Origin of the sequence: Pseudomonas sp. WS 5410 (assembly GCF_012985645.1) — a bacterium.
Classification (GTDB): Bacteria; Pseudomonadota; Gammaproteobacteria; order Pseudomonadales; family Pseudomonadaceae; genus Aquipseudomonas; species Aquipseudomonas shahriarae.
Genome location: NZ_JAAQWS010000011.1, coordinates 112,151 through 214,347, shown reverse-complemented (window position 1 = coordinate 214,347; position 102,197 = coordinate 112,151). Strand labels below are relative to the sequence as shown.

87 protein-coding genes and 2 pseudogenes (1 of these 89 cut by a window edge) are annotated in these 102,197 nt (G+C 61.0%); 41 read left to right on the top strand and 48 right to left on the bottom strand.

The genetic code is table 11. From position 1 onward, the window contains the following. Positions 1–758 precede the first annotated feature (758 nt). The 5 genes from HBO24_RS17700 to HBO24_RS17680 all read right to left on the bottom strand — a co-directional run bounded on the left by HBO24_RS17700 (position 759) and on the right by HBO24_RS17680 (position 5,524). Positions 759–983, bottom strand: a complete 225-nt coding sequence (locus tag HBO24_RS17700; protein WP_032862749.1) for an MbtH family protein — start codon at positions 981–983, stop codon at positions 759–761. Between the two features lie 79 nt (positions 984–1,062). Beyond that, complete coding sequence (locus HBO24_RS17695; RefSeq protein WP_170060050.1) at positions 1,063–2,475, bottom strand: aspartate aminotransferase family protein; 1,413 nt, start codon at positions 2,473–2,475, stop codon at positions 1,063–1,065. Positions 2,476–2,627: 152 nt separating this feature from the next. Then, complete coding sequence (locus HBO24_RS17690; RefSeq protein ID WP_170060049.1) at positions 2,628–3,401, bottom strand: N-acetylmuramoyl-L-alanine amidase; 774 nt, start codon at positions 3,399–3,401, stop codon at positions 2,628–2,630. Positions 3,402–3,524: 123 nt separating this feature from the next. After that, positions 3,525–4,844 carry an ATP-binding protein gene (locus HBO24_RS17685; protein ID WP_057960212.1) on the bottom strand — a complete coding sequence of 440 codons (1,320 nt, stop codon included), beginning with the start codon at positions 4,842–4,844 and terminating at the stop codon, positions 3,525–3,527. Next, a complete protein-coding gene (locus HBO24_RS17680) occupies positions 4,844–5,524 on the bottom strand; it encodes a response regulator transcription factor (RefSeq protein WP_057439143.1) in 681 nt (226 codons plus the stop codon). The genes HBO24_RS17685 and HBO24_RS17680 overlap by 1 nt, the downstream gene beginning before the upstream one ends. Before the next feature lie 171 nt (positions 5,525–5,695). On the opposite strand from HBO24_RS17680, the gene dsbD reads away from it, so the two are divergent. Genes dsbD through dsbG form a run of 3 tightly spaced genes read left to right on the top strand, consistent with a single transcriptional unit; the run spans position 5,696 to position 9,032 of the window. Then, complete coding sequence (dsbD, locus tag HBO24_RS17675) at positions 5,696–7,426, top strand: protein-disulfide reductase DsbD (protein ID WP_170060048.1); 1,731 nt, start codon at positions 5,696–5,698, stop codon at positions 7,424–7,426. Beyond that, complete coding sequence (locus HBO24_RS17670) at positions 7,426–8,295, top strand: TlpA disulfide reductase family protein (protein ID WP_057439144.1); 870 nt, start codon at positions 7,426–7,428, stop codon at positions 8,293–8,295. The genes dsbD and HBO24_RS17670 overlap by 1 nt, the downstream gene beginning before the upstream one ends. After that, a complete protein-coding gene (gene dsbG / locus HBO24_RS17665; RefSeq protein WP_057439145.1) occupies positions 8,271–9,032 on the top strand; it encodes a thiol:disulfide interchange protein DsbG in 762 nt (253 codons plus the stop codon). The genes HBO24_RS17670 and dsbG overlap by 25 nt, the downstream gene beginning before the upstream one ends. Positions 9,033–9,161: 129 nt before the next feature. Here the strand turns inward: dsbG and HBO24_RS17660 are convergent, their stop codons facing one another. The 3 genes from HBO24_RS17660 to HBO24_RS17650 form a co-directional block, all read right to left on the bottom strand. Then, positions 9,162–12,584, bottom strand: coding sequence for a hypothetical protein (locus HBO24_RS17660; protein ID WP_170060047.1), 3,423 nt, complete (start codon positions 12,582–12,584; stop codon positions 9,162–9,164). Between the two features lie 177 nt (positions 12,585–12,761). Next, positions 12,762–25,706 (bottom strand): non-ribosomal peptide synthetase, encoded by a 12,945-nt coding sequence (locus tag HBO24_RS17655; protein WP_170060046.1) that lies wholly within the window; start codon positions 25,704–25,706, stop codon positions 12,762–12,764. 70 nt (positions 25,707–25,776) lie between these two features. Beyond that, positions 25,777–26,535, bottom strand: coding sequence for an alpha/beta fold hydrolase (locus tag HBO24_RS17650; protein ID WP_170060045.1), 759 nt, complete (start codon positions 26,533–26,535; stop codon positions 25,777–25,779). 312 nt (positions 26,536–26,847) lie between these two features. On the opposite strand from HBO24_RS17650, the gene HBO24_RS17645 reads away from it, so the two are divergent. After that, positions 26,848–27,399 carry an RNA polymerase factor sigma-70 gene (locus HBO24_RS17645; protein ID WP_029298131.1) on the top strand — a complete coding sequence of 184 codons (552 nt, stop codon included), beginning with the start codon at positions 26,848–26,850 and terminating at the stop codon, positions 27,397–27,399. Positions 27,400–27,558: 159 nt separating this feature from the next. Here the strand turns inward: HBO24_RS17645 and HBO24_RS17640 are convergent, their stop codons facing one another. The 3 genes from HBO24_RS17640 to HBO24_RS17630 all read right to left on the bottom strand — a co-directional run bounded on the left by HBO24_RS17640 (position 27,559) and on the right by HBO24_RS17630 (position 30,174). Next, positions 27,559–28,572, bottom strand: coding sequence for a GNAT family N-acetyltransferase (locus HBO24_RS17640; RefSeq protein ID WP_115127869.1), 1,014 nt, complete (start codon positions 28,570–28,572; stop codon positions 27,559–27,561). An 81-nt stretch (positions 28,573–28,653) separates the two neighbouring features. Next, the gene (locus HBO24_RS17635; protein WP_115127868.1) at positions 28,654–29,451 is read right to left on the bottom strand and encodes a transporter substrate-binding domain-containing protein; all 798 of its coding nucleotides are present in this window, start codon (positions 29,449–29,451) and stop codon (positions 28,654–28,656) included. A gap of 99 nt (positions 29,452–29,550) precedes the next feature. After that, the gene (locus tag HBO24_RS17630) at positions 29,551–30,174 is read right to left on the bottom strand and encodes a TetR/AcrR family transcriptional regulator (RefSeq protein WP_057960220.1); all 624 of its coding nucleotides are present in this window, start codon (positions 30,172–30,174) and stop codon (positions 29,551–29,553) included. A 157-nt stretch (positions 30,175–30,331) separates the two neighbouring features. Between HBO24_RS17630 and HBO24_RS17625 the strand changes: the two genes are divergently transcribed. The 8 genes from HBO24_RS17625 (at position 30,332) to HBO24_RS17590 (ending at position 39,585) form a co-directional block, all read left to right on the top strand. Next, positions 30,332–32,110 carry an acyclic terpene utilization AtuA family protein gene (locus HBO24_RS17625; protein ID WP_170060044.1) on the top strand — a complete coding sequence of 593 codons (1,779 nt, stop codon included), beginning with the start codon at positions 30,332–30,334 and terminating at the stop codon, positions 32,108–32,110. A 12-nt stretch (positions 32,111–32,122) separates the two neighbouring features. Continuing rightward, the gene (locus tag HBO24_RS17620) at positions 32,123–32,995 is read left to right on the top strand and encodes an SDR family oxidoreductase (RefSeq protein ID WP_115127866.1); all 873 of its coding nucleotides are present in this window, start codon (positions 32,123–32,125) and stop codon (positions 32,993–32,995) included. Positions 32,996–32,998: 3 nt separating this feature from the next. Further along, positions 32,999–34,615 (top strand): geranyl-CoA carboxylase subunit beta, encoded by a 1,617-nt coding sequence (gene atuC / locus HBO24_RS17615; RefSeq protein ID WP_170060043.1) that lies wholly within the window; start codon positions 32,999–33,001, stop codon positions 34,613–34,615. A 20-nt stretch (positions 34,616–34,635) separates the two neighbouring features. Then, a complete protein-coding gene (gene atuD / locus HBO24_RS17610; RefSeq protein ID WP_170060042.1) occupies positions 34,636–35,793 on the top strand; it encodes a citronellyl-CoA dehydrogenase in 1,158 nt (385 codons plus the stop codon). Further along, positions 35,790–36,572, top strand: a complete 783-nt coding sequence (locus HBO24_RS17605; protein ID WP_170060041.1) for an enoyl-CoA hydratase-related protein — start codon at positions 35,790–35,792, stop codon at positions 36,570–36,572. The genes atuD and HBO24_RS17605 overlap by 4 nt, the downstream gene beginning before the upstream one ends. 132 nt (positions 36,573–36,704) lie before the next feature. Further along, complete coding sequence (locus HBO24_RS17600) at positions 36,705–38,639, top strand: acetyl/propionyl/methylcrotonyl-CoA carboxylase subunit alpha (RefSeq protein WP_057439152.1); 1,935 nt, start codon at positions 36,705–36,707, stop codon at positions 38,637–38,639. A 70-nt stretch (positions 38,640–38,709) separates the two neighbouring features. Continuing rightward, positions 38,710–39,252, top strand: coding sequence for an exonuclease domain-containing protein (locus HBO24_RS17595; protein WP_057439153.1), 543 nt, complete (start codon positions 38,710–38,712; stop codon positions 39,250–39,252). 48 nt (positions 39,253–39,300) lie between these two features. Next, complete coding sequence (locus HBO24_RS17590; RefSeq protein WP_032862771.1) at positions 39,301–39,585, top strand: pyrimidine/purine nucleoside phosphorylase; 285 nt, start codon at positions 39,301–39,303, stop codon at positions 39,583–39,585. A 63-nt stretch (positions 39,586–39,648) separates the two neighbouring features. Here the strand turns inward: HBO24_RS17590 and HBO24_RS17585 are convergent, their stop codons facing one another. Further along, positions 39,649–40,455 carry an MOSC domain-containing protein gene (locus tag HBO24_RS17585; RefSeq protein WP_057439154.1) on the bottom strand — a complete coding sequence of 269 codons (807 nt, stop codon included), beginning with the start codon at positions 40,453–40,455 and terminating at the stop codon, positions 39,649–39,651. 105 nt (positions 40,456–40,560) lie between these two features. Then, complete coding sequence (locus HBO24_RS17580; RefSeq protein ID WP_057960227.1) at positions 40,561–41,496, bottom strand: chemotaxis protein CheV; 936 nt, start codon at positions 41,494–41,496, stop codon at positions 40,561–40,563. A 554-nt stretch (positions 41,497–42,050) separates the two neighbouring features. Here HBO24_RS17580 and HBO24_RS17575 point away from each other — a divergent pair. The 3 genes from HBO24_RS17575 to HBO24_RS17565 all read left to right on the top strand — a co-directional run bounded on the left by HBO24_RS17575 (position 42,051) and on the right by HBO24_RS17565 (position 44,383). After that, positions 42,051–42,500: a hypothetical protein gene (locus HBO24_RS17575; protein WP_057439155.1), complete on the top strand. Its 450-nt coding sequence runs from the start codon at positions 42,051–42,053 to the stop codon at positions 42,498–42,500. A 333-nt stretch (positions 42,501–42,833) separates the two neighbouring features. Then, positions 42,834–43,727, top strand: coding sequence for a sensor histidine kinase (locus HBO24_RS17570; protein ID WP_170060040.1), 894 nt, complete (start codon positions 42,834–42,836; stop codon positions 43,725–43,727). After that, a complete protein-coding gene (locus HBO24_RS17565) occupies positions 43,724–44,383 on the top strand; it encodes a response regulator transcription factor (protein WP_170060039.1) in 660 nt (219 codons plus the stop codon). Before HBO24_RS17570 ends, HBO24_RS17565 begins: the two co-directional genes overlap by 4 nt. On the opposite strand, the pseudogene yegS reads toward HBO24_RS17565, so the two are convergent. The 3 genes and pseudogenes from yegS to moaB form a co-directional block, all read right to left on the bottom strand. Continuing rightward, positions 44,345–45,269 (bottom strand): annotated as a pseudogene (gene yegS, locus HBO24_RS17560) (lipid kinase YegS); the annotation flags it as partial. The gene HBO24_RS17565 and the pseudogene yegS overlap by 39 nt on opposite strands. Before the next feature lie 87 nt (positions 45,270–45,356). Next, positions 45,357–46,544 carry a gephyrin-like molybdotransferase Glp gene (glp, locus tag HBO24_RS17555; RefSeq protein ID WP_170045413.1) on the bottom strand — a complete coding sequence of 396 codons (1,188 nt, stop codon included), beginning with the start codon at positions 46,542–46,544 and terminating at the stop codon, positions 45,357–45,359. Between the two features lie 22 nt (positions 46,545–46,566). Continuing rightward, on the bottom strand, positions 46,567–47,106 hold the full coding sequence (gene moaB, locus HBO24_RS17550; RefSeq protein WP_029298095.1) for a molybdenum cofactor biosynthesis protein B: 540 nt from the start codon (positions 47,104–47,106) through the stop codon (positions 46,567–46,569). A gap of 76 nt (positions 47,107–47,182) precedes the next feature. Between moaB and mobA the strand changes: the two genes are divergently transcribed. Then, a complete protein-coding gene (gene mobA / locus HBO24_RS17545; protein ID WP_057439159.1) occupies positions 47,183–47,785 on the top strand; it encodes a molybdenum cofactor guanylyltransferase MobA in 603 nt (200 codons plus the stop codon). Between the two features lie 80 nt (positions 47,786–47,865). Then, entirely contained in the window at positions 47,866–48,087 is a 222-nt protein-coding gene (locus HBO24_RS17540) for a YgdI/YgdR family lipoprotein (protein WP_029298091.1), read from the top strand. Between the two features lie 68 nt (positions 48,088–48,155). Here HBO24_RS17540 and HBO24_RS17535 read toward each other — a convergent pair whose 3' ends face one another. The 3 genes from HBO24_RS17535 to HBO24_RS17525 all read right to left on the bottom strand — a co-directional run bounded on the left by HBO24_RS17535 (position 48,156) and on the right by HBO24_RS17525 (position 49,746). Then, positions 48,156–49,046, bottom strand: coding sequence for a pseudouridine synthase (locus HBO24_RS17535; protein ID WP_128593378.1), 891 nt, complete (start codon positions 49,044–49,046; stop codon positions 48,156–48,158). Between the two features lie 51 nt (positions 49,047–49,097). Further along, positions 49,098–49,433, bottom strand: a complete 336-nt coding sequence (locus HBO24_RS17530; protein ID WP_029298086.1) for a hypothetical protein — start codon at positions 49,431–49,433, stop codon at positions 49,098–49,100. A 76-nt stretch (positions 49,434–49,509) separates the two neighbouring features. Next, positions 49,510–49,746 carry a glutaredoxin family protein gene (locus HBO24_RS17525; RefSeq protein WP_115129378.1) on the bottom strand — a complete coding sequence of 79 codons (237 nt, stop codon included), beginning with the start codon at positions 49,744–49,746 and terminating at the stop codon, positions 49,510–49,512. Positions 49,747–49,900: 154 nt separating this feature from the next. Here HBO24_RS17525 and HBO24_RS17520 point away from each other — a divergent pair, with 154 nt between their 5' ends. Beyond that, entirely contained in the window at positions 49,901–51,631 is a 1,731-nt protein-coding gene (locus HBO24_RS17520) for a monovalent cation:proton antiporter-2 (CPA2) family protein (protein WP_057439161.1), read from the top strand. Here the strand turns inward: HBO24_RS17520 and HBO24_RS17515 are convergent. After that, entirely contained in the window at positions 51,618–52,826 is a 1,209-nt protein-coding gene (locus tag HBO24_RS17515) for an ammonium transporter (RefSeq protein ID WP_057439162.1), read from the bottom strand. The genes HBO24_RS17520 and HBO24_RS17515 overlap by 14 nt on opposite strands. Positions 52,827–53,181: 355 nt before the next feature. Here HBO24_RS17515 and HBO24_RS17510 point away from each other — a divergent pair, with 355 nt between their 5' ends. The 14 genes and pseudogenes from HBO24_RS17510 (at position 53,182) to HBO24_RS17445 (ending at position 70,296) form a co-directional block, all read left to right on the top strand. Next, a complete protein-coding gene (locus HBO24_RS17510) occupies positions 53,182–53,496 on the top strand; it encodes a YqjD family protein (protein ID WP_057439163.1) in 315 nt (104 codons plus the stop codon). A gap of 2 nt (positions 53,497–53,498) precedes the next feature. Then, positions 53,499–53,885, top strand: coding sequence for a phage holin family protein (locus tag HBO24_RS17505; RefSeq protein WP_057439164.1), 387 nt, complete (start codon positions 53,499–53,501; stop codon positions 53,883–53,885). Next, positions 53,882–54,223, top strand: coding sequence for a hypothetical protein (locus HBO24_RS17500; RefSeq protein ID WP_057439165.1), 342 nt, complete (start codon positions 53,882–53,884; stop codon positions 54,221–54,223). The genes HBO24_RS17505 and HBO24_RS17500 overlap by 4 nt, the downstream gene beginning before the upstream one ends. A 93-nt stretch (positions 54,224–54,316) precedes the next feature. Further along, positions 54,317–55,480: an EAL domain-containing protein gene (locus tag HBO24_RS17495; RefSeq protein WP_170060038.1), complete on the top strand. Its 1,164-nt coding sequence runs from the start codon at positions 54,317–54,319 to the stop codon at positions 55,478–55,480. 72 nt (positions 55,481–55,552) lie between these two features. Further along, positions 55,553–56,884, top strand: a complete 1,332-nt coding sequence (locus tag HBO24_RS17490) for a deoxyguanosinetriphosphate triphosphohydrolase (RefSeq protein ID WP_057439167.1) — start codon at positions 55,553–55,555, stop codon at positions 56,882–56,884. A gap of 247 nt (positions 56,885–57,131) precedes the next feature. Next, positions 57,132–57,533, top strand: a complete 402-nt coding sequence (locus HBO24_RS17485) for a response regulator (protein WP_115127859.1) — start codon at positions 57,132–57,134, stop codon at positions 57,531–57,533. 352 nt (positions 57,534–57,885) lie between these two features. Further along, positions 57,886–58,512, top strand: coding sequence for a response regulator transcription factor (locus tag HBO24_RS17480; RefSeq protein WP_057439169.1), 627 nt, complete (start codon positions 57,886–57,888; stop codon positions 58,510–58,512). 8 nt (positions 58,513–58,520) lie between these two features. Continuing rightward, positions 58,521–60,083: pseudogene (locus HBO24_RS17475) on the top strand (transporter substrate-binding domain-containing protein); the annotation flags it as partial. A 36-nt stretch (positions 60,084–60,119) separates the two neighbouring features. Then, on the top strand, positions 60,120–61,793 hold the full coding sequence (locus tag HBO24_RS17470; RefSeq protein ID WP_169904424.1) for a recombinase family protein: 1,674 nt from the start codon (positions 60,120–60,122) through the stop codon (positions 61,791–61,793). A gap of 455 nt (positions 61,794–62,248) precedes the next feature. After that, positions 62,249–64,138: a hypothetical protein gene (locus HBO24_RS17465; protein ID WP_170060036.1), complete on the top strand. Its 1,890-nt coding sequence runs from the start codon at positions 62,249–62,251 to the stop codon at positions 64,136–64,138. Between the two features lie 246 nt (positions 64,139–64,384). Continuing rightward, positions 64,385–65,305: a replication initiation protein gene (locus tag HBO24_RS17460; RefSeq protein WP_048377441.1), complete on the top strand. Its 921-nt coding sequence runs from the start codon at positions 64,385–64,387 to the stop codon at positions 65,303–65,305. A 944-nt stretch (positions 65,306–66,249) separates the two neighbouring features. Continuing rightward, positions 66,250–66,633, top strand: a complete 384-nt coding sequence (locus HBO24_RS17455; RefSeq protein WP_048377442.1) for a hypothetical protein — start codon at positions 66,250–66,252, stop codon at positions 66,631–66,633. A gap of 782 nt (positions 66,634–67,415) precedes the next feature. Beyond that, positions 67,416–68,066, top strand: a complete 651-nt coding sequence (locus HBO24_RS17450) for a hypothetical protein (RefSeq protein WP_170060035.1) — start codon at positions 67,416–67,418, stop codon at positions 68,064–68,066. Positions 68,067–68,352: 286 nt separating this feature from the next. After that, complete coding sequence (locus tag HBO24_RS17445) at positions 68,353–70,296, top strand: ATP-binding protein (RefSeq protein ID WP_262153263.1); 1,944 nt, start codon at positions 68,353–68,355, stop codon at positions 70,294–70,296. A gap of 133 nt (positions 70,297–70,429) precedes the next feature. Here the strand turns inward: HBO24_RS17445 and HBO24_RS17440 are convergent, their stop codons facing one another. Together HBO24_RS17440 and HBO24_RS17435 are read right to left on the bottom strand one after the other, a co-directional pair. Next, complete coding sequence (locus tag HBO24_RS17440; RefSeq protein ID WP_057958944.1) at positions 70,430–70,912, bottom strand: GAF domain-containing protein; 483 nt, start codon at positions 70,910–70,912, stop codon at positions 70,430–70,432. Then, positions 70,909–71,799 (bottom strand): ATP-binding protein, encoded by an 891-nt coding sequence (locus tag HBO24_RS17435; protein WP_029298058.1) that lies wholly within the window; start codon positions 71,797–71,799, stop codon positions 70,909–70,911. The genes HBO24_RS17440 and HBO24_RS17435 overlap by 4 nt, the downstream gene beginning before the upstream one ends. 166 nt (positions 71,800–71,965) lie before the next feature. On the opposite strand from HBO24_RS17435, the gene HBO24_RS17430 reads away from it, so the two are divergent. Further along, positions 71,966–74,290, top strand: a complete 2,325-nt coding sequence (locus HBO24_RS17430; protein ID WP_170060052.1) for a response regulator — start codon at positions 71,966–71,968, stop codon at positions 74,288–74,290. On the opposite strand, the gene HBO24_RS17425 is transcribed toward HBO24_RS17430, so the two are convergent. The 3 genes from HBO24_RS17425 to msrB form a co-directional block, all read right to left on the bottom strand. Then, positions 74,274–74,735, bottom strand: a complete 462-nt coding sequence (locus HBO24_RS17425; protein WP_057439172.1) for a MarR family transcriptional regulator — start codon at positions 74,733–74,735, stop codon at positions 74,274–74,276. The genes HBO24_RS17430 and HBO24_RS17425 overlap by 17 nt on opposite strands. Beyond that, positions 74,732–75,217 carry a glutathione peroxidase gene (locus tag HBO24_RS17420; protein WP_057439173.1) on the bottom strand — a complete coding sequence of 162 codons (486 nt, stop codon included), beginning with the start codon at positions 75,215–75,217 and terminating at the stop codon, positions 74,732–74,734. Before HBO24_RS17420 ends, HBO24_RS17425 begins: the two co-directional genes overlap by 4 nt. 149 nt (positions 75,218–75,366) lie before the next feature. Then, complete coding sequence (msrB, locus tag HBO24_RS17415; RefSeq protein ID WP_115127855.1) at positions 75,367–75,759, bottom strand: peptide-methionine (R)-S-oxide reductase MsrB; 393 nt, start codon at positions 75,757–75,759, stop codon at positions 75,367–75,369. Positions 75,760–75,962: 203 nt separating this feature from the next. On the opposite strand from msrB, the gene HBO24_RS17410 reads away from it, so the two are divergent. Beyond that, complete coding sequence (locus tag HBO24_RS17410) at positions 75,963–77,174, top strand: pyridoxal phosphate-dependent aminotransferase (RefSeq protein ID WP_029298044.1); 1,212 nt, start codon at positions 75,963–75,965, stop codon at positions 77,172–77,174. 304 nt (positions 77,175–77,478) lie between these two features. Beyond that, on the top strand, positions 77,479–78,366 hold the full coding sequence (gene htpX, locus HBO24_RS17405) for a protease HtpX (RefSeq protein WP_029298042.1): 888 nt from the start codon (positions 77,479–77,481) through the stop codon (positions 78,364–78,366). A gap of 299 nt (positions 78,367–78,665) precedes the next feature. On the opposite strand, the gene HBO24_RS17400 is transcribed toward htpX, so the two are convergent. The 15 genes from HBO24_RS17400 to HBO24_RS17330 form a co-directional block, all read right to left on the bottom strand. Next, positions 78,666–78,911: a DUF2274 domain-containing protein gene (locus HBO24_RS17400; RefSeq protein WP_019726312.1), complete on the bottom strand. Its 246-nt coding sequence runs from the start codon at positions 78,909–78,911 to the stop codon at positions 78,666–78,668. Further along, positions 78,908–80,191: a TrbI/VirB10 family protein gene (locus HBO24_RS17395; protein WP_019726311.1), complete on the bottom strand. Its 1,284-nt coding sequence runs from the start codon at positions 80,189–80,191 to the stop codon at positions 78,908–78,910. The genes HBO24_RS17400 and HBO24_RS17395 overlap by 4 nt, the downstream gene beginning before the upstream one ends. 2 nt (positions 80,192–80,193) lie before the next feature. After that, a complete protein-coding gene (gene trbG, locus HBO24_RS17390; RefSeq protein ID WP_019726310.1) occupies positions 80,194–81,186 on the bottom strand; it encodes a P-type conjugative transfer protein TrbG in 993 nt (330 codons plus the stop codon). Next, on the bottom strand, positions 81,183–81,887 hold the full coding sequence (trbF, locus tag HBO24_RS17385) for a conjugal transfer protein TrbF (protein WP_019726309.1): 705 nt from the start codon (positions 81,885–81,887) through the stop codon (positions 81,183–81,185). Before trbF ends, trbG begins: the two co-directional genes overlap by 4 nt. Positions 81,888–81,898: 11 nt before the next feature. Continuing rightward, positions 81,899–83,248: a P-type conjugative transfer protein TrbL gene (gene trbL / locus HBO24_RS17380; RefSeq protein ID WP_019726308.1), complete on the bottom strand. Its 1,350-nt coding sequence runs from the start codon at positions 83,246–83,248 to the stop codon at positions 81,899–81,901. After that, positions 83,245–83,544, bottom strand: coding sequence for a hypothetical protein (locus HBO24_RS17375; RefSeq protein ID WP_019726307.1), 300 nt, complete (start codon positions 83,542–83,544; stop codon positions 83,245–83,247). Before HBO24_RS17375 ends, trbL begins: the two co-directional genes overlap by 4 nt. 11 nt (positions 83,545–83,555) lie before the next feature. Further along, positions 83,556–84,311: a P-type conjugative transfer protein TrbJ gene (gene trbJ / locus HBO24_RS17370; protein ID WP_019726306.1), complete on the bottom strand. Its 756-nt coding sequence runs from the start codon at positions 84,309–84,311 to the stop codon at positions 83,556–83,558. After that, positions 84,308–86,773, bottom strand: a complete 2,466-nt coding sequence (gene trbE / locus HBO24_RS17365; protein ID WP_034112274.1) for a conjugal transfer protein TrbE — start codon at positions 86,771–86,773, stop codon at positions 84,308–84,310. Before trbE ends, trbJ begins: the two co-directional genes overlap by 4 nt. Positions 86,774–86,785: 12 nt before the next feature. After that, complete coding sequence (locus tag HBO24_RS17360) at positions 86,786–87,058, bottom strand: VirB3 family type IV secretion system protein (RefSeq protein ID WP_034112276.1); 273 nt, start codon at positions 87,056–87,058, stop codon at positions 86,786–86,788. Beyond that, complete coding sequence (locus tag HBO24_RS17355) at positions 87,055–87,447, bottom strand: TrbC/VirB2 family protein (protein ID WP_034112278.1); 393 nt, start codon at positions 87,445–87,447, stop codon at positions 87,055–87,057. The genes HBO24_RS17360 and HBO24_RS17355 overlap by 4 nt, the downstream gene beginning before the upstream one ends. Beyond that, on the bottom strand, positions 87,444–88,496 hold the full coding sequence (gene trbB, locus HBO24_RS17350) for a P-type conjugative transfer ATPase TrbB (protein WP_034112280.1): 1,053 nt from the start codon (positions 88,494–88,496) through the stop codon (positions 87,444–87,446). The genes HBO24_RS17355 and trbB overlap by 4 nt, the downstream gene beginning before the upstream one ends. Then, entirely contained in the window at positions 88,493–88,957 is a 465-nt protein-coding gene (locus HBO24_RS17345; RefSeq protein WP_034112282.1) for a CopG family transcriptional regulator, read from the bottom strand. The genes trbB and HBO24_RS17345 overlap by 4 nt, the downstream gene beginning before the upstream one ends. After that, the gene (locus HBO24_RS17340; RefSeq protein WP_034112285.1) at positions 88,954–90,963 is read right to left on the bottom strand and encodes a conjugal transfer protein TraG; all 2,010 of its coding nucleotides are present in this window, start codon (positions 90,961–90,963) and stop codon (positions 88,954–88,956) included. Before HBO24_RS17340 ends, HBO24_RS17345 begins: the two co-directional genes overlap by 4 nt. Positions 90,964–91,180: 217 nt before the next feature. After that, on the bottom strand, positions 91,181–91,411 hold the full coding sequence (locus HBO24_RS17335; protein WP_034112288.1) for an EexN family lipoprotein: 231 nt from the start codon (positions 91,409–91,411) through the stop codon (positions 91,181–91,183). Positions 91,412–91,444: 33 nt separating this feature from the next. Then, positions 91,445–92,350: a LysR substrate-binding domain-containing protein gene (locus HBO24_RS17330; protein ID WP_034112290.1), complete on the bottom strand. Its 906-nt coding sequence runs from the start codon at positions 92,348–92,350 to the stop codon at positions 91,445–91,447. Positions 92,351–92,899: 549 nt separating this feature from the next. Between HBO24_RS17330 and HBO24_RS17325 the strand changes: the two genes are divergently transcribed. From HBO24_RS17325 to HBO24_RS17305, 5 genes are all read left to right on the top strand, one after another. Further along, positions 92,900–93,286 carry a thioredoxin family protein gene (locus HBO24_RS17325; RefSeq protein WP_034112292.1) on the top strand — a complete coding sequence of 129 codons (387 nt, stop codon included), beginning with the start codon at positions 92,900–92,902 and terminating at the stop codon, positions 93,284–93,286. Continuing rightward, on the top strand, positions 93,286–94,014 hold the full coding sequence (locus tag HBO24_RS17320) for a cytochrome c biogenesis CcdA family protein (protein ID WP_034112294.1): 729 nt from the start codon (positions 93,286–93,288) through the stop codon (positions 94,012–94,014). The genes HBO24_RS17325 and HBO24_RS17320 overlap by 1 nt, the downstream gene beginning before the upstream one ends. 160 nt (positions 94,015–94,174) lie before the next feature. After that, positions 94,175–94,825 carry a YiiX/YebB-like N1pC/P60 family cysteine hydrolase gene (locus tag HBO24_RS17315; protein ID WP_079760963.1) on the top strand — a complete coding sequence of 217 codons (651 nt, stop codon included), beginning with the start codon at positions 94,175–94,177 and terminating at the stop codon, positions 94,823–94,825. Beyond that, positions 94,822–95,394, top strand: coding sequence for a carboxymuconolactone decarboxylase family protein (locus HBO24_RS17310; protein ID WP_034112296.1), 573 nt, complete (start codon positions 94,822–94,824; stop codon positions 95,392–95,394). The genes HBO24_RS17315 and HBO24_RS17310 overlap by 4 nt, the downstream gene beginning before the upstream one ends. Positions 95,395–95,455: 61 nt before the next feature. Beyond that, complete coding sequence (locus HBO24_RS17305) at positions 95,456–96,436, top strand: HPP family protein (RefSeq protein WP_196680222.1); 981 nt, start codon at positions 95,456–95,458, stop codon at positions 96,434–96,436. Positions 96,437–96,461: 25 nt separating this feature from the next. Here the strand turns inward: HBO24_RS17305 and merA are convergent, their stop codons facing one another. The 4 genes from merA to merT are packed head-to-tail and all read right to left on the bottom strand — an operon-like array spanning position 96,462 to position 99,259. Beyond that, positions 96,462–98,144, bottom strand: coding sequence for a mercury(II) reductase (gene merA, locus HBO24_RS17300; protein WP_034112300.1), 1,683 nt, complete (start codon positions 98,142–98,144; stop codon positions 96,462–96,464). Positions 98,145–98,181: 37 nt separating this feature from the next. Continuing rightward, positions 98,182–98,604, bottom strand: a complete 423-nt coding sequence (merC, locus tag HBO24_RS17295) for an organomercurial transporter MerC (protein WP_034112301.1) — start codon at positions 98,602–98,604, stop codon at positions 98,182–98,184. 15 nt (positions 98,605–98,619) lie between these two features. After that, a complete protein-coding gene (merP, locus tag HBO24_RS17290; RefSeq protein ID WP_034112302.1) occupies positions 98,620–98,895 on the bottom strand; it encodes a mercury resistance system periplasmic binding protein MerP in 276 nt (91 codons plus the stop codon). A gap of 13 nt (positions 98,896–98,908) precedes the next feature. Continuing rightward, positions 98,909–99,259: a mercuric ion transporter MerT gene (gene merT / locus HBO24_RS17285; RefSeq protein ID WP_034112303.1), complete on the bottom strand. Its 351-nt coding sequence runs from the start codon at positions 99,257–99,259 to the stop codon at positions 98,909–98,911. 71 nt (positions 99,260–99,330) lie between these two features. Between merT and merR the strand changes: the two genes are divergently transcribed. After that, complete coding sequence (gene merR, locus HBO24_RS17280; protein ID WP_034112304.1) at positions 99,331–99,738, top strand: Hg(II)-responsive transcriptional regulator; 408 nt, start codon at positions 99,331–99,333, stop codon at positions 99,736–99,738. A 191-nt stretch (positions 99,739–99,929) separates the two neighbouring features. Here the strand turns inward: merR and HBO24_RS17275 are convergent, their stop codons facing one another. The 4 genes in view from HBO24_RS17275 to HBO24_RS17260 are tightly spaced (at most 13 nt apart) and all read right to left on the bottom strand, a layout consistent with a single transcriptional unit that may run on beyond the window. Then, a complete protein-coding gene (locus HBO24_RS17275) occupies positions 99,930–100,385 on the bottom strand; it encodes a DUF302 domain-containing protein (protein ID WP_034112305.1) in 456 nt (151 codons plus the stop codon). A 13-nt stretch (positions 100,386–100,398) separates the two neighbouring features. Next, positions 100,399–100,908, bottom strand: a complete 510-nt coding sequence (locus HBO24_RS17270) for a DoxX family protein (protein WP_052229528.1) — start codon at positions 100,906–100,908, stop codon at positions 100,399–100,401. Then, a complete protein-coding gene (locus HBO24_RS17265; protein WP_034112307.1) occupies positions 100,901–101,689 on the bottom strand; it encodes a DNA-binding domain-containing protein in 789 nt (262 codons plus the stop codon). Before HBO24_RS17265 ends, HBO24_RS17270 begins: the two co-directional genes overlap by 8 nt. After that, positions 101,673–102,197: the 3' portion of a DUF692 domain-containing protein gene (locus HBO24_RS17260; protein WP_052229529.1), read on the bottom strand. The gene runs 369 nt beyond the window's last position; the window shows 525 of its 894 coding nt (coding positions 370–894); its start codon lies off the right edge, out of view; the stop codon is at positions 101,673–101,675. Before HBO24_RS17260 ends, HBO24_RS17265 begins: the two co-directional genes overlap by 17 nt.

The following is a 102,197-nucleotide window of genomic DNA, read 5'->3' as shown; positions in this document are numbered from 1 at the left end:
TAGGCTCGGCATGCCCGCAGTCAGGCATTGCTCCGTGGGCCCGCCGCGATCGGCCATCCATGGCCGTGTCGCGGCTACCCCGGCATCCATGCCGGGGTGCCCACTGCGCAATACCTGCCTGCGGCCATCGTGGTTTAACGGGGCGCCTAAGATCAAAAGCCAGATCAAAAGCCAGATCAAAAGCAGAGCAACAGCAACAGCAATGCCAAAGCCGGGGCGTGAAGCTGCATTCCCCCCTGTGGGAGCTGGCTTGTCGGATCGCCGCATCGCTGCGATGGCGGCCGAAAGAACACATCAGAGTGTCAGGTATTCATTTGTCATCGTTAACGACCATCGCAGGCAAGCCAGCTCCCACAGGTATATGCGCACGCCTCGACGATCAGGTCGGCTGTCAGGCCGCCTCGCTTTGCTTGTGATTTTGATCTTAGGCGCCCCGTTAAACCACCCTGGCCGTCATCCGATATTGATTTGGGGGGTAACCCGGCAGGACGCCGGGTTAGCCGCGCTGGGCCATGGATGGCCCATCGCGGCGGCCCCCCAAATCAATGTCGGATGACGGGCACACCGAGCCTGGGCGAGGTGCCGAGTGGTGGGGCAAAAGCCCTTTGCTTACTTTGGGGCTTTTCCAAAGTGAGCCGCCGTAAGGGCGGAACCCTAAGTGGCCATGACCGCAGCAACGGATATGTACACAAACCTAAGAATCACTAAAGAGATGTGTAGCCCATCGCAGGCAAGCCCGCTCCCACATTTGCTTGTGTTCAGCCAGCAACAACCTGCGCATCCATCTTCTGGCGCAAGCTCAGCGGGCGCATATCAGTCCAGACCTCTTCGATGTAAGCCAGGCACTCTTTCTTCATCCCGCTTTTACCCACGGTGCGCCAGCCCTCTGGCACGGCCTTGTAGTCAGGCCAGATGGAATACTGTTCTTCATGGTTGACCACCACCTGGAACAGGATGTCTTCGCGGTCAAATACTGAGGTCATTGCGGTTCTCCGTCACTCAAAGGCTGCCACGCACTGCGCGTGGCTGATGTATGTAGGAACGTATAGCGGCGCAGGAAAATTAGAGGCTGGCCACGGCCGCCGCCAAAGCCCGGCCGAAGATCTCTGCCACGCGGTCGATTTCTGCAGCGGTGATGACCAGCGGCGGCAGGAAACGCACCACGCTGCCATGGCGCCCGCCCAGCTCCAGAATCAACCCGCGCTTGAGGCACTCGCGCTGTACCAGCGGCGCCAATTGTCGATGGACCGGCGGGTGCCCCTGGACATCCGGCGTGCCGCTCGGGTTCACCAGTTCCACGCCCAGCATCAGGCCGCGCCCACGGATATCCCCCAGTTGTGGAAAGTCCCGCTGCAGGATGCGCAGATGTTCACTCAAGCGCTCACCCATGGCGGCGGCGTGGTCGGCCACGTTGTGCTCCTTGAGGTAGCGCATCACCGCCGACCCCGCCGCCATGGCCATCTGATTGCCCCGGAAGGTGCCGGCATGGGCGCCCGGCAGCCAGGTGTCGAGCCACTCGCGATAGACCACCACCGCCAGCGGCAGGCTGCCGCCAATGGCTTTGGACAACACCACCACATCCGGAACAATGCCGGCATGTTCAAAGGCAAACATCTTGCCGGTGCGCCCGAAACCGCTCTGGATCTCATCCACGATCAGCGCCACCCCGGCCTGCTCGGTAATCCGCCGCAGGCCGCGCAGCCAGTCGAGGTCGGCCGGGATCACGCCGCCCTCGCCCTGCACCACTTCGACGATCACCGCCGCCGGTAGCAATACGCCGGCCTCCGGGTCGTTGAGCAGGTTTTCCAGGTAATGCAGGTTGACCTTGACCCCCTCTGCCCCACCCAGGCCGAACGGGCACCGGTAGTCATAGGGGAAAGGCAGGAACTGCACGCCGTTGGCCAGCAAGGCACCCAATGGCTTTTTCGGCCCCAGGCTGCCCATCAGGCTCAACGCGCCCTGGCTCATGCCGTGATAACCGCCCTGGAACGACAACACCGTGCTGCGCCCCGTGGCGGTGCGTACCAACTTCAGCGCGGCTTCCACTGCATCGGTGCCGGTGGGCCCGCAAAACTGGATCTTCGCCTCCCGCGCCAGTTCCGCAGGCAGCAGGCCGAACAGATCCTGCACAAACTGATCCTTGACCGGCGTGGTCAAGTCCAGGGTATGCAGAGGCAACTCGTCCTGCAGCACCTGCTGGATCGCCTCGATCACCACCGGGTGGTTATGCCCCAGGGCCAACGTACCGGCCCCGGCCAGGCAGTCGATAAAACTGCGCCCCTCGACGTCCTCGACATAAATGCCCTTGGCCCGCTTGAGTGCCAGGGGGATACGCCGTGGGTAACTGCGGGCATTGGACTCCTGCAGGCGCTGGCGGGCCAGCAGCGGTGATTCATCGAACTGGTAAAGCGTTTCCGCCGGCGTCGGGCTGGCCGACACCTGCAAATCGTCAATGCGACTGGTAGCGACTGACATCTCTAGATCCCTCAATACGCGGATGATGGTGACCAAACTGCCAACCCGTTGACGTCTGGCCCCCAAAGGGCATGCGCACGGATTTCCTGTTCTGGAAACGCTTCAGCGGCGTGAGGATTTACACCTGGGTCGTTGAAAAAACGGCGAATGGCTCACTCGCCGGCACTGCTGTACCTTTCGTTCAACGCATAGAGAATCGCGCAGGTGTCGATATCCAGTTGCCCACGATAGTCGGAGGGCCGGAAGTGCATCTGGAACGCACGCACCCGTTGCTGGAACGCCTGGCGGTTTCGTGCCGGGGCGTAGCCGTAGCGCTGAAAGGCCCGTTCGATCTCCACCTCCTGGGGCAAGCCCATGCGAAAGCGGCGCACATAGGCGTTTTTGATCTCTTCACCGAACCAGGCGCCAATGCCCGCCTCGAACAAGCCGTGCCAGGGCAGCCGTGGACCCGGGTCACTTTTGCGCCAGAACGCCACATCCGAATGGCCGACGATATCGGTGGCGCCGATCTGCGGATGACGGGCGAAAATGTCGTGGATCAGCGCGATCAGTACCTCGATTTGCTCCGCCCCGTAGGCAGGAAAGGTAAAAACCCCGCCATCGTCGCGAGCCAGATTGACGATCTCGATGCCGATAGAGCGCGTGTTGACGTTATCGTGGCCCGCCCAATGACTGGCCCCCGCATGCCAGGCGCGCTGATGTTCATCCACCAGTTGAAATACCCGCAACTCGTCGTAGCCGGCGTCTCGATAACCCGCCTCGAGGGGGTCGGGCAGCAGGTAATGGGCACTGACACCCTGCTGCGTCAGGGTGCGCAAGGAAGAGGCGAAGGGCGCGGCGGTGTAATGCACCACCAACTGGCGCACGGCTTCGCCATTGCGTTGATTAAAATCCTGGGCGGGATAAGTGGAGTCGATGACCAACATAGGCGCTGTCCTTTTCAATACAGGCTGAGTCATTCAGCCGGCAAACCTGCAAACACAAAAATTAACGCCATCCTGAAGCGCCGGGCCTGAGGATGGCGGTAGTTATGTGGGTGCAAGGAAAGATCAGCGTCGCAGCGGCATCCCCAGGTCGACCCGCAGGCCGTCGGGCTGGCTGTCGAAGGCCAGGGAACAGGAACAGCGCTGGACAATCGCCTGCACGATGGCCAGGCCCAGGCCACAACCACCGCTGTTGCCATTGCGCCAGAAACGTTGAGTCAGATGTTGCAAGTCTTCGCTGGAGATCGGCGCGCCATGGTCGCGCACGCGGAACACCACCTGATTGCCCTGGGTAAACACACTCAGTTCCACCCGCGTATCGGCCGGGGTATGGCTCAGGGCGTTATCCAGCAGGTTACGCAAGGCGGCAACCGCCAGGCCCACGGGCATTTCCACCGGATTATCGGGCAGGTTGTCCGGCAAGATCAGGTCGATGCGCCGGTTGTCGCCGGCGTTGGCGTCCTGGATCGCCAGACGCGCCACCTGCTCGGCGCTGGACTGCAAGCCGTCATCAAACGACAGGCTGCCCTCGACCCGCGCCAGCAACAGCAATTGCTCAAGGGTGCGATGCAGGCGGTCGGCGCCCTCCTCGGCATGGGCCAGGGATTGGTCGCGGGCCGCGCCGTCGGTCATGCGTGCCACTTGCAGGTGGGTCTTGATCGCCGTAAGGGGGCTGCGCAGTTCGTGGGCGGCATCGCCCGTCAGCCGGCGCTCGCGCTCAATGGCCTTGGCGATGCGCTGCAACAGCTGGTTCTGAGTGTCGAGCAACGGCTTGAGCTCGCTGGGCAACGGGTGAATCTGCAAGGGCTCGAGGGAGTCGGCGCTGCGGCGCATCAAGGCATCGCGCATACGGTTGAGCGGCACCAGGCTCTGGCCGATCCCCAGCCACAACAGGCACAGGCAGCCCAGCAGGGCCACGCCCACCGGCACCGAGGCCGCCAGCAGGATCGACATATTCAGCGCCTCGCGCTCCACCTGGCGGTCAGCGGTGGTGATAAACAAATCGCCCCGGGCCAGGGTAAAGCTGCGCCAGGCGGCGCCGTCGATGATCTGGTCGCGAAAGCCACTCTGCCGGGATTCCAGGCCCTGATCCGGGGTGGTATGGCTGCGCGCGAGGACTTCGCCACGCAGCGAACTGACCTGGCACGCCATGCCCCCCGGCACATTCAATTGCTCGGCGCCAAAGCGTTTGCCCTCGCCCACACTGGCCAGGCCGGGCATCTGCTCCATCAGCCCGGCCACCATGCGCGCCGACGCCACCAGCCGCTGATCCAGGGAAAACATCATCTGGTTACGCAGGTCGTTGAGCATCCAGGTCGCTGCCAGCACCCAGATCAGCACAAAAGCGGCGCCCAGCTTGAACGTCAGGCGCAGACGCAGGCTCATCACGAAGCGTCCTCTCCACCGTCCGCCGGGCCCAGGCGGTAGCCCAGGCCACGCACGGTCTCGACAATGCCATTGCCCAATTTGCGGCGCAGGTGGTGGATATGCACGTTGAGGGCGTTGCTTTCCAACTCGTCGTTAAAGCCGTAGACGCTGTCTTTGAGCTGCTCGCTGGACAGCACCCGGCCACGGTTGTGCAGCAGTGCCTGCAACAACGCCTGTTCACGGCGGGACAAGTCCACCGATTGGCCGCCCAACAGGGTTTCCCGGCTGCTGGGGTTGTAGGTCAGCCGGCCATGCTCGATCAGGTTGACGCTACGCCCGGCCACCCGGCGCAGCAGGGTTTGCAGGCGGGCCGCCAGTTCACGCAAGTCGAAGGGCTTGAGCAGGTAATCGTCGGCGCCGGCCTGCAGGCCGTCGACCCGGTTGGTCACCGAATCCCGCGCGGTGAGGATCAGCACCGGAATCTCCAGGCCTGCACTGCGCTGTTGTTGCAGCAGTTTCAGGCCGTCTTCATCCGGCAGGCCGAGGTCGAGCACCATGATGTCGAACTCCGCCGCCTTGAGCATCGCCCGCGCGGCTGCGGCCGTGGCTACGCGCTCGACCGTAAAGCCCTGGGCGCCGAGACCGGCAACGATGCCACTGGCAATCAGGTCATCGTCTTCACAGACCAGTACGTGCATGCTGAACCCTTTGCAAAAATGCTGATTTAAAGGAGGGCGGATTAAGCGCGCATTATGCCGGCAAAAGAGGCGCGCTTCGAAAATCCCTACACTCTAGAATAGCCCGGTTAATCATCGGTTAATCAGCACCCCACATTGTGTGCCCCACTTGCATCGAACTAAGGCTTGACCATGCGGCATCTGTTTATCTTCCTGTTGGTGTTGTTCACCGGATTGGCCCAGGCCGCGCCTGGCAACAATCCGTTCGAGACCAAGGCCGAGTTCCTCCCGGTAGGCAAGGCCTTCACCTTTACCTCCGAGCGCCTGGCTTCCGGTGAAACCCAGCTGTATTGGCAGATTGCCGACGGTTATTACCTGTACCAGCAACGCATGAAGTTCGAAGGCCTGGCCGAACAACCCGTGCTGCCCCAGGGCGAAGCCCATAGCGACGAGTTCTTCGGCGAGCAACAGGTGTACCGCCAGGGCCTGGAAGTGAAGCTTCCGGCCGGTGCCACCGGCAAGGTCAAGCTGGGCTGGCAGGGCTGTGCCGATGCCGGCCTGTGCTACCCACCGCAATCGCTCACCGTGGACCTGGGTGGCAACCCCGCCGTGGCCACCACCGCCGAGGCTCAGGATGAAAGCCTGGCCAGTGGCCTGCAGCAACGCAGCCTGGGCTGGAGCCTGTTGGTGTTCTTCGGCCTGGGCCTATTGCTGGCGTTTGCCCCGTGTTCGCTGCCGATGCTGCCAATCCTTGCTGGCCTGGTGGTGGGCAGCGGTGCCAGCCCACGCCGTGGTTTTGCCCTGGCCAGCAGTTATGTGGTGTGCATGGCCCTGGTGTATGCCGCCCTCGGCGTGCTGGCCGCGCTGGCCGGCAGCAACCTCGCCGCGCTGCTGCAAACCCCGTGGATCCTCGGCAGTTTCGCCGGGTTGTTTGTGATCCTCGCCCTGCCGATGTTCGGTTTCTTTGAACTGCAACTGCCGGCCTTCCTGCGCGATCGCCTGGACAACGCCAGCCGCCAGCAAAACGGCGGCAGCCTGATCGGCGCCGGGGTGCTCGGCGCCTTGTCCGGTCTGCTGGTGGGCCCGTGCATGACCGCGCCCCTGGCCGGCGCCCTGCTGTATATCGCGCAAAGCGGCAATGCCCTGCACGGCGGCCTGATCCTGTTTGCCATGGGCATCGGTATCGGCGTGCCCTTGCTATTGCTGGTGACCGTGGGCAATCGCTTCCTGCCCAAGCCGGGCACCTGGATGAACGTGCTGAAGGGCGTGTTTGGCTTCCTGTTCCTCGCGACCGCCGTGTTGATGATTCGCCCGGTCGTCGACGAAAGCCTGTGGCTCGGCCTGTGGGGTGTACTGGCGCTGGTCATGGCCTACTGCGGCTGGAGCCTGGCCCGTGAGTACGGGCTGATCGCCAAGGCACTGGGTGCCGGCTCTCTGGCCCTGGGGCTGTGGGGCGCGATCCTGGTGATCGGCGCCGCCGGTGGCAGCGACGACCTGTGGCAGCCTCTCAAGGTCTTCGGTGGCTCGACGGTGGCCGGCGCGCCGACTGCCCATGACAGCTTTATCACCCTCAACGACCCGGTAGCCCTGCAAGCCCAGCTCGACAGCGCCAAGGCCCAGGGCCAATGGGTGCTGCTGGACTACTACGCCGACTGGTGTGTGTCGTGCAAAATCATGGAAAAACAGGTGTTCGGCAAACCCGAAGTGATGGACGCCCTGAAGGACGTACGCCTGCTGCGCCTGGACGTCACCGCCGACAACGCCGCCAGCCGTGAGCTGCTCGGTCGCTACAAAGTCCCTGGCCCACCGAGCTTCGTCTGGATCGGCCCCGACGGTGCAGAGCGCCGCGCCCAACGCATCACCGGCGAAGTGGATGCCGCAGCCTTCCTGCAACGCTGGACCCAGACCCGGGAAGCACTCTGATGCTGACCTTGACCATCGGCACCTTTGCCATTGCCTTGAACCATCTGCTGCTGATCAGTGCGCTGATCCTCGCCACAGTCGTGGGCTGGCGCGTGGCCAAGCGGGGCGGCGAGAACCCCGAATCGGTGCTGTTCAGCCTGTTCCTGCTGGGCATGCTCAGTGCGCGTATCGGCTTTGTCTTGATGTACTGGTCGTACTACCGCGACGACCCGTTGCAGATCGTCGACCTGCGCGACGGCGGTTTCCTGGCCTGGCCTGGGGTGATCGTGCTGATCATCGCCGCCCTACTGTGGAGCTGGCGCCGCCCGGCCCTGCGCAAACCGCTTAGCGCCGGTGTGGTCAGCGGCCTGGCCTTCTGGGCACTGGCCAGTTTCTCGTTGAACATCTACGAAAAAGGTACGCGCCTGCCGGACATCGCCCTGCGCAATGCCGATGGCGAAACCGTGCAACTGGCTGACTACCAGGGCGGCCCGCTGGTGATCAACCTCTGGGCCACCTGGTGCCCGCCCTGCCGGCGGGAAATGCCGGTGCTGGAAAACGCCCAGAAGCAGCGGCCGGACGTGACCTTCCTGTTCGTCAACCAGGCCGAAAGCATGCAAAGCGTCAGCACCTACCTGGCTACTCAGGGCCTGAACCTGGACAACGTGCTGTTCGACGCCAGTGGCCGCCTGGGCCAGGCCGTGGGGTCCATGGCCCTGCCGACCACCCTCTTCTATCAAGCCGATGGCCGGCTGATCAACAGCCACCTGGGCGAACTGTCCCAGGCCAGCCTGGCCCGCGCCATGGAATATTTCGACCCCACGGACAAGACTGCCGCCAAGACGGCCCCTGCAAGGAAACCCTTATGCCCCGCCTCCGCCACCTGCTAACCCTGCTGCCCCTGACCCTGGCTGCCAGCCTCGTCCACGCCGAAGAATGGCCGGCGCCGATCAAACAGATCGAAGCCAAGGGCGCCAAGATCATCGGCAGCTTCGACGCGCCGGGCGGGCTCAAGGGCTATGCCGCGCAATACCAGAACCGCGGCATGGCGCTGTACCTGACCGCCGACGGCCAACACGTGATCGCCGGCAATCTGTATGACGCCAAGGGCAATGACCTGAGCACCGCGCCCCTGGAAAAACTGGTCTACGCCCCAATGGCCAAGGAAATCTGGGCCAAGATGGAACAGAGCAGCTGGATCCAGGACGGCGATAAAAACGCGCCGCGCACCGTCTACCTGTTCAGCGACCCTAACTGCCCGTACTGCAACATGTTCTGGGAACAGGCACGGCCCTGGGTCAAGGCGGGTAAGGTACAGTTGCGCCACATCATGGTCGGGATTATTCGCGAAGACAGCCCGGGCAAATCGGCGGCGCTGCTGGCAAGCAAGGACACAGCCCAGGCCCTGGAAGAACATGAGTCTGCCGGCAAAGCCAGCAAGCTCAAGGCCCTGACCAAGATTCCGGCCCAGATCCAGGCCAAGCTCGATGCCAATATGAAGTTGATGGAAGAGCTGGAGTTGTCGGCCACGCCGGCGATTTTCTATCTGGATGACAAGGGCCAGTTGCAGCAACAGCAGGGGGCGCCGTCACCGGATAAGTTGGGGAAAATCCTCGGGCCCAAGTGACTCGGATTAACCACACGCCACTAACAAGAATGCCCGCACAAAGCGGGCATTCTTGTATCTCGTTGGTCCAATACCTAACGGCCGACCCCGAGCGTTTGCTCACCCCTTTTCTGCAGGGCGGGCATTAGCTCAATGACGATAAGTCTCGCCACCATGCCAGATGGTTAGCGAATCAATCGCTCCATGCACCAGACACAAAACGTCAATACGGACTATTTTTGCTCCGTTTTCAGCCTCGAAATCGACCCAGGTCCTAGTCGCTGCCTCACGTGTCCCAAGTAGCTGATTATTTTCACCAAAGAACCTGAACGTCGCGATATCGGTGCCGGTATTTGCATAACCGAATCTCACCCGTGCGCATCTGAACTTAAACTTCAGACGTGATAGCTGCATTGTATTAGCGCTACCGCAGCGCACTGCCAATGCCTTGCCCTCAATCATTCCCGGCACCAGTTCTCCGGCAGTTCTGACTGGATGAAGCCCAATTCCAGGGGGAGATGAGGCTGGTAATTCAAAATCCAATAAGCGCGTGTTGATGATAGTCCCTGCCCCCAGATACTCCTGGCTCGGATAACTCTCAAAATCATCAAAATCGGTTAAGAAATTGGCCCGGATAATCAGCTCCAGAATCGGAAACGCCAGCGCTTCACTTTCATGGGTACTGCCATCGGCGGTCACCTTACAGGTAAACATCAGGCGGCTGAGGTCCTTCAAGAGCTCAAGTTCGAAACGCTGTAACGCCTTTTTCAAACCTGTACTCGCTTCACCTGCTGTCACCCCCTGACCCAAGTAAACGTTGATCGTATAAGGGTTGCCATTCTTTTGGGTACCGACGCCCCGCAACCATACTTTCTGGTCCGGCAAGATAAACCACCAGGGTTCAACGGTGATATCCGCGTTCCCATTAAAGGTGCGTAAGTCCAGAATATTGTTGGTTGCCTGCGGCACCATCGGCACCGGCAAATGTATCGGATCGCTGATTTGCAGATCGAGGTCCGGGGAAGTCGCCACTTTGCACAGGCTGGTAACGGTGTAGTTGATCTTCACCGTCTTGCCAATCCCACGAATCACCGCCTCCCGGGGGATATGGAAATCCACATAATCCGGGTCATTGCTGCCAGGCTTCGAGGCCAGCGGCAGGCAGGTACCGTCTGCGCGTTTCCAGCACACGCTGATTGCATGGCCGGGGCTGATCAGGTCATAGGCCACTCGCACCGTCACGCCATCGCGGCCGTTGTATACCGTGAGCTGCGAGCCTACCGCTTCGCGCACCGTGGGCGCTTCGAGTACCAGGTCCTCCTGGGCAATTTCGAGGGTCAGCGATGCAAATTCCTTGGCGCTGGCCTTGTCGGACTCGCCATTGAAGTTCACCGCGAAATGCACTTCAAAGGCACTGCAATCCGCCAGTTTTTGCAGTTCGTTGCGCGCCAGTGCCGCGGTGACGCCACCGGCCAGCCATTCCTCGGTTACCGCCTGACCTTCCAGCACCTCAAAACGGTAGGGGCTGCCATCCTCCAACTCACCCGTCACCCACAGCCAGCAAGGTTGGCCCAGGGCCAGATAGAACCAGGTAGCCACCATCGCCGTGGCATCGCCCCCAAAGGTATTAAGGTCCAACGTGCTGCCCGTGGCCTGTTCCACCGCAGGCGCGGGCAGGCCGCTGAGATCCAGGACCTGCACCTCTTTCACCGGCGACTCCCAGGAGCCACCGCAGGCACGCGACACATTGTAAGAAACCGATATTTTCTGACACAGGTTGGCGCTGATCGCAGAGGCCGGAATCGGGAACACCATGTTTCGCTCATCTACACCGACAGTACGACACTCCAGCGCCGGCGAACCGAGCCCTGGTGTGCCGGTAAACGTCGGGCACACCCAATCCCCCGGACACATATGCCCGTACGCTACCTGAAGATGCGCGCCCTCCACCGTGTTCACCGGGTTGAGTAGCCAGCCGTCGGCGCCGCAGTCTACGGACTCGACGAGATGGGGGGCCGTCAACTCCAAGTGGGGCTCGGTGAGCAGATTCACCAGCAGTGAAGGAAAAGACCTGTAGACCGGCCTTGAATCCTTACGCGGAAGAAACTCGACACTAAAGAGAACATACAACTGGCTGTCATGTTTGAGCGCCGCCAGTTGGGCCCGAGACAAGGTTCTGGTCCAACCGCTACGCACGTCTTCTTCAGTAATCGGCGCCTCATCAAAAGGGAGCAGCCGGGCTTTCGAGCCATCCGGGTAAACACCACCGATAAACAACTGAATAACCTGGCTGGTGCCGATAAACGGCCAAGGCGCGACATGAACAGTCACCGGATCATCACAGCACATCCCTCCAAGGTCCAGGGTGTTGAACGGCATTTCGAAAATCTGCGGCTGGGGCAGGTTGGCCGGCAGTGGGATCCTGACCACACCTTCAGGCGACGTGTACGGCTCCCCATCCCGGGTCACGGTATAGGAGAAATGCGCGAAGTTATCCAGGCGCATGCCCACGTATTCCGGCGGCACATGGAAGTCGATGCACCCCTCCTCTACGCCATACTGCGGTGCAATCGGCGCGCAATCACCGAAGGTGGATTCCCAGCACAGGGCAATATGGTCGGTGCTCTGCATATCCTCGTAACAAACACGTACCGTGGCCCCCTCCAACAACTTGAGGGGATCAACCTGGCCCTGGCCTTGCGCCTCGACCAATATCGGGGCTTGCAAATGCAGGGAGGTATCGACAAACAACAGCGCCGTGTTGCGAGGATGAAACTCGTGGGCGTTTTCGGGCAGTCGGGTTTCGTAGATCGGATCGACCGGTACCGGCGGCTTGGGATCGGTGCCATCAAAGATCACGGCGATATGAAGGGTCAGTGCCGAATAGTCTTCCCGTCGCGCCATCCAGCCCCGTGACAGCTTGAACTCAAAGACATGATCGTCATGGGCTTCGGTCTCCATGACCACATGGTCCCGCGCCACCCAGCTAAACGCGAACGGCGGCTTGTGCTGATCACCGGCCACATTGATAAACAGGCGCTGCCCGGCCTGAATCATCGGCCAGGCGTTAAGGCGGATGGTCTCATCGCCCCTGAATGTCTTCATATCCAGTTGCCAGGTGCTATGGACATACTGGGCATGCTCAAACTTCGGCAGCGACTCCTTGAGGTCCGCCTCCCTGATCTGCTGGACCTCCAACTCCAGCACCAGCGATTCCTTCAACTGGCCTGCCACCCGCGCGGTGTGCCAGACCAAAACCGTATGCCCAATGCTGGTGCTGACCGATTGCCAGGGAACCGGAATATCAATACTGCCGCTGGTACTGCCCGGTTGCACAACAGGTTCAAACACCGGCTCGTCCTGGCCCTTGATCGCCCAGTACAAGGTAATGGGCCCCGTGCCCATCCCCGTAAAAGCGACGGTCGCGACAGTGCCGTTTTTCGCCTTGATGGGGTCCAGGGTGTTGTTATTGAGGGCGTAGCGAATCTGCGGATAGGGCAATTCGACAGCAACCTCGGCAGGTGCCTGGGTAGCCGCCAACGGCGGGCTTTGGGGGGTGGTTTTTTTGACCATGATGCGACCTCCTGTCTGGGAAAGATAACCAGCAAGCCTGCTGGGCAGGCCCAAATCTGCAGTTATCTAGCCCCGGAAACAGGAGGTTTGCCTACTGTCAGAATTGACAGTAGGCACCCCAAAAATGTGCAAAACCGACCAATGGCGTGCCGCCTGTATGGCGGCCCGTTCGCCGACTCAAAGCCCCTCCAGCTCCGCCATCAAATCGCTCAGGCGGTCCACCGTGCCGGCACTGATGTCACTGGCGGCCAAGCCCTCGATGTACGTCGCCAACTCCGCCACCGTGCTGCATTCGAACATCGCCCGCAGCGGCACATCCCGTTGCAGGCTCTTTTGCACCCGCGAGGCGATTTGCGTGGCCAGCAACGAATGCCCGCCCAGCTCGAAGAAGTTATCCAGCACGCCCACCTGCTCGACCTTCAGCACCTCGGCCCAGATTGTGGCCAGGGTCTGCTCCAGCTCGCTGCGCGGCGCCAGGTAATCCTGGCTGTGCAACTGACCGATCTCCAGAGCCGGCAAGGCCTTGCGGTCGAGCTTGCCGTTGGCATTCAACGGCAGGCGCTCCAGCCACAGCCAGTGCAACGGCACCATGTACTCCGGCAGTTCGCTGCGCAGGCGCTGCTTGATGCGGTCCAGGCGTTCGCCAGGGTTAAGGCTGGCATCGCTCGCCACCAGGTAACCCACCAAGTGCTTGCCATTCACGCCCTCCTGCACACCCACCGCCGCGTCGCGCACCTCGGGCTGCTCGTGCAGGCGCGCCTCGATTTCACCGAGTTCGATGCGGTAGCCGCGAATTTTCACCTGATGGTCGATGCGCCCGACGTACTCCAGCACCCCATCGCTGCGCCGCCGCGCCAGGTCGCCGGTGCGATACAGGCGTTCTCCCGGCGCACCAAATGGATCCGCCACAAACACTTGCGCGGTACGCAGCGGATCGCTGACGTACCCGCGCCCTACCCCGGTGCCCGCCACACACAACTCACCCACCGCCCCTTGCGGCACCAGCTCCAGCGCGCCGTCGAGCAGGTACAAACGGTTGTTGTCGGTCGGCGTGCCGATCGGCAGGTAGGTGCCACGGGTCGAGGCCAGGTCGACGCAAAAGAACGCCACGTCATCCGAGCATTCCGCCGGGCCATAGGCGTTGACCAGGCCGATATCCGGGTAACGCAGCAGCCATTGGTGCGCCAACTCTGGCGGCATGGCCTCCCCCGTCGGCAGCATCCAGCGCAGGCCCTGCAGGCTGATGCGCTCCTGGGCAAGCATGCCCTGGATCAGCGATGGCACGCTTTCCAGCACCGTGATGCCCTGGGCCTGGACATGGGCCAGCAGGCCCTGCGGATCATGGGCAATGGTGTTGGGCACAATGTCCACCCGTGCGCCAAACAACGGCGCGGCGAGGAATTGCCACACCGAAATATCGAAGCTTTGCGACGCGGTCTGGGCGATCACATCCTGCTCGCTCAACTGCAGGTACGGCACCTTGCTCAACTGGTTATTGAGCATGCCGCGCTGCTCGACCATCACGCCCTTGGGCAGCCCGGTGGACCCGGAGGTGTAGATCACATAGGCGAGGTTGTCCGGGGCACTGTAGATCCCCGGATTGCTATCCGCGCCCGCCAACTCCTCCCACACCAGCAGCTTCGGCCGCGCGCCGCAGGCAAAGTCTTCGAGCAACACCTGCGCCTGTTCAAGGCAGGCTGCCGTGCACACCAGCAGCGGCGTGCGGCTCAGGTCGATGATCCGGCTCAGGCGCTGGGCCGGCAGGCCGGGATCCAGCGGCAAATAACCGGCACCGGCCTTGAAGCTGCCGATGATCATGCCCAGCAGTTCCAGGCCGCGCTCGGCCAGCAGCGCCACCGGCTGATCCAGGCCGACACCCGCCGCGACCAGGGCATGGCCCAGGCGGTTGCTGTGCTGGTTCAGCTCGGCATAGCTCCATTGCCGGTCAAGGCAACTGGCGGCAATGCGCTGCCCATGCTGCGCCACCTGCGCTTCAAACAGTTCAACGTAGCTGCTTTGCAGCGGGTAGTCGTGGGCGCTCTGGTTGCAAGCGTGCACCAGGAACTCACGCTCCTGCTCGCCAATCAGCGGCAGGTCGGCCATATCGCCATGGAAGCCCTGCACCAGCGCCAGCAGCAGGCGCTTGAACTCAGCAAGCATGCCCTGCACGGTGCTTTCATCGAAATAACGCTGGTCGTAGGACAGGTGCAGGCCCAGGTCATCCCCCGGGTAACACACCGCCGTCAGCGGGAAGTTGGTGTGGGTACGGCCCGAGTCCGAGGTGGCGTTCAGGCTTTGCGCACGGTCCAGCACCGAGACTTCCACCGGAGCGTTTTCAAATACAAACAGGCTGTCGAACAGCGGCTGGCCCTTGGGCAGTTCGCTGTGTTCCTGGATTGTCACCAGCGGCAGGTATTCGTACTCGCGCAGCTGCATATTGCTGTCGAGCAAGGCGCTCAACCAGTGGCGCACGCTGCACGGCTGATCGTCCTCGGGCAACTTGACCCGCAGGGCGATGCTGTTGATAAACAGGCCGACCGTGCGCTGCATGTGCGGCATGTCCACCGGGCGCCCGGCCACCGTGACGCCGAACAACACGTCACGCTCGCCGCTCAAGCGCCGCAGCACCAAGGCCCACGCCGCCTGGGCGAAGGTATTGACGGTCAGTTGATGAGCCTGGGCCAGCTCGCGCAATTGCGCACCGTCACGGGCATCCAGACGGGTATAGCAATCCCCCACCACCATGCCGCCACTGTGGCCGGCGTGTTCACGCAGGAATGGCCGGTCGCTGGGGATCGGCGTGGTGCGCTCAAACCCTTGCAGGTTCTGCTGCCACCACTGCCGCGCCTCCGCCAGGTTCTGACGTTGCAGCCAGGCGATGTAATCGCGATAGCGTGGCGGCGCGGCCAGTTGTGCTTCTCGACCTTCACCCAAGGCGGTGTAGATATCGAAAAAATCATTCATCAACAACGAACGGCACCAGGCATCAATCAGGATGTGGTGGTTGCTCATCATGAACCAGTAGCGGGCCTCGCCGACGCGGATCAGGCGCAGGTGGAACGGCGCCTGATTGAGCAGATCGAAACCCGCCTCGCGCTCGCTTTTGAGCAGCGCTTGCAGGCGCGGTTCCTGTTGCTCGGCCGGGGTGCCGGTCCAGTCCAGGTATTCGATCGGCGTGCTGCCGGGCTTGTGGATCACCTGCAACATCGCTTCGCCGACGTTCCAGCAGAACGACGCACGCAAGGCTTCATGCCGGGCGATCACGGCTTTCCAGGCCAGGGCAAAGCGCTCGGGGTTGAGCTCGCTGTTGATGCGGTAGCGGTCCTGCATGTAATAGAGGCCGGTGCCCGGCTCCAGCAGGGTATGCAACAGCAGGCCTTCCTGCATGGGCGTCAGCGGATACACATCCTCGATGGCGCTGGCCGGCACCGGCAACGCGTCCAGTTGCACCTGGGTCAGGTGCGCCAGGGGGAAGTCGGACGGCGTCAGGCCGCCGGCATCATCGCGCAGGCAATGGGCGATCAGGCTCTGCAACTCGCCCAGGTAGGCCTCGGCCAGCTCGCTGATGGTCTGGTGGTCGTGGCGCTCGCGGCTGAAGGTCCAGCGCAGCAGCAGTTCGCCGCCGTACACCTGGCTGTCCACACTCAAGGCGTTGGGCAGTGGCGCATCCGGGTCATGGGCCGGGCCGGCAGACACGTCCAGCGGGTGGAACAGCGCCTGGCTGTCGAAGCTCTGGTCGAACTGCCCGAGGTAGTTGAAGGTAATCGAGGCGTTCGGCAACGCCGCCATGGCCTGGCGACAGGTACTGTCGGCCAGGTAGCGCAGCACGCCATAGCCCAAGCCTTTGTGCGGCACCGCGCGCAGTTGCTCCTTGATCGCCTTGATCGACGCGCCCTGGCCGCTGGCCTCCTCGATATCCAACGGGGTCAGGCGCAGCGGGTAAGCGCTGGTGAACCAACCGACACTGCGGGTCAGGTCGATCTCATCAAACAGGCTTTCGCGGCCGTGGCCTTCCAGCTGGATCAGGGTCGATGCGTGGCCGCTCCAACGGCACAGCACGCGGGCCAGTGCAGTCAGCAACAGGTCGTTGACCTGGGTGCGGTAGGCGCTCGGTGCCTGTTGCAGCAACTGCCGGGTGCGCTCGGCATCCAGGCGCACACTGACAGTCTCGGCGTCGCGGTTGCGCAGGCTGCCGTCCGCCCGGTCCACCGGCAGTTTAACCGGCGGGCCAGCCAACTGTTGCTGCCACAGGCTCAGTTCTTCACGCAGGGATTCGCTACTGGCATAGGCCTGCAAACGCGCGGCCCAGTCGCGCAAGGCGCTGGTCTTGGCGGGCAGGCTGACGGCCTGGCCGTCGCTCAATTGGCGATAGACGTTTTGCAGGTCTTCGAGCAATACGCGCCAGGACACGCCATCCACCACCAGGTGATGGATCGCGATCAGCAAGCGTTGCTGGCCAAGCGGCCCGTCCACCAGCAAGGCGCGCAGCAGCGGGCCGTGCTCCAGGTCGAGGCTGCGCTGGGCATCGGCGAACAGCGCCTCGCACTGCGCCATATCCGCCACCTGGGCCAACCACAACACGCCGCCTTCCGGCACGGCCAGATGCTCGGCGTGCCATTGCGCGTCGCGCTGGGTGAAGCTCAGGCGCAAGGCGTCGTGGTGTTCCAGTACGGCCAGCAGCGCCTGTTCCAGGCGGTGCGGGTCCAGGGCCTGCACCGGCGCCAGCACCAATGCCTGGTTCCAGTGCTGACGCGCCGGGATTTCGCTGTCGAAGAACCAATGCTGGATCGGCGTCAGGCCCGAGGGGCCGGTCAACAGCCCTTGCTCGGCAGTGACCTGCTCACTGCACGTGGCCACTGCGGCCAGGGCCTGCACGGTCTGGTGCTGGAACAGGTCGCGGGGGCTGAAGTGAATCCCCGCCTGCCGCGCCCGGCTGACCACCTGGATCGACAGGATCGAGTCGCCACCCAGCTCGAAGAAGTTATCGTGCAGCCCGACCTGCTGCACATTGAGCACCGCACACCAGATCGCGGCCAGGCTCAGTTCCAGCGCATTGCTCGGCGCCACGTACTGCTGCCGATTGGCCTCGGGGTCCGGTTGCGGCAAGGCGCGGCGGTCGAGCTTGCCGTTGGCGGTCAGCGGCATGCTGTCGAGCACCATCAGGTGCGCCGGCACCATGTAGTCCGGCAGCTGCGCCTTGAGGTGGGTCTTGAGTGCCTCGCGCAAGGCGGCGTGATCGCGGGCATCGCTGACCAGGTACGCCGCCAGTTGCTTGCCACTCGGCGCATCCAGGGCCAGGACCACCGCCTCACGGACCGCCTCGTGCTCAAGCAGGCGGGTTTCGATCTCGCCCAGTTCGATGCGGAAACCACGGATTTTCACCTGATGGTCGATCCGCCCCAGGTACTCCACCAGGCCATCGGCACGCTGGCGCACCAGGTCGCCGGTACGATAGAGCCGCCCGCCATCGGCATACGGGTCGGCCACAAAACGTTCGGCGGTCATGCCCGCACGCTGGTGATAACCCTGGGCCAGGCCGGCGCCGCCCACGTACAGCTCGCCAGTCGCACCTTGGGGCACCAGCGCCAGGTCGGCATCCAGAATATAGGCGACCCGCGCGCCGATGATGCTGCCGATCGGCACGCTGCCGGCGCCCTCCTCCAACACCTCAGGGGCCAGGCTGGCCAGGGGCATGACCACCGTTTCGGTCGGCCCATAAGCATTGAAGAATAGCGCCGGCTGGAACGCCGCGCGGATGCGCTGCAGGTGCTCGCCAGTCAGCGCCTCGCCGCCGGTGATGCACATGCGCACCGGCAGGGTCTGGTTTTGCGTGGCCAGCCATTGCGCCAACTGGCTGCCATAGCTAGGGGTGAAGCCGAGGATATTGATCCGATGCTCACGGATCAGCCCGCAAATTTCTTCGGCATCCCATTGCCCCTGGGCGCGCAACACCACCTGCGCACCACTGAGCAGCGGCACCAGCAGGCGCTCGGTGGCGGCGTCGAAATTGATCGAATAGAAGTGCAGCTCGCAATCGTCGGGGCGCATGCCAAAGCGCTCGATCACCGCCTGGCAATGCATGGCGATTTCACCGTGGGACACCACCACGCCCTTGGGCTTGCCGGTGGAGCCGGAGGTGTAGATCAGGTACGCCTGATGCTGCGCCAGGCTGATCGCCGGCAGGTCACTGGCCGGGTAGTTGGCGAGCACCGGCAAGTCATCTTCCAGGCACCAGCAACTGACGCTGGCGGGTAACTCACCAAGGGCGTCGAACATCGCCGCATCGCTGAGCAACAGGCCGATGCCGCTGTCTTCGATCATGTAGTGCAGACGGTCCAGCGGGTATTCCGGGTCCAACGGCACATAGGCGCCACCGGCCTTGAGGATCGCCAGCAGGCCGATGACCATTTCCAGTGAGCGTGGCAGCGCCAGGCCGACCCGCACCTGTGGGCCCACCCCACGCTCGCGCAGCATCCAGGCCAGGCGGTTGGCGCGGCTGTCCAGCTCGCGGTAACTCAGGGTTTGCCCGGCGAAGGTCAGCGCGGGCGCATCCGCACGGGCCTGCACCTGGGCGCTGAACAGCGAATGGATGCACTGGTCGAGACGGTGCTCGCCGGCCTCGATACCGAGGCCGTCTTGCAGGGCGCGTTGCTCATGCGCCTGGAGCATCGCCAACTCGCTCAAGCGCTGTTGCGGATCGGCGATCAGCGCCTCCAGCAGGTTGCGCCAATGGGCGGCCATGCGCGCAATGCGCGGCTCGTCGAACAAGTCGGTGCTGTAGGTCAGGCAGCAACCCAGGCGATGATCGAGGTCGGTGACTTCCAGGTTGAGGTCGAACTTGGTGGCACGCGCATCGTTGGCCAGGTACTCGACGGTCATCCCGGCCAGTTGCCGGCTTTGCTGGAATTCCCAGCGCTGCACGTTGCACATCACCTGGAACAGCGGGTTATACGCAGCACTGCGCGGCGGCTGCAGGGCTTCCACCAAGTGGTCGAACGGCAGGTCCTGATGGGACTGGCCTTCGATTACGGTGTGACGCACGTGCTCAAACAGCTCAGCAACGCGCATCTGCCCGTCGAGCTGGCAACGCAGCACCTGGGTGTTGAGGAACGCGCCGATCAGCCCTTCGCTTTCCGGACGGATGCGGTTGGCCACCGGCGCACCGATGCGCAGGTCGGTCTGGCCGCTGTAGCGGTAGAGCAGCGTCGCCAGGGTTGCAGTCATGGTCATGAACAGGGTCAGGCCATGTTCGGCATTGAAGGCGCGCACCTTGGCGGCGAGTTCATCGCCAAGGTCAAAACGGTACAGCTCGCCCTGATGACTTTGCACCGCCGGGCGTGGCCGGTCGCTGGGCAGTTCCAGCAGCGGATGCTCGTTGCCCAGTTGCGTGGTCCAGTAGTCGAGCTGGCGCTGGCGTTCACCGGCCTCCAGCCATCGGCGCTGCCACACGCTGTAGTCCAGGTACTGCACCGGCAACGGTTCCAGGGGTGATTCGCGCTCGTCGATAAAGGCTTCGTACAGCGCGCTGAGTTCACGGGCAAAGATGTCCATGGCCCAGCCTTCGGTGACGATGTGGTGCAGGGTCAGCACCAGGTAGTGTTCCTGCTCGCCGGCCTTGACCAGACAGGCGCGCAGCAACGGTCCGGTTTCCAGGTTGAACGGGCGGTGGGCTTCCTGGTCGGCCAATTGCTGCACGCGCAGTTGGCGCTCGGCTTCGGTAAACGCCGAGAAATCCTGCCAGTTCATGCGCACGCTGCTTTGCGCGGCGACGTTCTGCCGGGCCACACCATCGACACTCGGGAAGGTGGTGCGCAGGGTTTCGTGGCGCATGATCAAGGCTTGCAACGCCGCCTCGAAACGCCCCACATCCAGCACCCCGCGCAAGCGCGCCATGCCGCCGACGTTATAGGCCGGGCTGTCCGGCTCCATTTGCCAGAGGAACCACATGCGCTGCTGGGAATAGGACAACGGCACTGGCTGGCGACGATCCACCTTGCCGATCGCGCTCTGTTGGTTGCGTTGGCCGCTGGCCTGGATCAGGCGCACCTGTTCGGCAAACGCCCCCAGCTCACTGGTTTCGAACAAGGTACGCAGGGGCAGCTCCACATCACAGGCCTGGCGTGTGCGGGAGATGATTTGCGTGGCCAGCAGTGAATGGCCGCCAAGGGCGAAGAAATCGTCGCGCAGGCCGACACGCGGCAGGCCCAGCACTGTGCGCCAGATCGCGGCGATCTGCTGTTCCAGGGCGGTGTGCGGCTCGACATGCTCACGCACCTGCCACACCGGCTCCGGCAAGGCGCGGCGGTCGACTTTGCCGCTGGGGCTCAGGGGCATGACGTCGAGGCGGATCAGTTGCGCCGGCACCATGTACTCCGGCAACTCGGCGGCCAGTGCGGCTTTCACGTCCAGCTCATCCAGCTCGCCGCTGGCCGTGTAGTAACCGATCAACTGCGCACCGCCGGCGGTCTCGCGAATCAACACCAGCGCCTGGGCGATGCCCTCCTGGGCCAGCAGCCGCGCCTGGATTTCTTCCGGCTCGACCCGAAACCCGCGCAGCTTGACCTGCTGATCCAGGCGCCCGAGGTACTCCAGCACGCCATCAGCCGTCCAGCGCACGCGGTCGCCGGTGCGGTACAAACGGGCGCCCGCCGCGCCCAGTGGGTCGGCAACAAAACGTTCGGCGGTCAGCCCGGCACGCCCCAGATAACCACGGGCCAGGCCAATCCCGCCGATGCACAGCTCACCCGGCACCCCTGCGGGCAGCAGGTTGAACTGCTCGTCCAGCACCCGGCAAAGCACGTTGCCCAATGGGCGGCCGATTGGCGAGCGCTCGCCGTCGGTGCGCTGACAGTGCCAATGGGTGACGTTGATTGCCGTTTCGGTCGGGCCATAACGGTTGTGCAACTGCACCGCTGGCAATTGCGTGAGGAGCCGATTGCGCAACTCGGCGGGCAAGGCTTCGCCCCCGGAAAACACCCGGCGCAGGCTGGTGCATTCGGCCGCCAGCGGTTCATCGACAAACAGCTGCAGTAGCGGCGGCACAAAATGCAGGGTGGTCACGCCATGCTCCTGCACCAACTGTGCAATGCGATGGGGGTCGCGATGCTCGCCGGGGCCGGCCAGTACCAGGCGGCAACCGCTGATCAGTGGCCAGAAACACTCCCACACCGACACGTCAAAACTGATCGGTGCCTTTTGCATCAGCACATCGCTTTCATCCAGCTGGTAAGTGGCCTGCATCCACTGCAAGCGCTCGGCCAGGGCGCCATGGGTATTACCCACGCCCTTGGGCTGGCCGGTGGAGCCGGAGGTGTAAATCACATAGGCGAGGTTGTCGGCATTCAAGTGCAGGCCCGGCGCCTGGGTCGGCCAGGTGTCAAGCTTGAGGCTGTCCATGGCGATCACCGAAACGCCCTCGGCCACCGGCAGCTGTTGCAGCAGAGGGGTCTGGGTCAGCAACAATTGCACGCCGCTGTCGGCCAGCATGTAGGCCAGGCGGTCGGCGGGGTAGTCCGGGTCCAGTGGCACATAGGCGCCGCCGGACTTGAGGATCGCCAGTAAGCCGATCAGCAGTTGCGGCGAGCGCTCGGCGGCAATCGCCACGCACACGTCCGGGCCGACGCCTTTGTCGCGCAGGTAATGGGCCAGGCGGTTGGCCTGGGTGTGCAGTTGGCCGAAGGTCAGGCTGGCGTCCTGCCAGACCACGGCGGTGCGCTCGTCGCTGTGTTGGTTGAGTTGTTCCGGCACCAGGCGCTGCGCCGGGGCGCACGGGGCCTCGCTCCAGTTGCGTTGCTCGGTGTGCTCGGCGGCCTGCAGCAGCACAAGGTCGCCCACCGCTTGGTGCGGTTGCGCACAGGCCGCTTGCAACAGGTTGATCAAATGCGTGGCCAGGCGCGCGATGGTGCTGGCGTCGAACAGCTCGTCAGCGTAGTCGAATGACAGGCTCAGGCGCCCGTTGCGGTCTTCTTCGCTGTGCAGTTGCAGGTCGAACTTGGCTTCGCGGCTGTGCCACGGCAGCTCTTCGGCCAGCAGGCCCGGCAGGCGGCGCAAGGCACTCAGGTCACGCTGCTGGTGGTTGAACATGACCTGGAACAGGCCTTGTTCCCGGGCTTGGGGGAAGGCTTCCAGCAGCTGTTCGAAGGGTAAGTCCTGATGGGCCTGGGCCTCGGTGGCGGCCAGGCGCGTCGCCGCCAGCAGCTCGCTGAAGGGCAGGCGCGCATCCACTTCGGCGCGCATCACCAGGGTATTGATAAAGAAGCCGATCAGGCCCTGGGTTTCGTGGCGCCCACGGTTGGCGTTGGGCACACCGATGCGGATATCGCGCTGGCCGCTGTAGCGGTACAGCAGGCTCTGGAACGCCGCCAGCAACAGCATGAACGGCGTGGCCTGGTGCGCTTGGGCGGTCTGGCGGATCGCTTCGCCCAGGCTGGCATCCAGGCGCACGCTGTAGCGTGAAGCGCTGCGCCGTTGCTGGGCCGAGCGCGGGTGGTCGGTGGCCAGGCTCAAGATGGGATGTTCGTCACCCAGTTGCTGCTGCCAGTAGGCCAACTGGCGCTGGCCCTCGCCTGCGGCCAGCCATTGGCGCTGCCAACTGCCGTAGTCGGCGTACTGCACAGCCAGGGCCGGCAACTCGAGGCGCTGGCCCTGGGACGCAGCAGCGTAGAGGCGCGAGAACTCGTCGAGCAATACAGTCAGCGACCAGCCATCGGCGATGATGTGGTGCAGGGTCACCAGCAACTGGTGATCTTCATCGTCCAGGCGCAACAGCGTGACCCACAACAACGGGCCTTGCTCCAGATCGAACTGGGCGCGTGCCTCATCCTCGCGGATCTGCGCGGCGCGGGTTTCACGCTCGGCCAGCGGCAGGTCGCGCAGGTCGATGACTTGCACGGCAAACTCACGCTGCGCATCCACGCGTTGGTAGCCCTGGCCGTCGCGTTCATAGAACCGCGTACGCAGCGCTTCGTGGCGCTGGATCAGTTGCGCAAAGCTTGCGTGCAGCGCGTCTTCATCCAGCTCGCCGCGCAGGCGCAGGGCACCGGGGATGGTGTAGGCGCTGCTCTGCGGGTCCAGTTGCCAGGTGATCCACAGGCGGTTTTGCGCCAGGGATTGCGGCATATCCTGCTGGCGTGACAAGGCGCTGATTGCGCCCTGGGCCACGCCCCCGTCCGCCTGCAATTGGCCGACACTGACGGCGAAATCGGCCAGCACCGGCGCCTCGAACAGCAGGCGCAGATTGAGTTCCAGGCCCAGGGTTTCGCGCAGGCGGGCAACCACTTGGGTGGCGCTGATGGAGTTGCCGCCGAGCAAGAAGAAGTGATCATCGCCAGCCACTTGCGCCACCTGCAACTGTTCGCACCAGATCGCGGCGATCTGCTGTTGCAGGTCTGACGCCAGTGCCCCATCGCCCGCCTGCGCGCGCTGATCGGGGAACTGCGCGTAGCTGTCGAGGCTGCCATCGGCCAGGCGGGTGCGGCAGGCCGAACGCTGGACCTTGCCACTGGAGGTTTTCGGCAACGCGCCGGGGTTGAGCAGCACCACCACGCAGGGCGCTTCTTGATAGGCCTCGGCCACTGCCTGGCGAATGGCTTTGATCAGGGCTTCCGGCGGCAGGATCTTCTGCACGCTGCGGCTGATTTCTGCGGCGATGCCGATGCCTTCCAGGCCCTGGTCATTCACCGCAAATGCCGCGACACGCCCCTTGCGCACCACTTCCACTTCGCGTTCGACGGTTTGCTCGATGTCCTGCGGGTACAGGTTGTGCCCGCGCACGATCAGCAGGTCTTTCAGGCGCCCGGTGATAAACACCTCGCCGTCGCGGATAAAGCCCAGGTCACCGGTGCGCAACCAGGTGCGACCGGCGTGCTGTACAAACGTCTCGGCGGTGGCTTCGGGGTTGCGCCAGTAGCCGTGGGCAATGCTCGGGCCGGTGGCCCAGATTTCGCCGACGCAGTTGTCGTCCAGCTCGGCGAGAGTCTGCGGCTCGACGATCAGCACCGCGTGCTCGGGCTGGCTCGTGCCACAGCTCATGATCGCAGTGCCCTGCCCTGGTTCGGCACGGTTGGCGGCCAGCGCCTGTTCGTCCAGGCGCAACGCCGGGATGCCCTGGCCACGGGTGCCGCCGGCGACAAACAGGGTCGCTTCAGCCAAGCCATAGGAGGCGAAGAAGTTGTTCGGGGTAAAACCGCACGGGGCGAACTTCTCGGCGAAGCGCTCCAGGGTGTCGAGGCGGATCGGCTCGGAACCGGAATAGGCCACGCGCCAATGGCTCAGGTCCAGGCGCTCAAGGGCCGAGTCGCTGACCCGCTCGCTGCACAGGCGGTAGGCGAAGTCCGGGCCACCGCTGATGGTTCCGCGGTATTGGCTGATCGCTTCCAGCCAGCGCAACGGGCGGCCAAGGAAGTACGCCGGCGACATCAACACGCAGGGCACGCCGCTGAAGATCGGTTGCAACAGGCCGCCGATCAAACCCATGTCGTGGTACAGCGGCAGCCAGCTGACAATCACGTCATCGGGGTTGAGGTCGATGCCAAAGCCGCGACGGATCAGCAATTCGTTAGCCACCAGGTTGCCGTGGCTGACTTGCACACCTTTGGGCAAGGCGGTGGAGCCGGAGGTGTATTGCAGGAAGGCGATATCGTCGTCCTGCAGGTTTGGCGCGACCCAGCCGGCGGCGATTTCGCTGTGCAGTTCATCCACGCAGAGCAAGGGCGGCGCTTGCTCGATCTGCCCCAGGGCGTCGCGCAAACCACTGCTGGTCAGCAACAGCTTGGGCTCGGCATCGGCGATGATCGACAGCAACCGCTCCTGGTGATGCCGGCGAGTGGACTCCGGCGGATAGGCCGGCACCGCGATCACCCCCGCGTACAAGCAGCCAAAGAACGCCGCGACATAATCCGGGCCGCTGGGGAACAGCAGCACCGCACGCTCACCCAGCCCGGCCGAGGCCTGCAAGGCGGCAGCGATGGTGCGGGCGCGCAGGTCCAGGTCACGGTAGCTGAGCACCACGGTCTCGGCAGCAGACTCAGCCAGAAAGCGCAGGGCCACCTGGTCCGGGGTCTGCGCGGCACGGCGCTGGAGAGACTGGACCAGGGTGCGGGGAAGTTCGAAGGCGTCCATCATGAGGGGTTCCTGCCTGAAATCGGCTTACGGGGAAATCGGGGATAGAGGGCATGGGCGCGCGGCGGCGTGTTCAGCCGGTCGCCAGGGCCGCCCGCCGTGCAGCGCTATGGCGCCAACGGGTCAAGTGTTCGTCGGCGTAGCGGCGCAGGCAGTGCAACAGTGAGCTTTCCTGTTGCACCAGAAAGAAATGGTGCCCCTCGAACATGTCCAGGGAGAAACCACTGGCGGTGTCTTCCTGCCAGTCGAGCAATTCGTCGGCGCGCACGTCGTCCTGCTTGCCGCCAAACACATGGATCGGCATCGACAACGGCTCGCGCTCGCCATACTGGAAACTGCCGCACAACAGGAAGTCGGCGCGCAGGATCGGCAGCGTCAATTGCATCAATTCGTGGTTGGTCAACGCGTCTTCGGGCGTGCCCTTGAGCTTGCGCAGGCGCTCGATCAGTTGGGTGTCGTCTTTTTCAATGGCGTATTCGCTGACATCCCGTCGCGCCGGGCCGGCGGTGGCCGAAGCAAACAGCGCCAGGGGTGCAGGCAGCCCGCGTTCGCGCAGGGCATGGGCCAGCTCGAAAGCCAGCAAACCGCCCAGGCTATGGCCAAACAAGGCGTAAGGGCCGTCGAGTTCGGCGCTGATCTCATCCGCCAACTGCGCGGCAAGCACCTTGATATCGCGCTGCAAGGGCTCGTCCATGCGCATGCCACGCCCCGGCAACTCCAGCGGGCGCACTTGCAACCACTCCGGCAGTGCCCGACGCCAGCGGCTGTAGAACATGGCGCTGGCGCCCGAATAGGGCAGGCAAAACAGGCGCAAGCGGGTCGACGTGCTCATCTCAGACCACCCCTGCCTGGATCGCTGGGTTCTCGCGATAGAAACGCATGTCGTCCTCCTCCGGGTGCAAATCCATGGCCGGCGTGTTGGCTGGCCTGTCACCAATGAGAACGGATGGCCCGGCAAAATAATTAGTCTGCCTGCCAGGGCCGGCACACAAAGAGAAGCGCCTCACAGTTTGTATTTCGGTATAAGATTAGTTCCACTTCTCATTTGACAATCATTATCATTAAGCATAATTTGTTGCCCGATGTGTAGGAGGCCTCAGCAGGGATGCCCTCCACTAACCATATTTGCAGCAAGGTGATTTCCATGACGGAACAAGTATCCACAAGCAGGTGCGATTCACCGTTACTCCAGGCGTTTGTCGATAATCGACTGATCCTGGTCAAGATCGCGGCGCGCATTACCGGCTGCCGTTCCCGTGCCGAAGACGTGGTGCAGGACGCCTACTTCAGACTGCAATCGGCCCCGCAGATCACCTCATCGTTCAAGGCTCAACTGAGCTACCTGTTCCAGATCGTGCGTAACCTGGCTATCGACCACTACCGTAAACAGGCCCTGGAACTGAAGTACTCCGGGACGGAAGAGGAAGGCTTGAATGTGGTTATTCATGGTGCTTCACCGGAAACCTCGCACATCAATTTTTCCACCCTGGAAAACATCGCCGACGCCCTGACCGAACTGCCCCAGCGCACGCGCTACGCGTTCGAGATGTACCGTCTGCATGGCGTGCCGCAAAAGGACATCGCCAAGGAACTGGGGGTGTCGCCAACGCTGGTCAACTTTATGATCCGTGATGCGTTGGTGCACTGCCGTAAGGTTTCGGGGACCCATAGCGATACGTTTGCCCGACGGGTCTGAGCACCACGCCATTGCAATGAGGCATGAGCTTGTGTGGCAGCGGGCTTGCCCGCAATGGCATTGGATCAGCCAGTCAATCCAGTGGCTGACACACCGCTATCGCGGGCAAGCCCGTTCCCACACAAGCCCCCACAGTTGATCTTCATTGCCCCCAAGGTCTCAGGCCAACCCACACCGCTCAAAAAACCGCTCCCGCCCCAGCATCATCAGCGCCGCGCGCTTGTGGGGGAAATCGAACTCCTTCTCGCAGTGGAAACACTGGTTCTGCATATACCCAATCATCTTCGCGTTGTCGGCCCTGGGCTCCGCCACCAACCGCTGGGTGCGCGGGTCGTCGAGAAACAGGTAGTGCACCAACGCCGCCAGCCAACTGGCCACCTTGTGCGGCCCGCGGTGGTGCTCCTCCCCCACCAGCATATGGATGCCCCGATCGTAATCGTCCACCTCATAGAACGGCGCAATGCGATCCTCCCTGGCCCAATACGCCTCGAAATAGGCAAACGGCTCATCGTCGAAACAACCGATCAGCGTCAAGGCATGTGGGTCAGCTGCAAGCTTCTCCAGATAGTCCCGATGCTGCTCCAGGCTGCCGCTTTCCTGCCAGAAACTGGCGACCCGCGCGCTGTTCTGCCAGCGATTGAAGCGGGCCAGGTCCACGTCGATTTCCAGCGTACGCAGTGAAATCCACGCGCCCAGGCGCGCGTCGAAACGTCGGTAGACTTCGCCGCACGGTTTGGGCGCACGCACCGGATGGCGCTTGCCATTGCTGAGGATCATTTGCTGCGGATAAGCGCCACTCACCGGCTGGCCCAACCACGGCTGTGGCAATTGCCAGAACAGAGTGCGCTCGCAACGGAACTGCCCTGCCACATCCGTGGCCAGCAGCAGGCCGCTGCGCAGGGCCTCGTCAGGGGCGTGTTCGAGGTGCCAGACCAGTTGCTGGCGCTCAGGCTCACGGGCAAACAGCCAGTAACAGGCGGCCCACAAGGCCTGCACCGACGGCACCTCACCGGGGCTTTGCAACTGCAGGTGCAGCTCTTCGCCGCGCGCCAGGCGCAGGCGCACCAGCGGCTGGCCAGCGAGAGTCAGGGTCAGGCGGCCATCGCTTTCGTCTGCGTTAAGGGCAGGCCCTGCCGGGAGTGGCAGGACTGACAAGTCTTGGGAATTGGGCATGGAGGGGGCTCACGATAATCGTCGACAGTTAGACGAAGTGACGTGAACCAGCAGCAAAAATTTAAGCGGGCGTTACCCGGATCAGGGTGCGTCAGCTACCGGCAGCACATCAATGCGGTACGGTTCGAAGATCTTCAACAGCTCGCCGCTGTCGCGCAGATCCTTGAGCAATGCGGCAAACGCCGGGCCGCTGATCGCCGCCTTGGGCCGCAGCAAGGCGTAGTGGTGGTACACCTGATCAATGCGCTCCGACACCAGGAACTGCCCGGCGGTGTCGGGATTGCGCACCATAAAGTCACTGAGGTAGGAACGCGTGACCAGGGCGATATCCGCGCGGCCACGGGTCACCATCAGCAAGTTGCTGTCATGGGAATAGGTCAAGGTGGCGTTGAACTGCGTGGCCATGGCCTTGGGGTCGGGGTTGAAGTTGGCGAAGGCGTAGTGATAACCGCTGAACACCGCGAGGCGCTTGCCCGCCAGATCGGTGAAATAGCCCTGGTCGCGGCCGGTCTGGCGCTGGGTGACGAATATCTCGGCGTCCTCCAGGCCCATGTCGACACTGGTATGGGGGATATCCTGCCACCCCCACTGCGGGTTCTCGAAGATGGCCATATCGACCCGGCCCTGCTGGAAATCACGAAAACGCCGGGGAATGGAGGTGGGTACCAGCACAAACTGGTACTCGCGCTGCGCACGGTTCAGCGCCTCCAGCAATTGCGGGAGCAGCCCGCTGTCGGCGCCCTGCTCCGGGCGCACCGTATACGGTGGAAAATGCGCAGCACCGACCCGTACCAATTGGGCCGCCGAAACCTGCGCCTGCCACAAGGTGCCCATTGCCCATACTGTTAATCCTGCAGCCAGCCGCAATGGCGAAAACATCAGGCACGCACCGTTCAAAATCTGGATCTCGCTAAGCTAGGCGTTTTTGTCTGGGGAGACAACTTCCGGCCCGACAATTAAATCGCTTGCTTTACCCGCCTAATCCGCCTTCAGCACCAGTAGCAATGCTTCATCGGCCAATTGCTCGAGGGTCATGCTGCCCTGGGCGCGGAACCAGGTCGTGGTCCACGACAGCGCCCCGGTCAGGAAACGCCGAGTGATAAATACATCACCCTTGATATACCCAGCCTGCTTGGCCTCCCCCAATACCTGCAACCAGATCTCTTCGTAGACATCGCGCAATGCCAGCACCTGGGCCTGCCCTTCTGCCGACAGCGAACGCCATTCATACACCAGCACCGCCATGGCCTCGCCGCTGCCGCCCATGATCGACTGCAACTCACAGCGAATCAGCGCCAGGACCCGTTCGCGCACGCTGCTCGCCTCGGCCAGGGAGGCGCGCATCAGCGCGGTGTTGTAATGGATGGTTTCCTCCATCACCGCCCGCAGGATTTCGTCCTTGCTCTTGAAGTGGTGGAAGATGCTGCCGGACTGGATTCCCACCGCACTGGCCAGGTCGCGCACGGTGGTGCGTTCATAGCCCTTGTTGCGAAACAGGTGAGCCGCGGTCTGCAGCAGCTTGCCCCGGGCGCTGTCGGGGTCGGTCAGTTGCCCGCCGTCCACCATGGTGCGCATCACCTCCAGGGCTTTTTGCTCATCCATGCTGCTCTCCTCAACTACTTTGATTGCGTCATGGCCGGCAATTTAGGCCGTGGCAGCCACCCAAGCAAGCGCTTGGGCATAAGTTGTGTACACAGTTTACAAACCAAGCGCTTGCTTGGTAGTCTCGACCCAGCGATTTTGCAGAGAAGGACGTCCCATGAACAAGACCGTTCGTATCGGCTGCGCCAGTGCATTCTGGGGCGACACCTGCACCGCCGCCGCGCAGTTGGTGCAAGGCGGCGCGCTGGACTACCTGGTGTTCGACTACCTGGCCGAAGTCACCCTGTCGATCCTCGCCGGGGCGCGCATGAAAGATCCCCAGGCCGGCTACGCCCTGGATTTCGTCGAAGTACTGGCGCCGTTGCTCGGTGATATCCAGCGCCAGGGCATCCGGGTGATCAGCAACGCCGGCGGCATCCACCCCCAGGCTTGCGCCGCCGCCTTGCAGGCCGCCTGCGACCAGGCCGGGGTGCCGCTGAAAATCGCCGTAGTGCTGGGCGATGACCTGCAACCGCAGTTCAAGCAACTGCAGGGCATCAGCGATATGTTCAGCGGCGCGCCTTTGCCGGCGATGTGCGTGTCGACCAATGCCTACCTCGGCGCGCCGGGCATCGTCCAGGCCCTGCAACTGGGCGCCGATATCGTCATCACCGGGCGCGTGGTGGACAGCGCAGTGGTCAGCGCGGCCCTGGTGCATGAATTCAACTGGGGGTGGCAGGACTACGACCACCTGGCCCAGGCCGCACTGGCCGGGCATATCATCGAATGTGGCGCGCAGTGCACTGGCGGCAACTTCACCGATTGGCGCGAGGTGCCGGACTACGAGCACATCGGTTTCCCGATTGTCGAGGTCAGTGCCGACGGCCAGTTCACCGTCAGCAAAGTGCCGGGCACAGGCGGCCTGATCAGCGAACTGAGCGTCGCCGAACAACTGCTGTATGAGATCGGCGACCCACGCGCCTACCTGCTGCCGGATGTGATCTGCGACTTCAGCCAGGTCACGCTGGAGCAACAAGGCGAAAACCGCGTGCGTCTGCGCGGTGCCAAAGGGCTGGCACCCACCGACCAGTACAAAGTCAGTGCCACCTACCCCGACGGTTTCCGCTGTACCGCCAGTTGCCTGCTGGCCGGCATCGACGCGGTGGCCAAGGCCGAACGGGTCGGCCAGGCGATCATCAACAAGACCTCGCAGTTGTTCAGCCAGCGCGGCTGGGCACCCTATACCGAGGTCAGCATCGAGTTGCTCGGCAGTGAGGCCACCTACGGCGCCCATGCCCGGCGCCAGGATTGTCGCGAAGTGGTGCTCAAGCTGGCGGTGCGTCACCCAAGCAAACAGGCCCTGGTGCTGTTCGCCCGGGAAATCGCCCAGGCGGCCACCGGCATGACGCCGGGCCTGACCGGCATTGTCGGCGGCAGGCCCACGGTGTATCCACTGATCCGCCTGTTTTCGTTCCTGATCGACAAAAGCGCGTGCCGCCTGAGCGTCGACTTCCAGGGGCAATCCCACCCTTGCGAACTGCCTGCCACGGCCACCCTGAGCACACCCCACGCGCCCCTCGACCCGCCCAAACCCGAAGGCCGTGCCGAGGCCAGCGTGCCCCTGGTCAAGCTGGCCGTGGCGCGCTCCGGGGACAAGGGTAATCACAGCAATATTGGCGTAATCGCGCGCCGGCCCGAATACCTGCCATGGATTGCCGAAGCACTGACCCCAGAGGTGATCGTCGACTGGATGAGCCATGTACTCGACCCACTGCACGGGCGCGTCGAGCGCTGGTACCTGCCGGGCAGCCACAGCCTCAACTTCCTCCTCGAAAACGCCCTGGGCGGCGGCGGTATCGCCAGCCTGCGCATCGACCCACAAGGCAAGGCTTTCGCCCAGCAACTGCTGGAAATCCCGATTGCCGTGCCCCGCCACATCGCCGATCAACTCACCTAAGGGACTCTCGCCGTGGCCTTCGACTCGATCTTCAAAGCCGACCTGTTCCAGGGGCAGACCCTTATCGTCACCGGTGGCGGCAGCGGCATTGGCCGTTGCACCGCCCATGAACTGGCGGCACTCGGCGCCCATGTGGTGCTGGTGGGGCGCAAGCCGGAAAAGCTGCAACGGGTCACCCAGGAAATTACCGAAGACGGCGGCCACGCCAGCTGGCACGCCTGTGATATCCGCGATGAAGAAGCGGTGAAGGCGCTGGTCAGCCAGATCATCGAGGCACACGGGCCGATCCAGGGTCTGGTGAACAATGCCGGCGGCCAATACCCCTCGCCCCTGGCGTCGATCAATCAAAAAGGCTTTGAAACCGTGCTGCGCACCAACCTGGTGGGCGGTTTCCTGATGGCGCGGGAAGTGTTCAATCAGTCGATGAGCAAGCACGGCGGTGCCATCGTCAACATGCTGGCCGACATGTGGGGCGGCATGCCCGGCATGGGCCACTCGGGCGCAGCGCGCGCGGGGATGGACAACTTCACCAAGACCGCCGCGTTCGAATGGGGTTACGCCGGGGTGCGGGTCAACGCAGTGGCGCCGGGCTGGATCGCCTCCAGTGGCATGGACACCTACGAAGGCGCGTTCAAGGCGGTGATCCCGACCTTGCGCGAGCATGTGCCCCTCAAGCGCATTGGCACCGAATCGGAAGTCAGTGCGGCGATTGTGTTCCTGCTCAGCCCCGCCGCCGCATTCGTCAGCGGCAGCACCTTGCGCATCGACGGCGCCGCCAGCCTGGGCAGCCGCGCCTGGCCGCTGCACAAGGCGCAGCAGCCGAGCCCGTCGTTCAATGGTTTTCACCGCGCCTACCTGCCGGATGTGCTCAAGGAGGGCCAATAAACCATGCCGGTCATCGACTCCCTACTCGACACCCACAGCCCGCAGTTCGCACAGAACCGCGAGGCCATGCTCACCGCCATCCATCATCTGCGCCAACTGGAACAGAACCTGTTGGACAAGGCCGCCGAGGCCAAGGGCAAGTTCGACAAACGCGGCCAACTGCTGCCCCGTGAGCGCCTCAACCTGTTGCTCGACCCCGGTGCGCCCTTCCTCGAACTGGCAAGCCTGGCCGGTTACAAGCTGCACGACGACAAGGATGGCAGCGCGGCCGGCGGCGGGCTGATTGCCGGTATCGGCTATGTCAGCGGCGTGCGCCTGCTGGTGGTGGCCAACAACAGCGCAATCAAGGGCGGGACGATTTCCCCCAGCGGCTTGAAAAAATCCCTGCGCCTGCAACAGATCGCCATGGAGAACAAACTGCCGGTGGTGACCCTGGCCGAAAGCGGCGGCGCCAATCTTAATTACGCGGCGGAGATTTTCGTCGAAGGCGCGCGCAGCTTCGCCAACCAGGCGCGGATGTCAGCCATGGGCCTGCCGCAGATCACCGTGGTGCACGGCTCGGCCACCGCCGGCGGTGCCTATCAGCCGGGGCTTTCGGATTACGTGGTGGTGGTGCGCGGCAAGGCCAAGCTGTTCCTGGCCGGCCCGCCGCTGCTCAAGGCCGCCACCGGCGAAGTGGCGACGGACGAGGAACTGGGCGGCGCCCAGATGCATGCGCAAACCGCCGGCACCGCCGAATACCTGGCGGAAAATGACGCCGACGGCGTGCGCATCGTGCGCGAGATTGTCAGCCTGCTGCCCTGGGACGACCGGCTGCCACCCCAGCCGGCGCGGGCCTATACAGAGCCGCTGTATCCGATTGAAGAGCTGCTGGGCCTGATCCCTTCGGACCCGAAAAAGCCCTATGACGTACGGGAAATCATCGCGCGTATCGCCGATGGCTCCAACTTCCTGGAGTTCAAGGGCGAGTTCGATCCCCACACCGTCTGCGGCCACCTGCACATCCAGGGCCGGGCCTGCGGGTTTATCGGCAACAACGGCCCGATCACGCCCAAGGGCGCGAGCAAGGCCGCGCAATTTATCCAGCTGTGCGACCAGAGCCAGACGCCGCTGCTGTTTTTCCACAACACCACCGGCTTTATGGTGGGCACCGAATCCGAGCAACAAGGCGTGATCAAGCACGGCGCGAAGATGATCCAGGCGGTGGCCAATGCCCGTGTGCCCAAGCTCACGGTAGTGGTCGGCGGTTCCTACGGCGCCGGCAACTATGCGATGTGCGGGCGTGGCCTGGACCCACGCTTTATCTTCGCCTGGCCCAACAGCCGCACCGCCGTGATGGGCTGCGCCCAGGCCGGCAAGGTGCTGCGCATTGTCACCGAGGCCAAGCAGTTGAAAGACGGCCTGGTGCCCGACCCCAATGTGCTCGACATGCTCGAACACGTCACCGCGCAGAAACTCGATAGCCAGTCCACGGCCCTGTATGGCAGTGCCAACCTGTGGGACGACGGGCTGATTGACCCGCGGGACACCCGCACGCTGCTGGGCTACCTGCTGGATATCTGCCAGCAAGCCCAGGTGCGCCAATTGCAACCCAACAGCTTTGGCGCCGCGCGCTTTTAACGATCAGGAGAACAATAAAAATGATCTTCACCCAGGAACACGAAGAGCTGCGCCGTACCATACGGGGTTTTGTCGAGCGCGAGATCAACCCCCACGTCGACGAATGGGAAAAAGCCGGGCGCTTTCCCATCCACGAGATCTTCCGCAAGGCCGGCGACCTCGGCCTGCTGGGCATTTCCAAGCCTGAAAAGTTCGGCGGCATGGGCCTGGACTACAGCTACTCGGTTGTCGCCGCCGAAGAGTTCGGCACCATCCGCTGTGGCGGCATCCCGATGTCCATCGGCGTGCAGACTGATATGTGCACCCCGGCCCTCGCACGTTTTGGCTCCGATGAACTGCGCGACGAATTCCTGCGCCCGGCCATCAGCGGCGAACAGGTGGGTTGCATCGGCGTCTCGGAAACCGGCGCTGGCTCCGACGTGGCCGGCTTGAAAACCCACGCCCGCAAGGACGGCGACGACTACGTGATCAACGGCAGCAAGATGTGGATCACCAACTCCCCCAGCGCCGACTTTATCTGCCTGCTGGCCAACACTTCGGACGGCAAGCCGCATATCAACAAGTCACTGATCATGGTGCCGATGAACACCCCTGGGATCAGCGTCAGCCCGCCCCTGGAAAAGCTCGGCATGCACAGCTCGGAAACCGCCCAGGTGTTTTTCGATGATGTGCGCGTGCCCCAGCGCAACCGCATCGGCCACGAAGGCGCGGGCTTCATGATGCAGATGCTGCAGTTCCAGGAAGAACGGCTGTTTGGCGCGGCCAATATGATCAAGGGCCTGGAGGCCTGCGTCGACAGCACCATCGCCTACTGCAAGGAGCGCCAGACCTTCGGCAAGGCCCTGATCGACAACCAGGTGATCCACTTTCGCCTGGCCGAACTGTCCACCGAGATCGAATGCCTACGCGCCCTGGTCTACCAGGCCACCGAGCAATACCTCAAGGGCCAGGACGTGACGCGGCTGGCCTCGATGGCCAAGCTCAAGGCCGGGCGCCTGGGCCGCGAAGTCAGCGACAGCTGCCTGCAGTACTGGGGTGGCATGGGCTTTATGTGGGACAACCCGGTGGCCCGCGCCTATCGTGATGTGCGCCTGGTGTCGATTGGCGGCGGCGCCGACGAGATCATGCTGGGGATCATCTGCAAACTGATGGGTACGCTGCCGGGGAAAAAATCGTGAACGCCTGTGAAACCCTGCTGCTGGAGCCGCACAACGGCGTGTTGCACATCACCCTCAACCGCCCGCAGAACCGCAATGCCATGAGCGTGCAGATGGTCAGCGAACTGCGCGCCGTGCTGACGGATGTCGCCCGTGACGAGCAGGTGCGGGCATTGGTGATCAGTGGCGCTGGCGGACACTTCTGTGCGGGCGGCGATGTTAAGGACATGAGCCGCGCGGGCAGCCGCGAAGGCTTGCGTGATTTGAACCGGGTGTTTGGCGCGCTGTTGCAAGAAGTCGAAGCCCTGCCCCAGGTGGTGATTGTGGTGTTGCAGGGCGCGGTGCTGGGCGGCGGTTTTGGCCTGGCGTGTGTCAGCGACATCGCCATTGCCGACCACCAGGCACAGTTCGGCTTGCCGGAAACCAGCCTCGGCGTGCTGCCGGCGCAGATCGCGCCGTTTGTGGTGCGGCGCATCGGCCTGACCCAGGCCCGGCGCCTGGCGCTGACTGCGGCGCGGTTTGACGGGGTCGAGGCGCAGCGCCTGGGGGTGGTGCATTTTGTCGAGCATGACCCCCAAGGATTGGCGCAGCGCCTGGATGAGGTGTTGGGGCAGGTATTGCGCTGTGCACCGCGTGCCAATGCGCGAACCAAGGCGTTGTTGCTCCAGAGCCTGGATCAGCCGTTGGAGCTGCTGCTGGATCAGGCTGCCGATTGGTTTGCCGAGGCGGTGACCGGGGAAGAAGGCATTGAGGGGACGCGGGCGTTTATCGAGAAACGCAAGGCCAGGTGGGTGAGTTGATCTTGAAAACGCCACATCCCCTGTAGGAGCTGGCTTGCCTGCGATGCGGGCACCTGGGTCTGTCAGGGATACCGAGGTGATGCAATCGCAGGCAAGCCAGCGCCTGCGCAACCAATCAAACAGGGACCCAAAATGCCCAGTTTCAATAAAATACTGATCGCCAACCGCGGCGAAATCGCCTGCCGAATCCAGCGCACCGCCCAAGCCCTGGGCTACCGCACCGTGGCGGTCTATAGCGCAGCCGACGCCAACGCCCTGCACGTACAAATGGCCGACGAAGCGGTGAACATCGGCCCCGCCCCGGTGCAACAGTCCTACCTGAACATCCCGGCGATCCTCGATGCCGCACGCCTGACCGGCGCCGATGCGATCCACCCCGGCTACGGCTTTCTCTCGGAGAACCCCGAGTTCGCCAAGGCCTGCATTGCCGCCGGCCTGGTATTTATCGGCCCCAGCGCCGACGCCATCGAGTTGATGGGCAGCAAGCGCCTGTCAAAAATCGCCATGCTCGACGCCGGGGTGCCGTGCATCGCCGGCTACCAGGGCAGCGCGCAAGACGACGCCACCCTGCAGAGCGAAGCCGAGCGCATCGGCTACCCGCTGATGATCAAGGCCAGTGCCGGCGGCGGCGGACGCGGCATGCGCCTGGTACACGCGCCGGCGCAGTTGCTCGAACAACTGCACACCGCACGCTCCGAGGCCCTGAATGCCTTTGGCAGCGACGAACTGATTCTGGAGCAGGCGCTGATCGAACCGCGCCATGTGGAAATCCAGCTGTTCGGCGATGCCCACGGCAACCTGATCTACCTGGGCGAACGTGATTGCTCGGTCCAGCGCCGCCATCAGAAGGTCATCGAAGAAGCACCCTGCCCGGTCATGACTACCGAACTGCGCCAGGCCATGGGCGAAGCGGCGCTCAAGGCCGGACGCGCAGTGGCGTATGTCGGCGCGGGCACTGTGGAGTTTCTGCTGGACCGGAGCGGGCGGTTCTATTTCCTGGAAATGAACACCCGCCTGCAGGTGGAGCACCCGGTCACCGAACTGATCACCGGCCTGGACCTGGTGGACTGGCAACTGCAAATCGCCGCCGGCCAGCCCCTGCCCTTGCGCCAGGACCAGGTGACGCTGAGCGGGCATGCCATGGAAGTGCGCCTGTACGCCGAAGACCCGGCCCAGGGTTTCTTGCCACAAACTGGCGAGGTGTTGCGCTGGGAGCCGGCAGCCGGGGTGCGGGTCGATCATGGATTGCAAGCCCCGCAGCGCATCAGCCCGTTCTATGATCCGATGCTGGGCAAGATCATCGCCCATGGCGCTACCCGCGAAGAGGCCCGGCGCAAGCTGCTGCGGGCGGTGCAGGACTGCGTGCTCCTGGGGATCCCCAGCAATCAGCGGTTACTGGTGGACCTGCTGGGGCATGCGCAATTTGTCGCGGCAGATTTCAGCACCGGATTTATTGCCGAACACTTCAGTGACATTGCCCGCCCTGCCGTCAGCGAAGAAGACCTTGCTCTGGCCGCCGCCCTGTTTTATCGGCACAGCGCGGCAGTACATGGCCCGGCCCTGGCAGGCTGGCGCAACAATGCCAGCGTGCCCTGGACCTACCGCCTGGGCGTCGATGAGCACCGCCATGAGGTCAGCGCCCGCTTACTGGCGGAGGATCATCTGCAAGTCGGCAACATCGACATCCACCTCCTCGACAGCGACGGATGCTGGGCCAGCCTGGTGATCAACGGCATTCGGCGGCGGATTGCCTATCACCTGCAAGGCTCCCAGCTCTGGCTGTTGAATGCCGGCACCAGCCTGTGCGTGAGCAACCAGACGCAAACCGTGGCCAGTCGTGACGCGCCCGCCAGCAGCGGCACGGTCAAGGCGCCGATGGACGGTGCCATTACCCTGCTGCAGGTGCGCGAAGGGGATGTGGTGAGCAAGGGCCAACTGCTGCTGGTGCTCGAAGCGATGAAAATGGAGCATCCGCTCAAAGCAGGCATCGACGGGGTGGTCAAGGCCATTCACGTCAGCGCCGGTGATCAAGTGCGCAATCGCCAGGTATTGCTGCAGATCGAGTAGCCCTGGGCGGAACTACCAGGCTTGGCTACGCTCTATCCCCATCAGAAAGGGATGAGTACGGGAACCTGCGATGCCTCATTGGCTGATTATTGATCTTGAAGCCACAACGGATGACGGCGGCTGGCCCGTGTCGGAGATGGAAATCATCGAAATCGGCGTGAGCCTGGTCAACCGCCAGGGCCGCGAGCTGGACCATTTCCAGCGCTTCGTGCGGCCCTTGCGCCGCCCGTTGTTGACGCCGTTCTGCCGCCAGCTGACGCACATCAGCCAGGCCAGTATCGACAGCGCAGCGCCCTTGACCGAGGTCTGGCCGCTGTTCGAACGCTGGCTGGGCCAGCATCATCCGCGCCTGGAAGGCTGGGCCAGCTGGGGCGACTATGATCGCCAGCAACTGGAGTTGGAGTGGCAGCGCCATGGCCTGGCCAGCGCGCTAAGCCAGACACCCCATGTGAACCTCAAGCAGCGCTTCGCCAAGGCCCGACGCCTGGACAAGCCGTTGGGGCTCAATGGCGCCTTGCAACTGGCGGGCATGCAGTTCAACGGCCAGCAACACCGGGCACTGGAAGATGCGCGCAATACCGCACGTTTGCTGCCGTTGATTTTGCCCGTGTAGAAGGCATACTGGCCGACCTTTCTTGCCCCTTTTTTCGAGGATTCGCCCATGTTCAAAGTCAATGAGTACTTCGACGGCACCGTCAAGTCGATCGCCTTCGGCACCCCTGAAGGTCCGGCGACCATCGGCGTGATGGCTCCGGGTGAATACGAATTCGGCACGGCCCAGCGTGAAATCATGCACGTGGTCTCGGGCGCGCTCACCGTCAAGTTGCCAGGCAGCGACGCGTGGGAAACCTTCGCCGCCGGCAGCCAGTTCAATGTGCCTGCCGACAGCAAGTTCCAGCTCAAGGTGGCCGTGGACACTGCCTACCTCTGCGAATACCGCGGCTAAGCTTTTCCCGCGCACAAAAAAATGCCCGCCTCCCAAGAGGCGGGCATTTTTCATGGGCGACGGTTATTCGAGGATCGTCACCGGCATGCCAACTTCCAGGCGGCCCGCGCCGTCATTGACCAGGTTCTGGCCGAACATCACGCCATCGGGCTGTTTGCGGTAGGTTTCCAGGGTCGCCAGCGGCTGGCGATCGGCACTGCGCTCCCCGGTCGCCGGGTCGATGGTGGTGAGGATGCACCGCGAGCAGGACTTGACCACCCGGAACTCCACCTCACCAATGCGCACGCGCTTCCAGCCATCCTCGGCAAAAGCCTCGCTGCCTTCGATCACCAGGTTGGGGCGAAAGCGCAGCATTTCCATGGGCCGGCCGACGCGTTGCGACAAGTCGTCGAGAGACGCCTGGCCTATCAGCAACAAGGGGAAACCGTCGGCGAACGCCACCTGGTCATCGTCCTTGCCGTAGCCGGCCGCCGTGGTGCGCGCGCGCTCCAGCGGGACTTGCACCAAGCGTGTCGGTTTGCCGATGAACTGGCTGACCCAATCGGCGGCCTCAGCACCGGCGTCCGGGACCCGCAGGGTGTCGCGCCAGATGGTGACACCGCGCAGCTCGGCATCGGCGCCGGGTAACGCCACATCCAGGGTGGGCAGGCCAGCAGCGCTCAAGGTCAGGCCACCTGCGGCATTCCATAACGCCGACAGCTGGCTCATCTGCGCCACGGCACGCTGGGTCAGGAATCGCCCGCTGGCCTCGTCCACCAGCATCCAGCGTCGGTCCCCGTCCAGCCCGAGTTTATCCAGGCCGATATGCGACAAGGTCTCTGCCTTGCCCGACTTCAAGGGGTACCGATACAACGCGCTGAGACGAAGCATGAGCGTGGGTTCCTGTGAGCAAAAGCGTCACCCTATACGAGCACGCCGACAGAATCAAAATTTCCCCAGGCCGGCAATTAGAGGCCCCCTCGTCACAGGCCGGAATCAGGCCGGCACTTCGTCCAGCATCAGGCGCTGGCGCACCACATCCACCAACTTGTCGGGCTGGAATTTGGAGAGGAAGTTGTCGCAACCGACCTTCTTCACCATCGAGTCGTTGAAGCTGCCCGACAAGGATGTGTGCAGCACCACATAGAGGCCGCGCAGACGCGGGTCGTTGCGGATCTCGGTAGTCAGGCGGTAGCCGTCCATCTCGGGCATTTCGGCGTCGGTGAAGATCATCAACAGTTTGTCGGTCATCACCTGGCCGCTGTCCGCCCATGCCTTGAGCATGTTCAAGGCCTTGAGACCGTCACTGGCGATATGCATCTTCACCCCCAGTTGCCCCAGGGTGTCGCGCAGTTGCGACAAGGCCACGTTGGAGTCATCCACCAACAGCACTTCGCGACCACGGGCACGTTCGAGCACCGGATCCTCGAGTTTTTCCCGGGAGACCTTGGCGTTGTAGGGCACGATCTCGGCGAGGACTTTTTCCACGTCGATGATTTCCACCAACTGCTCATCCACCTTGCTGATGGCCGTGAGGTAGTGCTGGCGGCCGGCGCTCGCCGGCGGTGGCAGGATCGACTCCCAGGTCATGTTGACGATGCGGTCGACGCCGCCCACCAGGAACGCCTGTACCGAGCGGTTGTACTCGGTAACGATAATGGTGCTGTTGGGCCCCGGTACCAGCGGACGCATGCCAATGGCCTGGGACAGGTCGATCACCGGCAGGGTCTGGCCGCGCAGGTTGACCACGCCGCAGACAAACGGGTGACGCTGGGGCATCAGGGTCAGCTTGGGCAACTGCAGGACTTCCTGCACCTTGAACACGTTGATTGCGAACAACTGGCGCCCTGCCAGGCGAAACATAAGGATCTCCAGGCGATTCTCACCCACCAATTGCGTGCGTTGATCTACCGTGTCGAGAATGCCAGCCATTGAAGACTCCTGGGGTGTGCTGAAAGATTTGCTGCTTACTGGAGAAAGATATCGGCAGACAGTGCCAAACCTTGACCCCCCGGTAAAATGCCACGTAAATGCATTGATGTCACACTGACATCATGCTTTACTGGCCTCACCTTACCGTCCGGTCGTCAAGCCACGCCGCAGGACCCTCAAACGGGCATAAGGTTCCACCGCGTAAGGGATTCCCCTAGTCGCAATCAGGTCCAACCTGATATTCCCGATATCCAATAGCCATTAATGTGACGCCATTCTCATTGCATGAACGGAGTCAGGCTTTTGTTTGCTATCGCAAGCCCACGGCCCAAGGGCCTTCCAGGCATTAACGCCTGGGCAATCGAAGTAATGCGAATGCCTCTGGTTGTTTCCACTGCAAGCAGCGCCAGCAGTCGCGACGCTGGTCATTCAAATAAAAGTACTACTCAAAATTCAGAAATGAACTACAGATCTCGGTCATATTTCGGCGCTAGTTTTAAGCCGTTGCTCCGGTATTACATCTCATTGTCTGACCGTACGTTGTGGAGACTTTCATGATGAACGACGGTAAAGAGTGGCAAGACGCACTTCCCGAGTTCCTCCTGGAGGCAGAAATGCTGCTGGCCAAGTCTGAGGAATGCCTGAGCCATCTGCATTTGATCCGCAACGATAACGATGCCATCGACTGCATGAAGAACAGCCTGGTCAAATTGGCGGAAAAGGCCGATGCCATGGCGCTGGAAGCCATTGGCAGCTTTTCCCGGCATATCCAGGACCTGATCAGCAACGCCCAAAGCCCGATGCAGCTTCACGATGCGGCACTTGCAGCCCTGCATGACTGCCTGACGCTGCTGGCCTGGCAACTGGAACTGATCGACATCAAGACCGGCAAACTGAGCCTGGATGACGCCGAGCAAACCACGTTGATTGAAACGGTTGTCCAGCAGATCCCCCAGAAGGATGTTGGCGCTCACCATCGCCACTCCATGCCCTACGCTTCCTGAACCTGCCGTGCGGTTAACCAGGCCGCCGGCGGGCGCCCAACTAATACCCGTCAAATATTTAGCCAGCCAACTATCAATAACCCAATATGGGTAATAGCGATACAAAACCAAATTAATAGTACAACTAGACACCGCTGAACTAAGCCCTGTAGCAGGCGACCAACGGTAATTGTTGGTGGTACTATTAGCGCGCTCGAAGTGGCTGCCCGTGAAGACGTAATAAATCTGAGAAGCGCCTCGAACCAACACTAAACCCAATCGCTTTCCAAACAGAGCCCGGCCAGCGGTCATGACCGGTCTACCCGCAGCGAACACCCATCGGCTCCATCTGCTATGTACGCCAGCCCCAAGTCACTCATCGCCAGGTTCGTCCTCTCGGGCAATACCCGTTGGATCACCCTGGGTCTTTGCCTGTGCGCGACTCTGGTCAGCCTCTGGGTCTATGCCCACAAAGCACCGCTGCCGCTGTTTTTGCTGTTGCTCAACCTCGCCGCCCTGACCGCCGCCGGCCTGCAGCGTTGGCGCTCGCGCAAGTCGATCAAGTTCCAGCCCCAGGAATTGGCCGACCGCCTGCTGCAAGTCCAGGAAAACGAGCGCCATCGTCTCAGCCGCGAGCTGCATGACGATATCGGCCAACTGCTGACCGCTGCCAAACTGCAAAGCGACTGGCTGCAACGCCGCTCGCCGGCAGAGTTGCAGGACCAGTGCGGCGTACTGTGCAACACCCTCAACGAAACCCTGGCCAAGGTGCGGGACGTATCGGCCATTCTCAATCCCCGGCAACTGACCAGCCTGGGCCTGGAGGCGAGCCTGCGCGCGCACCTGCTCAAGACCCTGGCAAACACCCCGGTGCATTGGAGCCTGGAATGCCAGCAACGCCTGACCGGGATTCCCGAAGAGATGGCGGTGGCGGCCTTTCGTATCACCCAGGAAGCCGTGACGAACATGTTGCGCCATGCCCAGGCGCGCAACCTGCTGGTGCGCCTGCAACGTTTGCCACAGGGGTTGTCGCTGTTTATCAGCGATGACGGCCGGGGGTTCTCCCCCGCCACCGACCCGGCCCTTGCGGGGCAACGGGGCATGTCAGGCATGTGCGAGCGCATTGATCAACTGGGCGGCATGCTGACGGTCAATAGCCAACCCGGCTTTGGCACGCGAATCGAAGCGCTGTTCCCCTGGGCGCCCCGTACCCTCGAACGGGCCAATTCCCCTGAGGTTCTAGAGTGACCTGCAATTTACTGCTGGTAGATGACCACGCCCTGATCCGCGCGGGTGTGCGCGCACTGATCCTGGATATCCCCGGCTATGCGGTGATTGGCGAGGCCACCGACGGCGCGCAGGTACTCGCACAATTCAATGCCCTGCAGCCCGATATCGTCCTGCTGGACCTGTCGATGAAGCACACCAGCGGCCTGGATGCGTTGCAGCAACTCAAGCACGCCTACCCCAAGAGCAAAGTGCTGATCCTGTCGATGCACACCGACCCGCAATTGATCATGCGTGCCCTGGAGGCAGGCGCCCACGGCTACCTGCTCAAGGACACCACCGCCAACGAGCTGGAACATGCGCTGCTGGCACTGCGCAACAACGAGCGCTACCTGAGCCCGGCCATCGCCCACACCGTGATCAACCAGGCCTTGATCCACAGCCAGTCCCACCCGGAGGCGCCCGTGCAGCGCCACAACCTGACGGCGCGCCAGCTGGAAATCCTGCGCCTGATCGTACGCGGCAAATCCACCCGGGAAATCGCCCACGGCCTGGGCCTGAGCATCAAGACTGTGGAAGCTCACCGCTCGCAGATCAAGAAGCGCCTGCAGATTTTTGATGTGGCCGGCCTGGTCCTGTTCGCCGTGCGCGAACAGATCATCAGCCTGGACGATTAGCCAGCAACGGTGAATCCACCGGCAAGTGCACCTGCAAGGCCTTGGGCAAGGCGCTGAAGCGTAGGTCACTGCCCTTGAGCGGTTCGCCATCCAGGTTGATATCCAGTCCTTCGGCCACCTTGATTTCCACCCACGGCAGGCGTGCCCGCACAAACAGGTTGTCCAGGCCCCAGCCGTCGGTCATCAGGCTGCGCAAGGTGCCGACCACTTCCTGAGGCGCCGGCAGGATGCTGATATCCAGCAAGCCATCATCGGCCATTGCCCCCGGGCACAGCTCGTGCCCGCCACCGGCCTGGCGACCGTTGCCGATGCCCAGGGCCAGTAACTCGCCGCGCCAGTGAAAGTCCGGCCCCACCAGCTCCCCATAAGCCGCCCGCAACTCGCTGAAACGCGACAATCCGGTAAACAGATAGGCCGCACCGCCCAGCACCTTTTTCAGATCCTCGGAAGTGTTGGCCGTAACCTGGCTGCCAAAACCGCCGGTGGCCATATTGAGAAACACCTGCCCGCCAACCTCCCCCAGGTCGATAGCGCGCGGCGCAACGTCCAGCAGCGCCAGGGCCTCACGCGGCTCCAACGGCACGCCGGCCGCACGGGCGAAGTCATTGGCAGTGCCCAGGGGCATCAGCACCAGGCTGGCGTCGGTCTTGGCGCGGGCCATGGCCTCGGCCACATCACGCAGCGTGCCGTCGCCGCCGCCCGCGATCAGGCGTGTGTAGCCGGCATCCAGGGCTTCACCCACCAGGCGTTGGGCATCGCCACCCTCCCAGGTGACGCGCACCGCCAGCTCCCACCCCTGCTCGCGCTTGCCTTGCACTGCCGCCCGCACGTCTTCGTTGAGGGCTTGCTTGCCGTGCAGAATCAACAGTGCCTTGGGTTTACTCATGGGGTGAAGCTCCTATTGTTGGAGGGGACCTGAGGGATGTTGACCTTCGGCAGTCAGAAAAAAGCCATTGGGCTGTAAATAAATTCTTCAGCCCAACACTTCACTCAGGGGAATGAAATTCACCCGATCACCGATGGCCAAGGTGCTGCCCTCCACGACTTCCACCAAACCCTCGGCCCAGGCGGCACTGCGCAATACACCGGAACTCTGGTTCGGGTAGATCACCGCCCGCCCCTGCTCCAGGCGCCCGCGCAGGTATTCGCGACGGTTGCCCGGCTTGGCCCACACGAACCCTGCCGGCACCTCGAAACGCAACGGCTGCACCACCGCGACACCCTGACGGCGCAACAGATACGGGCGCGCCAGCAAGGCGAACGTAACCAGGGTGGACGCCGGATTCCCCGGCAGGCCGATCACCGGTACGCCGCGGAAATGACCGAATGTCAAAGGTTTGCCAGGCTTGATCGCCAGCTTCCACAAGGCCAGTTCGCCCTCCTCGCGCAATGCGATACCGAGGAAGTCTGCTTCCCCCACCGAGACTCCGCCGGTGGACAGGATCAAGTCCACCGAACCCAGTGCGCCCAGGCGGGTGCGGGTCAACTCCAGGTCATCGGGCAAGATACCGGCGTCGATCACCTCGCAGCCCAGGCGTTGCAACCAACTGCACAACACCCGCCGGTTGCTGTTGTAGATCTGTCCCGGCCCCAGTGGCAGGCCCGGTTCGATCAACTCGTCGCCCGTAGACAGCACCGCCACACGCACGCGGCGCACCACCGCCAACCGGTCGCGCCCCAGGGACGCCGCCAGGCCCAGTTCAATCGGGCCGAGCCGTGTACCGGCAGCCAGGACTTCCTCACCGACTGTAGTCTCCTGCCCTTTGGGTCGGATGTTTTGCCCTACGCGCAGCGCCTGGGTAAAGCTCACGCGCTGATCGGGTTGCAGCTCGGCGTTTTCCTGCATTTCCACACAGTCGGCCCCGTCGGGTACCGGAGCGCCGGTGAAGATCCGCGCACAGGTACCCGCCGCCAAGGGCTCAGGGGCCTGGCCGGCGAAAATACGCTGGCTCACCTGCAGCGGCTCGCCGGTCCAATCGGCAGTGCGCAGGGCGTAGCCGTCCATGGCGCTGTTGGGCCACGGCGGCAGGTCGAGGGTGGAAACCAATGCCTCGGCCAATACACGCCCATCGCACGCGGCCAATGGCAGGTGTTCCTGCTCACGGATCGGCGCGGCCTCGGCCATGTTCAGCAGCCGTTCCAGGGCTTCTTCCACCGGCATCAGGGCGCCGGTCTTGCCCGGCTTATCCACGGGATTCACACGGCTCGGCCAGCTTGAGGTGCGGCACAAAATTGCATGGGCGATGGCGGGCATCCAACTGTTCGGCGAGAATCCCGTCCCAACCGGTACGCACCGCATTGGTGGAACCCGGCAGGCAGCACACCAGGGTGCCATTGGCCAGGCCGGCCAGGGCACGGGACTGCACGGTAGAGGTGCCGATATCGGCGACCGAAATCTGCCGGAACAGCTCGCCAAAGCCGTCCACTTGCTTGTCCAGCAAGCAACTGACCGCTTCGGGGGTGCTGTCACGGCCAGTGAAGCCGGTGCCACCGGTAATCAGCACCACTTGCACCACATCCTCGGCAATCCAGTGGGCGACTTGCGCACGGATTTTGTAGAGGTCATCTTTGAGCAATACCCGTTCGGCCAGGCGATGCCCAGCAGCGAGCAGGCGGTCAACAAAGACCTGCCCGGAGGTGTCGGTTTCCAGGGTGCGGGTGTCGCTGACGGTCAGTACAGCAATATTAAGAGGTACGAAAGGCGCATCAGCCTTGGCTTTCATGGCTCGGTCCGGTTGTCGAAGGAACAGCCCGATGTTATATCACAGCCCCCTATTTCACTGCCGCTGCGGAGCCGTCATGCCACTCAATTCTTCGCCCCTGCCCTGCTCGATCCTGTTGCTGGCCGGCGGTCGCGGCCAGCGCATGGGCGGCCTGGACAAGGGGCTGCTCGACTGGCACGGGCAGCCGCTGATTGCTCACCTACACCAACTGGTGCGGCCGTTGACCGACGATCTGATCATCTCCTGCAACCGCAACCAGGCGCAGTACGCCCCGTACGGCGACCAGTTGGTGAGCGACGACAGTCCGGACTTCCCGGGCCCCTTGGCCGGTATCCGCGCCGGCCTGGCTGCGGCGCGCCATGAACATCTATTGATCTTGCCCTGCGATGTGCCGCATATCGACGGGCAACTGCTGGCAGACCTGCTCGAAACCGCGCGGCAGCACCCCCAGGTGCCGGTGATGATCCGCCACGGGGCGTTCTGGGAGCCTTTGCTCTGCGTCATACCGACGCGCCTGCGCGACGCGGTGGAGGACGCCTGGCTGGCTGCAGAGCGCAGCCCGCGCCAGATCCTGCTGAAACTGGGGGCCCAGGCGCTCGATTGCGCCGAGAACGACCCGCGCCTGGCCAACCTCAATACACCAGAGTTGTTGCACCCACGCCCCGGCGTGTCAGAATGAGCGCTAGACAAGGAACTTTGCCGACGTTGCATACGTCACAAGGTCAGAACTCAACACAGTATTACTCTCGGAGAAGACTCATGACCCAACGGACCATCGCCGCTCTCATGCTTGCACTGGGCCTTGCTACCCTCGCCGGTTGCGCCTCGCCTACAGTGATCACCCTGAATGACGGTCGCGAAATCCAGGCTGTCGATACCCCTAAATTCGATCAGGATTCGGGCTTCTACGAATTCGAACAACTGGATGGCAAGCGTACCCGCATCAACAAGGATCAGGTTCGCACCGTTAAAGACCTGTAAGTCTTAACGCCAGATACAACAAAGCCCGCTCTTAAGCGGGCTTTGTTGTATCTGGCGCATGGGAAACATCACCACTCAAGCACGATCCGGCTGCTGAAGTCGCGCTGCTCGCCGGTCACCGGGTCGATAAACCGTACGCCCTGGGCCAGCAACTTGAGCGGGTTGGCGTAGTCATCCACGGCATCCTTGATGACCTCGGGATAAAACGGGTCATTGCAGATGCTCGCCCCCAGTGCCGTCATATGCACGCGCAGTTGATGCTTCTTGCCCGTCACCGGAAACAGACCATAGCGCCACAGGTCGCCATTCTTCTCGCGCACCTGCACCGCCGTTTCCGTGTTGCTTGCACCAGGCCCTTCCTGCATGCGGAAGAACGGTTCGCCCTCCACCAGGCGACTCTTGTGCACCAGCGGGAATGTCAGCGCGGGCAAGGCCGGGGCAATGGCTTCGTAGAACTTATCAATCTGGCGGGTGGGGAACAGTTGTTGATACGCCGAGCGGCTCTGCGGGTTGGCAGAGAACAGCACCAGCCCGGCAGTATGGCGATCAATGCGATGCAGCGGCACCAGCGACGGGTTATCCAGGCGGCGGATCAGGCGGCGCAGTAAAGTCTGCTCGACATATTCGCCGGCGGGCGTCACTGGCAGGAAGTGTGGTTTGTCGGCCACCACCAGATGCTCATCGGCATACAGGATGGTCTCCTGCACCGGGATCGGCTTCTCATCCGGCACTTCGCGAAAGTAGTGGATGCGCAAACCTTCCTTGTAGGCCAGATCCACGGCGATGGGCTGGCCATTGCCATCCAGCACCCGGCCACGGGCGATGCGGTCCAGCCACTGCTCGCGGCCGATGGCGCGAAAGTGCTCGCACAGGCAGTCGAGCACCGTCGCCCAGGGCCCAGGCGGCAGGTACAGCGTACTGGCTTGGTTCTGGGCAGCGGAAAAACCGGTATCGGACATGCGTACACTCAAGGGCCTGGAAATACTAAGGGGGCATTATCCCCCAGAATCTCAAGCCCTGACCAATTCGGCCCGCAGCACCGGCGAGGCGCTGGCAGCCTCGGTAAACTCCTTGAGCCACCGCAGGACGTCCACCGCCTCCCAGCGGCCGGGATCGTACAGCGCATACAGCAAGCCCTGATACCCGACCACATCCAACTGCTTGTGATAACCGGCGCGCTGGAACAAGGCTTCGATTTCGGCAAAGCAGGTATTGAAATGCACTTTGTTGAACGGCGTCTTGCCTTCCGTGACCAGGCCATCGAGCCGCAGCTCATTCACCGCATCGCGTACGATATCGACGGACATGCGGTTGACGCTGCTTTTCAGTTGTTCGACATTCACCACGGGCGTTCCCTCTCACTCAAATCGCTGTACAAACATACAGTAACCGAATAATCAGCAACCTGCCACGGGATTAGCGCTAACTTAAAAAGGCGACCACCTGTTCAGTTTCGAACGGCCAGCCCAGTTCCGCCCCGGTATCCACCCGGCGCAGCACCGGAATACTTAGGCTATAGGCTTCAAACAGCTCTTGCGAATCGGCGATATCCACCAACTCGACCAACAGCCCGCATTCGACCAACGGCATGATTTCAGCTTCCGCAAGCTCACACAGATGGCAGCCCAGGGTGCCGAACAACTGGCATTCAGGAGGCATGGCGAACAGATCCGATAAGAAACAGGTACCCATTCTAGGCCGCGAGAAAAACCTCGTCGAGTCATGCCAAAGACCTGATCCAGATCACCATGGCCTATAACTGATTCAGCGATTCTCGCGGCTTTTTTCCTGCAACACCCCGACGGAGATGTTTGTGTTTGCCAACCTGCTGATCATTCTTGCCTCATCCCTGGTCGTCATTGCGCTGTTCCGTCGGCTGCAACTGCCACCGGTGCTCGGCTACCTGTGCGTGGGCCTGGCCGTCGGGCCAACAGCCCTGGACTGGGTCAATGACAGCGAAGACCTGCCAGACCTCGCCGAACTGGGCGTGGTGTTCCTGCTGTTTTCCCTGGGCCTGGAGTTCTCCCTGTCCAAGATGCTCAGCCTGCGCCGGGTGGTGTTCGGCCTCGGCAGCCTGCAGGTGCTGTGCTGCGCGGTAGTGCTGGGTGCCCTGCTGCTTTTGATGGGCATGTCGCCGGTGGCCGCCTTGCTGCTGGGGGCCGGGCTGGCACTGTCATCCACCGCCATTGTGAGCAAGGAGCTGACCAGCCTCGGGGAGATATTCAGCACTCATGGGCAGAATGCGATTGGCGTGCTGTTGTTCCAGGACGTGGTCGCGGTGCTGTTGCTGACCCTGGTCCCGGTGTTCGCCGGCAGTAGCGAGCAGGCCTGGTACTGGGCACTGCCCCTGACCCTGGGCAAGACCGTGGTGTTGTTCCTCGGCCTGCTGCTCGCCAGCCGTTGGCTGCTGCCGCGCCTGTTCCATGAAGTAGCCGCCTCGCATTCGGCGGAACTGTTCGTGCTGCTGGCCCTGGTGATTGTGTTGCTTACGGCCTGGCTCACACACCTGCTGGGCCTGTCGCCAGCCCTCGGCGCGTTCCTGGCGGGCATGCTGCTGGGGGAAAGCCATTACCGGCACCAGATCGAAGCGGATATCCGACCGTTTCGTGACATCCTGCTGGGGTTGTTCTTTGTCAGTATCGGCATGCTGATCGACTTGCAACTGTTCGTCAGTCACGCCCTGCAGATCCTCGGACTGACCCTGGCACTGATGTTGATCAAGGGCTGCATTGTCGCCGCGCTGGTCAAACTGCGCGGCAGCGACAGCGAGACCGCCTGGCGCAGCGGCCTGGCCCTGGCCCAGGGCGGTGAGTTCTGTTTTGCACTGATGGCGCAAATGCAGTTGAGCAATATGCTGCCCGGCGAAATCAGCAGCCTGCTGCTGGCCGCGACGTTCTGCTCCATGCTGCTGACGCCCCTGCTGCTGCGGGCCGCTCCCTCTATTGCCCTGCGCCTGCACCGCAAGCCCAACCAGCAAGTGCAGCTGGAGGCAATCACCGCGCTCAACGCCGAGCTGCGCGGGCATGTGCTGATCTGCGGTTATGGCCGGGTCGGCCAATCCATCGGGCGTTTCCTGCGCCGTGAACAACAGGCGTTCATTGCCCTGGACGATGACCCCGAACGGGTGCAGGAAGCCGCCACCGAGGACAGCAGCGTGCATTATGGCGATTGCCGGCGCGGCGCCCTGCTCAGCGCAGTCGGCCTGGAGCGCGCACGCCTGGTGGTGATTGCCGTGGACAATAGCGACGTGGCCCTGGTGGTGCTCAAGGAAGCGCGACGGATCAACCACAAAGTGCCGATCCTGGTGCGCACCCGCGACGACAGCCAGTTGACTGAACTGAAGGCCGCCGGGGCCAGCGAGGTGGTGCCCGAACTACTGGAGTCGAGCCTGATGCTGGCGTCGCACGCAATGATCATGCTCGGCCTGCCCGACCAGCAGGTGCGCGACCGCGTCGACGAAGTACGGCGCAATCGCTACCGCTTGCTCCACGGTTTCTACCAGCATACCGACGACAACCGTGAAGCCCCGATCAATCCTGACTGACTGCACCAATCTTATGGATCGACAAGTCCGCGCCGTAGTACTCCTCTTCCTGGCTCAAGCGCAGGCCGCAGAGGCGCTTGAGCACGCCGTACACCAGCAACCCGCCCGCCAGGGCCACTACCACCCCCAGGGCGGTACCGATCAACTGGCTGATCAGGCTCACGCCGCCCAGTCCACCCAAGGCGCTCTGACCGAAAATCCCGCAGGCAATCCCGCCCCACACACCACACAAGCCATGCAACGGCCAGACACCCAGCACATCGTCGATCTTCCACAGGTTCTGGGCGGCGATAAAGCACCACACAAACAGGCCACCGGCCACCACGCCGGTGACCAGCGCGCCCACCGGATGCATCAGGTCGGAGCCCGCGCAGATCGCCACCAGCCCGGCCAACGGGCCATTGTGCAAGAAGCCCGGGTCGTTACGCCCGATCACCAGTGCCGCCACGGTCCCACCTACCATGGCCATCAACGAGTTGACCGCCACCAGCCCGCTCACCCCGGACAAGGTCTGCGCACTCATCACGTTGAAGCCGAACCAGCCGACGATCAATATCCACGAGCCCAGTGCCAGGAACGGAATGCTCGACGGCGCAAACGCCACCAGACGCCCGTCGCGGTAACGCCCCTGACGCGGCCCCAGCAGCAACACCGCCGCCAGCGCCAGCCAACCGCCCATGGCATGTACCACCACCGAACCGGCAAAGTCATGGAAGGATGCGCCGAAGGTCGCCAACAACCAGGCTTGCAGGCCAAAGTTGCCATTCCACACCATGCCCTCGAAAAACGGGTAGATGAATGCCACGATCAGCGCCGTGGCACACAGTTGTGGAACAAAGCGTGCACGCTCGGCAATGCCCCCGGAGATGATCGCCGGGATGGCAGCTGCGAAGGTCAGCAGGAAAAAGAACTTCACCAGGCCATAACCATGGTCGGCACTGAGCACGGCGGCCGGCTGCATAAAGCTGACCCCGTAGGAGATCCAATAGCCTATAAAGAAATAGGCCAGGGTCGAGACCGCAAAATCACTGAGGATTTTCGACAACGCGTTGACTTGGTTCTTCTGCCGTACCGTACCGACTTCCAGAAACGCGAAGCCGGCATGCATCGCCAGGACCATCACCGCGCCAATCAGAATAAACAGCGTATTGGAGCTATGGACGAGAGTGTCCACCGCGCTTTGCACATTTTCCATGGGGATTGGCAGGCCTGCAGTTCAGGAAAAAGCACCAAAGCAGTTCATTGCCCAACAATCGCGCACTAAATTGGCACTGCGCGTTCTACCCTTCTTCAGAGGGAATGAACCGCTTTGGCGCGACGACCATTGAATAAGGCAGTGACTTGCGGGTTTTTCCACGGGTTTTAGGGATTTAGGGTAAGGTTTTTCAAGGCGTTGGCCGAAACCGCCCACATTGCGCGCAAGCCTTGCGGCTGACGCACCAAGGCAAAGCAAAAGCTGTACCAGACAATTGCAGTGAACCTTCACCAATACCGGTGACTCTCAAGCAAAACCCTGTAAAAGCACCAGACAGCCACTCACGGAGATAACCATGGCCAGAAAATCGGCAAAGACTGCTCAAGAAATATTGATGGAAGATTTCCAGACCCTGGTCAGCGATACCGAAAAGCTGCTGGACGACACCGCGATTCTGGCCGGTGACCAGGCTGACGAGCTGCGCTCGAAGATCCATGACAGCCTGCTGCAGGCCCGGGAAACACTGAAGTTGACTGAGGACTCCCTGCGCGAACGCGGCAAGGCAGCAGTCACTGCCACCGAGGACTACGTGCAGGCCAACCCTTGGCAATCCGTTGGCATCGCTGCCGGCGTGGGCTTCCTGATCGGTCTGCTGGCTACAAGGCGCTAATCATGTCTATCGGCGAAACCGGCTCGTCCGCGGGCCCAAGTTCCACATCGCGGCGCCTCGGCGCGGCTGTCCTGGGCTTGCTGCACAGCCATGTCGAGCTGTTCGGCATCGAGTTGCAGGAACAGAAAGCACGCACCGTCAGCCTGTTGCTGTTTGCCGGGCTGGCACTGGTGTTCGCCCTGTTGCTGCTGGTGGGGTTATCGGCGCTGGTCATGATCCTGGTCTGGGATACCTACCGCCTGACCGGGATCATCAGCCTTTGCGTATTTTACGTTCTGGCCGCAGGGTTCTGCGGGTTGCGCTTGAAGGCGGCGGTATTCGATGAATCCACGCCTTTCCACGCCACCCTCGAAGAGTTGGCCAATGATCGGGAGCGCCTGCTGCCATGAGCCTGACTGAATTGCCGCACACCAACTCCCGGCGAGAAATGCGCAAGGCCTTGATCCGCCTGCGCATGGAAATGCACCGCCAGGAAATTCGCCACGAGTCCCAGCAATTGCTGCTGCCCTTGCAAAAGGTGCGCAACATGGGCCAAAGCTGGCAGGACGGGTTTGGTATCAAGCATGCGCCGCTGTGGGGCGTCGCCGCTGTGACCCTGCTGGGATTCTTCACCGGCAAAGGCGCCAAGGGTGGCGGCATCGGCACCATGACCCGCCTGGTACGGCTCGGTGCGGGCCTGATCCCGTTGATCAAGCTCGCCATGCAGGGTGCGTCCCGCAAACCCTGACGTAACTGGCTGCATTCTTGCAAACGGATCTGGCCCGGCGCCCTCTCTGTAGGGGCCGGGCCTTTTTCATGCCGAAGCACCTAAGGAGGCTCTGTGATTGACGGGCAACCGCTCGCCTGTTTTCAACCGTTTATCGACACCGCCACCGGACGCATTGCCGGGGTGGAAGCGCTGGGCCGCCTGCTCCAGACAGATGGGCAACTGCACTCGGTAGGCCCACTGTTCGCCGATGCACGCACGCCCACCTCGGCGTTACGCCGCCTGGACCGCAAGATCCGCGACAATGCCCTGAGCCGCCTGCATGAAGCACCTGAAGACTGGTTTCTGAGCCTCAATATCTCGCCCCGCTGGATCACCTTGCTGCGACCCGGACAAGCCCTGCCCAGCCTGAAACAGTTGCAGGCCCATGACGTCGATCCAAAACGCATCGTGTTTGAGATCACCGAGCTGGGTGGCGACAGCCAGCGCCTGGCCGAAGTCGTCGCCCGCTATCGTGAGGCGGGCGCACGAATTGCCATTGATGATTTCGGCGCCGGGTATTCGCAACTGGATCGGGTCCTGGCCCTGCGCCCGGATATCCTCAAGCTGGATATGCGCCTGTTCCAGGCCGCGGCACTGGGTGGCCCGAGCGGCGAGGTGGTGCGCGCCCTGGCGCAAATGGCGGAAAAAACCGGATGCTGGATCATCGCCGAAGGCGTGGAAACCGAAGCGCAACTGAGCTTTGCCCTTGAGTGTGGCGCACGTTATGTCCAAGGCTATCTGTTTGCCCAGGCGCAACGGGACTGGTTCGCCGCCGATGCCTTCGTCCCGCGCTTTGCCGTGCTGCGCCAGGCTTATGTGCAGCAGAAACTGACGGAGCGCGGACGGATCATGCAATTGCGCCAGCAATTGATCGAACTGATGCAGATCCTGCAAGGCTGGGCCCTGGCCCAGGCCCCCCTGAGCCAACTGCCATGGCTGCCGGGTTTTCCCCGGTTACTGCGGTTTTATCAGTGCAATAGCCACGGCACCCAACTGACCCCCAACTTCGAATGGCGCCAGGATGCCTGGCAAGCCGACAGCCGCTACCTGGGCCACAACTGGTCATGGCGCCCCTACTTCTATCATCTGCTGGCCGAAGGCTGGGAAGAGCGCCGCCTGATTCTTTCCAACACCTACCGTGACGCCACGACCAATCAATACTGCCTGACAGCAGGACAATTCTTCGATAACGGTCAGCGCTTGCTGTTAATCGATATTGACGCCGCCGGACTGTAGTTTTTCGCTTGCTCCCGGCACGCCGAACCGGGAAGCTGGGGGTCGACATTCATCCTACGGAGAGCACTCGCCTTGGATTGGCCTACCCTGCTTACCCGCGAACGCCTTGGAAAACCCCTGCACAGCCCGGAAGAACTGGGCCGCAGCCCGTTTCACAAAGACCATGACCGGATTATCTTCTCCGGGGCCTTTCGCCGCCTGGGCCGCAAGACGCAAGTTCACCCGGTGACCAGCAACGATCATATCCATACCCGGCTGACCCACTCGCTGGAAGTCAGTTGTGTGGGGCGTTCCCTGGGTATGCGCGTCGGCGAGACCATTCGCAGCGCCCTGCCCGACTGGTGCGACCCCAGTGACCTGGGGATGATCGTGCAATCGGCCTGCCTGGCCCACGACATCGGCAACCCACCGTTCGGTCATTCCGGCGAAGATGCCATTCGCCATTGGTTCCAGCAGGCAGCCGGCCGTGGTTGGCTGGATGACATGAGCAGCGCCGAACGCAATGACTTCCTCAATTTCGAAGGCAACGCGCAAGGCTTCCGCGTGCTGACACAGCTGGAATACCACCAGTTCGACGGCGGCACGCGCCTGACCTACGCCACCCTGGGCACCTACCTGAAGTACCCGTGGACCGCCCGCCACGCCGACTCCCTGGGCTACAAGAAACATAAGTTCGGCTGCTATCAGAGCGAGCTGCCGATCCTTGAGCAGATCGCCCAGAAGCTCGGCCTGCCACAACTCGAGGAACAGCGCTGGGCGCGCCACCCACTGGTCTATCTGATGGAGGCGGCCGACGACATCTGCTACGCCCTGATCGACCTGGAAGATGGCCTGGAAATGGAGTTGCTGGAATACGCCGAGGTCGAGTCGTTGCTGTTGAACCTGGTCGGTGATGACCTGCCGGAAACCTATCGGCAACTGGGGCCCGAGGATTCCAGGCGACGCAAACTCGCGATCCTGCGGGGCAAGGCGATCGAGCACCTGACCAACGCCGCCGCGCGGGCGTTCGTCGAACAACAGCCTGCGCTACTGGCCGGGACCCTGCAAGGCGACCTGGTGGAACACATGCACGGCCCGGCCAAGCGCTGCGTACTGAATGCCAAGGACATGGCCCGCAAGAAAATCTTCCAGGACAAGCGCAAGACCCTGCATGAGATCGGCGCCTACACCACCCTGGAAATCCTCCTGAACACGTTCTGCGGCGCGGCCCTGGAGCAACATGGCGGCCGTACGCCATCCTTCAAGAATCGACGCGTCCTGGATCTGCTGGGCAACAGCGCCCCCCATCCTGACTGGCCACTGCATCGTTCATTCCTGCGCATGATCGACTTCATCGCCGGCATGACCGATAGCTACGCCAGCGAAATGGCCCGGGAGATGACCGGCCACTCAAACCCTCAATGACCCACACCCCGGGCAGGTTTTCCTGCCTGGGCGCTTACCTCAAAGAATCGACCTACGCAGGCACCAGAGCAGCCTGATCGAATTCGCCCCAACACCCGATGAATAATCACCCCTCTCTTATCCGCTCCAGCGATCAGCTCCTACATTCACGCAACCCCACGATAGCCCAGCGCCTGGCTCACCGAGCAAACAGACACAGGCATCGGCCGACGTGTTTCCGACCGCTGCTACTTCCACGGAAACTCCTATGCCCGAACGAAAATTGCGCATCCTGTTGGTGGAAGATCACCCTTTTCAACTCCTGGCCATTCAGTGCCTGCTCAAGAGTTTCGGCTTCAACCAACTGACCCCTGCCGAGAGTGCGGAGCAGGCGATCAAGTTGATGAGAACAACCGAGGCCCCCTTCGATATCATGTTATGCGATCAATGCCTGCCGGACCTCACCGGGTTGGAGCTGGTGGAGATAGCCTGCCATACGGGCTTCGTCAAAAGTGCGGTATTGCTAAGTGGACTGCCCGCCCTCGAACTGGAGTATTTGAAAACCCTGGCAATACAACGTGACTTGCGCCTGCTTGGATATTTGGCTAAGCCCTTGAATAAAGAAGCCTGGATCGAATTGATCAGCCAATCGGGGCTTGCCGATGATTAAAGAGTGCGCCCTTGCACTTGCCCAGAAACCATCTGACCAAACTGCTCCCCCACTACATCAACACACCGAGCCCAGCCAAAGTATTTTTTCAAATATTAATGTAGGACATTAAACACTCTTGCAACTGAAATATTACCTCCATCCAAGTGACAAATAACACCGCACAACTTTCAAACCTTTCACCTAAGAAACTCTTACAATACGGCCAATAAAGCCTTAGCAGGTCGTAGTCCAATACCTTTTTGGACGTAGGAATTTTCCTGTTTTATATCTACTCAGCCTTCCCTTCATGCTCCTGCCCTACCTTCTGAGCTAATGTGCGCGCTTATTTGCACTAGTATGGAATTGGCTCATGAATACAGTTTTTATTATTGACGACCATCCGGTCATTCGTCTTGCAATCCGAATGTTGCTGGAACATGAAGGTTACAAAGTAGTCGGCGAAACAGATAACGGTTGTGATGCAATACAAATGGTCCGCGAATGCCTCCCAGACCTCATAATTCTTGACATCAGCATTCCAAAACTTGACGGGCTGGAGGTTCTCTGCAGGTTCAACGCAATGAGCACGCCAATGAAAACCCTGATCTTGACGGCCCAATCCCCGACACTTTTTGCGACACGCTGCATGCGTTCCGGTGCTGATGGCTATGTTTGCAAAGAAGGTGACCTAAGTGAACTGCTAAGTGCCGTCAGAGCTGTACTTTCAGGTTACAACTATTTCCCAAGCCAGGCATTAAACAGCACTGGCACCGATGTGGGCGAAAACGAAGAATTGAATCTTTTCAAAGCCGTTAATGACCGAGAACTTATGGTCCTACAACTTTTTGCGCAAGGCCGTACAAACAAGGAAATCGCCAAAGGCATGTTCCTTAGCAATAAAACTGTTAGCACTTATAAAAAACGACTCATGCAAAAACTTAAGGCCAAGTCCTTGGTAGAACTTATCGAGATGGCAAAACGCAACGCGTTAGTGTGAGAAACAGGATGCCAAGGCGTTTAAAGGACTATCTAATCATTTTGAGTACCGGGCTGTGCTTGAGTACAGCCGTGCCAGCCGCTCAAACCGCTCCAGAACGCTACGCACTGCTGAGTCGTGCCGGCATCGTTCAGTTGGACACTCAACTGACCCCCACGCAGCGCCATTGGCTACAAAACAAACGGGAACTGCTGCTGGGAGCCTCGACACCCGACTACCCACCTTTCGACATCACCGCCAGCGGTCATGACTATGAAGGTATTACTGCCGATTACGCGGGCATCCTCGCCAAAGCCCTGGCATTGCCCGTCACGGTGGTGCGCTACCCCTCGCGGGAGGCGGCAATCCAGGCACTGGAAGAGGGGAAAATCGACCTGCTGGGCAGCGCCAACGGATTTGAAGCGAGCAACGCCGACATCGTCCTGTCAACACCCTATGCGGTCGACCAGCCGGTACTGGTCACCCGTGATACAGAAACCCGCCCGCTCGATGACGGGCTGGCGGGCCTGCGCTTGAGCCTCGTCTACCACTACCTGCCCTTGAAGGAAGTCGAAGCGCTGTACCCCAATGCGATCATCCAGGTCTATCCGTCCTATTTGAATGCGCTGAATGCCGTGGCCTTCGACCAGGCCGATGTGTTTCTCGGCGATACCATTTCCACCCATTACATGATCAACAAGGGCTACCTGAAGAACATCCGCATGGCCAATTTCGGCAAGCACGAAGCATACGGTTTCAGCTTTGCCGTACACCGCGACCAGCAGACCCTGCTGGACATCGTCGATACGGTCCTCGCCGGTGTCGGGACCTACGAGCGGGAGAATATCGCCAAACGCTGGAGTGCAGGCAGCGATATCCTGCTGACCGACCATAAGTTGCAGTTGAGCCAGCGTGAAGAGCGCTGGATCAAGGATCACCCAGTGGTGAAAGTGGTCATCAACGAAACCTTCGCGCCACTGACGTTCGCCGATTCAGATGGCCAACTGCGGGGCATGACCGCCGACCTGCTGGAGTTGATCCGGCTCCGTACGGGCTTGCGTCTGGAGTTCCAGAACACCCGCAACGTCAACCAGATGATCGAACAGGTGGAGAACGGCAATGCCGACATCATTGCCGCCATCAGCCCCAGCCGCGAACGCGAAGCCAAGCTCAATTTCAGCCGCCCGTACCTGCAGAACTCCTATGTCCTGCTGACACGCAAGGAACCTGGGGCACCCTCGAGTCTTGAGCAACTGGCGGGAAAAAAACTGGCAATCACCGAAGGCAACCCACTGGTGGAGTACCTGCGCCGCGAATTTGCGCAGATCACCCTAGTAGAGGCCAGCGACACCTTCAAAGCCTCGGAAATGCTGGCCCAGGGGCAGGTAGATGGGGCCGTCAACTCGTTGGTGGTTGCCAACTACTTCCTCTCATCCCACTTCTTTCAGGGCCGGTTGCAGGTCAGTTCGAGTATCGGCACGCAACTGGCCTCTTTTTCCCTGGCGACATCACGCAGCGCCACCGAACTGGCCTCCATTCTTGACAAGGCCCTGCTCAGCATCGCGCCGGACGACCACGGTAAGCTATTTTCTAATAAAATGAGCTAGAACCTACTCGGAGCCGATTCAATGCCCAAGGCATACGCATACGTCAGATGGTCAACCGCCTCGCAAGGCGAAGAAGGCCGAGACAGCCATGACCGCCAGACCACCCCACTCCAAGCATTTACAGAAGCAACAGGCGTTCCCGTGGTCGAAACCGTTATCGACAAGGGGATCAGTGCATTCCGTGGTGCAAACGCCCGGATCGGCCAGTTAAAAGGGTTATTGGACAGGATAGAGAGTGGAGAAATTGAGCATGGCGACTACATCATTGTCGAATCAATCGACCGACTAACCCGCCAGAAACTCACCGACTCCGTTGATCTAATCCAGTCAATTCTCAAAAAAGGCGTGCGACTACACACCGTTTTCGACAACAAGACATATTCCTACGACGATCCAAGCCGCGACCTCGAAACGCTGATCCTTGTAGGTGTAATTGCCAAACGAGCACACGAGGAAAGCGACACCAAGAGCAAACGCTTGAAATCCGTGTGGGCAAAGAAGCGAGACACAGCAGAAACCAACGTTATAGGTAAACGATGCCCCTACGGCCTGCGTTTCGATGAACAAAGCCAATCCTTTATCATCGTAGAAGAAGAAGCTCAAGAAATTCGCCAGATTTTCGAACTACTCAAACACGTTGGAGTATTGGAGAGTGTTAAGCAGGTAAATAAATATTCAAAACGACGTTGGACGAGAACATCAGTTCTACATCTTATCAACAGTAAAAGCCCAATCGGCGTGCTACGTTTGCAACGACGAAACGAGAACGGCACTAAAGCGTTTGACCGTTATGTCCCTAATTATTTTCCAAAAATCATTGATGAAATAGAATTCAGTGCAGCCGTTGCAGCGATGAAAACCAGATTAACCGGGCGAAAATACGGACGTAGAACACCTCATCACTATAATATTTTCCGGCACTGTATCCAATGTGGAGAACATAAATGCGGAATGACTTTCAACCTACAAATATTAGGAGCCGAGAAAAAACGCTACGCCTACCTTGTTTGCTCTAACAGAGCCGAACGAGTATGCGAATGTAGTAACAGAATTAGATTTGAACTTGTTTTCGGCACATTCCTCGCTTTCGTTAGGCAGTTATCGGAAAATCGTTACATTGACGAGCGGACAGACAAGAAGCGAAAAGACTTCACTTGGTTCAGCCAAGACCAATACAAGCAAATGGACACCGTAAACGACGCATTTAGCCGCTTCTTTTCCGTTCGTGATACATCGGCACCAAAAGAAGAAATACGAGCCAAGAAAGCCAAGCTAACAACCGAAATAACCACATTGGAAATGTTAGAGGCTTCGCTAGCTCAGTTTGACGGAATAATTCCAAATACATTTATCAGGCGTGTGGCTGACAGCGAAGCACGTATCACAGCGTTGGAAAACGAGATCCAAAACCTTGAAGGTACGTTAGCAATCGAAGCGGAAACGCTCGAAATCACCACCTACGAAGACATAATAGCCCTATACGAAACAGAAGAAGGCCGATTGAAGCTCAACACATTTTTCATCACCAGAGGAATCACCTTCGACGTTAAAATTGACAAAGAAACAAATCTCGTCGGCATGGACATTCGTATAAAAGGTGAAAAAGACTTTAATCTTTATACCCATCAATTTTTCAAACAAAAAGCTCCACTAACGCCATTTGGAATACCAGACCTCTCCCACATCATAAAATAAACGTAAGCCCCTCTAATAAACCAAAAATTGGAGGGGTTACACATTAATACACCAAGGCGTTACACGTTAAAATCCAGAGCAAAAACAAAAGGTATCATGCTTTAAATTACCAGAATAGCTTTTTACTTTCTCCAAAAGAGGATTTTTAAAAAAACCTTTCGCATAATGCACTCCCCTGCATACGCCTCATATATACGCACGCACCCACACACGTCTTTAGTTTTCTATATATAGATATCATACAAACCAGATAACTATAATATAGATTACTATACCGCACGCACACCCCCATACAAAACCACCTACACCATCATGCTTGATATACATTTTTTATGTGGTTCAATATATATATGGTTCAATTTTCAAAAGAAGCCATTTAGAGCATACCTGCTATGTTAACCATCCCACTTTTGCTACGCAAAAGATGTTACGGTTAACACAGGTGCCTAGTCGGCATGACAGAAGCAAAAGCCAAGAGCAAAGACCAACCCACTACTGAGGATAAAATGAATGACACCAATCTGCAGACAATCACACTGACTAAAAGAGATCGAAACTACTCCAACCTGAAGGGGTTGGACAGTTCGTTGAGGCACTCGCTTAGACTGGACCAAAACGAGTATGACGACTTTGAATTCAACCCCAATCCAGACCACCCAAATGTCGCCATTGTAGGTGGTATTGAACAGATATTAACAAGAGAATTGGCAGAGCAATTACTGGCTGACTTCAACGACCAACTACAAACCAAACTCAAAGCAACAGAAGCGACTGACGAGATAGCAGCAGAAAAAGAAAAGCTCCGAAAACTAAAATCGAAGCTGGTCAAATTCATCAACGCAACCGAACCGACTGAGATAAAAGAATACGTCACATCGGTAATAGAAGGAGAAAGGCCGCTGGTAGTCGGAGACTACGCCGCCCTACTCAACCAGCACAAAATCAGCCGTATATCCCAACGTATCGACCTTTTAGAGAACTACACCACCAAGAAGCGAGAGATCGAACAAAACGCACCAGATCGAGCCGTATCAAGGACGGTCAATAGGGTTAAAGAAATCATCCTTGTAATCCCTGAACCTAATAAACTGGCAATAACTAAGGCTTACACAGACCTTTTGCAGAAAGCCATGCATCAGTTTTATCAAAAAAATTTCCCGAACAACAAGATGCTTTTCTCATTCAGTCATCTGGACGAAACAACAAACCACGTTCATGCGTTTCTTGACCTTCAAAATGAGAAGACGGGGAAATATGATTTTTCCGCTCAAGAATTTGAATTCGCATCACAATACTACGCGAGGAATAAAGCTCACCTTGAAAAAATATCTGAGCCGCCAACACTAGAAGACTTCAAACTGCCCAACCGTAGCGAAGAAAAGCAAAACCATAGATTTATCCGAGAACGCGAATCATGGAAGTCAAAAGTAATGCAGGCGGCCTTTTACGAACACTTTAACGGATTAGCCGCTGCATATGGCTTGCAAGCCAAATTCCTACCTAAAACAAAGGAAAACACCGAATATTTAAGCCCTATTGAAAAGGAAGCCAAAAAACCGAAAAGTGAGCGAAGCCACAACTATTACACCAGACAGCTAGAAAAGCTGCAGCAAGAACTAACCAGTAAGGAGGTCAAACTTATCGAGCAAAGGGCTACTGTCGTCACACTTAACACCACGATAAAAGACCTACAAGGAACGGCTAGCAACTACAAAGCAACCATACAGAGCTTAGAAATACAGGCCAGCGAGCAGAGAAAAGAAAATGCCGAGCTAGATAGTCAAAAGCAGAAATTAGACGACGAAATAACGGTAAAAACCACAAAGACTGCAGAGCTGTCATCTAATTTCAAAACCATGAAATCCAGAATGACAAAAGAATTGAAGGAACTACGCAAGAAAATTAAAGAGGACACCAGCAGAAAAACCATCTTGGAAAAAGCAATCAAGGCATACGAGGAAGAGCTTGAGCCTTTGATGAAACGTTTTGATATTTTGGTGGATCGACTACTTGAAGCCCGTAGGCTCGACGAGAACCCAGAGCAATACTATAAGAGATTAAGAGAAAACACGTATGAAATGGCTAGTCGCTTGGGCAAAGAGAAACGAAAGGACTATCTATTCAACGTTGCCGAACAACTCAAAGAACAAGGCTTGGACGATACGCAAGCCGCATTAGGATTTACCGACAAAGTAAAACTTTGGGCATCTGACACATTCACCAGCAAGCAAATAGTAGAATTTGAAAAGGAAGAAGCGGAGCAGGCGAAGCAGGCGAAGCAAGCAAGAAAAAGAAGGCTTCTAAAACCTAAGCCCCCAAGCCCATTTCAAGACCCTTATCAATAACAAAACCCATTCAATAAAAACCCCGCAGCAATACGGGCTTTTTAGTATTCAAGTTTGACAAAGCTCGAAAGTGTGGCAACTTGAAAGGAGCAGAAAAAGAAAACCACCTTGGGGAAGGTGGCGAATGATACTACAATAAAATTTTAAAAACTCCAATCAACACAACCATTTAATCATCATAAAAATTATTGTCAAGTCATCTCCCAAGGTTTTCTTTTTCTAAATAACTATTAGAAGAGGATAACAATGGGATGCGTAAAACTATTTGAGGACTACTTACCAAAGAGACCTTATCACACAGACGATTTAGTCAGTGGCTTAAAAATCAATAAAAAAGAAAAAGCAAAACTTGCACGACTTGTTCAGCCCAATGGGCCTACGCATAGATATTGGATGGTGTTTGACTTAGACCGAACCGATGCCGGTATGCACTGGGACAACGTAGGGGCACCAACTCCGAACCTAATAGCTCGAAATCCAGCCAATGGGCACGCTCACCTACTCTACCTGCTACAAACCCCTGTCCGAACGGCTATGGACGGCAAAACCGCCCCTTTACGCTACGCTGCGGCTATCGAGGCAGGATTGCGTAACCGTTTAGGAGCAGACAGAGGCTATTCCGGGTTGATCTGTAAGAACCCGATCAATTCCCACTGGATAGTGACCCAATGGCAGGCCGATCCATACACATTGGACGACTTGGCCGACTACATCGACCTAACCCCGGAAAAGGCCAAACAGAAGCCCGTAGAGGATTACGGCTTGGGTCGCAACTGTATGCTTTTCGATGAGTTAAGGGCGTGGGCATACAAAGCCATCCGCCAAGGCTGGCCCGACTACAACCAATGGCTAAACGCTTGCCTAGACCGTGCCACAGGCTACAACGTCAATTTCTCCACACCCTTGGACACATCCGAGGTTAAACATACGGCAAAGAGCGTAGCCAAATGGACGCATAGAAACTTTAACCGTGGAACCTTTGATGATTATGTCGCCAGAACCCACACAAGCAGAATACAGGCCATAAGAGGTAAGAAAGGCGGTACTGCAAAAGGCAAAACTAAAAGAGAGCAAGGGATTATTTTACTTGAAGCAGGGACGTCTATTCAGCAAGTCATGAAGAAATTAAATGTAAGCCGTAGAACCGTGTTCTACTGGAAGCAATGAACATAGCATTATAATTAGTGCAAATAGCCTATATCAGATAATAGCACCCGGTGAGGGTGTTTCTTCTCCCTCCCCGCCCACCCCTTCCCTTTCCTCCCCGTATCCCCCACATATACATACACCGCACCACCGATAGCGATATAACACACGGAGTTGGTCAAAATCGGCCTTCTTCCACTCCTTTGATACAACGACACCAAGCCACACCACTCCACTCCTAAAATAGCCAAATGCGTTACACCTCGCAGCATTATGGTTAGTGTAAAAAGTCTATATCAAAAACAGTCCAAAACAGCGTTAACCACTCAACCCAATACTTCCATAGGTTCGGAGATATATCCCCTAACCTATATGTATGTATACATACATATCAAATTTCTCTCCTGATGAAAATTTCGCACTTTTCAAAATTCATAAAAATTCATCAAAATGGGTGAATATCACTCACTGGGCTGATGAGCCTAAATATCCCGAAAGCGATTAGGGGCAGTAACCAAAAATCGACTTTTTCAAAAAGTTATTTTCTTGAAAAAACTGTCGTGAAATTTAACGTTTTTATCGAATTTTTTAGATATTTAATTTTTCATAACCATTGAATTATGGCTTACTTACAGCAAAATACCTTGTCAATAGCAAAATGAAAATAAATATAACATCCAACCTTAATCATCAAATAGGGTTCAACCCTACTTAAATCACTTAGTTGACTTTTGCCACGAAGCAGATCAAAAAATGACACTGCCAAAACTCAAAAATCGCTCTCAAATGAATTTCACACAAAAAGGTGGGGTATCGGTCACGTTAGAAATTTAAAAATCAGAATATCCAATTTCCTACAACGTATATCCCCGAAGTAATGTTATAGGTTCGGAGATATATCCCCTAAGCATTGACATATCAAAACCCTATGGTATTGGTATTATAACAACATAGGAGCTCTAATTATGAACAGGATGGAATATGCAGGAAAAATAGGCGGTATGGTTGGTGGATTTAAAAGACGTGAGCGTCAAAAATTTTTAATTATGTTCGTAAAAATAATAGAAATGGATGAGCTTCATGAGATACGAATGACCTCAAGCCTCGCTAAAAAGCTAATAGCAGCATTTTCAGGCTGCAAATCAATATCCAATGATGTTCTAATCAAGGAGTTTGCAAGAAGCGGGAACAGTGTAAAACAACAAAACCTTGATATGATTATCCATTCCTTAGTAGCACGATGGCAAGACCTTTATGAAGAACAGTGGAAAGAAGCAAAAATAAAAATAGACATTGAAGCCGACGAATACAAGCAATCCATTATCGAAAAGCTGGACATTAAACTGTAAATACATGTAAAGCCCCACTTTACATACTTATACCCGTGAAGCTATTTTTCGCTTTGCGGATATACACATTCCTACACCGTAGGAATTTACAACCACTATGTGTCCTGCCACGATACATACTTGTATCTTTAAACCAAATAATGACCTTCACGGACATATATCCTACTCCCATAGAGTAGAAAATACCGCCTATCTTTTCGTTGAGCTAAGCAGCCATAGGTTCAAGGATATACCTCCGAACCATTATCTATCACACCACACTACAACCACTCTTTTATTGTTTTTGTTTTAGGTTATATTAAATATAACAACATAAATAAAAATCATGACGAAAATTCTAAAAAAATCAAACGAGCTTTACACTTTTTGAAATGCTCCTTTCTCTATTTATCATAATGTCGCTGGCCATTGACTTCCTCATTAATCAACCATACCATTTGGAATTTTGTTATTAACACAACAACGTAAGGCACCATGAAATAGTCAAACAAAAAACACTGAGCAGATTTGCATTTTTTACATATTGAAACGGCCAACCTCGCAAGGATAATCAACGTCGATTTTCTACATTGCGATTTAAAGCCTAATAATGTAGAATATTAAGCGACTTCGACTTCGACTAAAAATCAAAACAGCTACTAAAATAAGGATATACTAATGCCCAGCACCCAGCACCATAAGGTAAAATATACTATAGGGGCAAAAATTTTCATATTATTTTTAATCTTGGCTCTAACAGCAAGCATCGCTGCTCTCTTACATGTAACTGTAGGATATTAAAAATGAGAGCAAATGAAATTTTAAATGAAGAAATCTCTCTTTTTGATGTCTATGCTTTTTTTATCCGACAAATCAAATTAATTTCAATTGTTTTCCTTATAGTCTTTGTAGTAGGTATTACATATTCGACAACGAGACCTACATTATACAAGAGCACTTCAAACGTAACTATCGGCAAAAGCGTAAGTCTAAACTCCAACACTGTAGCCCTGCTAGAACGCCCAGAAGAAATAGCCTATAAATATTCAAATAACGCTACTATAACCGCAATAAAAAATACCGATATAATTAATATTTCATCAACCAATGAAGACCGTGAACAATCCATAAAAAACGTAAAACTAACAGTAGAGGAAATAATTTCTAACCAAAAAAAAATATATCAAACACAAGAAAAAAACCTCATTAAATATATAGAGTTTTTGAAGATTACAGACACTGCGAATTCTAAATTATTGGACATTGTAGAAACCGCATCTAAATCCTCGACCACTCAGCCGTCCGAAATTATAACAACAGAACTTCCGTACTCAGGAAAAATCAAAAAAAATTTATTACTTACTACTTTTGTTGCACTTTGCACAGCCTTAATATCTGGCGGACTTAGAGAGCTAAGCAGACGACAATATAGAAACAAACAATCAGCCAACTAAATCTTCCAAAAGCATAGAAAAATTATTTTTCTCGCCAAACAAGTGCAAAGCTCACACCTGTTTGGCGGCATCTAATGCTCACCAATGCCATCCCCCGCACCTTTGGCGACCTAGATCACAATTATTAGAAACCACTAGACCCTGCGAACTTGGGGTCATCAACAACCGCTGGCGTGGCTACACGGCCGCCTCCGACAGCTATTGGCGCAACTACCACCGTCTGATTATCCAGATCGTCAGTGCCGCCGGGCTGCTGCTACTTACATCCCTGGCCTGGAACGGCTACATGCGCCGGCAGATCAAGCAGCGGCAGATGGCGGAACGGGCCCTGAGCGATCAATACGAATTCATGCGCGCCCTGGTCAATGAGACCCCTCATCCGATCTACGTGCGTGATCGCAACGGTTTGCTACAGACCTGCAATGACAGTTACTTGCAGGTCTTCGGCGTCAAGCGCGAGGACGTCATCGGCAAGAGTGTCATGCAGATCAACCTGGAAAACGAAGCACAAGCCCGTCAGTACCATGCCGACTATCTGCGGGTAGTCGCCGAAGGCAAGCCGCTGATCCTGGATCGCGCCCTGCATATTCATGGGCAGCACCTGACGATCTATCACTGGATCCTGCCGTACCGCGATTCGGTCGGTAAGGTCCAGGGCATCATCGGCGGCTGGATTGATATCAGCGAACGCCGCCAATTGTTCGATGACCTGCGCAGCGCCAAGGACCGTGCCGATGAGGCCAATCGCGCGAAAAGCACATTCCTGGCGACCATGAGTCATGAGATCCGCACCCCCATGAACGCGGTGATCGGCATGCTGGAGTTGACTCTCAAGCGTGCCGATCATGGGCATCTGGATCGTCCGGCCATCGAGGTGGCCTACAACTCGGCCAAGGATTTGCTGGAGTTGATTGGCGACATCCTCGACATCGCACGCATCGAGTCGGGTCGCCTGAGCCTGGCGCCGGAACGCGTCAACCTGCGGGAACTGATCGAGTCGGTGGTGCGTGTGTTCGATGGGCTGGCACGCCAGAAGAGTCTCAATTTGCTACTGGAGTTCAATCCCGGCGTTGAAGAACGTGATGTGCAGATCGACCCCCTGCGCTTCAAACAAGTCCTGTCGAACCTGGTGAGCAATGCCATCAAGTTCACCGAGCAGGGCGAAGTGAAGATCAGGGTGGATATCCAGACCACCGGCGAGCCACAGCAAATCGAGATGAAACTGGTGGTCGAGGACACCGGCATCGGGATCAGCCGGGACGATCAGCAGCGCCTGTTCGAACCGTTTTCCCAGGCCGACAATTCCGGGCACCTGGCCAGGAGCGGCGCCGGTCTTGGGCTGGTCATCTGTCGTAGCCTATGCGAAATGATGGGAGGGCAACTGACCCTGAGCAGCGTGCCCAGGGTCGGCACCCAGGTGTTTGTCTCGCTGCAGATGACCAGCCTGCCACCTGCCTACCCGCTGATCGAGCTCAAGCCTGCGACCCAGGATGCTGCGGCGGTGCTCAATGTGCTGGTGGTGGACGACCATCCGGCCAACCGCCTGCTCATGTGTCAGCAACTGGGTTTCCTCGGGCACCGGTTCACTGCAGTCCAGCATGGCGCGGCGGGGTTCCAGGCCTGGCGCCAGGAGCACTTCGACCTGATCATTGCCGACTGTAATATGCCGATCATGAACGGCTATGAACTGGCACGGTCGATCCGCGAACATGAGCAACGGGAGGACATCACGCCCTGCATCATCCTGGGCTTTACCGCCAATGCCCAGCCGGAGGAAAAACAGCGCTGCCGGGATGCAGGCATGAACGACTGCCTGTTCAAACCCATCAGCCTTACCACACTGGAGCGCCATCTGGCCGAGATCACCCCACTGTCACCAGGGCGGATCTTTGATCTCGATAGCCTGAACACCCTCACCGGTGGTGATCCACTGTTAAGCCAGCGTCTGTTGGAAGAATTGTTGAGCAGCAGCCGGCGTGATCGCGAGGAACTCATGGCAATGCTCGGACAAGGCACGCTTCAGGACCTGGTCGACCAGGCCCATAAGATCAAGGGCGCTGCCAGGATCGTCCAGGCCCGCACACTGGCCAAGCAATGTGAGGTGCTGGAACAGGCTGGCGAGGCAGCCGACCCGGTGCAGGTCGAGATTTGGATCAAGGCCATAGAACAAGCCATGCTCGACCTTGAGCACGTGCTGCAAGAGCAGTTGGAGAATATGGCGCCATTGTAGGGGCGGGCTTGTCGGGTCGCCGCATCGCGGCGATAGTCGTTAACGTAGACGTGGGGGGCCCGACACCCCCCAGTGTTCTTCCCGGCGCCATCGCAGGCAAGCCGGCTCCCACAAGGAACGCAGCTGCGCTCACTCAGCAGTCAGTCAACCGCAGGAAGATTGCCGCCAGTTGCTCAATCCCCATCTGATCCTCAAGCCTGAAACGCGCCAGTTTCGGGCTATCCAGATCCAGCACCCCAATCAACCGCCCATCCTTGATCAATGGCACCACCAGCTCACTGTTGGAAGCACTGTCGCAAGCAATATGCCCGGCAAAGGCATGCACATCTTCCACCCGCTGGGTTTGCCGTGAAGCCGCCGCCGCACCACACACCCCTCGACCAAATGGGATCCGCACACAGGCGATCTGCCCCTGGAAAGGCCCCAGCACCAGTTCTTCATCACGATTGAGATAGAAGCCCGCCCAGTTCAAGTCATCGAGTTGGTTGAACAGGAACGCCGAAAACTGCGCCGCGTTGGCGATAAAGTCGCGCTCATCGGCCAGCAGCGATTCCAGCTGCGCACAGAGCATGGCGTACCCATCTAGGCCGCTGCCCGACTGTTGCAAATCAATCATGGCTGACGCTCCAGCAATTTAAGCCCCACCCAGTAGCGGGCGAACTGGTAGGCGCAACGGCCGTTGCGATTGCCACGGCCGGTGGCCCAGCGCACCGCAAGGATGTCGAGTGCTTCATCGCGCTGCCACTGCAAACCCGCTTTGTTGGCCAACTCGCCGATCCAGTGCTCCACCACGTCCAGGAAGTGCTCCTGGGTGAAAGGATAGAACGACAGCCACAAGCCAAAACGGTCGGACAAGGCGATCTTGTCTTCCACCGCTTCACTGGGGTGCAGTTCACCGTCCACGCGTTTCCAATTGTCGTTGTCGCTCTGGTTTTCCGGTACCAGGTGACGACGGTTGGAGGTGGCGTACAGCAGCACGTTTTCCGGGGCCTGCTCCAGCGAACCGTCGAGCACGCTCTTGAGCACACGGTAATCGCCTTCGCCGGCCTCGAACGACAGGTCGTCGCAGAACAGGATAAAACGCTGGGGCAGCTTGAGCAGTTGCTCGACCACCCGCGGCAGGTCGGCCAGGTGGTCACGCTCGATTTCGATCAGGCGCAAGCCGGCTTTGGCATGCTGGGCCAGCAAGGCGCGGACCATGGACGATTTGCCAGTGCCACGCGAGCCCCAGAGCAACGCGTGGTTGGCGGGCAGGCCGTCGAGAAACTGCTGGGTATTGCGGGCCAATTGCTCACGCTGCTTGTCGACTCCAATCAGGTCGGACAGGCGCATATCCAGGCTGACTTCCAGGGGCAGCAGAAAACCGCTGCGCCCCTCACGCTGCCAGCGGGCCGCCAGGCAGTGGTTCCAGTCAATCACCGCGCGAGGTGCTGGCAACAGGGGTTCCAGACGAGCAAGCACCGCATCGGCCCGCTCAAGAAAGGCATTCAATCGAGAATCCATGACTATTCCTGTGGCAAGTTCTTGTAAAAGATGGCGTATTGGCAACCCTGACGCAGTTGCCAGACGGCTGCACCTGAAAAAACGATTCATACCGGGCAAGGCGGACGCTGAAGATGTTCAGCTATGCTTGCCAGGCGAAGGGAAACGTAAAGTGGCTCAGCACCCAATGGATATCAAGTTCGCCCACCGCTTGTCTTATAAACAAGCCAGACTGACTGTGCTGGTCGGTTTCGTATTGGGAACCTTGCTCAGCCTGATCCAAATCGGCATTGATTATGCCAGCGAAGACGCGTCCATCAACCGTGAAATACACGCGCTGATTGAAATCAGCCATAACCCCGCCTCACGCATCGCCTACAACATCGACGCCGAACTGGCCCAGGAACTGACCCTGGGCCTGCTGCATTCCCCCGCCATCACGCGGGCACAGTTGGTCGACAACAATGGCCTGGTGCTGGCTGACGTTAATCGGCCGCGCACAGAGAGCAGCTACCGCCCCATCAGCGACTTTTTGTTCGGCGCCAACCGCCAGTTCGAAAACCGGTTGTATCTTACCCATATGCCCGGCGAATCCCTCGGCGTATTGCGCCTTGACGTCGATACGTACGCGTTTGGCAGCCGATTCCTACACCGAGCGGAGATCACCCTGCTCAATGGCTTTGCTCGCAGCCTGATCCTGACCGGCATCCTTCTAGGCCTGTTCTACGTGATGCTGACCCAACCCCTGGTGCGGATCATCCGCGAGCTGAGCACCCGCAGCCCCGGCAATGCGCCCCTGGCTCGCCTGGACTGCCCGCCGGGGCACGAACACGATGAGATCGGTGTACTGGTCAATGTCGCCAACCAACAGTTCGAGAATATGGAGACCGAAATCCAGCAACGGCGCCACGCCGAGGACCGCCTGACCGAGTACCTCGGCCAACTGGAAGATATTGTTTCGGCGCGTACCACCGAGCTCAAGGCGATCAACCAGCGGCTAAGCCAGTCCAACGAGGAACTGGAAGCGTCGAAAATGACTGCCCTGGGCATGGCCCAGGCGCGTGCGGCCTTCCTCGCCAACATGAGCCATGAAATCCGTACCCCGCTCAACGGCCTGCTCGGCATGATCGCGCTGTCCCTGGACAGCACACTGAATGCCGAGCAGCGCCAACAATTGTCGATTGCCCATGACTCCGGCAAGGTCCTGGTAGAACTGCTCAACGATATTCTCGACCTGTCCAAGTTCGATGCCGGGCAACTGGAACTGGAGAGCATCCCTTTTGATCTCGGCTCCCTGGTGGAAGACACCGCCAACCTGCTGTCGCAGAACGCCGCCCCCAGCGTCGAATTGACCTGCCTGATCGACCCGCAGTTTCCCGCCCAGGTCGTGGGTGATCCGACCCGGGTGCGGCAGATCGTCAGTAACCTGCTGTCGAATGCCTTGAAGTTCACCCGTTTCGGCCGCGTCGACGTACGCCTCAGTGCACAACCCGATGGCGTGCGCATCGAAGTGTGCGACACCGGCATCGGCATTGCCCAGGAGGCCCAGACGCGGATTTTCAAACCTTTCACCCAGGCGGGCGCCGGTATTACCCGTCAGTTTGGCGGGACTGGCCTGGGGTTGGCGCTGACCCACAACCTTTGCGAGGCCATGCGCGGGCGGCTGACCATCAGCTCGGAAACCGGCTTCGGCAGCCAGTTCTGCGCCGAACTGCCACTGCCCGCCCACACACCGGCGGCGCGGCTGGGACCATTGACCGGCGAGGTCGCGGTGATTACCGGGGCCAGCAGTGGCCTGGCAGAACTGCTGCTGACCTTGCTGCCGCACTGGGGATTGACGCCGCAGTGCTACACCATCGACGACGACTTGACTGGCCTGGCGCCGGACATCCTGATCACCGACTGCCCCGAGTGCCTGTTCCGCCTGCGCCCGACCGTCAGCGCACCGATCCTGCTGATTACCGCCTACGGCAACTTCATGCCCAGCGAAGAAGTGGCCGCCCTGGCGCCCCTGCAACAGCAGGCTCGCCCGCTGAGCCGCGCTGCGCTGTATCAGGTCCTGCACCGCACCCTGCGCGCCGACAGCGAAATCGTCCTCGACCTGGCCCAACTGGAAACCGGCCCGGTCGCGCATCGGGCGCGCATTCTTTTGGTGGAGGACAACCCGGTCAATCAACTGGTGGCCAAGGGCATGCTCGGCAAGCTGGGCTGCGAGGTGGTGGTCGCGGCCCATGGCGGCGAGGCACTGAAGCAACTGGAAGAACAGCGCTTCGATATGGTGCTGATGGACTGCAACATGCCGGTGATGGATGGCTATGAGGCGAGCCGGCAGATTCGCCGTAGCGGGCGCTGGCCGGAGCTGCCGATTGTCGCGCTGACCGCCAATGCCCTGGCCGAGGAGCGCGAACGGTGCCGGGCCGCCGGTATGAACGACTACCTGGCCAAACCCTTCCGCCGCGAAGAACTCAACGCCCTGCTCGACCTCTGGGTGCCGACTACGACAAGTCTGTGATCTGCCTGAGCAACTGGTCGAGGCCATGGCGCAAGGCGTCCGCCTGGCTCAGGTCCACACCACTGTCACACAACAGGCGGGCCTTCAGCGGCTGGACGCGCTCACGCAACGCCTGGCCCGCGTCGGCAAGGCACAAGTGCACTTCGCGCTCATCCCGGGTACTGCGCCGGCGCGTGATCAACGCCAGCTGTTCGAGGCGCTTGAGCAACGGCGTCAACGTGCCGGAGTCGAGCAACAAGCGCTCCCCCAGCGCCTTGACCGTCGGCTGGGGCGGCGCAACGGCGTGCCACTCCCACAACACCAACATGACCAGGTATTGCGGATACGTCAGGCCCAACTCGTCGAGCATCGGTTTGTAGGCCCGCGTCACCGCCCGGGAGGCGGCGTACAGCTTGAAGCACAACTGGTCATCCAGGGCCAGGGATACGGCAGGCAAGTCGGTCATTTGAGCAACGCTTCGATCTCTTGGGTCAGTTCCTGAGGTTTGGTGGTGGGGGCAAAACGCTTGACCACCTGACCGTCGCGACCGATCAGGAACTTGGTGAAGTTCCACTTGATGCCCTTGGAGCCCAGCAGACCCGGTGCGCGCTGTTTCAATTGCACAAACAGCGGGTGGGCCTCGCCGCCGTTGACATCGACCTTCTTGAACAACGGGAAACTGACGCCGAAATTCAGCTCGCAAAACTCTGTAATGGCCCCCTCGTCACCCGGTTCCTGCTTGCCGAACTGATTGCACGGAAAGCCCAATACCACCAGGCCCTGGTCCTTGTACTGCTGCCAAAGCTGTTCAAGGCCTTTGTACTGCGGGGTGAAACCGCACTTGCTGGCGGTATTGACCACCAGGATCGCCTTGCCGGCGAAGTCCGCCAGGGTCTTTTGCTCGCCCTTGATGGTGGTGCAGGGGATGGTCAGCAGGTTGTTGCTCATGAGAACGCCTCGGATGCAGAGAAGGTTGTGAAAACATAGCGAGCAATTAAATTGCATGCAATTTAATTGACCAGACTGATAACCCAACATCAGCTTGTGACGAGGGGGGCTTGCCCCCTCGCCACCACAGCCCCTCGCTACAGGGGATTTCAGCGGGGAACCAGGTCCAGGCACACCGAGTTGATGCAGTAACGCAAGCCAGTAGGCGGCGGACCATCCGGGAACACATGCCCCAAGTGCGCATCGCACCTGGCACAGGTCACTTCAGTACGGATCATCCCGTGGCTGACATCACGAATCTCAATCATCGCGCTATCAGCAATCGGCTCATAAAAACTGGGCCAGCCACAACCGGCATCGAACTTGGTCTTTGAATCGAACAGTGGCTCATTGCAGCAAATACAGTGATACACACCATCGGTCGTAGTCGCGTTGTACTTGCCGGAAAACGGCCGCTCGGTGCCCTTGAGACGGCACACTTGATACTGCGCCGGGTCGAGCATTTCCCGCCATTCATCCAGGGTCTTATCCAACTTTTCCATCAATCCACCTCGACAACTGAAAAAGCCTGATCTGTGTCTTTTCCATGGATCAGGCGGCACGTATGATTGCGCCTCTTCAAAGCGCCAGTCTGGCACCCGCGTTATCGGCATTCAAACGTATTTATGGGTCAGGCCACACGCAGGATTCCCAGCACGGTAGTCTTCACATCGTCTGGATCGTTCATTTTCGGGATCACATCGCCATGCAGGTCAGCAAATCGAACAAGCTCGCCAACGTCTGCTACGACATTCGCGGCCCAGTGCTCAAGCACGCCAAACGCCTGGAAGAGGAAGGCCATCGCATCCTCAAGCTGAACATTGGCAACCCGGCGCCCTTTGGTTTCGAAGCACCGGACGAAATCCTCCAGGACGTGATCCGCAACCTGCCCACCGCCCAAGGCTATAGCGACTCCAAAGGCTTGTTCAGCGCGCGCAAGGCCGTGATGCAGTACTACCAGCAAAAGCAGGTGGAAGGGGTCGGTATCGAAGATATCTACCTGGGCAACGGCGTCTCCGAGCTGATCGTGATGGCCATGCAGGCCCTGCTCAACAACGGCGACGAAGTGCTGGTGCCGGCGCCTGACTACCCGCTGTGGACGGCGGCCGTGACCCTGGCGGGCGGCCATCCGGTGCATTACCTGTGCGACGAGCAAGCCAACTGGTGGCCGGACCTGGCTGATATCAAGGCCAAGATCACGCCCAATACCAAGGCGCTGGTGATCATCAACCCGAACAACCCGACGGGCGCGGTGTATTCCAAGGAAGTGCTGCTGGGCATGCTGGAACTGGCGCGCCAGCACAACCTGGTGGTGTTCTCCGACGAGATCTACGACAAGATCCTCTACGACGACGCCGTGCACATCTGCACCGCCTCCCTGGCCCCGGACCTGCTGTGCCTGACCTTCAACGGCCTGTCCAAGTCCTACCGGGTGGCGGGTTTCCGTTCCGGCTGGGTGGCCATCTCCGGGCCCAAGCACAATGCCCAGAGCTACATCGAAGGCATCGACATGCTGGCCAATATGCGCCTGTGCGCCAACGTGCCGAGCCAGCACGCGATCCAGACCGCGCTGGGTGGCTACCAGAGCATCAACGACCTGGTACTGCCGGCCGGCCGCCTGCTGGAGCAGCGCAACCGTACCTGGGAACTGCTCAACGACATTCCCGGCGTCAGTTGCGTCAAACCCATGGGCGCCCTGTATGCGTTCCCACGGATTGACCCGAAGGTCTGCCCGATCCACAACGACGAGAAGTTCGTCCTCGACCTGCTGCTGTCGGAAAAGCTGCTGGTGGTCCAGGGCACGGCGTTCAACTGGCCGTGGCCCGACCACTTCCGTGTGGTGACCCTGCCGCGCGTGGATGACCTGGACATGGCCATCGGGCGCATTGGCAACTTCCTGAAGTCCTATCGCCAGTAACCCGGCTTTCGCTGTACGGCCCGCAAAAGGTCGTACAGCGAGTATCTGGCAACACATTCTGTACCCAGATACACCTTCTGCTCCGCCCGCTTCCCCTCTACCCTGTACTTACCCGCAATCGTGGGGCGCAGACGCCAGCCAAGGGCAATTTTCACGGGTCCCAAGCCTCGGAAAATCCCTGCAAGCCTCTACATTCATGCTGTAGGACACAGTTTGAAATAGTCGCCCGGTTGAATAGCCCACTGCCGCACCTTATATACCCCGCAGTACGCGACATATTAAGCATGAGGAGAATTCTACAACCATGATGCGCATCCTGCTGTTCTTGGCCACTAACCTGGCGGTCGTGCTGATTGCCAGCATCACCCTGAGCCTTTTCGGCTTCAACGGGTTCATGGCGGCCAACGGGGTTGATCTGAACCTCAATCAGCTGCTGGTTTTCTGTGCCGTCTTTGGTTTTGCCGGCTCGATCTTCTCGCTGTTCATCTCCAAGTGGATGGCGAAGATGAGCACCAGCACCCAGATCATCACCCAGCCACGCACCCGGCATGAGCAATGGCTGCTGCAGACCGTCGAGCAACTGTCCCGCGAAGCCGGGATCAAGATGCCCGAAGTCGGCATCTTCCCGGCCTACGAGGCCAACGCCTTCGCCACTGGCTGGAACAAGAACGATGCTCTTGTTGCCGTCAGCCAGGGTTTGCTGGAGCGTTTCTCGCCCGACGAAGTGAAGGCCGTGCTGGCCCACGAGATCGGCCACGTCGCCAACGGTGACATGGTCACCCTGGCATTGGTCCAGGGCGTGGTGAACACCTTCGTGATGTTCTTTGCACGGATCATCGGCAACTTTGTCGACAAGGTGATCTTCAAGAACGAAGGCGGCCAGGGTATCGCCTACTACGTGGCGACCATCTTTGCCGAACTGGTACTGGGCTTCCTTGCCAGCTCCATCGTGATGTGGTTCTCGCGCAAACGCGAATTCCGCGCCGACGAAGCCGGCGCGCAACTGGCCGGTACTGCCGCCATGATCGGCGCCCTGCAACGCCTGCGCTCCGAACAGGGCCTGCCGGTGCATATGCCGGACACCCTGAATGCCTTCGGCATCAACGGTGGCGTCAAGCAAGGCCTGGCGCGGATGTTCATGAGCCACCCGCCACTGGAAGAGCGGATCGACGCACTGCGTCGTCGCGGCTGACAGCCAGCGGGTAAAAAACTGCTCGTGTCAAGCCCTGAGCGCAAATCGCCCAGGGCTTGAAACTCTATATGGGACGCGAGGTTAGCTCTGTTTCGGGCAGTTTGGATTGACTGCTGCGTTGTGGGCTAGGTGCCACATAAGAGCGATGAGGAAGAAAGCCGGAGCGCGTTGCATCGGGGGACGTTTCCCAACAGCAGGCCGACTTGCCTTTCTCCTTTCTCTATAGTAGCCCAACTGCCCCCGGAACGACAAAGCGCAGCCTCAGGCTGCGCTTTGTCGTTGAAGTGGCGGCAAGGTCGTCAGGTCTGTTTCTGCGGAACGACCTTGGCGGTCGTTCCTTTCCTGAATCCACGATCCCCCGCCATGAATGCCTCCAGCATGTGCGGGATCAGCGTCGCCGCATCGACCGTTTCGCCGTAGGTCTGCGCATGTAGCGCGGCATAGCGGTCAAGGTCTGTCTTCAAGCCAGCGGGACATGCGAAGGTCAGCTTGACACTCTCGGTCTTCGGCAGCGGCCCCAGCCGCAGCTTCTTGGTCGTGCTCATCGCATCGCTCCCCGGTTGAAGAACAACGGTTGGTACGGCCGAAGCACGAGATCGCGGTTCACGATGATGCGAACCGGCAGGCCCGGCCGCTCGGTCAACGTCGGCTGGATGTTCATGTTGCGCCGGGTCATCTCCTGGCCTACCTGGTTCACGCTGTCCTGCAAACTGCCCTGTCCGGCGATGATGACGCGGTTGCCGTCCTGCCGGTTCTGCGGCGCGGCCAGCTCGGCGCCCACGCCCAGCAGCGTGGTCAGAGCCGCGCCGGCAAAAACGCGATCCCAATGCCAATCGACCCCATCCTCCAGGCCGGCATAGCCGGCCGGGTCGGTACCCGCCAGGTTGTCGAGCGTCAGCGAAGACGTGTCCGGCAGGATGATGCGGTTCCACACCACCTGCACGCGGCTCTGCCCGTAGCTCACCTGGCTGTTGTACTTGCCCATGAGGCGCGAACCCTGCGGGATCAGCAGGAACTTACCCGTGGCCGAGTCGTAGACAGGCTCCGTCACCGTGCCGATCACGTCGCCCGGCAGGTCGGACTTGATACCCGTCACCAGCGCGCCAGCGATCACCGTTCCGGCCATGACCTGGTACGGCGAAGCCGGCAGGGTCAGTTGGCCGGAATTGCGGGTTTCCGTAGAAGCGCCTTTCAGGAAAGCCTCTTTCTGGTCTTGTCGGTTCTGCACGGCGGTCGGGTCGGACGCGGATTGTTGAGTTTGTGCCGCCGTCGAGGCCGGCCCGGCGGCGAGCGGATCAAAGCCCGCCAAGGCCGATGCCGGGCCCGCCGCAGCGGCTTGCGCAGTCGCCGGTGCAGCGGTCTTGCCTGGATTGCCCGAGCGGAAGAACACCGTCGAGGCCGCAGCGGCATCGGCTTCCTTGCGCCGAGCATCCTCCGGGTCGTGGCCTGGCGGCGCATAGGCCGGTGTCACCGGCTGCTGTGACTTCACGATGGCCGGGCCGAGGTCGCCCGGCAGCGGTGGCCCCAGCTCCGGCACCTTCGCCGGCAGCTTGGAATAGTCGGAAGGCAGGCCGTCCAGCCCTTCGGACTTCGAGACGCGATCCACGTTGTACAGCTCGGTTTGCTCGCCCGCGCCGCGCCGATGCGGCTGCAACGACCAGATCGTGGCCCCAAGCACGGCGACCGACAGGCCGCCGGTGAGGATGGCTAGCGTGCGCCGATTCAACCGAGTCACCGGACGCGGCTGCGCGCGCAGCGCCATTGCCTCGGGCGCCACCTTGCCGGTCTGCGGCGCGGCATGGTCGGGAATGTCGTCCTGGCTCATGGTCAGTTCCTCCGCGTGCCATCCGTGCGCTCGATCCGCACCACGTCGCCCTTGTCCCCGCCCAGGCGCAGTTCGGCCGCGCCAAACAGCCGATCCACGATGTAGTACGGTGAGCGGAATCGGTAGTTGACGAGCTGGCCGTCGCCCTGCGCGCCGATCACGAACAGCGGCGGCAGCTCGCCTTGGGCAATGCCCGGCGGAAACTGGATGTAGACCTTCTCACCGTCATCGAAGGCACGCAGGGGCTTCCACGGCGGATTGCTGCCGCTGACCGCGTAGCGGAAACGGATCTTCTCCAGCGACAGGCCCGCATCGACCGGCGCAGCGGCGCTGGCCGCCTGCGCCTGGCGCTGCAGGGCCAGCATCTTGTCCTTGGGGTACTCCCAGGACACCGACGCCATCCACGTCTTCTCGGTCGAGGTCAGCTCCAGCAGGTAGGTGCGTCGGCTTGTGGTGATGACGAGATTCGTCTTCAGGCCCGAGCGGATCGGCTTGACCATCACGTTGACGCGCAACGCCTCACCGCTGCCGCTCGATGTGTCGCCCACGATCCAGCGCACCGTGTCGCCAGCGGCGACCGTCACCAGTTCCTCGCCGGGCTGGAGCGCGATCACCGTCACACGGCCCACGGCCGCATAGACCTGGTACAGCGCGCCATCAGTGAAGGGCCACACCTGAATCGCATTGACGTAGCCCTCGCGCGTGGGCGCGATGCGCGCCTCGGCATTGGCGCGGGCCACGCGCACGGTTTCATCGGCGGGTTCCACCGCAGACTTGGCATCCGGTACGGGCTTCATCTGCGCCGGCATCGGCAACACCTCGGGCACGGTCACGACCTCCACCGGCTTCGGCGCCTCGGGCAGCGGCTGGGCTTGCACCGGCTCGTCGAGCGAGATGACCGGCGGCGGCTTGCCCTGCGTGGCGCAGCCCGAGAACAAGACGCTGGATGCCAGCAAGATCAGCGGCAAGGCGGATTTACGGAAAATCGCATTCATGGTTTTGCTCCTTCGTTTCCTTCCAGTTCGCGGCTCCACGACAGTCCGTTGACGTAGATGCCTAAGGGGTTCTTACGCAGGCGCTGCTCGGTGCGCGGGGTCTGCTGCACGATGGAAATCACCGCGTTCCAGCGCTCGGTGCGATCCAGGGCGCCGTTGACGTAGCGCGTCTCCGTCCAGCGCACGTTGAAAGACGTGTCGCTGGCGCGGGTCACGCTGGTGATCTGCACCGTCACCGACTCCTTGCCGATGCGCGCGAACGGATCGTTCACGCGGGCGTAGTCGTTTAGCACCACGGCGCCCTTGTCGGTGGTGTAGTTGTAGGCATCGAGCCAGTTCTGCCGAACCACGATGGGGTCGATGGACAGCGAGCGCACCAGGCCGATGAAGCGGCCCAGGTGGTAGGCCACCTGCGCATCGCTGGGCCGGTACGGCGTGGCGGCTTCGCCCACGGTACGCACCTGCCCAGCCTGATCGACCTCGATCACATAGGGCGTCACGATGGACTGCGCCGAGCGCCAGACCAGGCCACCGGCCATCAGCAATGCGAGAGCGAGGCAGCCGAAGGCCATCAGGCGCCAGTTCTTCGCCTGCACGCGCGGCGAGCCGATGCGCTCGTCCCAGACCTGGCCTGCGGCTTGGTACGGCGTGGCGGGCTGCGACGTGTCGGCGTAGCGCACCTGGGGTCTTTTGAATCGCATGGTCTATCTCCTTATGAGTCGGAATCGCGCAGGCTGGGGCCTTGGCTGGAGCTGCCGCCATCGCCACCGCGCAGCGTGTGGGCGGCAGTCGTCGCGGCATGGGTCAGTTGCTGCCTGCGATGCAGGCGCTTGGCCCAGGCGGGCTGTTCGGCAGCGGTAGGCGCTGCCGAATCGGCTGCGCTCTGCGGGCCACTGGATGCAGGGGCGTCATCCGGCCGGAAGGCAGCGGCGACACGCTCCTTCATCGAGCGCGCGCCATCGGCCACCTTCTGCCCGGCGGCCTGCGCGCCGGTCTTGGCGACATTGCCCACGCCGGCGGCTGCGCCTTTGAAGCCACCGCCAGCGGACGCGGAGCCGGCCTGAAACGCCGACTTCGCGCTGCTGGCGGCCCCGACGGCGGCACGTGCACCGCTGCCGGCCAGCTTGGCCGCAGCCGGAGCCATGCGCGCGCCGGCTGCGACAGCACCGCCGACGCCCGTGGCCGCTGCACCCACGGCAACCGCAGCGCCGGCCGCGCCCAGCGCGGCACCGGCCATCGCGCCCGCGCCGAGCTGCGGGCCACCCGACACCAGCCCGGCCGCAATGCCTGGCCCGAAGATGCCCAGCGCCAGCAGGGTCAGCGAGGCCAGCATGACAACGACCGAATGGTCGATGGATGGCTCGGCCGGCTGCACCTGGAACTCGGCGAACAGGCCCGAGCCAATGCCCACGATGACGGCCAGCACCAGCACCTTGATGCCCGAGGACACCACGTTGCCCAGCACCTTTTCTGCCAGGAACGCGGTCTTGTTCCACAGCGCGAACGGCACCAGCACGAAGCCCGCGAGCGTGGTCAGCTTGAACTCGATCAGCGTGATGAAAAGCTGGATCGCCAGCACGAAGAAGCACAGCAGGACGATCAGCCAGGCGAGGAACATCACGACGATGGGCGTGATGTTCACGAACACCTCAGGAAATCCCGCCATGTCGCCGATCTGCTTGAGGATCGGCGCCCCGGCGTCGATGCCGACCTTGGCCAGCCTGCCCGGTTGCAGGAAGTTCTCCATGCTCAGGGTCGAGCCGCTGGCGGTCAGGCCCAGGCCCGCGAACGAACGGAACACGATGCCGGCCAGCCAGTTGAAGTTGCCGATGATGTAGGCGAAGGCGCCGACGTACAGCACCTTGCGGATCAGCTTGGCGATCACGTCCTCGCCCTGGCCGGTGGCATGTCCCATCGCCCAGAAGAGCCCGGCGATGGTCATGTCGATGACGATCAGCGTGGCAGTGAGAAAGGCCACCTCGCCATGCAGCAGGCCAAAGCCCGAGTCGATGTAGCGCGAGAACGTATCGAGAAAACGGTCGATGATGGTCACGTCGTTCATGGCGAGTCCTCCTGCCCTGGCCCGTTGCCATCGGCGGGCTCATCGAAGCTGGGCGGAATCGGCGGCAGGTCGGCGGGCGTCTGGTACTCGCCGGGGCCGGCCTTGCCGGAGAGAAAGCGGCGCAGGTCGGCTTGCGCCACCTGCGCGCAGAACGCGCCGCCGTGCTCGCCCGCACGGCATTGCGCGCGCAGCGTGTGCAGCCGGGACGGGTCAGCGGCCAGTGCATCCACCGCGGGCGGCCGGTCGCAGCCGGCCAACAGGGACGTGAGAGCGAACAGGACGGGCGCGTTCTTCATGGCCGTCCCCGTCAGCGGTTGTAGAAATGGACGGGCTGCGGCGTGTACGGCGTGCCTTCGCCCAGGAAGCGGCGCGTCACCTCGCGCCCGCGCTCCGTGGCCGCGGCCTGCCTCGCCAGCTCCAGCGAGGCGGCCCGGTCTTGCGTGATCTGGAGCCGCTGCGTCTGGATCGACTGCTTGGCCTGCAGGGCGAGCAACTGGTTCATGGCCTGCATCGCCTGCAACGCGCCCTCCGCCGACTGGCTCTTGCCCACGAGGTCGGCCAGCACGCTTTCGTCGTCGCTCAGGTTCTGCGACGCTTGGGCCTGCATCTGCATGGTGGTCTGCAGGCCGTTGAGCGTGTTCTTCCAGCGCTCCTGCGCATCGAGGTACATCTGATTGCCGCTCACCGTGGCGGCGTACTTCTCGGGGTACAGGCGCGAAAACTCGCGGTCGATGTTCGTCACGTCGTAGGCCAGGCCTTTGGCCTGCGCGATGAGGCGCTGGGTGGTCGCCAGGTTCGCGCGCAACTGGCCCACCACGCTGGACGGCAGGCTGGCCAAGTTGCGCGCCTGGTTGATGAGCATCTGCGCTTCGTTCTGGAGCTGGCGGATCTGGTTGTTGATCTGCTCCAGCGTGCGAACGGCGGTGAGCGTGTTCTGCACCAGATTGGTCGGGTCGAGCACGATGTCGCCGACGCCGAACAGCGCGTGCGCGGGCTGCGCGATGCCGAAGGCGAGCACGCAGGCGGCGGTCAACGCGGCGAGCTTGGGAGCATGGGTTTTCATGGGTGGTTCTCCTGCGGATGGGTGGGAACAAAGGCGGCGCCCGGCGGCGTGCCGGGGAAGTCACGCAGCAGCTCGGCCGCCCAATCGAGGCTGCGGTGGCGCAGCCATGCGGCTGCGAACGTGGAAGAAGCGGTGGAAGCCACGGTGAGCACCGCGTCGATGTCGCGCTGGTCTTGCGGCGTGGAAGCGCCCGCGAAGGCCAGCACCGCCGGCCCCAGGTCAAGGTCGAACAGGCGATTGCCGAGACGGGATTGGTAGTAGTAGTCGCGCTTGGGCTGCGCGGTGGCGACGATCTCGATCTGCCGGCTGTTGAGGCCGAAGCCTTCGTAGATCGTGCGAATCTGCGGTTCTGTCGCCTGCGGATTGGCCAGGAAGATGCGGCTGGCGCAGCTCTCAATGATGGCCGGCGCGATGCTCGAATCCTTGATGTCCGCGAGCGACTGCGTGGAGAAGATGACGCTGACGTTCTTCTTGCGCAGCGTCTTGAGCCACTGGCGAATGCGCGCGGCAAACGCGGGCTCGTCGAGGAACAGCCACGCCTCATCGAGGATCAGCAGCGTCGGCGCCCCGTCGAAGCGCTCATCGAAGCGGGCGAACAGATAGCGCAGCACCGCCTGCACCGCAGCCTTGCTGTGCATTAGCTCTTCCATCTCGAAGCCTTGCACGTCGGCCATGCCCAGTCGGTCGCGGTCGGCGTCCAGCAGCTTGCCGTGGGCACCGCCCAGCACATAGGGCGCGAGCGCCTGGCGCAGCGCGTTCGATTGCAGCAGCACCGACAGGCCGGTCATGGTGCGCTGTTCCACCGGCGCACCGGCAAGGCTGCCAAGTGCCGACCAGACCGCCGCCTTTTCTTCGGGGCCGACGGCGACACCTTCGTGCAGCAAGCGGCCCTCGATCCATTCGGCGGCCCAGGTTCGGTAGCCATCGCGGTCGATGCGCGCCAAGGGCTGGAAAGCGATCTCGCCATCCAGCCCGAGGTCGTAGTGCTCGCCGCCGAGGCCCAGGATCGTGGCGCGCATCGAGCGCCCCATGTCGAACGCGAAGATGCGCGAGCCGCGATAGCGGCGGAACTGCATCGCCAGGGTGGCGAGCAAGACCGACTTGCCCATGCCGGTCGGGCCGGCCACCAGCGTGTGGCCCACGTCGCCGATGTGCGTCACCAGCCGGAACGGTGTCGCGCCTTCGGTGCGCGTGACGATCAACGGCGGGCCGTCGAGGTGTTCGTTCTTCTCCGGCCCGGCCCACACGGCGGACACCGGCATCAGGTGCGCCAAATTCAGCGTCGAGACGATGGGCTGGCGCACGTTCGCGTAGGCATGCCCCGGAATCGAGGACAGCCACGCATCCACGGCGTTGAGCGTTTCGGGGATGGTGACGAAGCCGCGCCCCTGGATGACGCGCTCCACCATGCGCAGCTTTTCATCTGCCACGGCGGGATCGGCATCGAGCACCGTTACCGTGGCGGTGAGGTAGCCGAAGGCCACTTGATCGCTGCCCAGCTCCTGCAAGGCGGCGTTCGCGTCGGCGGCCTTGTTGCTGGCATCCGTGTCCACCAGCGGGCTTTCCTGCTGGAAGATCGTTTCGCGCAGCAGCGCGATGACGTTCTTGCGCTTGGCGAACCACTGGCGGCGCAGGCGGGCGAGTTCTTTTTCCGCCTCGGATTTGTCGAGGCAGAGAAAGCGCGTGCTCCAGCGGTACGCAAACCCCAGGCGGTTGAGGTCGTCCAGAATCCCCGGCCAGGTCGAGGTCGGGAAGCCCCGCACTGTCGCAATACGCAGGTGCTGGTCGCCCAGCATCGGCGCGAGGCCGCCGACCAGCGGGGCATCGGCCAGCAGCGCATCGAGGTGAAACGGCACTTCAGGTACGCCCACACGGTAGCGCCGCGTCGAGATAGCCGCGTGCAGGTAGGTCAGCGTCTGGCTGTCGTCCAGCCAGGCAATCTCCGGCATCACGCCATCAAGCAGGTCAAAGACGCGATCTGTTTCCGCGATGAAGGCGGTCAGTCGCTCGCGCCAGTCCACGCCTTCGGTGGGACGGTTCTCGTACAACATGCCCGCCGCGCGGGCGCGGGATTCCTCGGGCGGCAGGTACACCAGCGTCAGGTGGTAGCCGCTCTCGAAATGGTTGCCCGATTCCTCGAACGCTGCCCGGCGTTCCTCGTCCACTAGCCAAGACAACGGTTCGGGAAAGTCGGAATGTGGGTAGTCGGCCGCAGCGCGGCGCTCGGCCTCGATGAACAGCGCCCAGCCCGAGCCCATCCGGCGCAGCGCGTTGTTCAAGCGGGCCGACGTGGCGATCAGCTCGCCTTGCGTGGCGCTGTCGAGGTCAGGCCCGCGAAACCGCGCCGTGCGCTGGAAACTGCCGTCCTTGTTCAAGACGACGCCCGGCGCGATCAGCCCGGCCCAGGGCAGCCAGTCGGCCAGCAGCGCGGGCCGCTGGCGGTATTCGGCAAGGTTCAGCATGGCGGCGTCCCCTCACACGTCCAGCAGCGGGCGGTGCTTGATGTGCCGGGCAAACACGGCCATGAACTGCGGATCGACACGCGCACCCCAGACCGCCAGCGCGTGGCCGACGATCCAGAGCACCACGCCCGGAATCCACAGTTGCAGGCCCAGCCCGACGGCGGCGGCCAGCGTGCCGTTGGCAATCGCCACGGTGCGCGGTGCACCGCCCATCAAGATCGGCTCGGTCAGCGAGCGATGCAGCGGCACCTCGAACCCGGCCGCGAAGGTGTCAGACCCGCTCATACGACAGCTCCGCCGGAGAAGCTGAAGAAGGACAGGAAGAAGCTCGAAGCCGCGAAGGCGATGCTCAAGCCGAACACGATCTGGATCAGCTTGCGAAAACCGCCCGACGTGTCGCCAAAGGCGAGCGCCAGGCCCGTCGCGATGATGATGATGACCGCGACGATGCGCGCCACCGGCCCTTGAATCGACTCCAAAATCGACTGCAACGGGCCTTCCCAGGGCATCGAGGAGCCGGCGGCCTGCGCGGTGCCGGCCAGAAACAGCAGCAGCGCGGACAGCAGCAGCCCTTGCGCCGCAGGGCGACCCAGGCTGTGCAGCCGCGACCGTGTGGGCAGGCGCAAAGCCGGATTTGCAGAAAAACGGAAAGCAGGAACGATCATCTGCGTCATGGCAGTTCTCCAGGTTGGTCAGGGGACGGGGAAATCGCCGCAGCGGGTGCGGCATCGGGAAGTGGCAGCAGCTCGGGGAACGGCGTCTCCAGTGCGTCCGCCAGTTGGTAGCCCACGCCGTCGAAGCCGACGACGCGGGCGATGCTCTCGATGCGGCGCTTGCGCCCACGCCCAGCGATGTGGATCACCACGTTGACCGCCTCGGCGATCAGCGCACGCGGCGGGTTCACCGCCACTTCGAGAATCAGTTGCTCCAGGCGCAGCAGCGCGCCCAGTGCGGAGCCGGCGTGGATCGTGGCGATGCCGCCGGGGTGGCCCGTGCCCCATACCTTGATGAGATCCAGCGCCTCGGCGCCGCGCACCTCGCCAACGACCACGCGATCCGGGCGCAGGCGCATGGATGAGCGCACCAGCTCGGTCATGGACACCACGCCAGCGCGGGTGCGCAGCGGTACGTGGTCGCGGGCCGCGCATTGCAGTTCCACCGTGTCTTCGAGCACCAGCACGCGGTCGCCCGTGGCGGCTATCTCGGCGAGCAGAGCATTGGCAAGGGTCGTCTTGCCGCTGCTGGTGGCCCCGGCGATCAGGATGTTCTTGCGCTCGCGCACAGCGCGAACCAGAAAGCCCGCCTGTGCGGCCGTCATCATTCCCTCCACGACGTACCGCTCCAGCGGAATGACGCCGATGGCGCGCTTGCGCAGCGCGAAGGCCGGCCCCGGTGCAGCGGGCGGCAAGATGCCCTCGAAGCGTTCGCCGGTTTCGGGCAACTCGGCCGATAGCAGCGGCTGGCCGCGATGCACTTCCGCACCGACATGGGCCGCGACGAGGCGGATGATTCGCTCGCCATCGGCTTCGGGCATCTCCACGCCCATCGGGGCGCGACCCGAGGACAGGCGATCCACCCAGAGGGTGCGATCCGGGTTGAGCATGATTTCCACCACGTCCGGGTCTTCGAGCGCGGCGGCGATCAGCGGCCCCATTGCCGTGCGCAGCATCTGGATACGTCGGTCAAGCGCCGCAGTGGTCATGGATTGGGGAGTGGTGCTCATGACGCACGCTCCTGGGCCTGGGCGGCTGCCGCCGTGCCCCCCATTCGCATCGGGTCGGGATGCAGTTCCTCCACCACGTCACGCACGAGGCTGCGCCCGCGCAGCAGGTGGCGGCCGAGCTGTTCGACGAACTGCTCGAAGCGCGCCTTGCCCTGGGCGCGGGCCGCGTCTTGGTGGGCCTCGGGAACCGGCGTGCTGACCGTGAGGTAGTAGCGGATGAACAGCGCCAGCGTCTCGATGGCGATGTTCTGGTCACGCTCCATGCGCTCGGCTTGGCGCGACAGCCGATCCAGCCGCTTGGCGATGGCCGCTTCGCGCTGGTCGGCCGCGTCCGGCGACAGCCAAGACGCTAAGGCGGCAGCGACGATGCTGGACTTGGACACGCCTTTCTTGGCGGCCAGTTCATCGAGCCGCTGGGCGTGCTCGGGCTGGATAAAGAGGTTCAGGCGGTAGTGGCTCATAGCTCGATTCCGTCGTTGGGGTCGAGGGATGCCAGCCGGGCCGTGCGCTGCATGGCCGGATCAAGCTGGCGCGGAAGGGGAAGCGGCAGGTCGTCGTCGTCATCGAGCAGGCCGAGGTCGGCCGCGGGCGCGGCGCTCTCGGGGTCGTAGGCGACGGCCTCAGTTAGCTCTGGCTGGCGGCGCGGGCAGCCGTCGTCGGCCGTGCCCAGGTGTTCCAGGCCATCGGCGGATGACGTAGCCGGTGCGGCAGGCGTCGGCGGAATCGCCAGTCCGCTCCAGTCGTCGGGGCGTACCGGAGGAACATCGGCATAGCGCCCGGCAGCGAGCACAGGCGGTGACAGCACGCGCCGCTTGAAATTGCTGTCTGCGTAGTAGCGCAGCTTCTTGGCCTTGATCGGCGCGACGCTGGAGACCATCACCACGGCCTCGTCGGGCGGAAGCTGCATGACTTCGCCCGGCGTCAGCAGCGGGCGGGCCGTCTCCTGCCGCGACACCATCAGGTGGCCCAGCCACGGCGCGAGCCGATGACCAGCGTAGTTGCGCTGCGCGCGTAGCTCGGTAGCGGTGCCAAGCGTTTCGGAAATGCGCTTGGCGGTGCGTTCGTCGTTGGTGGCGAACGTCACGCGCACATGGCAGTTGTCCAGAATCGAATGGTTCTGCCCATACGCCTTGTCGATCTGGTTGAGCGACTGCGCGATGAGAAAACTGCGGATGCCGTAGCCCGCCATGAAGGCCAGTGCCGTCTCGAAGAAGTCGAGCCGGCCCAAGGCCGGGAATTCGTCGAGCATCAGCAGCAACTTGTGGCGGCGCTCGATGCCATCGCTGCCGTCGAGTGATTCGGTGAGCCGCCGGCCGATCTGGTTGAGGATCAGGCGGATGAGCGGTTTGGTGCGCGAAATGTCCGAAGGCGGCACCACGAGGTACAGCGATACGGGGTGCTCGACGGAAATGAGATCGGCGATGCGCCAGTCGCAGCGCGAGGTGACTTCGGCCACCGTCGGGTCGCGGTACAGGCCGAGGAACGACATGGCCGTGGACAAGACGCCCGAGCGCTCGTTGTCCGACTTGTTGAGCACTTCGCGCGCCGCAGAGGCAACCACCGGATGCGGGCCATCGCCCAGATGGGGCGTGGTCATCATCCGGTGCAAGGTCAGCTCGAATGGGCTGGCCGGATCGGAGAGGAAGTTGGCGACGCCGCGCAGCGTCTTGTCCTCGCCCGCGTAGAGCACATGCAAGATGGCCCCGACCAGCAGCGCGTGCGAAGTCTTCTCCCAATGGTTGCGCCGCTCCAGCGCGCCTTCGGGATCGACCAGAATGTCCGCGATGTTCTGCACGTCGCGCACTTCATGCGCGCCGCGTCGCACCTCCAGCAGCGGGTTGTAGGCCGCCGACTTCGCATCCGTGGGGTTGAACAACAGGCAATGCGAGAAGCGCGAGCGCCAGCCGGCGGTGATCTGCCAGTTCTCGCCCTTGATGTCGTGGATGACGGCGGACGCGGGCCAGGAAAGCAGTGTCGGCACCACCAGGCCAACGCCTTTGCCGCTGCGCGTGGGCGCAAAGGTCAAGACGTGTTCTGGGCCTTCATGGCGCAGGTACTGCCGGTTATGCTGGCCGAGGAACACGCCGGCTGGCTGCGTTAGACCCGCCTTGCGAATGTCCTCCGCGTTCGCCCAGCGGGCCGAGCCGTAGGTGGTGACGAGGCGTGATTGGCGCGAGCGCCAGATCGACATGCCGATGGCAACCAGCACGGCGACAAGGCCGCTGCCGCCGGCAATCGCGCCGCCAATGTCGAAGACACGCGGTGCGTAGGCGTCGAAGAAGAACCACCACTCGAACAGCCGCCACGGGTGATAGACCGGCGTGCCCAGGAAGTCGAACCAGGGCGAGCCAAGGCGTACTTGATAGCCAAGGGCTGCTGCCGTCCATTGTGTGGCTGCCCACACGCCGGCGATCACGATGCCGAATACGACGGCAATCTGACCGAACAGCACGTTCGTCCCTTGCATGACCTTGTCTCCAATCACGGCACACGGAGGTGCCGCAGCACTGAGGATCAAGGCGCGTGCGCAGGTCGGTCAAAGGCCGTTCTGGCGGCAATTCAGGCTGAAAAGGCCAGATTTCTTGCAAGGGCGAAGACAATAAAAACGCCGCGAACGCGAGCGCGTTGCGGCGTGATGAGGTAACGGCGCGAATTCTGTCGCGGCGTAGCGACTGCGAGGGGCGCTACTTGGATTTCTGCTCGGGTCGATCACCGAAGAAGCGCCGATTGGCGGCTTCGGCCGCGCGCACGCAGAGTTCGTCGCCGACCTTCGCGCGATCCTCCTTGCATTGGCGCTGGAGTTCCTTGATGCGCTCAGGATGGGCCACAAGGTAGTCCACAGTTTCCGAAGGTTGGGATTGACCGCATGCCGCCAATGCGGCGGCGATCATCAGCAGCGGTAGCAATTTGTTCATGGCTCCAGTCCTTTCATCGCAGTTCTGGAAATCTTAGGCAGTGCCAATGTCATCTGTTGAATCGAGGCAAGCAACTCGTTCAATGAAGCGAGTCAACATCTCGCATGGCTCCATGTCGCGGCGAAGTAGATAGGTTGTCAACATCGGTGGTTGTCCCGCTAACGGCCGACCTATGACGCCAGGCTCGCGGCTGCCTGTGATGTGCGCCGTGCCGGCCAACCCCAATGCAATTCCAGCAGAAACGAGTGTCATCATCAGATCGAAGCTGGCGACGTGCTGGACGATCAACGGCTCTTGTTCATGTTTGCGCAGGATACGTTCGACCTGCCGTGCATGGCCCTCGCATACGGCTGGATCGCCCAGAACCAGCGGATGGCGCAATACTTCCTCCAACGGAACGCGCTTATAGGCCAGCACCGGATGGCGTGCCGGCACCGCCAGCATCAATTCATCTTCCCAGGCGGGAGCAACCAAGATGCCATCACCCACGTCATCTGCCATCGAAAATCCAGCATCGTATAGGTCATCGTGAAGACCCTTGATCTGCTGGGCTAGTGGCACTTCAAACAGCCGTATCTCTACTTCGGGATCTTCTTCACGGCATCGTGCCAGCAAGGCCGGCAAGCGCGAAGGCGTCACACCATCGGACAAGGCGATGCGCAACTGACCGTGAAAGCCGTTGGCAGCGGATTTGACGCTATCGCGCGCTTGCTCCAATGCAGCGAAGATGCGCGGCACGTGCTCCAAGAGTAGTCGGCCAGCGCGGGTCAATTGCGTGCTGCGGGTGGTGCGAACGAAAAGGCGTGCGCTAAGTTCTTCCTCTAGTTCCTTGATGGTACGGGATAGCGGCGACTGGTCAATGTGCAGTCGTTCGGCGGCACGAGCGAAGTGGAGTTCCTCCGCAACCGCAAGAAAGCATCGTAGATGACGTAGCTCCATGTTCGTGGATCGAGCTACAGCAGCGACTTGCGCTCGTTGCGAACCCGAATGGCTTCCATTAGTCCCGCGAGCCAGCAGGCGGGACACCCGCGCATAAGATAGATGGCCAAACCAAATAGCCCTGCCGCAGGCCAAAAGTTAGGGGTTAAAACGATGGCGCCCGCAATGGATGTCACGGCCAATGCGCCACGAACCAATTGCGCTTTAACAGAAGTGCTGCAATACATGATGCGCTCCTATCACCTGGGAACGGTGCGACGGGAAGAACTGAGAGATGCTGAGGACGCCCCCCTTGGGCGGCCGCACTACTCCCTCCTGCCAATAAGAGGGGCGCAACCGCCAAAACGGTTCGCCGCATGTGCAAAAAAGCTGGCCCTGCCAAAAGCGGGGACAGATTCCGCAGTGCGGCCTCGCAGATTTTTTTCGCTCGGATGCGAACCATCTTGACGACTCCCCGCCTCTTAGGAAGAGGCCGTCACTCTTGGCGACCGTGTTCGCCCGCGCGAGTCATCGCCTTGGGCGGTTCTCCCCTTATTCAGGATTACGCCCATGAAACTACGTATGACCGCCGCCTTTCTCGCTCTTGCCACGTTCGCCAGCATCGCCAGCGCCGGGGAGATCAAACCGTTCAGCCAAGCCGAGTTCGACCGTCTGACGCAGGCTGGCCAGCCCGTGGTAGTGGACGTCAGCGCGACGTGGTGCCCGACCTGCAAGGCGCAGAAGCCGATCTTGGAAACCCTAATGAAGCAGCCCGCCTACAAGGACGTGACCTTGCTGACCGTGGACTTCGACAGCGAAAAGAGCACCGTCCGGGCCTTCAAGGTCAGCATGCAAAGTACGCTGGTAGGCTTCAAAGGCACCCAGGAAGTGGCCCGCTCCGTGGGCGACACCACCGAGGCCGGCATCGAGGGCCTGATTCAGAAGACCACGCGCTGATGACGCTCGGCCTCGGTTCCTACGGCCTCGGACTGCTCGCGGGGGTGCTTTCCACGCTGTCGCCTTGCGTCCTGCCCATCGTACCGATCCTGATTGGCTCGGCGGTCAACGCCCATCGGCACGCGCCGTTGGCCCTGGCGGGCGGCCTCGCTCTGTCCTATGCCATTGTCGGCACGGCGCTGGCCTGGGCAGGCGCCTCGCTCGGCATCGACACAACGATCTTCCGGGGCGTGGGCGCGGCCGTCCTGGGACTGTTAGGCGTGGTGCTCATGTCCAGCGCCCTCCAGCAGCTGTTTGCGTCGCTGACGGCCGGCATCGGCAATGCCGGGAACGACCTGCTTGCGCGTGTCCAACTGGACGGGCTGACGGGGCAGTTCGTGGTGGGCCTAGTGCTGGGGCTGGTCTGGAGTCCCTGCGTGGGGCCGACGCTTGGCGCGGCCATCGTTCTGGCCAGCCAGGGTACGAACCTGGCGCAAGCAGGCTCAATGATGGCGGTGTTCGGTATCGGCGCGGCATTGCCCCTGGTTGCACTGGCCTATGTGTCGCGCAGCGCGATCGGCCGCACGCGATCCAAGCTCCTGCACGCCGGCAAGGCCGGGAAAGTCCTGTTGGGCGCGATCATGCTTGCCCTGGCCGCCCTGATCCTGACAGGCGCCGACAAGCCGATGGAAGCATGGCTTGTGGAACATTCACCGGCCTGGCTCACACAACTGACGACGAGGTTCTGAGCCATGCCGCGCCCGAATTTCACCTTCGTTTCGACAGGGTGACGCCGTGGGAAACATCTTGGACAGCATCGCGCGCCGCTGTGGAGAAGGACTGAGCCGCTACCTCAGTCGGCCCCACCATGTGCATAGCGTGGCCCCGCCGACCGATCCAGACCTTCTCATGGCGTGCCTGCAGCCCGGCGACGTGCTGCTGGTCGAAGGTCAGAGCCGGGTCAGCGTGGCCATCAAGTACCTGACCCAATCCACCTGGTCGCACGCGGCACTGTTTGTCGGCACGGCCGGCAGGCCGACCGATGCCGAAGGGCGGCCCCGTTGCTTTCTTGAAGCCGATCTACGCGAAGGCGTGCGTCTGGTCAGCGTGGCCGAGTTCGCCGATCTGCATACCCGAGTGTGCCGGCCCGTGGGCCTGACCGCTGCCGAGATTGACACCCTGGTCGGCACGGCGGTGGCTCGGCTGGGCCATCAGTACGACTTGAAGAACGTGATCGACCTGGCCCGATATCTGTTGCCCACGCCGCCGGTGCCGGTGCGTTGGCGCCGTCGCATGCTCGGCCTGGGCAGCGGCGACCCCACCCGCGCCATCTGCTCGACGCTGATCGCCCAAGCTTTCCAGTCGATTCGCTATCCGATCCTGCCGCTGATCGAGACCGTGCCGTCGCAGGACCCGATGTGCCCCGGCTGTGTGGCCGAGATTCTTCATGTGCGGCACCACAGCCTGTTCGCCCCGCGCGACTTCGACGTCTCGCCCAACTTCGCCATCATCAAACCCAATCTGGAAGCCGGAATATTTCCACTTAGGAGCACTCCATGAACGCCAAGCTGACACTGCCTCTTCTTACCGAAGACACCGCCCCTGAAAGGAGCCGCGAGTTCCTGAGTAACACGCGCAGGAAGCAGGGATTTGTTCCCAACATGTATGGAGAAATGGCCCACGCCCCTGGCGCGCTCTCGACCTACCTCCATGGGTATGACTGGTTCCGCAAGGAATCCGGCTTCACGCCGGCCGAGCAGGAAGTCGTGCTGCTGGTCATCAGTCGGGAAAACGGCTGCCACTACTGCGTGGCCGCTCACAGCATGATCGCCGAGAAGGTATCGAAGGTGCCGCCGCAGGCGCTCCAGGCAATCCGTGAGGGCACGCCGATGGATGACCCGAAGCTGCACGCCCTTACCGCCTTCGTCAAGGACATGGTGCAGACGCGGGGCAATCCGTCGCAGGCGAGTTTGCAGACCTTCACCGACGCGGGCTACAGCGAGCAGCAGGCTCTACAGGTGGTGCTCGCCATCGCCGTCAAGACGATCTCGAACTACACCAATCACCTGTTCGACACACCCGTGGACGCGGCCTTTGCGTCCTACGCTCTGCCGATAGGGACGAAATAAGTACGGCGCCCCACCTTGGAGTCAACCATCACTTGCCCGAGGTGGGCCTTCAAGAAAATGGATGTCGTGGATGGAAGGCATGAGATTGTTTGGTATACGGCGATCGTCGCTGCCGTGGGGATTCTTTGGGGAGTTGCTGACGGCGCTCTACATGGGTGTCATCGCGTGGATCGCGGCGGCCACGCATGTTCACTACATTCTTTTTCCCGAACTAGGCGCCCTGGCCCATGACATCATCAAGCGACCGCACGGCACCTGGGCCAAAGCGCCGGGGATGCTGGTTCTCACACCGCTTCTTACCGGGCTGGTAGGCACGATCTTCGCCCGAAGCATGGGCAGCGGGATCGTGCCGATCCTGCTGGCGACCGCAGCCGCGATGCTCATCATCCGCATATTGAAGTCATCGATTGCCCCGGCCATTTCGGCGGGCGTGCTGCCAATCTCACTCAACATCACAAGCTGGTACTACCCGGCATCGTTGCTGGTCGGCCTGATATTGCTCGCCGCGATCTCCCTTGTCTGGCCTCGCTTCGTCCCGCTACCGCCGGTGCGAACCGCCTCCGATGTGGCCGATGACGTTACCGAGGAAACTCCAAGCACCTACTCGTGGCTCCCGTTCTTTCTGGTGTTTCTGGTAGGCACGGCGATTCTGGCCGAAGCCACGGGTTGGCGGTTGATCCTGTTCCCGCCGCTTATCGTGATCGGCTTTGAAATGTTTGCCCATGCGGACGTTTGCCCTTGGGTCAAGAAGCCGCTGCTGCTGCCGGTCGCGTGTACCCTGAGCGCATTGATCGGGGTTGCACTGGTCACGACGTTCGGGGGCGCCCCGCTGGCGGTGATCTCCAGCGCGGCATGCGGCATCCTAATCTTGCGATTATTCGATCTGCACGTGCCGCCGGCGCTCGCCGTGGGCCTGCTGCCGTTTATCATCCCAGCCGTCGATTACCGATTCGCGGCCTCCGTGGGCATTGGCACCTTAACTCTGACCATGCTGTTCCTCGTATGGGGCAGGCTGAGAAGGATGCGCCTTTCACCGTCCTGAGGGGGCGCAACCTTCTTAGCTTTTGCTATCCAGCGCAGCACGATAGCTGCTTCACGTCCTTGCTGAAGGTCTGCGCGGCGAGCTTCAGGCCCTCGACCATCGTCAGATACGGGAACAACTGGTCGGCCAGTTCCTGCACCGTCATGCGCGCGCGGATCGCCAGCGCCGCTGCCTGGATCAACTCGCCCGCTTCTGGGGCCACCGCCTGCACGCCGATCAAACGGTGGCTGCCTTCCTCGATCACCAGCTTGATGAAGCCGCGCGTATCGAAGTTGGCGAGCGCGCGCGGCACGTTGTCGAGGGTGAGCGTGCGGCTGTCGGTCTCGATGCCGGCGTGGTGCGCCTCCTGCTCGCTCAAGCCCACGGTAGAGACCTGTGGGTCGGTGAACACCACCGCTGGCATGGCGGTCAGGTCCAGCGACGCGTCGCCGCCGGTCATGTTGATCGCGGCGCGGGTACCAGCCGCCGCCGCGACGTAGACGAACTGCGGCTGGTCGGTGCAGTCGCCGCCGGCGTAGATGTCCGGGGCGCTGGTGCGCATGCTGAGGTCGATCTCGATGGCCCCTTGCTTGTTCACCGCCACCCGGGCGGCTTCGAGGTTGAGGCTGCGCGTATTAGGTGTGCGGCCCGTCGCCACCAGCAGCCGGTCGGCACACAGTTCGCCATGGTTGGTGGTCAACACAAACTCGCCGTCCACGTGCGCGACCTGGCTGGCTTGCGTATGTTCCAGCACCTCGATGCCCTCCAAGCGAAACGCCACCGTCACGGCTTCGCCGATGGCCGGGTCTTCGCGAAAGAACAGCGTGCTGCGCGCCAGGATCGTGACCTTGGCCCCAAGCCGGGCGAAGGCTTGCGCCAGCTCAACAGCCACTACCGATGAGCCGATCACGGCTAGGCGTGCGGGAATCGTGTCGCTCACCAGCGCCTCGGTTGAAGTCCAGTAGGGCGTGTCCTTGAGGCCTGGGATCGGCGGCACCGCCGCGCTCGCGCCGGTGGCGATCAGGCAGCGGTCGAACGAAACCACGCGCTCGCCGCCCTCGTTCAGCCGCACGGTGAGGTTGCGGCCGTCCTTGAAACGGGCTTCGCCCGCTAGCCGCATGATGGCTGGGTTGCCGTCCAGGATGCTTTCGTACTTGGCATGGCGCAACTCATCGACGCGCGCCTGCTGCTGGGCCAGCAGCCGTTCGCGCAGGATCAGCGGCGGGTTCGCCTGGATGCCGCCATCGAACGGGCTTTCGCGGCGCAGGTGGGCGATGTGGGCGGCGCGGATCATGATCTTCGAGGGCACGCAGCCGACATTGACGCAGGTGCCGCCGATGGTGCCGCGCTCGATTAGCGTCACCCGTGCGCCGCGTTCGACGGCCTTCAGCGCCGCCGCCATCGCGGCCCCACCGCTGCCGATGACGACAATATGCAGGCCGCCGTCGTGGCTGGCCTTGTCGCCGCCGTCGACCCAATCGCGCATGCGGTCGAGCAGTCCGCCTTTGGGAAGCGCGTTCGACGCATCGGCCAGCGCCGCGCGGTAGCCGAGTCCGGCGACAGCCGCGATCAGGGCATCGGGTGAAGTGCCGGCCGCGATGGCGAGCTGGGCGCTGCCCTTGGTGTAGGACACTTCGGCCGATTGCACGCCAGGCACGTTTTCCAGTGCTTCCTTGACGTGGACCGCGCAGGAGTCGCAGGTCATGCCGGTGATCTTCAACTGTGTCATGAAGTCATTCCTTTCAATTCGTTGTGGCGCAAGCCAGTCAGCCGTGTTTCGCGGGCAGTTCGCAGCCGTCAGGACCGCAGCGGCGGTTGGCCTGAGATACCAAATCCCAGACCGAAACGACGGCCATCAAGGCGATCCCCGTATAGACCAGGGGCCGCATCCAAGCGGTGCCAAGCAGCCAGACCGCGCCCACGATAACGATGGCGGGACCGACCATACCCAGCAGACTCCGGTGCCATTGCCGGTGGCGTAGCCAACCGAGCGCGTTGGCCGCAAGCGCCAATGCAGCAAACAATGGCAACAGCCTGGAAATGAACAAGCCTTCGTATTGCTGGAGAAAACCCAGCCCGATGGCCGCGCCTAGGCTGGCGAGTGCGGGAAAGCACATTGCGCAGCCCATCGCGGAGACGAGGGTGCCCAATGCCCCGGCTTTGTCGGCGATACGCGCAATCGGTTTCATGGCATCGCTCCCGGTTTAGCGCTTGACGCTGGACGGATAGCCCGCGTCTTCGGTGGCTTTGGTCAGCTTCTGGACGCTGGCCTTGGCATCATCAAAGGTGACGACCGCTTCGCGCTTCTCGAAGGTCACATCGACTTGGCTGACGCCCTCGACCTTGGAGAGCGCCTTCTTGACGGTGATCGGGCAAGCGGCGCAGGTCATGCCGGGCACGGCCAGCGTGACGGTCTGGGTAGCGGCCCACACTGGAACGGTGACGGCAACGAGCGCAAGGGAGGCAAGCAGTTTTTTCATGGTGAACTCCCGATCAATAGAAGAAAGGCAACACGTAGGGAAATCCGAGCGCGACCAGAACGAGCGCTGCCACGATCCAGAAAATCAGCTTGTAGGTGGTGCGAACCTGCGGGATCGCACACACCTCGCCCGGCTTGCAGGCAGTTGCCGGCCGGTAGATGTGTCGCCAGGCGAAGAACAACGCCACCAGCGCCGCGCCGATGAAGATCGGGCGATACGGTTCCAGTGCGGTCAAGTTGCCGATCCAGGCACCGCTGAAGCCCAGAGCGACCAGAACCAGTGGCCCCAGGCAGCAGGTCGAAGCGAGGATGGCGGCCAGCCCGCCGGCGGCGAGGGCGCCGCGCCCGTCTTGCGATTCCGACATCAGGTTCTCCTTTCGAGGATTTGCTCGTTGGAGTAACGTTACTTCCGTAGTCAACTACGGAGTCAAGCGGAATGGAAAACACCTTGGAAAGCCTGACCATCGGCGCCTTCGCCAAGGCAGCCGGGGTCAACGTGGAGACGATCCGCTTCTATCAGCACAAAGGGCTGCTGCCGACGCCGAACCGGCCCTACGGCAGCATTCGACGCTACTGCAGCGCCGACGTGGCGCGGGTGAAGTTCGTGAAGGCGGCGCAGCGGCTGGGATTCAGCCTCGATGAAATCGGGGAGTTGCTGAAGCTGGAGGACGGCACCCATTGCAGTGAAGCAGCCGACCTTGCCGCACTGCGGCTGGCCGATGTTCGCACCCGCCTGAACGACCTTATGCGGATGGAACAGGCGCTGTCAAAATTGGTGAACGAATGCTGTGCGCATGAGGGCCATGTGTCCTGCCCGTTGATTGACGCGCTGCATGGCGGTTGAACTGGCATATGGACGGCTGCTGACACTACGGCGTGATCGCAGCGTTCGTCAGTACCGCCCTCGATTGCCGATTCGCAGGCTCTGTGGACATTGGCGCCTTGTCTCTGAACATGCTGCCCCCAGTATGGCGCAGGCGGAGCAAAACAGGCGCTTCACTGCCCTGACGGTGAGGCCAAGACGGACGAGCGCGCTCACTTCCGAATCGCCTCCTGCGTCATGCCGCCCAGCGCCTTGGAGATGTTTTCCACGACGGGGCCGCAGTTGTCGGCGCCATGGCGCGATGCGAGATACTTCGGATCGTTGTAGCCAAGCCACACTTGCCCAGTCGCGTCCTGCCAGGCCAAGGCCTTGAGCGGAAGGTCGATACCGGCAGTCTGCGCGCATTCCATCAAGGGGGTGCCGCCCTGGGGATTGCCGAACACCAGAAGCTCGGTCGACCGCAAGTCCTTGCCGACCTTCTTCGCGCCCTGCGCGTGATCGAGGCGCAGGAAGATATAGATGCCCCGAGACTTGGCGGCCGTCTCGAAACGGTCAATCGTTTCCTTGACACTGTACGGGCTTTGTACCGCAATCAGCCCATCGGCAGCTCCGGCCCCCGAAGCAAAGAAACCTGCCATCACGAGGGATATGGCGCGCAATGCAAGCATGCTGACCTCCTTGTCAGGCCGAAGCCTCGCAATGCTCCAAGAAGCCGCGAATCCCATGGTCGAGTGAAAGCCGGCCCGGCCCGATAGCGATCAGGGCAATCGCCATCGTCGCCCAGGGCAAATGAAAGTTCGCCCACCCGTCCGGCACGATGAGCTGGATCACCGCCGTCATGCCGAGCAAGCCCAGGGCACTCATGCGCGTGCCAAGTCCGAGAATCAGCAGGATCGGAAAGATGATCTCGGCCGATCCACTGGCGAAGGCGAGTACGTCCGGCGCAGGCAGGTCATAGACCTTCCCCAGGATGTGCAGCTTGAATTCATCTTCAAACAGAAAACTCGCCGCTGGCGACAGCGACAGGAGACCGTCCCATTTGGTGAGGCCCGACTTGAAGAAGGGCAAGGCCAGCGCCACCCGAAGGAACAGCGGCGCGGCCATGCCGGCGATCTTTGCCAGCCAGTGCAATGCACAGTTCGCCGCGCCAAGTATTCCGGGCCAACCTTTCGGCACTTGGAAGTTACTCATGATCGTTCTCCCCGGCTTCCAACGCGAAGCCGACAAAGGCGCCCATCTGGATCAATTCCCGCAAGTTCTCCGACAGGTCAAAATCGCCGTCGGTGGCGAGGGCCGTTTCCATGGCCTGCGATAGCGTCAGGCCCTGGCCGAGCGCGGCTACGAAGTCATGGCTCGCGGGAAGTATCTTGCGCACGTCCACCTCGGCGTCGGGGCGTAGCACCATCGTGTCCTGCGCTTCGGAGAGGTCAACGGGTGCTGGCGTGCCATCCGAGGTGTTCATCCTCCAGATGGTGAAGGCTGGGAATGGCGAACGCACCAGGCGCACGGAAGGGTGGAGCCGAAACCGCAGCATGGAAGCTTGGTCAGGCGGTACTCCTGCAAGCACGCTGGGCGCCAAGGGTTCTGCCTCGTGCGCGTGGTACGCCTCGGTCGCGGCGCGCTCGATGCGGGCCACGTCGGCGAGATAGGGTAAGGGTTCCGCGGGTGGAAAGGACGCGATGAAGTCCGGGAACTCGGCGCCGTAGTGCAGCAGCACCGGCGAGCTGGGCGGCGTGGCGGCCGCGAAGACGCGGGCCATCGCCGCGAAGAATTCGTCGCCCACCAGCTTGACGACGCAGGGAAAGCCCGCGCGCAGCGCGTCCGTCAGGCCAACGAACACATTGTTCCGATAGACGGCAAAGCGCCGTGCGCTCGGCTCGCCGTCGGGGCCGACCAGCCCCTCGGGCACCGCGCGTTCCGGGTCGAGCAGCGCCGAGGCGAATTCCTCCAGGCGTTCAGCCAAGCGTGCCATGGCGTCGCTCCTGTACGTTGGACATGCCCATCAGCACATCGGCCATCACGGCCTCTGTTTGCAGCTCGGGCCATGCGGGAATGTTGGAATCCCACTCGATCAGCGTAGGGACTGGCCCGATGCATTGGATGACCTGCCTAAAGAGGTTCCACACCCGCTCATCCACTCTTTGGTCGTGTGAGTCGATCAGCAAAGGGCGTCCCTTCTCGTCCGTCTGAAGGGAGTGGCCGGCCAAGTGGATTTGCTGCACATGGTCGAGGGGGAAATCGTTGATGTAGGCGCGCGCGTCCCATTGCTGATTCGTGCTCGCCACGTGGACGTTGTTCACGTCCAGCAGCAGACCGCACCCGGTTCTCCGGGTGATCTCCCTGATGAAATCCGTCTCGCGCCATGTGCTCTCCTTGAACCAGATGTAGGTCGCGGGGTTCTCCAGCAGCATTTGCCGGGCCATAGCTGTTTGCACCTGGTCGATGTGCTCGCAGATGCGGTTCAGCGTGTCGTCGGTGTA

Excerpts from the sequence above, each read along its gene's own strand:
- HBO24_RS17700 (WP_032862749.1), bottom strand. The coding sequence starts at position 983 with ATGACCTCAGTATTTGACCGCGAAGACATCCTGTTCCAGGTGGTGGTC.
- HBO24_RS17695 (WP_170060050.1), bottom strand. The coding sequence starts at position 2,475 with ATGTCAGTCGCTACCAGTCGCATTGACGATTTGCAGGTGTCGGCCAGC.
- HBO24_RS17690 (WP_170060049.1), bottom strand. The coding sequence starts at position 3,401 with ATGTTGGTCATCGACTCCACTTATCCCGCCCAGGATTTTAATCAACGC.
- HBO24_RS17685 (WP_057960212.1), bottom strand. The coding sequence starts at position 4,844 with ATGAGCCTGCGTCTGCGCCTGACGTTCAAGCTGGGCGCCGCTTTTGTG.
- HBO24_RS17680 (WP_057439143.1), bottom strand. The coding sequence starts at position 5,524 with ATGCACGTACTGGTCTGTGAAGACGATGACCTGATTGCCAGTGGCATC.
- dsbD (WP_170060048.1), top strand. The coding sequence starts at position 5,696 with ATGCGGCATCTGTTTATCTTCCTGTTGGTGTTGTTCACCGGATTGGCC.
- HBO24_RS17670 (WP_057439144.1), top strand. The coding sequence starts at position 7,426 with ATGCTGACCTTGACCATCGGCACCTTTGCCATTGCCTTGAACCATCTG.
- dsbG (WP_057439145.1), top strand. The coding sequence starts at position 8,271 with ATGCCCCGCCTCCGCCACCTGCTAACCCTGCTGCCCCTGACCCTGGCT.
- HBO24_RS17660 (WP_170060047.1), bottom strand. The coding sequence starts at position 12,584 with ATGGTCAAAAAAACCACCCCCCAAAGCCCGCCGTTGGCGGCTACCCAG.
- HBO24_RS17655 (WP_170060046.1), bottom strand. The coding sequence starts at position 25,706 with ATGATGGACGCCTTCGAACTTCCCCGCACCCTGGTCCAGTCTCTCCAG.
- HBO24_RS17650 (WP_170060045.1), bottom strand. The coding sequence starts at position 26,535 with ATGAGCACGTCGACCCGCTTGCGCCTGTTTTGCCTGCCCTATTCGGGC.
- HBO24_RS17645 (WP_029298131.1), top strand. The coding sequence starts at position 26,848 with ATGACGGAACAAGTATCCACAAGCAGGTGCGATTCACCGTTACTCCAG.
- HBO24_RS17640 (WP_115127869.1), bottom strand. The coding sequence starts at position 28,572 with ATGCCCAATTCCCAAGACTTGTCAGTCCTGCCACTCCCGGCAGGGCCT.
- HBO24_RS17635 (WP_115127868.1), bottom strand. The coding sequence starts at position 29,451 with ATGTTTTCGCCATTGCGGCTGGCTGCAGGATTAACAGTATGGGCAATG.
- HBO24_RS17630 (WP_057960220.1), bottom strand. The coding sequence starts at position 30,174 with ATGGATGAGCAAAAAGCCCTGGAGGTGATGCGCACCATGGTGGACGGC.
- HBO24_RS17625 (WP_170060044.1), top strand. The coding sequence starts at position 30,332 with ATGAACAAGACCGTTCGTATCGGCTGCGCCAGTGCATTCTGGGGCGAC.
- atuC (WP_170060043.1), top strand. The coding sequence starts at position 32,999 with ATGCCGGTCATCGACTCCCTACTCGACACCCACAGCCCGCAGTTCGCA.
- atuD (WP_170060042.1), top strand. The coding sequence starts at position 34,636 with ATGATCTTCACCCAGGAACACGAAGAGCTGCGCCGTACCATACGGGGT.
- HBO24_RS17600 (WP_057439152.1), top strand. The coding sequence starts at position 36,705 with ATGCCCAGTTTCAATAAAATACTGATCGCCAACCGCGGCGAAATCGCC.
- HBO24_RS17595 (WP_057439153.1), top strand. The coding sequence starts at position 38,710 with ATGCCTCATTGGCTGATTATTGATCTTGAAGCCACAACGGATGACGGC.
- HBO24_RS17590 (WP_032862771.1), top strand. The coding sequence starts at position 39,301 with ATGTTCAAAGTCAATGAGTACTTCGACGGCACCGTCAAGTCGATCGCC.
- HBO24_RS17585 (WP_057439154.1), bottom strand. The coding sequence starts at position 40,455 with ATGCTTCGTCTCAGCGCGTTGTATCGGTACCCCTTGAAGTCGGGCAAG.
- HBO24_RS17580 (WP_057960227.1), bottom strand. The coding sequence starts at position 41,496 with ATGGCTGGCATTCTCGACACGGTAGATCAACGCACGCAATTGGTGGGT.
- HBO24_RS17575 (WP_057439155.1), top strand. The coding sequence starts at position 42,051 with ATGATGAACGACGGTAAAGAGTGGCAAGACGCACTTCCCGAGTTCCTC.
- HBO24_RS17570 (WP_170060040.1), top strand. The coding sequence starts at position 42,834 with ATGTACGCCAGCCCCAAGTCACTCATCGCCAGGTTCGTCCTCTCGGGC.
- glp (WP_170045413.1), bottom strand. The coding sequence starts at position 46,544 with ATGCCGGTGGAAGAAGCCCTGGAACGGCTGCTGAACATGGCCGAGGCC.
- moaB (WP_029298095.1), bottom strand. The coding sequence starts at position 47,106 with ATGAAAGCCAAGGCTGATGCGCCTTTCGTACCTCTTAATATTGCTGTA.
- mobA (WP_057439159.1), top strand. The coding sequence starts at position 47,183 with ATGCCACTCAATTCTTCGCCCCTGCCCTGCTCGATCCTGTTGCTGGCC.
- HBO24_RS17540 (WP_029298091.1), top strand. The coding sequence starts at position 47,866 with ATGACCCAACGGACCATCGCCGCTCTCATGCTTGCACTGGGCCTTGCT.
- HBO24_RS17535 (WP_128593378.1), bottom strand. The coding sequence starts at position 49,046 with ATGTCCGATACCGGTTTTTCCGCTGCCCAGAACCAAGCCAGTACGCTG.
- HBO24_RS17525 (WP_115129378.1), bottom strand. The coding sequence starts at position 49,746 with ATGCCTCCTGAATGCCAGTTGTTCGGCACCCTGGGCTGCCATCTGTGT.
- HBO24_RS17515 (WP_057439162.1), bottom strand. The coding sequence starts at position 52,826 with ATGGAAAATGTGCAAAGCGCGGTGGACACTCTCGTCCATAGCTCCAAT.
- HBO24_RS17510 (WP_057439163.1), top strand. The coding sequence starts at position 53,182 with ATGGCCAGAAAATCGGCAAAGACTGCTCAAGAAATATTGATGGAAGAT.
- HBO24_RS17505 (WP_057439164.1), top strand. The coding sequence starts at position 53,499 with ATGTCTATCGGCGAAACCGGCTCGTCCGCGGGCCCAAGTTCCACATCG.
- HBO24_RS17500 (WP_057439165.1), top strand. The coding sequence starts at position 53,882 with ATGAGCCTGACTGAATTGCCGCACACCAACTCCCGGCGAGAAATGCGC.
- HBO24_RS17485 (WP_115127859.1), top strand. The coding sequence starts at position 57,132 with ATGCCCGAACGAAAATTGCGCATCCTGTTGGTGGAAGATCACCCTTTT.
- HBO24_RS17480 (WP_057439169.1), top strand. The coding sequence starts at position 57,886 with ATGAATACAGTTTTTATTATTGACGACCATCCGGTCATTCGTCTTGCA.
- HBO24_RS17470 (WP_169904424.1), top strand. The coding sequence starts at position 60,120 with ATGCCCAAGGCATACGCATACGTCAGATGGTCAACCGCCTCGCAAGGC.
- HBO24_RS17465 (WP_170060036.1), top strand. The coding sequence starts at position 62,249 with ATGACAGAAGCAAAAGCCAAGAGCAAAGACCAACCCACTACTGAGGAT.
- HBO24_RS17460 (WP_048377441.1), top strand. The coding sequence starts at position 64,385 with ATGGGATGCGTAAAACTATTTGAGGACTACTTACCAAAGAGACCTTAT.
- HBO24_RS17455 (WP_048377442.1), top strand. The coding sequence starts at position 66,250 with ATGAACAGGATGGAATATGCAGGAAAAATAGGCGGTATGGTTGGTGGA.
- HBO24_RS17450 (WP_170060035.1), top strand. The coding sequence starts at position 67,416 with ATGAGAGCAAATGAAATTTTAAATGAAGAAATCTCTCTTTTTGATGTC.
- HBO24_RS17445 (WP_262153263.1), top strand. The coding sequence starts at position 68,353 with ATGCGCCGGCAGATCAAGCAGCGGCAGATGGCGGAACGGGCCCTGAGC.
- HBO24_RS17440 (WP_057958944.1), bottom strand. The coding sequence starts at position 70,912 with ATGATTGATTTGCAACAGTCGGGCAGCGGCCTAGATGGGTACGCCATG.
- HBO24_RS17435 (WP_029298058.1), bottom strand. The coding sequence starts at position 71,799 with ATGGATTCTCGATTGAATGCCTTTCTTGAGCGGGCCGATGCGGTGCTT.
- HBO24_RS17430 (WP_170060052.1), top strand. The coding sequence starts at position 71,966 with ATGGATATCAAGTTCGCCCACCGCTTGTCTTATAAACAAGCCAGACTG.
- HBO24_RS17425 (WP_057439172.1), bottom strand. The coding sequence starts at position 74,735 with ATGACCGACTTGCCTGCCGTATCCCTGGCCCTGGATGACCAGTTGTGC.
- HBO24_RS17420 (WP_057439173.1), bottom strand. The coding sequence starts at position 75,217 with ATGAGCAACAACCTGCTGACCATCCCCTGCACCACCATCAAGGGCGAG.
- msrB (WP_115127855.1), bottom strand. The coding sequence starts at position 75,759 with ATGGAAAAGTTGGATAAGACCCTGGATGAATGGCGGGAAATGCTCGAC.
- HBO24_RS17410 (WP_029298044.1), top strand. The coding sequence starts at position 75,963 with ATGCAGGTCAGCAAATCGAACAAGCTCGCCAACGTCTGCTACGACATT.
- htpX (WP_029298042.1), top strand. The coding sequence starts at position 77,479 with ATGATGCGCATCCTGCTGTTCTTGGCCACTAACCTGGCGGTCGTGCTG.
- HBO24_RS17400 (WP_019726312.1), bottom strand. The coding sequence starts at position 78,911 with ATGAGCACGACCAAGAAGCTGCGGCTGGGGCCGCTGCCGAAGACCGAG.
- HBO24_RS17395 (WP_019726311.1), bottom strand. The coding sequence starts at position 80,191 with ATGAGCCAGGACGACATTCCCGACCATGCCGCGCCGCAGACCGGCAAG.
- trbG (WP_019726310.1), bottom strand. The coding sequence starts at position 81,186 with ATGAATGCGATTTTCCGTAAATCCGCCTTGCCGCTGATCTTGCTGGCA.
- trbF (WP_019726309.1), bottom strand. The coding sequence starts at position 81,887 with ATGCGATTCAAAAGACCCCAGGTGCGCTACGCCGACACGTCGCAGCCC.
- trbL (WP_019726308.1), bottom strand. The coding sequence starts at position 83,248 with ATGAACGACGTGACCATCATCGACCGTTTTCTCGATACGTTCTCGCGC.
- HBO24_RS17375 (WP_019726307.1), bottom strand. The coding sequence starts at position 83,544 with ATGAAGAACGCGCCCGTCCTGTTCGCTCTCACGTCCCTGTTGGCCGGC.
- trbJ (WP_019726306.1), bottom strand. The coding sequence starts at position 84,311 with ATGAAAACCCATGCTCCCAAGCTCGCCGCGTTGACCGCCGCCTGCGTG.
- trbE (WP_034112274.1), bottom strand. The coding sequence starts at position 86,773 with ATGCTGAACCTTGCCGAATACCGCCAGCGGCCCGCGCTGCTGGCCGAC.
- HBO24_RS17360 (WP_034112276.1), bottom strand. The coding sequence starts at position 87,058 with ATGAGCGGGTCTGACACCTTCGCGGCCGGGTTCGAGGTGCCGCTGCAT.
- HBO24_RS17355 (WP_034112278.1), bottom strand. The coding sequence starts at position 87,447 with ATGACGCAGATGATCGTTCCTGCTTTCCGTTTTTCTGCAAATCCGGCT.
- trbB (WP_034112280.1), bottom strand. The coding sequence starts at position 88,496 with ATGAGCACCACTCCCCAATCCATGACCACTGCGGCGCTTGACCGACGT.
- HBO24_RS17345 (WP_034112282.1), bottom strand. The coding sequence starts at position 88,957 with ATGAGCCACTACCGCCTGAACCTCTTTATCCAGCCCGAGCACGCCCAG.
- HBO24_RS17340 (WP_034112285.1), bottom strand. The coding sequence starts at position 90,963 with ATGCAAGGGACGAACGTGCTGTTCGGTCAGATTGCCGTCGTATTCGGC.
- HBO24_RS17335 (WP_034112288.1), bottom strand. The coding sequence starts at position 91,411 with ATGAACAAATTGCTACCGCTGCTGATGATCGCCGCCGCATTGGCGGCA.
- HBO24_RS17330 (WP_034112290.1), bottom strand. The coding sequence starts at position 92,350 with ATGGAGCTACGTCATCTACGATGCTTTCTTGCGGTTGCGGAGGAACTC.
- HBO24_RS17325 (WP_034112292.1), top strand. The coding sequence starts at position 92,900 with ATGAAACTACGTATGACCGCCGCCTTTCTCGCTCTTGCCACGTTCGCC.
- HBO24_RS17320 (WP_034112294.1), top strand. The coding sequence starts at position 93,286 with ATGACGCTCGGCCTCGGTTCCTACGGCCTCGGACTGCTCGCGGGGGTG.
- HBO24_RS17315 (WP_079760963.1), top strand. The coding sequence starts at position 94,175 with ATGGCGTGCCTGCAGCCCGGCGACGTGCTGCTGGTCGAAGGTCAGAGC.
- HBO24_RS17310 (WP_034112296.1), top strand. The coding sequence starts at position 94,822 with ATGAACGCCAAGCTGACACTGCCTCTTCTTACCGAAGACACCGCCCCT.
- HBO24_RS17305 (WP_196680222.1), top strand. The coding sequence starts at position 95,456 with ATGTCGTGGATGGAAGGCATGAGATTGTTTGGTATACGGCGATCGTCG.
- merA (WP_034112300.1), bottom strand. The coding sequence starts at position 98,144 with ATGACACAGTTGAAGATCACCGGCATGACCTGCGACTCCTGCGCGGTC.
- merC (WP_034112301.1), bottom strand. The coding sequence starts at position 98,604 with ATGAAACCGATTGCGCGTATCGCCGACAAAGCCGGGGCATTGGGCACC.
- merP (WP_034112302.1), bottom strand. The coding sequence starts at position 98,895 with ATGAAAAAACTGCTTGCCTCCCTTGCGCTCGTTGCCGTCACCGTTCCA.
- merT (WP_034112303.1), bottom strand. The coding sequence starts at position 99,259 with ATGTCGGAATCGCAAGACGGGCGCGGCGCCCTCGCCGCCGGCGGGCTG.
- merR (WP_034112304.1), top strand. The coding sequence starts at position 99,331 with ATGGAAAACACCTTGGAAAGCCTGACCATCGGCGCCTTCGCCAAGGCA.
- HBO24_RS17275 (WP_034112305.1), bottom strand. The coding sequence starts at position 100,385 with ATGCTTGCATTGCGCGCCATATCCCTCGTGATGGCAGGTTTCTTTGCT.
- HBO24_RS17270 (WP_052229528.1), bottom strand. The coding sequence starts at position 100,908 with ATGAGTAACTTCCAAGTGCCGAAAGGTTGGCCCGGAATACTTGGCGCG.
- HBO24_RS17265 (WP_034112307.1), bottom strand. The coding sequence starts at position 101,689 with ATGGCACGCTTGGCTGAACGCCTGGAGGAATTCGCCTCGGCGCTGCTC.